This window comes from Streptomyces sp. B5E4 (genome assembly GCF_039871555.1).
GTDB lineage: Bacteria > Actinomycetota > Actinomycetes > Streptomycetales > Streptomycetaceae > Streptomyces.
Map to the genome: position 1 here is coordinate 1 of NZ_JBDPMI010000030.1, position 102703 is coordinate 102703.

At 73.0% G+C, this 102703-nt stretch carries 87 protein-coding genes, 1 tRNA gene, 1 pseudogene and 2 riboswitches; of the genes and pseudogenes, 61 read left to right on the plus strand and 28 right to left on the minus strand.

Features of this window, described 5'->3' with window-relative positions; all coding sequences use genetic code 11:
• The first annotated feature begins 839 nt into the window (after positions 1-839).
• The 3 genes from ABGA99_RS29180 (at position 840) to ABGA99_RS29190 (ending at position 3013) form a co-directional block, all read left to right on the plus strand.
• A complete protein-coding gene (locus ABGA99_RS29180; protein WP_347580577.1) occupies positions 840-1685 on the plus strand; it encodes a helix-turn-helix transcriptional regulator in 846 nt (281 codons plus the stop codon).
• Positions 1682-1927 (plus strand): DUF397 domain-containing protein, encoded by a 246-nt coding sequence (locus ABGA99_RS29185; protein ID WP_347583783.1) that lies wholly within the window; start codon positions 1682-1684, stop codon positions 1925-1927. The genes ABGA99_RS29180 and ABGA99_RS29185 overlap by 4 nt, the downstream gene beginning before the upstream one ends.
• 165 nt (positions 1928-2092) lie before the next feature.
• Positions 2093-3013 (plus strand): helix-turn-helix domain-containing protein, encoded by a 921-nt coding sequence (locus ABGA99_RS29190; RefSeq protein WP_347583784.1) that lies wholly within the window; start codon positions 2093-2095, stop codon positions 3011-3013.
• Here ABGA99_RS29190 and ABGA99_RS29195 read toward each other — a convergent pair.
• Positions 3000-3335, minus strand: a complete 336-nt coding sequence (locus ABGA99_RS29195) for a helix-turn-helix domain-containing protein (RefSeq protein WP_347580574.1) — start codon at positions 3333-3335, stop codon at positions 3000-3002. The genes ABGA99_RS29190 and ABGA99_RS29195 overlap by 14 nt on opposite strands.
• A gap of 90 nt (positions 3336-3425) precedes the next feature.
• On the opposite strand from ABGA99_RS29195, the gene ABGA99_RS29200 reads away from it, so the two are divergent.
• The 6 genes from ABGA99_RS29200 to ABGA99_RS29225 all read left to right on the plus strand — a co-directional run bounded on the left by ABGA99_RS29200 (position 3426) and on the right by ABGA99_RS29225 (position 11657).
• Positions 3426-4589 (plus strand): MFS transporter, encoded by a 1164-nt coding sequence (locus ABGA99_RS29200; RefSeq protein WP_347583785.1) that lies wholly within the window; start codon positions 3426-3428, stop codon positions 4587-4589.
• A gap of 73 nt (positions 4590-4662) precedes the next feature.
• Positions 4663-6189 (plus strand): family 43 glycosylhydrolase, encoded by a 1527-nt coding sequence (locus ABGA99_RS29205; RefSeq protein WP_347583786.1) that lies wholly within the window; start codon positions 4663-4665, stop codon positions 6187-6189.
• 83 nt (positions 6190-6272) lie between these two features.
• On the plus strand, positions 6273-7058 hold the full coding sequence (locus tag ABGA99_RS29210; RefSeq protein WP_347583787.1) for an HNH endonuclease family protein: 786 nt from the start codon (positions 6273-6275) through the stop codon (positions 7056-7058).
• Between the two features lie 118 nt (positions 7059-7176).
• A complete protein-coding gene (locus ABGA99_RS29215) occupies positions 7177-9156 on the plus strand; it encodes a hypothetical protein (protein WP_347583788.1) in 1980 nt (659 codons plus the stop codon).
• A gap of 155 nt (positions 9157-9311) precedes the next feature.
• Positions 9312-10337, plus strand: coding sequence for a glycosyltransferase family 2 protein (locus tag ABGA99_RS29220; RefSeq protein ID WP_347583789.1), 1026 nt, complete (start codon positions 9312-9314; stop codon positions 10335-10337).
• A 3-nt stretch (positions 10338-10340) separates the two neighbouring features.
• Positions 10341-11657 (plus strand): polysialyltransferase family glycosyltransferase, encoded by a 1317-nt coding sequence (locus tag ABGA99_RS29225; RefSeq protein WP_347583790.1) that lies wholly within the window; start codon positions 10341-10343, stop codon positions 11655-11657.
• A 69-nt stretch (positions 11658-11726) separates the two neighbouring features.
• On the opposite strand, the gene ABGA99_RS29230 is transcribed toward ABGA99_RS29225, so the two are convergent.
• Positions 11727-12842: an acyltransferase gene (locus tag ABGA99_RS29230; RefSeq protein ID WP_347580567.1), complete on the minus strand. Its 1116-nt coding sequence runs from the start codon at positions 12840-12842 to the stop codon at positions 11727-11729.
• A 171-nt stretch (positions 12843-13013) separates the two neighbouring features.
• On the opposite strand from ABGA99_RS29230, the gene ABGA99_RS29235 reads away from it, so the two are divergent.
• The 12 genes and pseudogenes from ABGA99_RS29235 to ABGA99_RS29290 all read left to right on the plus strand — a co-directional run bounded on the left by ABGA99_RS29235 (position 13014) and on the right by ABGA99_RS29290 (position 25821).
• Positions 13014-13667: a SurA N-terminal domain-containing protein gene (locus tag ABGA99_RS29235; RefSeq protein WP_347580566.1), complete on the plus strand. Its 654-nt coding sequence runs from the start codon at positions 13014-13016 to the stop codon at positions 13665-13667.
• A gap of 79 nt (positions 13668-13746) precedes the next feature.
• The gene (locus ABGA99_RS29240) at positions 13747-14883 is read left to right on the plus strand and encodes a MazG family protein (protein ID WP_347583791.1); all 1137 of its coding nucleotides are present in this window, start codon (positions 13747-13749) and stop codon (positions 14881-14883) included.
• A 1-nt stretch (position 14884) separates the two neighbouring features.
• Entirely contained in the window at positions 14885-16159 is a 1275-nt protein-coding gene (locus ABGA99_RS29245; RefSeq protein WP_347580564.1) for a cytochrome P450, read from the plus strand.
• Positions 16160-16257: 98 nt separating this feature from the next.
• Entirely contained in the window at positions 16258-17304 is a 1047-nt protein-coding gene (locus ABGA99_RS29250; RefSeq protein ID WP_347580563.1) for a transglycosylase family protein, read from the plus strand.
• Between the two features lie 160 nt (positions 17305-17464).
• A riboswitch (cyclic di-AMP (ydaO/yuaA leader) is annotated at positions 17465-17675 on the plus strand.
• Between the two features lie 76 nt (positions 17676-17751).
• The gene (locus ABGA99_RS29255; RefSeq protein WP_347580562.1) at positions 17752-18426 is read left to right on the plus strand and encodes a transglycosylase family protein; all 675 of its coding nucleotides are present in this window, start codon (positions 17752-17754) and stop codon (positions 18424-18426) included.
• Positions 18427-18742: 316 nt separating this feature from the next.
• Positions 18743-20026, plus strand: coding sequence for a phosphopyruvate hydratase (gene eno, locus ABGA99_RS29260; RefSeq protein WP_047016128.1), 1284 nt, complete (start codon positions 18743-18745; stop codon positions 20024-20026).
• A gap of 111 nt (positions 20027-20137) precedes the next feature.
• On the plus strand, positions 20138-20605 hold the full coding sequence (locus ABGA99_RS29265) for a septum formation initiator family protein (protein WP_347580561.1): 468 nt from the start codon (positions 20138-20140) through the stop codon (positions 20603-20605).
• A gap of 89 nt (positions 20606-20694) precedes the next feature.
• Positions 20695-21231, plus strand: a complete 537-nt coding sequence (locus tag ABGA99_RS29270; RefSeq protein WP_347580560.1) for a DUF501 domain-containing protein — start codon at positions 20695-20697, stop codon at positions 21229-21231.
• Entirely contained in the window at positions 21228-22166 is a 939-nt protein-coding gene (locus tag ABGA99_RS29275; protein WP_347580559.1) for a Ppx/GppA phosphatase family protein, read from the plus strand. Before ABGA99_RS29270 ends, ABGA99_RS29275 begins: the two co-directional genes overlap by 4 nt.
• A 17-nt stretch (positions 22167-22183) precedes the next feature.
• A pseudogene (locus ABGA99_RS29280) lies at positions 22184-22567 on the plus strand (YdcF family protein); the annotation flags it as partial.
• A gap of 298 nt (positions 22568-22865) precedes the next feature.
• Positions 22866-24347 (plus strand): NAD(P)/FAD-dependent oxidoreductase, encoded by a 1482-nt coding sequence (locus ABGA99_RS29285; RefSeq protein WP_347580558.1) that lies wholly within the window; start codon positions 22866-22868, stop codon positions 24345-24347.
• Between the two features lie 187 nt (positions 24348-24534).
• Positions 24535-25821, plus strand: a complete 1287-nt coding sequence (locus ABGA99_RS29290; protein WP_347580557.1) for a cyclopropane-fatty-acyl-phospholipid synthase family protein — start codon at positions 24535-24537, stop codon at positions 25819-25821.
• Positions 25822-26094: 273 nt separating this feature from the next.
• Here ABGA99_RS29290 and ABGA99_RS29295 read toward each other — a convergent pair whose 3' ends face one another.
• The 5 genes from ABGA99_RS29295 to ABGA99_RS29315 form a co-directional block, all read right to left on the minus strand.
• Positions 26095-26763 carry a hypothetical protein gene (locus tag ABGA99_RS29295; RefSeq protein ID WP_347583792.1) on the minus strand — a complete coding sequence of 223 codons (669 nt, stop codon included), beginning with the start codon at positions 26761-26763 and terminating at the stop codon, positions 26095-26097.
• Positions 26756-27433, minus strand: coding sequence for a hypothetical protein (locus tag ABGA99_RS29300; RefSeq protein ID WP_347583793.1), 678 nt, complete (start codon positions 27431-27433; stop codon positions 26756-26758). The genes ABGA99_RS29295 and ABGA99_RS29300 overlap by 8 nt, the downstream gene beginning before the upstream one ends.
• Positions 27434-27469: 36 nt before the next feature.
• Positions 27470-28867, minus strand: a complete 1398-nt coding sequence (locus ABGA99_RS29305) for a putative T7SS-secreted protein (RefSeq protein ID WP_347583794.1) — start codon at positions 28865-28867, stop codon at positions 27470-27472.
• Entirely contained in the window at positions 28864-29172 is a 309-nt protein-coding gene (locus ABGA99_RS29310) for a hypothetical protein (RefSeq protein ID WP_347583795.1), read from the minus strand. Before ABGA99_RS29310 ends, ABGA99_RS29305 begins: the two co-directional genes overlap by 4 nt.
• Positions 29173-29265: 93 nt before the next feature.
• Complete coding sequence (locus tag ABGA99_RS29315; protein WP_347580552.1) at positions 29266-30654, minus strand: cystathionine beta-synthase; 1389 nt, start codon at positions 30652-30654, stop codon at positions 29266-29268.
• Between the two features lie 309 nt (positions 30655-30963).
• On the opposite strand from ABGA99_RS29315, the gene ABGA99_RS29320 reads away from it, so the two are divergent.
• Complete coding sequence (locus ABGA99_RS29320; RefSeq protein WP_347580551.1) at positions 30964-31998, plus strand: SGNH/GDSL hydrolase family protein; 1035 nt, start codon at positions 30964-30966, stop codon at positions 31996-31998.
• Positions 31999-32146: 148 nt separating this feature from the next.
• Here the strand turns inward: ABGA99_RS29320 and ABGA99_RS29325 are convergent, their stop codons facing one another.
• Entirely contained in the window at positions 32147-32983 is an 837-nt protein-coding gene (locus ABGA99_RS29325; RefSeq protein WP_347580550.1) for a MurR/RpiR family transcriptional regulator, read from the minus strand.
• Between the two features lie 136 nt (positions 32984-33119).
• Between ABGA99_RS29325 and ABGA99_RS29330 the strand changes: the two genes are divergently transcribed.
• The 3 genes from ABGA99_RS29330 to ABGA99_RS29340 all read left to right on the plus strand — a co-directional run bounded on the left by ABGA99_RS29330 (position 33120) and on the right by ABGA99_RS29340 (position 35274).
• Positions 33120-33536, plus strand: a complete 417-nt coding sequence (locus ABGA99_RS29330) for a hypothetical protein (RefSeq protein WP_347580549.1) — start codon at positions 33120-33122, stop codon at positions 33534-33536.
• Between the two features lie 89 nt (positions 33537-33625).
• Positions 33626-33811, plus strand: a complete 186-nt coding sequence (locus ABGA99_RS29335; RefSeq protein ID WP_347583796.1) for a hypothetical protein — start codon at positions 33626-33628, stop codon at positions 33809-33811.
• Between the two features lie 110 nt (positions 33812-33921).
• Complete coding sequence (locus ABGA99_RS29340) at positions 33922-35274, plus strand: SGNH/GDSL hydrolase family protein (protein ID WP_347583797.1); 1353 nt, start codon at positions 33922-33924, stop codon at positions 35272-35274.
• Between the two features lie 263 nt (positions 35275-35537).
• On the opposite strand, the gene ABGA99_RS29345 is transcribed toward ABGA99_RS29340, so the two are convergent.
• Together ABGA99_RS29345 and ABGA99_RS29350 are read right to left on the minus strand one after the other, a co-directional pair.
• Complete coding sequence (locus tag ABGA99_RS29345; RefSeq protein WP_347583798.1) at positions 35538-36122, minus strand: hypothetical protein; 585 nt, start codon at positions 36120-36122, stop codon at positions 35538-35540.
• A 268-nt stretch (positions 36123-36390) separates the two neighbouring features.
• Positions 36391-36472: transfer RNA gene (locus tag ABGA99_RS29350), tRNA-Leu, on the minus strand.
• A 350-nt stretch (positions 36473-36822) separates the two neighbouring features.
• Here ABGA99_RS29350 and ABGA99_RS29355 point away from each other — a divergent pair.
• Positions 36823-37611 (plus strand): ABC transporter ATP-binding protein, encoded by a 789-nt coding sequence (locus ABGA99_RS29355; protein ID WP_347580545.1) that lies wholly within the window; start codon positions 36823-36825, stop codon positions 37609-37611.
• Positions 37612-37667: 56 nt separating this feature from the next.
• Positions 37668-40229, plus strand: coding sequence for an FtsX-like permease family protein (locus tag ABGA99_RS29360; protein WP_347583799.1), 2562 nt, complete (start codon positions 37668-37670; stop codon positions 40227-40229).
• A gap of 200 nt (positions 40230-40429) precedes the next feature.
• On the opposite strand, the gene ABGA99_RS29365 is transcribed toward ABGA99_RS29360, so the two are convergent.
• Complete coding sequence (locus tag ABGA99_RS29365; RefSeq protein WP_047016108.1) at positions 40430-40660, minus strand: DUF4287 domain-containing protein; 231 nt, start codon at positions 40658-40660, stop codon at positions 40430-40432.
• A 117-nt stretch (positions 40661-40777) separates the two neighbouring features.
• On the opposite strand from ABGA99_RS29365, the gene ABGA99_RS29370 reads away from it, so the two are divergent.
• Positions 40778-41086 (plus strand): hypothetical protein, encoded by a 309-nt coding sequence (locus tag ABGA99_RS29370; protein WP_347580543.1) that lies wholly within the window; start codon positions 40778-40780, stop codon positions 41084-41086.
• Between the two features lie 112 nt (positions 41087-41198).
• Here ABGA99_RS29370 and ABGA99_RS29375 read toward each other — a convergent pair whose 3' ends face one another.
• Together ABGA99_RS29375 and ABGA99_RS29380 are read right to left on the minus strand one after the other, a co-directional pair.
• Positions 41199-42128 (minus strand): hypothetical protein, encoded by a 930-nt coding sequence (locus tag ABGA99_RS29375; RefSeq protein ID WP_347580542.1) that lies wholly within the window; start codon positions 42126-42128, stop codon positions 41199-41201.
• Positions 42129-42367: 239 nt separating this feature from the next.
• Entirely contained in the window at positions 42368-43600 is a 1233-nt protein-coding gene (locus ABGA99_RS29380; RefSeq protein ID WP_347580541.1) for an acetyl-CoA C-acetyltransferase, read from the minus strand.
• A 237-nt stretch (positions 43601-43837) separates the two neighbouring features.
• On the opposite strand from ABGA99_RS29380, the gene ABGA99_RS29385 reads away from it, so the two are divergent.
• Positions 43838-44737 carry a Bax inhibitor-1/YccA family protein gene (locus ABGA99_RS29385; RefSeq protein ID WP_347580540.1) on the plus strand — a complete coding sequence of 300 codons (900 nt, stop codon included), beginning with the start codon at positions 43838-43840 and terminating at the stop codon, positions 44735-44737.
• 76 nt (positions 44738-44813) lie between these two features.
• Positions 44814-45467 carry a pyridoxal 5'-phosphate synthase gene (locus ABGA99_RS29390; RefSeq protein WP_347583800.1) on the plus strand — a complete coding sequence of 218 codons (654 nt, stop codon included), beginning with the start codon at positions 44814-44816 and terminating at the stop codon, positions 45465-45467.
• 3 nt (positions 45468-45470) lie between these two features.
• Here ABGA99_RS29390 and ABGA99_RS29395 read toward each other — a convergent pair whose 3' ends face one another.
• A complete protein-coding gene (locus tag ABGA99_RS29395; RefSeq protein ID WP_347580538.1) occupies positions 45471-46835 on the minus strand; it encodes an APC family permease in 1365 nt (454 codons plus the stop codon).
• A 139-nt stretch (positions 46836-46974) separates the two neighbouring features.
• Positions 46975-48339 carry a diaminopimelate decarboxylase gene (locus ABGA99_RS29400; RefSeq protein WP_347583801.1) on the minus strand — a complete coding sequence of 455 codons (1365 nt, stop codon included), beginning with the start codon at positions 48337-48339 and terminating at the stop codon, positions 46975-46977.
• A gap of 141 nt (positions 48340-48480) precedes the next feature.
• Between ABGA99_RS29400 and hutU the strand changes: the two genes are divergently transcribed.
• The 4 genes from hutU to hutI are packed head-to-tail and all read left to right on the plus strand — an operon-like array spanning position 48481 to position 54038.
• The gene (gene hutU / locus ABGA99_RS29405; protein WP_347580536.1) at positions 48481-50166 is read left to right on the plus strand and encodes a urocanate hydratase; all 1686 of its coding nucleotides are present in this window, start codon (positions 48481-48483) and stop codon (positions 50164-50166) included.
• Entirely contained in the window at positions 50163-51470 is a 1308-nt protein-coding gene (locus tag ABGA99_RS29410; protein ID WP_347583802.1) for an allantoate amidohydrolase, read from the plus strand. The genes hutU and ABGA99_RS29410 overlap by 4 nt, the downstream gene beginning before the upstream one ends.
• Entirely contained in the window at positions 51467-52807 is a 1341-nt protein-coding gene (locus ABGA99_RS29415) for a formimidoylglutamate deiminase (protein ID WP_347580534.1), read from the plus strand. The genes ABGA99_RS29410 and ABGA99_RS29415 overlap by 4 nt, the downstream gene beginning before the upstream one ends.
• Before the next feature lie 46 nt (positions 52808-52853).
• Complete coding sequence (hutI, locus tag ABGA99_RS29420; protein WP_347583803.1) at positions 52854-54038, plus strand: imidazolonepropionase; 1185 nt, start codon at positions 52854-52856, stop codon at positions 54036-54038.
• Between the two features lie 68 nt (positions 54039-54106).
• Here the strand turns inward: hutI and ABGA99_RS29425 are convergent, their stop codons facing one another.
• Together ABGA99_RS29425 and ABGA99_RS29430 are read right to left on the minus strand one after the other, a co-directional pair.
• Positions 54107-55450, minus strand: a complete 1344-nt coding sequence (locus ABGA99_RS29425) for an alpha/beta fold hydrolase (RefSeq protein WP_347580532.1) — start codon at positions 55448-55450, stop codon at positions 54107-54109.
• Positions 55451-55516: 66 nt separating this feature from the next.
• Complete coding sequence (locus ABGA99_RS29430) at positions 55517-56512, minus strand: RNA polymerase sigma factor SigF (protein ID WP_347580531.1); 996 nt, start codon at positions 56510-56512, stop codon at positions 55517-55519.
• Between the two features lie 245 nt (positions 56513-56757).
• Between ABGA99_RS29430 and ABGA99_RS29435 the strand changes: the two genes are divergently transcribed.
• Positions 56758-57126 (plus strand): STAS domain-containing protein, encoded by a 369-nt coding sequence (locus ABGA99_RS29435; RefSeq protein ID WP_347580530.1) that lies wholly within the window; start codon positions 56758-56760, stop codon positions 57124-57126.
• Between the two features lie 201 nt (positions 57127-57327).
• Positions 57328-57864: an ATP-binding protein gene (locus ABGA99_RS29440; protein ID WP_347580529.1), complete on the plus strand. Its 537-nt coding sequence runs from the start codon at positions 57328-57330 to the stop codon at positions 57862-57864.
• A 117-nt stretch (positions 57865-57981) separates the two neighbouring features.
• Here the strand turns inward: ABGA99_RS29440 and ABGA99_RS29445 are convergent, their stop codons facing one another.
• The gene (locus ABGA99_RS29445) at positions 57982-58923 is read right to left on the minus strand and encodes an alpha/beta fold hydrolase (RefSeq protein ID WP_347580528.1); all 942 of its coding nucleotides are present in this window, start codon (positions 58921-58923) and stop codon (positions 57982-57984) included.
• Between the two features lie 203 nt (positions 58924-59126).
• Between ABGA99_RS29445 and ABGA99_RS29450 the strand changes: the two genes are divergently transcribed.
• Positions 59127-59801, plus strand: coding sequence for a response regulator transcription factor (locus ABGA99_RS29450; protein ID WP_347580527.1), 675 nt, complete (start codon positions 59127-59129; stop codon positions 59799-59801).
• A gap of 27 nt (positions 59802-59828) precedes the next feature.
• Positions 59829-61070, plus strand: a complete 1242-nt coding sequence (locus tag ABGA99_RS29455; RefSeq protein ID WP_347580526.1) for an ATP-binding protein — start codon at positions 59829-59831, stop codon at positions 61068-61070.
• Positions 61071-61179: 109 nt separating this feature from the next.
• Here ABGA99_RS29455 and ABGA99_RS29460 read toward each other — a convergent pair whose 3' ends face one another.
• Positions 61180-61806, minus strand: a complete 627-nt coding sequence (locus ABGA99_RS29460) for a GtrA family protein (RefSeq protein WP_347580525.1) — start codon at positions 61804-61806, stop codon at positions 61180-61182.
• A 134-nt stretch (positions 61807-61940) separates the two neighbouring features.
• Here ABGA99_RS29460 and ABGA99_RS29465 point away from each other — a divergent pair, with 134 nt between their 5' ends.
• From ABGA99_RS29465 to ABGA99_RS29480, 4 genes are all read left to right on the plus strand, one after another.
• Positions 61941-63092, plus strand: coding sequence for a 5-(carboxyamino)imidazole ribonucleotide synthase (locus ABGA99_RS29465; RefSeq protein ID WP_347580524.1), 1152 nt, complete (start codon positions 61941-61943; stop codon positions 63090-63092).
• Positions 63093-63099: 7 nt separating this feature from the next.
• Entirely contained in the window at positions 63100-63615 is a 516-nt protein-coding gene (purE, locus tag ABGA99_RS29470; RefSeq protein ID WP_347580523.1) for a 5-(carboxyamino)imidazole ribonucleotide mutase, read from the plus strand.
• Between the two features lie 89 nt (positions 63616-63704).
• On the plus strand, positions 63705-64913 hold the full coding sequence (locus ABGA99_RS29475; RefSeq protein WP_347580522.1) for a dipeptidase: 1209 nt from the start codon (positions 63705-63707) through the stop codon (positions 64911-64913).
• Positions 64914-65153: 240 nt separating this feature from the next.
• Positions 65154-65346: riboswitch (cyclic di-AMP (ydaO/yuaA leader) on the plus strand.
• Positions 65347-65349: 3 nt separating this feature from the next.
• Positions 65350-66570 carry a transglycosylase family protein gene (locus tag ABGA99_RS29480; RefSeq protein WP_347580521.1) on the plus strand — a complete coding sequence of 407 codons (1221 nt, stop codon included), beginning with the start codon at positions 65350-65352 and terminating at the stop codon, positions 66568-66570.
• 116 nt (positions 66571-66686) lie between these two features.
• Here ABGA99_RS29480 and ABGA99_RS29485 read toward each other — a convergent pair whose 3' ends face one another.
• Positions 66687-68027: a UDP-glucose/GDP-mannose dehydrogenase family protein gene (locus ABGA99_RS29485; protein WP_347580520.1), complete on the minus strand. Its 1341-nt coding sequence runs from the start codon at positions 68025-68027 to the stop codon at positions 66687-66689.
• A 102-nt stretch (positions 68028-68129) separates the two neighbouring features.
• On the opposite strand from ABGA99_RS29485, the gene ABGA99_RS29490 reads away from it, so the two are divergent.
• Both ABGA99_RS29490 and ABGA99_RS29495 read left to right on the plus strand, forming a co-directional pair.
• Positions 68130-69434 (plus strand): LCP family protein, encoded by a 1305-nt coding sequence (locus ABGA99_RS29490; protein ID WP_347580519.1) that lies wholly within the window; start codon positions 68130-68132, stop codon positions 69432-69434.
• 110 nt (positions 69435-69544) lie between these two features.
• Positions 69545-70702 carry an acyl-CoA dehydrogenase family protein gene (locus ABGA99_RS29495; protein ID WP_347580518.1) on the plus strand — a complete coding sequence of 386 codons (1158 nt, stop codon included), beginning with the start codon at positions 69545-69547 and terminating at the stop codon, positions 70700-70702.
• 53 nt (positions 70703-70755) lie between these two features.
• On the opposite strand, the gene ABGA99_RS29500 is transcribed toward ABGA99_RS29495, so the two are convergent.
• Together ABGA99_RS29500 and ABGA99_RS29505 are read right to left on the minus strand one after the other, a co-directional pair.
• On the minus strand, positions 70756-71694 hold the full coding sequence (locus ABGA99_RS29500; protein ID WP_347580517.1) for a DNA-3-methyladenine glycosylase 2 family protein: 939 nt from the start codon (positions 71692-71694) through the stop codon (positions 70756-70758).
• Between the two features lie 137 nt (positions 71695-71831).
• Positions 71832-73094, minus strand: coding sequence for a peptidoglycan recognition protein (locus ABGA99_RS29505; RefSeq protein WP_347580516.1), 1263 nt, complete (start codon positions 73092-73094; stop codon positions 71832-71834).
• Positions 73095-73176: 82 nt separating this feature from the next.
• On the opposite strand from ABGA99_RS29505, the gene ABGA99_RS29510 reads away from it, so the two are divergent.
• From ABGA99_RS29510 to ABGA99_RS29525, 4 genes are all read left to right on the plus strand, one after another.
• Positions 73177-73920: a TIGR03089 family protein gene (locus ABGA99_RS29510; protein WP_347580515.1), complete on the plus strand. Its 744-nt coding sequence runs from the start codon at positions 73177-73179 to the stop codon at positions 73918-73920.
• A 156-nt stretch (positions 73921-74076) separates the two neighbouring features.
• The gene (locus tag ABGA99_RS29515; protein ID WP_347580514.1) at positions 74077-75231 is read left to right on the plus strand and encodes an LCP family protein; all 1155 of its coding nucleotides are present in this window, start codon (positions 74077-74079) and stop codon (positions 75229-75231) included.
• Positions 75232-75452: 221 nt separating this feature from the next.
• Positions 75453-77396, plus strand: coding sequence for an LCP family protein (locus ABGA99_RS29520; RefSeq protein ID WP_347583804.1), 1944 nt, complete (start codon positions 75453-75455; stop codon positions 77394-77396).
• 51 nt (positions 77397-77447) lie between these two features.
• Positions 77448-79193 (plus strand): LCP family protein, encoded by a 1746-nt coding sequence (locus tag ABGA99_RS29525; RefSeq protein ID WP_347583805.1) that lies wholly within the window; start codon positions 77448-77450, stop codon positions 79191-79193.
• Positions 79194-79294: 101 nt separating this feature from the next.
• Here ABGA99_RS29525 and ABGA99_RS29530 read toward each other — a convergent pair whose 3' ends face one another.
• Positions 79295-80326 carry a glycosyltransferase family 2 protein gene (locus tag ABGA99_RS29530; RefSeq protein ID WP_347580511.1) on the minus strand — a complete coding sequence of 344 codons (1032 nt, stop codon included), beginning with the start codon at positions 80324-80326 and terminating at the stop codon, positions 79295-79297.
• Between the two features lie 221 nt (positions 80327-80547).
• Here ABGA99_RS29530 and ABGA99_RS29535 point away from each other — a divergent pair, with 221 nt between their 5' ends.
• Complete coding sequence (locus tag ABGA99_RS29535) at positions 80548-81987, plus strand: LCP family protein (RefSeq protein ID WP_347583806.1); 1440 nt, start codon at positions 80548-80550, stop codon at positions 81985-81987.
• A gap of 44 nt (positions 81988-82031) precedes the next feature.
• Here the strand turns inward: ABGA99_RS29535 and ABGA99_RS29540 are convergent, their stop codons facing one another.
• Positions 82032-82562 carry an acyl-CoA thioesterase gene (locus ABGA99_RS29540; protein WP_347580509.1) on the minus strand — a complete coding sequence of 177 codons (531 nt, stop codon included), beginning with the start codon at positions 82560-82562 and terminating at the stop codon, positions 82032-82034.
• A gap of 197 nt (positions 82563-82759) precedes the next feature.
• Here ABGA99_RS29540 and ABGA99_RS29545 point away from each other — a divergent pair, with 197 nt between their 5' ends.
• Entirely contained in the window at positions 82760-83926 is a 1167-nt protein-coding gene (locus ABGA99_RS29545; protein ID WP_347580579.1) for an LCP family protein, read from the plus strand.
• Between the two features lie 96 nt (positions 83927-84022).
• On the opposite strand, the gene ABGA99_RS29550 is transcribed toward ABGA99_RS29545, so the two are convergent.
• The 3 genes from ABGA99_RS29550 to ABGA99_RS29560 are packed head-to-tail and all read right to left on the minus strand — an operon-like array spanning position 84023 to position 86912.
• Positions 84023-85414, minus strand: coding sequence for a coenzyme F420-0:L-glutamate ligase (locus ABGA99_RS29550; RefSeq protein WP_347583807.1), 1392 nt, complete (start codon positions 85412-85414; stop codon positions 84023-84025).
• Positions 85411-86367, minus strand: a complete 957-nt coding sequence (cofD, locus tag ABGA99_RS29555; RefSeq protein ID WP_347580507.1) for a 2-phospho-L-lactate transferase — start codon at positions 86365-86367, stop codon at positions 85411-85413. The genes ABGA99_RS29550 and cofD overlap by 4 nt, the downstream gene beginning before the upstream one ends.
• A complete protein-coding gene (locus ABGA99_RS29560; RefSeq protein WP_347583808.1) occupies positions 86310-86912 on the minus strand; it encodes a cysteine dioxygenase family protein in 603 nt (200 codons plus the stop codon). Before ABGA99_RS29560 ends, cofD begins: the two co-directional genes overlap by 58 nt.
• Before the next feature lie 620 nt (positions 86913-87532).
• Here ABGA99_RS29560 and ABGA99_RS29565 point away from each other — a divergent pair.
• From ABGA99_RS29565 to ABGA99_RS29575, 3 genes are all read left to right on the plus strand, one after another.
• Positions 87533-87796: a WhiB family transcriptional regulator gene (locus ABGA99_RS29565; RefSeq protein WP_018840771.1), complete on the plus strand. Its 264-nt coding sequence runs from the start codon at positions 87533-87535 to the stop codon at positions 87794-87796.
• Positions 87797-88036: 240 nt separating this feature from the next.
• Positions 88037-91849 (plus strand): glycosyltransferase family 2 protein, encoded by a 3813-nt coding sequence (locus tag ABGA99_RS29570; RefSeq protein ID WP_347580505.1) that lies wholly within the window; start codon positions 88037-88039, stop codon positions 91847-91849.
• Positions 91846-93381, plus strand: coding sequence for a DUF5719 family protein (locus tag ABGA99_RS29575; RefSeq protein ID WP_347580504.1), 1536 nt, complete (start codon positions 91846-91848; stop codon positions 93379-93381). Before ABGA99_RS29570 ends, ABGA99_RS29575 begins: the two co-directional genes overlap by 4 nt.
• Before the next feature lie 15 nt (positions 93382-93396).
• Here the strand turns inward: ABGA99_RS29575 and ABGA99_RS29580 are convergent, their stop codons facing one another.
• On the minus strand, positions 93397-93780 hold the full coding sequence (locus ABGA99_RS29580; protein WP_347580578.1) for a metallopeptidase family protein: 384 nt from the start codon (positions 93778-93780) through the stop codon (positions 93397-93399).
• Between the two features lie 301 nt (positions 93781-94081).
• Between ABGA99_RS29580 and ABGA99_RS29585 the strand changes: the two genes are divergently transcribed.
• From ABGA99_RS29585 to ABGA99_RS29620, 8 genes are all read left to right on the plus strand, one after another.
• The gene (locus ABGA99_RS29585) at positions 94082-94582 is read left to right on the plus strand and encodes a DUF3499 domain-containing protein (protein ID WP_347580503.1); all 501 of its coding nucleotides are present in this window, start codon (positions 94082-94084) and stop codon (positions 94580-94582) included.
• Between the two features lie 129 nt (positions 94583-94711).
• Positions 94712-96070, plus strand: a complete 1359-nt coding sequence (locus tag ABGA99_RS29590) for a phosphomannomutase/phosphoglucomutase (protein ID WP_347580502.1) — start codon at positions 94712-94714, stop codon at positions 96068-96070.
• Between the two features lie 210 nt (positions 96071-96280).
• The gene (locus tag ABGA99_RS29595) at positions 96281-96493 is read left to right on the plus strand and encodes a Trm112 family protein (protein ID WP_347580501.1); all 213 of its coding nucleotides are present in this window, start codon (positions 96281-96283) and stop codon (positions 96491-96493) included.
• Between the two features lie 12 nt (positions 96494-96505).
• On the plus strand, positions 96506-97627 hold the full coding sequence (locus ABGA99_RS29600) for an SIS domain-containing protein (RefSeq protein ID WP_347580500.1): 1122 nt from the start codon (positions 96506-96508) through the stop codon (positions 97625-97627).
• A 19-nt stretch (positions 97628-97646) separates the two neighbouring features.
• The gene (gene manA, locus ABGA99_RS29605) at positions 97647-98840 is read left to right on the plus strand and encodes a mannose-6-phosphate isomerase, class I (protein WP_347580499.1); all 1194 of its coding nucleotides are present in this window, start codon (positions 97647-97649) and stop codon (positions 98838-98840) included.
• Positions 98841-99001: 161 nt separating this feature from the next.
• Positions 99002-99925, plus strand: a complete 924-nt coding sequence (locus ABGA99_RS29610) for a cation diffusion facilitator family transporter (RefSeq protein ID WP_347580498.1) — start codon at positions 99002-99004, stop codon at positions 99923-99925.
• Positions 99926-100265: 340 nt separating this feature from the next.
• Positions 100266-101729: an adenosylhomocysteinase gene (gene ahcY, locus ABGA99_RS29615; RefSeq protein ID WP_347583809.1), complete on the plus strand. Its 1464-nt coding sequence runs from the start codon at positions 100266-100268 to the stop codon at positions 101727-101729.
• Positions 101730-101816: 87 nt separating this feature from the next.
• Positions 101817-102434 (plus strand): hypothetical protein, encoded by a 618-nt coding sequence (locus ABGA99_RS29620; protein ID WP_347583810.1) that lies wholly within the window; start codon positions 101817-101819, stop codon positions 102432-102434.
• Positions 102435-102703: the final 269 nt, after the last annotated feature.

Sequence of the window (102703 nt, forward strand, 5' to 3'; positions counted from 1 at the left end):
TCCCTCTCCGCTTCGCTGCGAGGGGCGTCGCTGCGCGATGGGGCTTCGCCCCACCCTTGACTGCGGACTCCGGCCCGTGACAGACCGGCGGCTATGGGTGGCCCGGGGGGAGCGGCGCTCCTTGAAGGTACGTACGGGTCGGTGGGCCGGTGGACGAGGGCCGGGCCACCGGGGGCGGGCCGCCCTGTGCGCGGACGGGCCCGGTGCCGGTGGCTGCGACGGCCCCGTGCCGGTGGCTGCGGATGGGTCCCTGTGCCGGTGGCTGCGGACGGGCCTTGGGTCGGTGGCTGTGACGGGTCCTGTGCCGGTGCTGCCGACGGGCTTGTGCCGGTGGCTTGCGGGGTCGGGCCTCCTGCCCACTTGTCGGCACGGCACGGCACGGCACGGCACGGCCGGGGTGGGTTCGTTCCCGGGGGCTTCGGGCTGGGGTGTGGGCGGGGTGGTGGTAGGTGGGCGAAAGTCGGGCTGTGGGGGTGTTTTGCCCGGGTTTTCGCTGCCGTTGTGGCGAGTTTTTGGCGGTGGCGCGCATTCCGGGTGGCCTGGGAGAGGGGGTGGCCGGCTGTCTGCGGGTGGGTGCGTCTGGAGGGGCGAAAGTCGGCGTTGGGGGCCTGATTCGGTGCGGATCGGGGGGTGTTACCGCGAGTTACGGCCCAATTTCTCCGCTCGGGGTGCGTCGGGGCGCGATGGGTGTGGTGTCGGTGCCCGATCGGCGGGTGCTCCGCCCGCGTACGTGTCCAACTGTACGAAGGGGCGGGGATGGACAGCATCGATCACCGTGCGTAAGCATCTGTGTGTGCACGGTGTTCAAGGCGGGCCGGGTGAGTGGGAGGTGGCCGCTGATGGCCGGGGATGTGGGCGGGACGAGTGGGCTGGGAAGTGAGCCGGAGCCTTCGGACAGCATGAGGACCTTCGGGGCGGTGGTCCAAGCGCTGCGAGAGCACGCGGGGTTGAGCCGGGAGCAGCTCGGGGACCACGTGCGGTACTCGAAGCACACGGTGGCGTCGGTCGAAGGCGGTCGCCGGATGCCGCCGCCTGACTTCGTGGAGCGGGCCGAGCCCGTCCTCGGGGGTACCGGTGTGCTTCGGAAGTCCGTCCCCCATGTGGTACGCAAGCCGGGCCTGGCGCGATGGTTCCGCGCGTGGGCGGGATTGGAGAGGGAGGCGATCAGTCTCTATACGTACGAGTGTCGGCTGATCCCTGGTTTGTTGCAGACGGAGACCTACGCGAGGTCTTCGTTCATGAATCAGTTGCCGCCGATGGGTGACGATCGGATTGAGGCGCAGTGGGACGCGCGTGCCGAGAGGCAGCGACTGTTGCTGGAGCGGACTGACACCGCGTTCGGCTTCATCCTGGAAGAGCATCTGTTCCTGCGGCAGATTGGTGGATTGGAGGTCACGCGCGATCTGATCGGCCATGTTCTGGAGATGGCTGAGCTGCGGAACGTGGAGGTCCAGGTCATGCCGCTGGTGAGGGAGATGCACGCTGGGTTGCACGGCCCCATGCAGTTGTTGGAGACGCCTGAGAATCAGTGGTTCGCCTACACCGAAGGCCAGGAGAGTGGCCAGTTGATCTCTGAGCCGAAAGTGGTCAGCGTTCTCCAGCGGCGGTATGCCAGGATGAGCGCGCAGGCTCTCACCCCCGAGGACACCGTGAGCCTGTTGCAGCGGATTCGAGGAGATCTATGAACAGCTCCGATCTGGCCTGGTTCAAGTCCAGCTATAGCAGCAGTCCTTCCGGCGACTGCATCGAAGTCGCCGTCTCCTGGCGCAAGTCCAGCCACAGCAGCAGCAGTTCCGGCGACTGTGTCGAGGTTGCCGCCTGTCCCTCCGTTGTCCACGTCCGTGACTCCAAGGACAAGGCCGGGCCCCAGCTCGCCTTCAGCCCCGACGCCTGGGCCGACTTCGTCGCCTTCGCCCGGGGGATCTGACCCCCCGTCCCCGTGACCCCCGTGGCGTACGGGGCGGTGTGAACGGGAAGTTGCCTGCAACTTTGACCGCGCATCGCACGTCTCATCCACGGGGGAATCATGTTGCACATCGAGTTCACTTCTGCCGATCTCAATCGGCTGCGGTCGGCCGGGGACGTCAGTCCCATGTGGGAAGTCGTGCTCAGTCTGCAGGCGTTGCAGACCGCGCACGCCGCGCTCGCGCTGGATCCGTGGCGGCGGCGGGTGCGGGCCGAGTTGGCGGCTGCCGGGCTCGGGGAGACCGTGGAGTCGTTACAGCGGTTGTGTCCGGAGGCCGCGTACTTTCCGGACTTTCTCACGCCCAGTGCCAACGGTGGCCGGACGCTGGATGCCGAGCTGGAGCAGGTGCTGCGGACCCCGAAGGCCCGGCTGCGCAAGGAGATCGGGCTGCTCTGCGCCGAGGGCGACCCACCGCGCGGGGCGCGGCGGCTGGCCGACGGGGATCCCGCCGCCCTGCGGCGGCTCGGGGAGGCGGTGCGGCGGTATGACGCGGTGGCCGTGGCGCCGTACCGGAAGGCGATCCGGTCCGCTGCCGCCGCCGATCGGCCCGTACGCGTCGAGGCCGCGCTGCGGGAGGGGGCGGAGGGGCTGCTCGCCAGTTACGCGCCGGAGGTGACCTGGCGCGGGGACCGGCTGGAGTGCGCGTACCCGGTGAGCAGGGAGTTCGCCCTCGACGGGCGGCCGCTGACGATGATCCCGTCGTTCTTCTGCACCCGCACGCCCGTTGCTCTTGCCGACCCCGAACTGCCCCCCGTCCTCGTGCATCCGCTCACTCCCGCGCCCGGCTGGCTGCCCGGCCCCGCGCCCGGTCACTCCGGCGAGTCTCTCGTCCGGCTCATCGGCCTCACCCGCGCCCGCGTGCTGGAAGTCCTCGACCGGCCGATGTCCACCGGGCGGATCGCCGACGCCCTGTACGTCGCGCCCGCCAGCGCCAGCCGGCACGCGGCGGTCCTGCGCGAGGCGGGGCTCGTCCGCTCCGAGCGGCGCGGGCACTGCGTGCTGCACCGGCGTACGGACCTGGGGGAGGCCCTGCTCAGCGGCGGGTGACGCCGTCTTCCGCCGACGCCGCGCCGTTCAGTACCGAGTCCAGCAGGCCCGGGAACAGCGCATCCAGGTCGTCCCGCCGCAGCCGCACCAGTCTCGTCCGGCCCTTGACCGTCGTCCACGTCACGCCCGCTTCGCGCAGCACGCGGTAGTGGTGGGACATCGTCGTCTGGTGGACGTCGAGGTCGCCGCCGATGGCGTTGCAGCTCTCCTCGCCGGTCGCGGCGAGCCGTAGCACGACCTCCAGCCGCACCGGGTCGGCGAGCGCGCGCAGCACGTCCACCATGCGGATCGACTCGGCCGCGGGCTGGGACACCTCGCGCATCGTTCTCCTGACGTACTCGGGCCTGCCCGCCACCTTACCCACGTATGGATACATGGACAAGCGTCCATGTATTGCCTACAGTGCCGTCCCGTGACCAGACAGCTCCTGCCCCTCGCTCTCGCGACCTTCGCCGTCGGCACCGACAGCTACGTCATCGCCGGTCTCCTGCCCGCCATCGCCGCCGACCTCGGGGTCTCCACCCCCGCGGCCGGGCAGCTCGTGACGGTCTTCGCCCTGACGATGGCCGTGTCCGCGCCCGTCGTCGGGGCGCTCACCGGCGGGCTCGACCGGCGTACGACGCTGCTGATCGCCCTCGGCGTCTTCGTCGCCGGCAACGCCGCCACCGCCCTGGCCCCCGGATACGGGACCGCCATGGCCGCCCGCGTCGTCACCGCCGTGGGCGCCGGTGTCATCAACTCCGCGGCGTCCAGTACCGCTTCCGCGATCGTGCCGCCCGAACGCCGCGGCCGGGCGCTGGCGTTCGTGCTCGGCGGGCTGACGCTGGCGACCGCGCTGGGGCTGCCGCTCGGCACGCTGATCGGCAGCGCCGACTGGCGCGTCACGCTGTGGGCGGTCGCGGGGACCGGGCTGGTGGCGGCGGTCGGCGTCGCCGTCGGGCTGCCCGCCGTACGGCTGCCGCCCGCCACGCTCGCCGACCGGCTGCGGCCGCTCGCGCGGGGCGGGCGGGTGCCGGCGCTGCTGGCCGTGACCACGCTGGCCTTCCTCGGTACGTACACCCTCTACACCTACGTCTCCCCCGCCCTCCGCGACGCGACGGACGGCGACGAGTCGCTGCTGACGCTGGTCCTGCTGGCCTGGGGCGTGGGCGTGCTGGCCGGCAACACCGCCGCGGGGCGGCTGGTCGACCGCCGCGACCCCGCCCGCGTCCTCACCGGGCCGCTCACGCTCGCGGTCCTCGCGCTCGCGCTGACCCCCCTCGCCACCCGGGCCCTCATACCCGGGCTCCTCTGGGCGGCGGTCTGGGGCGTGGCCGTGGGGTTCGTCGTCGTGCCGCAGCAGCACCGGCTCGTCGCGCTCGGCCCGGCCGCCGCGCCGGTCCTGCTCGGGCTCAACTCCTCCGCGCTGTACGCGGGGATGGCGCTCGGCGGCGGGCTGGGCGGGCTGGCGCAGGAGTGGTTCGGGCTGAGCCCCGCGGGTCTGGGGCCGGTGGCCGCGGGGGTGACGGGCGTAGCGCTGCTGTGGCACCTGGGTACGTCCCGGGCGCGGACGCCGCGACGGGTTGTACAACGTTGAAATCTCCGCTACAAACCTCGTGCACCCTCCTGCGCACCACACCCCCACAGGCCTCGCACGGAAGGTACCCACCGTGACCCACGCCGTACGCAGACTCCGCCGCCGGCGCCGGCCGGCCCTGGCCGCGACGCTGCTCGCCGTCGCCGTGGTGGCCGGCCTCGGCCCGGCAGCCGCCGACGAAGCCCCGCCGGCCGACCGCACCGCCGCCGACCGCACCGCCGCCGCCGCCGACCGCGCGGCGGACCCGGCAGCCGCCGACCCGGCCGACCAACCCACCGCCGCCGCCGGCCAGTTCCGTAACCCCGTCAACACCGGCGCCGACCCCACCCTCGTCACCCACCAGGGCAACTACTACGTCGCCACCACCCAGGGCGACAGCATCCGCATGTGGAAGTCCCCCTCCGTCGCGACCCTCCTCACCGCCTCCCCGCACGAGGTCTGGCGCGACAGCGACCCCTCCCGCAACAAGCAGATCTGGGCTCCGGGGCTCCTCCGGGACGGCGGGCGCTGGTACCTCTACTACACCGCCAGCGACGGCAACGACCCCACCCACCGCATGTACGTGCTGGAGTCCCAGGGCGACGACCCGCTCGGCCCGTACCACTTCAAGGCCAAGGTCGCCGACTCCGGCAACGACCGCTGGGCCATCGACGGCGAGCCCTTCCGGCACAACGGCAAGCTCTACTTCGCCTGGAGCGGCCAGCGCGACGACGGCGTCGGCAACCAGCTCTTCGTCGCCCCGATGTCCAACCCCTGGACCCTCTCCGGCGGCCGCGTCTTCCTCCCCGCGGACGGCAACTGCCCCGAGGTGCGCGAGGGCCCCACCCCGCTCCACAACTCGGCCGGCCGCCTCTACCTCACGTACTCCGCCTGCGACACCGGCAAGCCCGACTACGCGATCTGGGCCAAGTCCCTCGCCCCCGGCGCCAACCCGCTCGACCCCGCCGCCTGGCGGCAGGAGCCCGGCCCGATGTTCTCGCGCAACGACGGCGCGGGCGTCTACGGCCCCGGGCACCACTTCTTCTTCACGTCGCCGGACGGCAGCGAGGACTGGATCGCGTACCACGCGAAGAACACGACGACGTTCACCTACAGCTGGCGCACCACCCGGGTGCAGAAGATCGGCTGGACGGCGGACGGCCGCCCCGCCCTCGGCACCCCCGTGGCCGCGGGCGCGACCATCGACCTGCCGGCCGGTGACCCGGGCCCCGGCACCACGGCCCTCAACGACACCGATCCGCAGGTGACGTACACCGGCAACTGGAACTCCGGCAGCGGCTGCGCCGTGCAGTGCTTCTGGGGCAACGACCACTGGAGCGCCGAGGCCGGCGCGACGGCGACGTTCCGCTTCACCGGGACGCGGCTGGCGCTGCTGTCGGTCAAGGACACCGGCAACGGCATCGCCGCGATCTCCGTGGACGGCGGCCCGGAGCAGCGCGTCGACTACTACGGCAGCCCGCGCGTCGGCGAGCAGTTGCAGTGGGTGAGCCCGGTGCTGCCGCGCGGCGAGCACACCGTACGGATCCGGGTGACCGGCGAGAAGAACCCGAACTCGGGCGCGGCGTTCGTGTCCGTCGACCGGGCGGAGGTCTATCCGTAGGCGGCCCGGCGGGGGGCCGTTAGCATGCGGAGCCGGGGCCCGGCCGGGGTCCCGGCTCCGCTCCGACGTGAAGTGCGAGTGCCGTGATACGAATACGCCGCCTGCTGCCGCCGCTCCTTGCCGCCGTCTCGGCCGTGACCGTGACCCTGACCGCCGGGTGCGACACCGTGCAGGACCGGGCGGACAAACCACCCGCCGACGAGGCCCCCGCCACGCCCGGCACCTCCGGAAGCGGAACCTCCCCCCTCGACAACCCCGGCGGCGCCGCCCCCGGCCTGGCCCCCCTCACCACCGCCGCCGACCGCGAGGCCGCCCGGCGCGTGATCGACCGCCTCGCCACCGAGAGCCGCGGATCCGGATCCGGTTACGACCGCGACGAGTTCGGCTACGCCTGGATGGACACCGCGCCCGGCGTGCCGCTGGCCGGGAACGGCTGCGACACCCGCAACGACCTGCTGCGCCGCGACGGACAGGACGTCCGGCTGGAGAGCGGCGACGACTGCACCGTGGAGACGATGGAGCTGGCGGATCCGTACGCGGGCCGGGACATCGCGTTCGAGCGCGGCCCGTCCACCTCGATGGACGTGCAGATAGACCATGTGGTGCCGCTGTCGTACGCGTGGCAGATGGGCGCCGGGGAGTGGGCGGAGGACAAGCGGAAGCAGTTGGCGAACGACCCGCTGAACCTCCTCGCGGTCGACGGCGACACGAACTCCTCGAAGGGCGACTCGGGACCGGGGGAGTGGCTGCCGCCGGCCGAGGGGATCCGCTGCGCGTACGGCGTACGGTTCGCGCAGGTCGCTCTGAAGTACGAGCTGCCGGTGACGACGGCGGACAAGGAGACGCTGCGGGAGCAGTGCGGGAGATGACCGCGGGCGGCCTCCCGGGCGTTCCGGCGCGTCGACGGCCGCCCCGTCGGCCTGGCCGGTGAGCACCGCCGGCCGATCCCGGTGGAACGGCCCGCGCCGCCGCCCTGGGCTCGCCCGCGTGGGGGAGGGGCTGGACGAGGTCGACTGGGCCGCGCTGCGGCACAACTACGGCACCGCCGAGGACGTACCCGGGCTGCTGCGCCGCTGCGCCGGGCCCGAGCGCGCGGACGCGGACGAGGCGGCGTACGAGCTGGAGAACCTGCTGTTCCACCAGGGCGGTTGGATCTGCCCCGCCGCCCCGGCCGCGCTGCCCTTTCTGCTCCGGCTCGCCGCCTCGCCGCATGTGCGGTGCAGGACCGCGGTGCTGGATCTGGTGGCGATGCTCGCCGGGGAGGCGGGGCGGGTCGAGGAGCGGTTCGTGACCCCCGGCTGGGCGGGCGCGTGGGACGGGGCGCTGCCCGGCGTACTCGGCCTGCTGGCCGACCCGGATCCGGAGGTCCGCCGCGCCGCGGCCGACATCGCCGGCGCCTGCACCAGCCCCGGCGCGGTCCTGCTGCCCGCGCTGCTGGACCGCTGGCGGGCGGAGACCGACCTCGTGAGCCGCCTCGACCTGGCGCTGGCCCTCGGCCGGGCGCGTACGCGCGAGCCCGTGGGTGAGCGGTACGAGGAGGCCGGCGCCCTGCTGCACGCGCAGCTCGACTCCCCGGAGCCGCAGTTGCGCCTCGCGGCCGTGCACGCGCTCGCGGCGGGCGACCCCGGGTTCGCGACCGGGCGGAGGGAGATGCTGCTGGCGGCGGTACGGGACCCGAGCGTGGAGCTGTGGCGGCAGAGCAGCACGCGGGAGAGCGGGGCGCAGGGTGTCCAGGCGTGGACCGCCCGGCTGTTCCCGGGCCCTTCGCCCGCGTTCACGCTGGGCCTGCTCGCCGACCACCCCGACGCGGAGCAGCGGGTGGGCGGGCTGGCGGTGGCCGGAGGGCTGCTCGCGCAGTGGCGTTCGCCGGGGGCCTCGCTGATGCCGGTGCTGGTGGGGCGGCTGGGCGATCCGGAGGCCGAAGTGCGCTACCGGGCCGTCGAGTTGCTGGCCTGCCTCGGACCGCAGGCGGCCGGTCACGCAGACGCGGTGGCCGGGCTGCTCGGCGACGGCGCCGCCCGGCCCGACGTCCGTACGGGCGAGACGGTCGCGGACGCCGCCCTGTGGGCCCTGGCCCGGATGAACGACCCGCGCTGCCTGCCGGGCCTGGCCGCACACATCGCCGGGACCCGCTCGGGCTTCGCCGCGAACTCCGCGTACCACGGCGGCATCCACGGCTGGCACTGGCCGGTGCTCCCGGCCCTCCACGAGGTGCTGACACGCCTGACCGATCACGTGGCGCCACTGCTGCCCGCGGTCTGCGACCGCCTCGCCGCAGCGCCGCGCACCGCCGCGGACACCGGCGTGCTCACCCGGCTCTGCGACGCAGTGGCCGCCTGGGGCCCGGCCGCGGCACCCGCCGTGCCCCAATTGCTCGACCTGCTACGCAGCGACGAGACCTGGCCCGCGGCGGCCAGGGCCCTCGCGGGCATCGGCCCCGCCGCCCATGCGGCACGCGGACCCCTTCTCGTACGGGCCGACGCGACCACCGGCCACCACGCCGCACTCGCCGCCTGGGCCCACTGGCAGACCGGCGGCGACCCCGCCCCCGCCCTGCGCCTGCTCGCCCCCGCCGCCGGGCACCGCTTCCCCCGCCACACCCTGCGCATGCTCGCCGACCTCGGCCCCCACGCCGCCCCCTGCGCCGACGTACTACGCCCCCTGCTGACCGCCGCCGACCCGTGGACCAGCGTCGAGGCCGCGCACGCCCTGTGGTCCGCGACCGGCGACACCCAGACCACCGTCCCGGCGCTCCTGAACGCCGTACGGCACCTGCCCGAGGGAACGTACCTCCCGGTGACCCTCCCCGCCCTCCGCCACCTCACCCGCATCGGCCCCCCTGCCCGGGAGGCCGCCCGATTCCTTCACGACCTCCCCGGCCACCGCCTCCACCACAACGGCGGCTGGCGCGCCTTCACCGAGGACGAGGACGTCCGCCTGGCCGTCGCCCAACTGCTCGCCGGGTGACAGGCTCCCCCTATCGCCCCGCGCGGCACAGGACCGGGCGGCGCCCCGTACGAAGCCGGAGAAACGGCACACGTTTGCCCGTCGGGCACCGAGAATTCACCGGCTGGACTCCTCGGCGGCAACCGCTTGAGCGGTCGCACGTTTAACTTTGCGAAGTGCCCAAACTGTCGGTCATCGTGCCCTTTCACAATGTGCAGGACTTCGCCCAGGACACCCTGCGCAGCCTGGCCCGCAACGCCCGTTCCGACCGGGAGTTCCTCCTCGTCGACGACTGCTCGACGGACGCCACCGCGCAGATCGTCGACCGCGCCGCGCGGACGCTGCCCGGTGCGCGGGTGATCCGGCACGAGACCAACCAGGGCATCGCACGGGCCCGTAACAGCGGCATCGACGCCGCCAGAGGCGACTATCTGACGTTCCTCGACGGCGACGACTGGTACGCGCCCGGGTACTTGGACGACCTCATCGCCGCGATGGACCGGTACGGCACCGACTTCGTGCGCGTCGACCACGTGCAGTCCAACGGGCGCGACCGCGTCGTGCGGCGCGCGCCCGCGCGGCGGCGCGACACGATACTTGCGGCCCGCGACGGCATCGGTCAGGCCAATCTGGAAACGATGGTCGACTATCCCTTCGTCTGGGCCGGCATCTACCACCGCCGTCTGTTCAAGGACGGCGCCGGGCGCTTCGCCGCCGAGCTGCGCACCGCCGAGGACCGGCTGTGGACGTGGATGCTCCACCTGAACGCCGAGACCTTCGCCGTCACCGGCCTGCTCGGGGTCTTCTACCGGCGCGGCGTCAAGACCTCCCTCACGCAGATCAGCGACGACCGCCAGCTCGACTTCATCCCCGCGCACGACGCGATGCTGAACGCCGTCCTCGCCGACCCGGACGCCGACCGCTTCCTGCCGAAGGCGGTACGGACGTACTGCGCCCTCATCGCCTTCCACCGCGGCAACTCCGAACGCCTGGAGCCGGGCCTCGCCAGACGCCTGGAGCGCGCCTCCGCCGAGGCGCTGCGGCGGATGCCGCAGGACGTGCTGGAGGAGACCCTGCGCGGCATGGACGAGCAGCGCGGCCGCATGCTGCGGCAACTGCGCGCGACGGGGCGGGGGAAGCCCGGGAGGCCGGGCCGGCAGGGCACGCAGGACAGTACGGGAAAGCCGGAAAGGGTCGCCTGAACCGTGCACGAGCACCGCACCCAGATCTTCGAGGTCTCCACGCTGTACGGGGCGGCGACGCTCGCCGCCGCGCTGGACGCCGGGCAGTTCGGGCCGCGCGCCGGCGCCCGCCGCATCCTGCTCGTCGCCAACAACGCGGCCGTACCCGAGACCGCCGTCCACCTGCCCGAGATGCACGGCTGGACGCCGGTCTCCGCCCGCTTCGACGAGGTGCTGGACTACAACCACGAGATCCGCCCGCACCACCCCGCCGCCTGGCACCCCAGGGGCGGCGACGTGCCGCTGCTCCAGCGGCTGCTGCGGCGCGCCTGGGACCTCGGCGACGGGCCGCTGGACCTGGTGGTCGAGTCGGTGACCGCGCCGCCCGCCAAGGCGCTCGTCGCGATCTTCGCCGACGCCGACGTGCACGTGTACGCGGACGGGCTGATGAGCTACGGCCCGACCCGCGAGCGGCTGCCGCAGCACGTGGCCTGCCGGGTGCAGCGGCTGCTGCACCTGGACCTGGTGCCGGGGCTCGAACCGCTGCTGCTCACCGAGTACGGAGTGCCGGCGGAGGTGGTGCCGAACGAGGCGTTCCGCGCCGTGCTCGACGAGGTGACCGCCGCCACTCCCGCGGGCGACGACGGCGACGGGGCGCCCACCGCCGTCCTCCTCGGCCAGTACCTCGCCGCGCTCAACATCCTCAGCCGGGCCGAGGAGGAGGCGCTGCACGAGCGGATGCTGCGCGGCGCCGCCGCGGCCGGCCACCGCGCCGTCCTCTTCAAGCCCCACCCCACCGCCCCCGCGCGCTACTCCACGGTGCTGCAGAAGGCCGCCGCCGACGCGGGCGTCACGCTGACGGTGCAGGAGGAGCCGATGCTCGCCGAGGCGCTGTACGGCACCCTGCGCCCGCGGCTGGTCGTCGGCTGCTTCTCCACGGCGATGCTCACCGCGGCCACCCTGTACGGCATCCCCGTCGCCCGGGTCGGTACGGACACGCTGCTGGAGCGGCTGACCCCGTACCAGAACAGCAACCGGATACCCGTCACCATCGTGGACTCCGTCGTCCCGGAACTGGGCGGTCCCGACCGCCCGGCGCGGGACGCCGCCCAACTCGCCGGGCTGCTCACGGCGGTGGGGTACTGCATGCAGGCCGACAACCACGCGCGGCTGCGCCCCGGCGCGCAGGAGTGGCTGGCGGTGTACCTGGACGCCGCCACCCGGCCGTACTTCAAGCGTAAGCGGCTGACGGCGCTGCGGCTGCCGGGCGGCAACCTCGGCCGGGTGCCCCACGCCCGCAGGGCGCTGGGGAAGGTGCGCAGGGCGCTGACGAAGCCGTAGCCGGCGAAGCCGCGGGGGGAGCGGCCGTACGGGCGCCGGAGCGCTCGTACGGGCCCGGCCCCCCGTCCGCTACCCCAGCAGCCGCCGCAGGCCCAGCCGTTGCCACAGCAGCGCCACGCCGAAGGACAGCACCACGCTCGCCGCCCATATCCCCGCGGTGAGCACCACCGCCTCCGCGCCGCCCAGATCCGCCGACACCAGCGGCTCCGCCAGGGTCCTGATCACCATGAGGTGCACCAGGTACGCCCCGAACGCGGCCCCCGCGACCCGCTTCAGCAGCGGGCGCCACCGCTCCGGCACCCGCACCCGGGTCAGCGTCAGCAGCACGGCGCCGGTGAAGACCGCGACCAGCACATGGGCGTTGGGGATCACGTACTTCACCTGCGTCTGGTAGAGCAGCACGCCCAGCATCGCCGCCGTCGCCGTGCCCAGCCACAGCGCGCGTGTGCCGCGTCCGCTCCGCGGGCGGAGCGAGAAGAGCAGGGCGCCCCCGGCCGCGTACACGAGGGAGTAGACGCCGAACCCCCAGCCGAACGACGGTGTGCCCGAGTCCGCCACCCGGCCTGCGTCGGCCAGCAGACCGGGGCCGAGGGCGAAGCCGAGGAGCACCGCGCCGAGCCACCAGGGGCGCCGGCCGGCGCGCACCAGGACGACGAAGCCGAGGAGGAGGACGACGGGGACGTAGGCGTACAGATACCAGAGGTGGTAGGCGGGGCGTACGGTCCCGAACGCCGCGTCCACGGCCAGGTTCCGCAGGGGGTCCTCATTCGTCTCCCGCAGCTTGCCCCACAGCAGATAGACGACCGTCCACACGCCCATGGGGACGACGATGCGCACCATGCGCTGCGCGAGCCGCCACCCGTCGCGCGGCGGGGCGCCGACGAGGACGGCCCAGCCGGCGATCGCGAAGTACATGGGGACGGCGAACCGGCTGATCGCGTCGGCGGTCATGCCCGCCCAGTACGCGGCGGCACCGTTCGCCTCCTGGCGGCCCACGGCGTTGATGAACTCCGAGCCGGTGTGCCCCAGGATGACGCCGCAGGCGCACAGCAGCCGGATGACGTCCACGTCGTAGCGGTGTCCCGGTCGCCTGGCCGGGGCGGCGGCGGGATCCGGGGCGGCGGCGGGATCCGGCGGTGAAGTGGAGGCGGCTGCCGGCTGCGTCGGCACGTCGGATACGGTCACTGCCGAACCTTCTTGTGCCGCGGTGTACGGAACATGAATGACGGCCGAACAGAACGGCCGAACAGACAAGTCATGCCTTGGCAGTGGTGGCGCCGGCCACCCGTTGCATAAGATCGTGATCCGTATCACGAAGTGGCACGCCGCCGCAGGAAAGCCGCCCAGGAGGCCGCCATGCGCAGGACAGCGCTCGCCGTAACCGCCGCCGCGTTCATCGCGGCCGTGCCGCTGCTCAGCTCGTGCAGCGGCGAACCGCGCGCGGGAGCCGCGGCCGTGCTCGGCGACGACGAGCGCATCACGGTCTCGCAGTTGCAGAACCGGGTCGCCGACGTGCGCGACGCGCAGAACGACAGCCCCCAGGCCGACGAGATGATCGACCAGAGCGGCGACCTCAGCGTGGACACGCTGAACTCCATGCTCCAGGGCCGGGTCATCGAGCAGGCCGCGGAGAACCACGGCGTGACCGTCCCCCGCGGCGAGGTGCAGCGCACGCGCCGCGCCGAGGCGGAGTCGGTCGGCGGTGAGAAGCAGCTGGAGGCGATGTACCTCCAGCAGTACAGCATCCCGCCGGAGGGCCTGGACACGCACTACAAGCAGCAGCTCATGGTGCAGGGCCTGGTGGAGAAGCTGGGCATCAACCCGCAGACGCCGGACGGCCAGGCGCGGCTCGGCGGCGTGCTGGTCGAGGCGTCGAAGGATCTGGGCATCGACGTCAGCCCGCGGTTCGGTACGTGGGACAACGAGCAGGTGCGGCTGGGACAGGCCGACACCCCGTGGATCAAGCAGGTCAGCGCCACCGCCGAGGGCGGCGTCGTCCCCCAGCAGTGAGCGGGCGGCGCGGGGCGCGGCCCGGCCCCGGGCGGCGGCCGGTGCCGGGCTGTCGGCGGCGTCGGCTACGGTCGGGGACGTGACCGGCCGAATCATCCTGCTGACCACCACCCACCGCATCGCCCCGGGGCTGCTGTCCTGGCCCGCGTGGGAGGCGCTGCGCGGCGCCGACCGCGTGCTGTGCGCCGACGCCGCACATCCGCAGGTGCCGTATCTGCGCGAGGCGGGCGTCGCGGTGGAGACCGCCGAGCCCGACGCCCGCGAGCTGGTCGACGCCTGCGCCGGGGGCGCCACCGTCGTCGTGGTCGCCGCGGCGGACGGCGAGCCCCGGCTGACGGACGGCCTGGCGCGGCTGGCGGGCTCGGGGCGGGTGGAGATGCCGTCGCTGGAGCTGCTGCCCGGGTCGTACGACGTGCCGGGCGCCCGGCTGGTCGACGTGGTGCAGGTGATGGACCGGATCCGGCGCGAGTGCCCCTGGAGCAGCGGGCAGACCAGCCCGGGACTGGCGGCGCACAGCCTGGAAGAGGTCTACGAGCTGGTCGAGGAGATCGAGGCGGGGGACCTGGAGGCCGTCCGCGAGGAGCTGGGGGACGTGCTGCTCCAGGTCGTCTTCCACGCCAGGATCGCGGAGGAGGACCCCGAGGAGCCCTTCTCCATCGACGACGTGGCGGGCACCCTCGTGGAGAAGCTGGTCCGCCGCCATCCGCACGTCTTCGGCGACGCGGTCGCCGAGACCCCCGCGGACGTGAAGGCGCACTGGCTGCGCGAGAAGGCCATAGAGAAGCGGCGTACGTCGGTCACGGAAGGCGTCCCGCTGGCCCAGCCGGCGCTGTCGCTGGTGGCGAAGCTGGCGGGCCGCGCCCGCACGGCAGGCCTGACGGTGCAGGTGCCCGGCGGGCGCCCGGCGGACGGCGGCGGGACACAGGCCGGGAGCCGGAACGGGGCTCCGGCCGCAGCCGGGAACGGCGCGCGTAAGGACGAGGCTTCCGCCGTACGGGAAGGCCGCGGCGCGGCTGCGCCGGCGGACGATCCCGTGGACGGCTTCGGCGCCGAACTGCTCGCGCTGGCGCTGCGGGCCGAGGCGCAGGGCGTCGAGCCGGAGAGGGCGCTGCGGGCCGCGGCGCGTACGTACCGCGAGGCGATCCTCACGGCCGAGAAGGCCGGCTCCAGGTCCGAAGGGCCGTCCGCCTCCACCGGGTCCCCCGGCGCCCGCTGAGATGGCCGGTCCGCCCGCGGGCGGCGGGCCCGAGCCCGCGCTCTTCAGCTGGGAGTTCGCCACCGACCCCTATCCCGCGTACGCCTGGCTGCGCACCCACGCGCCCGTCCACCGCACCACCGTGCCCAGCGGCGTCGACGCCTGGCTCGTCACCCGCTACGCCGACGCCCGGCAGGCCCTCGCCGACCCCCGGCTGTCCAAGAACCCCGCGCACCACCACAGCGACAAGACCGGCATCCCCGGTGAGCGCAGCGCGGGCCTCATGACCCACCTGCTCAACATCGACCCGCCCGACCACACCCGGCTGCGCCGGCTGGTCTCCCAGGCGTTCACGCCCCGCCGCGTCGCCGCCTTCGCGCCCCGCGTGCAGGAGCTGACCGACCGCCTCATCGACGGCTTCGCGGACCGCGGCGAGGCCGACCTCATCCACGAGTTCGCCTTCCCGCTGCCGATCTACGCCATCTGCGACCTCCTCGGCGTCCCGGCCGAGGACCAGGACGACTTCCGCGACTGGGCCGGCGTGATGCTGCATTCCTCCGGGGGACGCCCCCCGGACCCCCGTAACCACGGCAAGGGCCCGCGAGGCGGCGTCGCCCGCGCGGTGAAGAAGATGCGGGCCTACCTCGCCGAGCTGATCCACCGCAAGCGCGCGGCGCTCGGCGGGGGCGACGCCGCGGACGACGACCTGATCTCCGGCCTCATCCGCGCCTCCGACGAGGGCGAGAAGCTGACGGAGAACGAGGCCGCCGCCATGGCGTTCATCCTGCTGTTCGCGGGCTTCGAGACCACCGTCAACCTGATCGGCAACGGCACGTACGCCCTCCTCACCCACCCCGTCGAGCGTGCCCGGCTGGCCGCGGATCCCGCGCTGCTGCCCTCCGCGGTGGAGGAACTGCTGCGCTACGACGGCCCGGTGGAGATGGCGACGTGGCGGTTCGCCACCGAGCCGCTGGAGATCGGCGGGCAGCGCGTCGCCGTGGGCGATCCGGTACTCGTCGTGCTGGCCGCCGCCGACCGCGACCCGGCACGCTTCGCCGACCCCGACAGCCTGGATCTGTCGCGGCGTGACAATCAGCACGTGGGCTACGGCCACGGCATCCACTACTGCCTCGGCGCCCCCCTCGCCCGTCTGGAGGCGCAGACCGCCCTGGGTACCCTGCTGCGCCGCCTTCCCGACCTGCGGCTGGCGGGCGAGACGTCCGAATTGCGGTGGCGCGGCGGGCTCATCATGCGCGGCCTTCGGACGCTGCCGGTGCACTTCGGCCGTTCTCTGTGATCTGCGCGTGACTATCAGGCGATCAACTTGTGATCGGAGGTAGTTCGGTATTAAGTTCGGCCACTGGCTCGAACACACAGGGAACGAAAGGCACTCGCATGCGCTCGGGTAACGGACGCCACCGACGTCCCCGCCAGGCCCCCGCGTTCGTCGTCGCGGCCGGGGCGACCGGGGCGGGTCTCGCCCTGCCGCTGCTGGGCGCGAGCGGCGCGAGCGCCGCCGACGCCGGCACGTGGGACCGGGTCGCCGAGTGCGAGAGCGGCGGGCTGTGGAGTGCCGACGAGGGCAACGGGTACTACGGCGGCCTGCAGTTGACGATGGACATGTGGCAGGAGTACGGGGGCGAGGAGTTCGCCTCGCAGCCCGACTTCGCCAGCCGCGCGCAGCAGATCACGGTCGCCGAGCGCATCCTCGCCGGCATGGGTGCCGACAAGGCGTGGCCGGAGTGCGCCCAGGACGCCGGGCTGCACGGCGACGACGGGGTGCCGGAGGTCGACCCCGGCGCCGAGCTGCCGCTGCTGCCCACGGCGCCGCCGACCCCCGCCCCCGCCCCGGACGACGACTCCCACGGCCGGGACGAGGACCGGCGTACGGACCGCGAGGACGGGGACGACCGCGGGGACGACGGCGACCGCGACGCCCGGAAGTCCACCGAGGGCGGCAAGCACCGCGGCGGCCAGGACCCGGACGAGCGTGACCGCGGCTCCGGCGAGTCGACCGGCCGTGACGACGGCGCCCCCTCCGCCGAGGGCTCCGGCCGGCACCGCGCCCCGGACGCCTCCGCGACCCCCACCCCGTCCGAAGCCCCGTCCTCGCCCGGCGCCCCCGAGGGCCCGCGCGAGGCCGTCGAGACCCCCGGCGCCTCCCAGTCGCCCAACGCGAACGAGCTGCCGGAACCCGGCCGCGAGTGGATCGCGGAGATCCCCGGCGACACGGAGAAGCGCGGCGAGGACCGCCAGGGCGGCGACGCCGCGGCGGGCGACGGCAGTTATACCGTCCGACCGGGTGACACCCTCTCGGAAATTGCCAGAGAGCATTCGCTGTCGGGCGGATGGTCCGAATTGTACGACGGGAACAAGAACTCCCTGGGTAAGGACCCCGACACCATCAAGCCTGGTCAGGAACTCGAATTGCGCGGGAACTGAACAGCGGGCGGGTAAAGTCGGCGCGGATTAGTCATATTTGACGTAATCGGCTGACCGGGCTACCTGACGGACGTAAACCGGGCGTGGCGCTTTCCGAGGTCTTTGAATCGCACACGCCTATGTGCTTACCGTCACATCGCTCGCCAACGCGAGTCCCGGTGATCGCCTCACGCCGAATCCTGTCGGCGTTCACCCGGGTCACCTGTGCATGAAGCACCGCTGACAGGAGCGGGGGACCCACGGTAAGTGCCGCTCCGGTCCAACGAGAAGGCGGACCGGCGGCTTGGGGTCAAGCCGCACGTATGACGTACGGCCGGGCACTCACAGCCCGCACCCGACAGCTCACCTCGCAGGCGTCGGTGAGAAAAGAGCATCATGCTTCTTCCTGCCGGAACGGGTAAGCACCGCCGTCCCGCCGCACAGGCACGCCTGGGCACGCACTCCCGCATGGCCGTCCTCGTGGGCGCCACCGGAACCGCGTTCGGGCTGCCGGTGCTCGGCGCCCAGAACGCGGTCGCGGCGCCGATCGATACGTGGGAACGGGTGGCCGCCTGTGAGTCCGGAGGAGATTGGGCGACGAATACGGGGAACGGCTATTTCGGCGGCGTCCAGTTCTCCCAGACGAGCTGGGCCGCCGCCGGCGGCCGCAGCTACGCCCCGCGCGCCGACCTGGCGACGAAGCAGCAGCAGATCGCCGTCGCGGAGCGGCTGCTGTCCATGCAGGGCCCGGGGGCGTGGCCCAACTGCGGGCCACGCGCGGGCCTGGCCGCGGGCAGTCCGGCCGCCGGGCAGATCGTCCCGCCGGCGCCCCAGGACGCCCCGCAGCAGCAACAGCAGAGCCAGCCGCAGACCCAGTCGCAGCCGGCCCCGCAGGCGCAGGAGCAGGCGCCGCAGGAGGCTCCGCAGGGCACCGAGGCCCGCGGCGCCGGCGAGCAGACGCAGCCGGAGTCCCGCACGGTCTTCCGCGGCTTCTACTACGAGGTCCGCGAGGGCGACAGCCTCGACGACATCGCCCGGCGGCACGGCGCGGAGAGCTGGCAGCAGTTGTACGAGGACAACAAATCGGTCGTCGGCGAGGACCCGGACCTGATCCGGCCCGGCCAGAAGCTGAAGGTGGGCTAGTCCGGCGCGCGGGCGGGCCGCACCGGGCCGCGAACCGGCCGGCCCGCCCGCGCCGTGTGCACCGCCGCCTCCCCTGCCGCCCGGCACGCCACGGCGGTACGGCGCGGCCGTCCCGGCCCGTCCGGTGCGCGGGCCGGGACGACCACGCCGTACGACGTCGGCTCCCGGGCCGCCGCCCTGCCCCCGGGCCGCCGCCCTGCCCCCGGGCCCGAACCGTCTCGTACCGCGGAATGCGGCCGGGTACGCGCCGGGGCCGTCACCCGGGGCGGCTAGGCTCAGGGCGGAACCCGTAGCGAATCCCTCCGAAGGAGACACCGTGCCGTCCATCGACGTCGTCGTAGCCCGAGAGATTCTCGACTCCCGCGGCAACCCCACGGTCGAGGTCGAGGTCGGCCTCGACGACGGCAGCACCGGCCGTGCTGCCGTTCCGTCCGGCGCCTCCACCGGCGCCTTCGAGGCCCTGGAGCTGCGCGACGGGGACAAGGCCCGCTACGGCGGGAAGGGCGTCGAGAAGGCCGTGCTCGCCGTCATCGAGCAGATCGGCCCCGAGCTCGTCGGCTACGACGCGACCGAGCAGCGCCTCATCGACCAGGCGATGTTCGACCTCGACGCCACCCCCGACAAGTCCTCCCTCGGCGCCAACGCCATCCTCGGCGTCTCCCTCGCCGTCGCGCACGCCGCCTCCGAGGCGTCCGACCTGCCGCTGTTCCGCTACCTCGGCGGCCCCAACGCGCACGTGCTGCCCGTGCCGATGATGAACATCCTCAACGGCGGCAGCCACGCGGACTCCAACGTCGACATCCAGGAGTTCATGATCGCGCCGATCGGCGCCGAGTCGTTCTCCGAGGCCGTGCGCTGCGGCGCGGAGATCTACCACCAGCTCAAGGCCGTCCTCAAGGAGCGCGGCCTGTCCACGGGCCTCGGCGACGAGGGCGGCTTCGCGCCGAACCTCGACTCCAACCGGGACGCGCTGGACCTCATCATCGAGGCGATCCAGAAGGCCGGCTACACCGCGGGCCAGGACGTCGCCCTCGCGCTCGACGTCGCCGCCTCGGAGTTCTACAAGGACGGCGTGTACGTCTTCGAGGGCAAGGGCCGTTCCGCCGCCGAGATGACGGAGTACTACGAGCAGCTCGTCGCGGACTACCCGCTGGTGTCCATCGAGGACCCGCTGTTCGAGGACGACTGGGCCGGCTGGCACGTGCTGACCGAGCGGCTCGGCGACAAGGTCCAGATCGTCGGCGACGACCTCTTCGTCACCAACCCCGAGCGGCTGCAGCGCGGCATCGACGAGGGCTCGGCCAACGCACTGCTGGTCAAGGTCAACCAGATCGGCTCGCTCACCGAGACCCTGGACGCCGTCGAGCTGGCCCAGCGCAACGGCTTCAAGTGCATGATGTCCCACCGCTCCGGCGAGACCGAGGACGTCACCATCGCCGACCTGGCCGTCGCCACGAACTGCGGCCAGATCAAGACCGGCGCCCCCGCCCGCTCCGAGCGGGTCGCCAAGTACAACCAGCTCCTGCGCATCGAGGAGATCCTCGACGACGCCGCCGAGTACGCCGGCCGCAGCGCCTTCCCCCGCTACAAGAACGGCTGAACGGACCGACCCCGTACGACATCGGCGTCGGACGCATCCGGCCCCGGCCGCACCGCGTAAGGTGCGACCGGGGCCGACCACCGCTTGCCGCCCGGGGAGGAGGCGACGCACATGGCCAGGGATCGCTTCTCCACCACCACCCGGCTCAAGCTGCTCGGCGAGCAGGCCGTCAGCCGGGTCTCGGAGCGCGTCTACCGCGCGCGCCCCGCGCGGCGCAGCCGGCTGACGGGGCGGGCCGCGGTGCTCGCGCTCGTCGTCTGCTCGCTGGTGGTGGCGCTGGCGTACCCGCTGCGCCAGTACATCGCGCAGCGCGCCGAGATCGCTGAGCTGGAGCGGGAGAAGGCGCAGGCCGAGCAGCGGGTGGAGGACCTGCGGGACGAGAAGTCCCGCTGGAACGACCCGGAGTACGTGCGCCGGCAGGCCCGCGAGCACCTGCACTACGTCCTGCCCGGCGAGACCGGCTACCTGATGCGCGACGGCACCGGCTCCGCCCGCTCCGGCGAGGCGGGGGAGACGGTGGACAGGCCCTGGTACGAGAACCTGTGGGACGGCCTGGACGCGGCGGACGGCCGTCGCTGAGGCGCGTCACGTACGCGAACGCCGCCCGCCGCGGCACGCCGGCCGCACGCCGGATGCCGGACGCCGACCGCCCGGCTGAACGAGGAGAGATGGACAAGCCCCCGCCGCCCACCGAGCACACCCCCGCCACCCCGGCCGATGCCGCCGCCGTGGCCGCGCAGTTGGGCCGCGCCCCGCGCGGCCTGCGCGCCGTGGCGCACCGCTGCCCGTGCGGCAACCCGGACGTCGTGGAGACGTCCCCGCGGCTGCCCGACGGCACGCCGTTCCCGACGCTGTACTACCTGACGTGCCCGCGCGCGAACTCCGCGATCGGCACGCTGGAGGCGGACGGCGTGATGAAGGAGATGACGGCCCGGCTGGCGACGGACCCGGAGCTGGCGGCGGCCTACCGCGCGGCCCACGAGGACTACCTCGCCCGCCGCGACACGATCGCCGAGCTGTCCGGCTTCCCGAGCGCGGGCGGGATGCCGGACCGGGTGAAGTGCCTGCACGTGCTGGTCGCGCACGCGCTGGCGGCCGGGCCCGGGGTGAACCCGCTGGGGGACGAGGCGCTGGCGATGCTGCCGGAGTGGTGGGCCAAGGGCCCGTGCGTGACGCCAGAGGAATCCGGGGAGGATGGGGCATGACCCGAGTGGCTGCCGTGGACTGCGGTACGAATTCGATCCGCCTGCTGGTCGCGGACGTCGACCCTGATTCTGGCGAACTGAAGGACCTGGACCGCCGGATGGAGATCGTCCGGCTCGGCCAGGGCGTGGACCGTACGGGCCGGCTGGCGCCCGAGGCGCTGGAGCGCACCTTCGCGGCCTGCCGCCGGTACGCGGAGGTCATCGAGCGGCTGGGCGCGGTGCGTACCCGCTTCGTCGCCACCTCCGCCTCCCGCGACGCGGAGAACCGCGCGGACTTCGCCCGCGGCGTGGAGGAGATCCTCGGCGTCCGCCCGGAGGTCATCACCGGCGACGAGGAGGCCGCGCTGGCCTTCACCGGCGCCACGAAGGAGCTGTCGGGCCGGGTGCCGGGGCCGTACCTGGTGGTCGACATCGGCGGCGGCTCGACGGAGTTCGTCGCCGGCACCGACGACGTGGCGGCGGCCCGCTCGGTCGACATCGGCTGCGTCCGCCTCACCGAACGCCACCACTTCGCCGACCCCCCGACGCCGGAGCAGATCGCGGCGGCGAAGGCGGACGTCGCCGCGGCCCTGGACACGGCGGAAGCCGCGGTCCCGCTCCGCGACACCGCCACGCTGGTCGGCCTGGCCGGCTCGGTCACCACGGTCGCGGGCATCGCGATGGACCTCCCCGCCTACGACACGATGGCCCTGCACCACGCCCGCGTCCCGGTGGCCCGGATCCGCGAGATCACCGACTTCCTGCTCCGGGCGACCCACGAGGAGCGAGCCGCGATCCCGGTCATGCACCCGGGCCGCGTCGACGTGATCGCCGCGGGGGCGCTGGTCCTGCTGTCGGTCATGGAACGCACGGGCGCCCCCGACGTGATCGTCAGCGAGCACGACATCCTGGACGGCATCGCGTACCGGTGCGCCTCAGCCGATCAAGGCCGCTGACCTGCCGTAACGCGCATCCCCGGGCCCGGAACACGGGGGAGAACATCCGCTTCTCCCGTGCGCTGCTCGAAAAGCAAGGCGTCCCTGTGTCGTCCGTCCTGCTGATCAGCAAGCCGTACGAGGAACGACGGGCCTACGGGACCGCACGCAAGCTGTGGCCCGAAGTCGAGTGGGTCAGCGCCTCCACCCCCATGACCCTGACCGGATACGTCGACTCCCTCGGAGACGCGCGCCTGGTGCTCGACATGCTGGCCGGGGCGCAGCAGCGGCTCATGATCTACCCGCAGCAGGGGTTCATGATCGAACAGTGCATCCCCGACGACGTGGCCGCGGCCTGCGAGCGCCTGCGCGATGCCGGTTTCACGGGCCGACTCGTGCCGGACAGCCCGGAGGGGACGTGACGGAGCCGAGCGCGGAAAGAAGTTCGTGAAGTTATTCACATGCTTCCGGCGCGGATTTGGCCTTCTTGCTCGGATCCTGGACTCCGCGGCCCCGCGCGGCGTGTGACAGGCGCTTTGCGTCAGAGTGACATCTGTGCGTCGCGTCCCCGAAATGCCAGCTCAACGGCCTGTCAGCGAAAAAAGCCCCGGGAGTCGTGAGGAGCGCACAAGGTGCGGCGGCGAAGTGTAGCAGTAGAGGGGGTGGAGCTTGTGAACCCCCTCACGAGCACCCCTCCGGTGCCGGGGGGATACTCGAATCATGAGCACTACGGAGCGTCCCAGGATCCTCGTAGTAGGCGGCGGTTACGTCGGCCTTTACGCGGCGCGCCGCATCCTGAAGAAGATGCGGTACGGGGAGGCGTCGGTCACCGTCGTCGACCCGCGCTCGTACATGACGTACCAGCCCTTCCTCCCCGAGGCGGCCGCCGGCAGCATCTCCCCCCGGCACGTCGTGGTGCCGCTGCGCCAGGTCCTTCCCGGCGCCGAGGTGCTCACCGGCCGGGTCACCTCCATCGACCAGGACCGCAAGGTCGCGGTCGTCGCCCCCATCGTCGGCGGGCCGTACGAGGTGCCGTTCGACTACCTGATCGTCGCGCTCGGCGCCGTCTCCCGCACCTTCCCGATCCCCGGCCTCGCCGAGAACGGCATCGGCATGAAGGGCGTCGAGGAGGCCATCGGGCTCCGCAACCACGTGCTGGAGCAGCTCGACAAGGCGGAGTCCACCAACGACGCCGACACCCGGCGCAAGGCCCTCACCTTCGTCTTCGTCGGCGGCGGGTTCGCCGGTGCCGAGACGATAGGCGAGATCGAGGACCTGGCGCGTGACGCCGCCAAGTACTACCCCTCGATCAAGCGCGAGGACATGCGCTTCGTCCTCGTCGACGCCGCCGACAAGATCCTCCCGGAGGTCGGCCCGGCGCTCGGCAAGTGGGGGCTGAAGCACCTCCAGCAGCGCGGTATCGAGGTCTACCTCGACACCTCCCTGGAGTCGTGCGTCGACGGCCGCGTCGTGCTCAAGAACGGCCTGGAGGTCGACTCCCACACCATCGTCTGGACCGCCGGCGTCAAGCCGCACCCGGTGCTGAAGGAGTACGGGCTGCCGCTGGGCCCCAAGGGGCACGTCGACACCGCCGCCACCCTCCAGGTCCAGGGCACCGACTACATCTGGGCCGCCGGCGACAACGCCCAGATCCCCGACCTCGCCGCCCGCGCCGCCGGCGTCGAGAACGCCTGGTGCCCGCCGAACGCCCAGCACGCCCTGCGGCAGGCCAAGCTCCTCGGCGACAACGTCGTGGCGGAGCTGCGCGGCTTCCCGCAGCGCCAGTACCGGCACAAGAACAAGGGCGCCGTCGCCGGGCTCGGCCTGCACAAGGGCGTCGCGATGATCAACGTGTTCGGCCGGTCCCTGAAGTTCAAGGGCCGCCTCGCCTGGTACATGCACCGCGGCTACCACGGCCTCGCCGTACCCACCTGGAACCGCAAGATCCGCGTCTTCATGGACTGGACGCTCGGCGTCTTCCTCAAGCGCGAGGTGGTCTCGCTGGGTGCGATGGAATCGCCGCGGGACGAGTTCTACGAGGCCGCCGCGCCGGTCACCGCCGCCGCCCGGGCCCAGCACGACCAGGCCGTACGCGAAGGGGAGGCGACGCGGGAGAAGGAGCAGGCCCGCCGCGCCGCCGGCCTGCCGCCCGCCGAGGACAGCCGCGAGGAGCGCAGCCGCGAGGAGGCCCGCGCCTCCTGACCTCCGTGGTACCCGCCGGTCAGGCGCCCTCCCGGTCCGCCGGGCAGGGCGCCTGACTGCTCTTTTCGGCTGGTACCCGCGCCCCGGCGCGCAACGGGACTTCCCCGGGTGGGTCTTGGTGTTTACGTGTAGTCCAGCAACGGCGGACACCCACGTCGACCACCTGCCCATCTCACGGAGGTGCGCCATGCCCCACGGAGCCGCGCCCCGGCTCGCCGCCCTCGCGGAGGAGCTGCTCGAAGGCCCGCTGCCGATCCGTATCCGCGCCTGGGACGGCTCGGAAGCCGGTCCCGAGGGCGCGCCCGTCCTCGTCGTACGCCACCGCAGAGCCCTGCGCCGCATCCTGTGGCGGCCCGGCGAACTCGGGCTCGCCCGCGCCTGGGTCGCCGGCGAACTCGACGTCGAAGGCGACCTGTACACCGCCCTCGACCGCCTCGCGGGCCTGCTCTGGGAGCGCGGCCCCGACGCCCCCCGCCCCCGCCCGGCCCGCCTCGCCGCCGCCGCCCGCGGCGCCCTCGCCCTCTCCCGGCCGCTGCCCCCGCCCCCGCCGCCGCCCGAGGAGGTGCGCCGGCACAGGGGCCGCGGCGCCCTGCACACCCTGCGCCGCGACAGGGCCGCCGTCAGCCACCACTACGACGTCGGCAACGACTTCTACTCCCTCGTCCTCGGCCCGTCCATGGTCTACTCCTGCGCCTACTGGCACGAGGACGGCACCCTGGAGGCCGCCCAGGCCGCCAAGCTCGACCTCGTCTGCCGCAAGCTCGGCCTCCAGGAAGGCGACCGGCTGCTCGACGTCGGCTGCGGCTGGGGCTCGATGGTGCTGCATGCGGCGCGCGAGTACGGCGTGCGCGCCGTCGGCATCACGCTCTCCGGCGAGCAGGCCGCGTACGCCCGCAAGCGGGTGGCCGAGGCCGGACTCGGCGACCGTATCGAGATCCGGGTACAGGACTACCGCGAGACGGCGGACGGCCCGTACGACGCGATCTCCTCCATCGGCATGGCCGAGCACGTCGGCTCCCAGCGCTACGGCGAATACGCCCGCGGCCTCCACCGGCTGCTGCGCCCCGGCGGCCGGCTGCTCAACCACCAGATCGCCCGCCGCCCGCTGGCGGACGAAGAGGACTACACCATCGACGAGTTCATCGACGCCTACGTCTTCCCCGACGGCGAGCTGTTGCCCCTCAGCACGACGGTGGACCAGTTGGAGCGCGCGGGCTTCGAGGTGCGCGACACCCAGGCGCTGCGCGAGCACTACGCGCTGACGCTGCGCCGCTGGGTGGCGAACCTGGAGGCCCGCTGGACGGAGGCCGTGGCCCTGACCTCGCCGGGGCGGGCGCGGGTGTGGCGGCTGTACATGGCGGCGTCGGCGCTGTCCTTCGAGCACAACCGGATCGGCGTGAACCAGGTGCTGGCGGTACGGACCCCGGCGTCGGGCGACTCCGGGGTGCCGCTGCGGCAGCCGCGGTGGCGGTGAGCGGCCTGACCGGGACCGAGTGCTTCCGCGCGCGAATCGGCGTGCGATTCCGCGTGTGATTCCGCAAACGGTACGAGGGTGTCACGCCGGCGCAGCACGGGGTTAACACGGGTCGGGCATCTTTGAGGACGTCGGCAAGGAACCTCCGGAGCGGCTCCCGGACCTCCTGGTCGCCGGACGCAGGGCACGGCCTGACCGGCCCGCGTCCCCCACGCGGGGACCGCCGTCGTCCCGCCCCTTGGTGCACGCACCGGGGGTGCGGCGGTCCCCGCGTCACACGTGTGTGCGCAGGTGTACCAGCGGGTCGTCGAAGCTGACGTGCGCGGCGACGTCGTGCAGCATCGCGCGGTAGTGGGTGCGGCGCTGCACGGTGGGGGTGGTGAGGGTGAGCACCACGAGCCGGCTGCCGTCGGGATGGGGCAGATAGGCGTGAATCTGCAGCAGCCGCTCGACGGCCAGCCCGAGATCCGGCGCGACGGTCCTCGCCACCTCGCCGAGTGCGGCGGGGCCGCAGGGGAGGTCGAGGACCTCGATACGGTCGTGGCCTTCGGCGACGGCGCGGGCGGCGGTGAGGTGCCGGGGAGCGCGACTGATCTCCTGCCACCGGAAGGTGAAGAACGAGGTGAGCAGACGCCCGTCGCCGTCGTCGTCGCGATGGAGCCCCAGCGAACAGTGCACGACGCCTTCTTCGCGTAAGGCGAGCATCATCCGCTGAGCGCCGGCTAACTGCCCGATCACCTGCTGCCGACCGACCCCGTCGGGAACCCCGGCAAGAATGTCATCGACCACTTCCCGCAGCCGCGAGCCGTCGGTGCTGTCGGACGAAGCGGTGAGAGCGCCGAGCGGCAGGGTGGTGAATCCGGCGGGCAGCGCGAACCAGGCTTCACGGTCGGGGGCGGTCGCGGAGTCATTGAGGATGTACGTGGGCTGGTCTTCAGTCACGTGGGCCTCGCCAACCTACGGCTTGCCGGGCACGGGCAAGATCTTCAGGGGCGGCTTGCCATGGATTGACATCGATCGGTGCCTCCCTCTTGCTGGCGCCGATCTGGACGAGCAGGTGCAGGCGCCTCGGTACAGGGGCGGCCTTATCGCTTCCAGGCTTGGTCGCGGCGATGACGCCGAAGAAGCGCGGATCGCCGGCGAACCAGATCGGCGACAACTGTGCCTTCAGCTCAGGCTTGGCGCGTGGTGCCATACGCCTGTCCCAGAATCCGGTGCGGTAATGCAGATGAAGGAACATCAGTATGTGTTCCCCCGTCCGTTCGGGATGGGGGAACTCGAACCAGGGTTTCGTGGACGATGCCTCTGGGTGGGCGGAGAGGCTGTATGGGGTTTCGTCGAGCCGCCATGGATAGGCTCGAAGGAGAGTTCGAATGCGGAAGTCGAAGGAGATGACAAGGGGCTGAATGCAGGCGCGATACGCCCCGTAACAGATGGGAATAACGAAGACGGCGACGAACGCCGTGGGGAGGAACCCGACAAGCACGAACACGAGACACCATGGACTGAGGAACCACCCGATGAAGGCAAGGATGCTGATCGTTGTCTGCCGCGCCCAGGCTCGCCGGGTCGGCGGGTGCTCCCAGGCGGTGGGGTAGTCGGACGGGTACACGCGAGACCTCATTCGAGATTGCTGCCAGGGCAGGGGTCAGGGGAAAACGCGGGGGAGGAGGGCGATCAGATCTCCACTGCTGATTCCTACGATCTCCAGGCCGCCGATTGAAGTGCCTGAAATTCCGACTGCCTCGTTCTCCGTGAGCAGGCCGATTCCTCCCGAGAGTACGCCGCTGGAAGTTGCGGCGATCTGGATAGCATCCTTTGCCGAATCAGGAAGCCGTACTCCATGTACAATCCGAGTCAGCACGGGGTTGTCCAGTGCGGCGATTCCTTGCGCCTCCGTCAGGATGCGGTTGCCCACGGTGCTGAACTTCTGACCCAGTGTCAGAGTCTCGGCGCCTGCTTGAATGGCTCTCGTGCCGAGTTTGATCCCCTGTCCTGCCGCAGCTAGGCCAGGAATCGTGCCGAACACGTCGGCGCCGACGCTCACCACGTTGGAGAAGAATTCCGCGTCGAACTCACCCTTCGAGATGCCGTTCCAGATGGACGCCCGCACGGCCGGGTCGGACAACCTCATGGCCAGCGCGCCCGCGCTCAGGCCTGCTGCCACCAGCAGCAGGATCGCCGTTGCTGTGCCGCCCGTGACGATCGTCAGGGCGGCCAAGGCCACCACGCCTGCCGCGATGCTCAGGATGTCCGGGAGGTTTTCCGTGATCCAGGCTGCTGCCTTGGCGAAGAAGCCCGGTTCCTGGGGGGCCAGTTTGTCGGTGGCGTCGCGGATGTCGTTCGCGCGGGCCGCTGCCTCCGTTTCGTGTTCCCAAGCCAGGGTGCGCGCGCTCGCCAGGATCCGGTCGAGTGCGGCCTGGGCGTCGTCCACCGCCGCGTTGAGGCGGCGCAGCGTCGCCTCCGAGCCGGGGTCGTCCGGGGGTTTCCTGGCGCTCAGGTCCGGGCGGTCGCCGGTGCGGCCGGTGTGGTCGCTGGCGTCCTGTTTTGAGGCGCCGGCGCGGGACTCCGCCTCGTCCAGGGTGCGGCGCGCGTCGCGGGCGCGTTCGTCGAGTCTCCCCGCGCGGCGCTGGAAGTCGCCGAGTTCCGACTCCCAGCGGTCGAGCTGCTTGGCGGCTTTCCTGATGGAGTGCGCGGCGTTCTTGAGGTTGAGGGGAAGCGGGCCGTCCTCCAGCTGCTCCCGGAACGCGACGGCCGCGTCGCCCTTCCAATAGCTGCCGTCCATCAGCTTGGTGATCATGTCGCGGGTCTCGTCCAGTACCTTCGCGCACTTGATCAGTTTGGCCCGCAGGGCGTGGACGGTGTCCGTGCTGCCCGGGGCGGGGTTGAAGCCCAGGTGGGGGTAGCGGTCGGGGACCGTGCCCGGCTGGAGGCCCTGGGGCTGGTTGCCGCGCCACGCCTGCTCGGGCGGGACCAGCTCGGCGGGCTTGGTGCCCGGCCGCAGGGGCAGGGTGCCCTCTAAGCCCGACGCTCCGTCGTTCGTCATGTGCCGCCTCCCTGGGCAGCCTTCGTCAGGTTCTCCTCCAGGGCCTTGTCGACCTCTGCGTAGCTCTCCTTGCTGTCCCCGACGATCTCCGCCAGTTCCGCTACCTGCTCGCCGATCTGCCCCGTGCCGTACTTCCAGTCGTCCTGGAAGTCCTGGCACGCGTCATCGAGGTTGTCCGTGCCGAGTCCGCTGACGGTGGAGTCGCGCAGGGCCTTGTGGACCCCTTCGAGTGACTGCACCGAGCGCTTCAGCAGGCGCATGAAGCGCTCTAATTCGTCGCCGTCGACTGCGAGTCGGTCCGCCAATCTGTCCCTCCGCACGTGTCGTCACCGCGATACGCAGGCATCGTAGCGGTGCGTGGTGATACGTGTGCGAAGGGTGTGGACAACGTGGCGATTTCAGGCCTTGCCCGCGGCTTTCGCCAGGTACGCCAGCAGGTCCGTGCGGGACACGACGCCCGTCGGCTTGCCCTCCACCAGCACCACCGCCGCGTCCGCGCCCTCCAGGACCGCGACCAGGTCCGCCACCGGCTCGCCCGAGCCGACCTGCGGCAGCGGGGGGCACATGTGCTTCTCCAGGGGGTGGTCCAGTTCGGCCTTGCGGGTGAACAGGGCGTCCAGCAGTTCCCGTTCCACGATCGAGCCGACGACCTCCGCCGCCATCACGTCCGGGTGGCCCGCCCCGGGCTTGACGACCGGCATCTGCGAGACCCCGTACTCGCGCAGCACCTCGATCGCCTCGCCCACCGTCTCCTCCGGGTGCATGTGCACCAGCGACGGCATGCTGCCCTCCTTGTCGCGCAGCACGTCGGCGACGCTCGCGGCGCCGGCCTCCTCCAGGAAGCCGTAGTCCGCCATCCAGTCGTCGTTGAAGATCTTCGACAGGTAGCCGCGGCCGCTGTCCGGCAGCAGGACGACGACCACGCCGTTCTCGTCCAGCCGCTCCGCCACCCGCAGTGCCGCGACCACCGCCATCCCGCAGGAGCCGCCGACGAGCAGGCCCTCCTCGCGGGCCAGCCGGCGGGTCATGCGGAAGGAGTCCTTGTCGGAGACGGCGACGATCTCGTCGGCGACCCCGCGGTCGTACGCGTCCGGCCAGAAGTCCTCGCCGACGCCTTCGACCAGGTACGGGCGGCCCGAGCCGCCGGAGTACACCGAGCCCTCCGGGTCGGCGCCGACGATCTGCACGGCGCCGCCGGAGGCTTCCTTCAGGTACCGGCCGGTGCCGGAGATGGTGCCGCCGGTGCCGATGCCCGCGACGAAGTGGGTGATGCGGCCGTCGGTCTGCGTCCACAGCTCGGGGCCCGTGGAGTGGTAGTGGGACGCCGGGTTGTCCGGGTTGCTGTACTGGTCGGGCTTCCAGGCGCCGGGGGTCTCACGGACCAGGCGGTCGGAGACGTTGTAGTACGAGTCGGGGTGCTCGGGGTCGACGGCGGTCGGGCAGACGACGACCTCGGCGCCGTACGCCCGCAGCACGTTGATCTTGTCGGTCGACACCTTGTCCGGGCAGACGAAGATGCACTTGTAGCCCTTCTGCTGGGCCACCATCGCCAGCCCCACGCCGGTGTTCCCGGACGTCGGCTCGACGATCGTGCCGCCCGGCCGCAGCGCGCCCGACCGCTCGGCGGCCTCGATCATGCGCAGCGCGATGCGGTCCTTCACCGAGCCGCCGGGGTTGAAGTACTCCACCTTCGCCAGCACCGTCGCCCGGATGCCCTGGGTGACGCGGCCCAGCCTGACCAGGGGCGTGTTGCCCACCAGGTCGGTGATCGACTCGTGATACTGCACCGCTCACTCCAGGGTCCGTGGCTCTCGGGGCGAGCCCAGCGTACGGCTTTAGCCGCGGGTGATTGAGCCGGGCACAAGGCCGGGCAACAAAGTGTTAGCACGCGCGTAGACCGCGGCGGGAGGGGGGTGTCCGCGCGCCGCCGCGGACGGGAGGGGCAGACGGCGTAGGACAGAGAAGGGGAGGGGACGGACGGCGGACAGGGACAGGCACGGCGACGGTACGGACACGGTGGTACGGACCAGGCGGCAGCGGTGCGTACGGACACGGCGCGGCACGGCACCCGGGGGCCGGCGCGGAACGGAGAGGCGATGTCGATGACCAGGGCGAGGGCTGCGCGCCGGATCGCCGCGGCGGCGGCGTACGGCGGCGGGGGCATCGGCCTGCTCGGCGGGGCGACGCTCGGCGTGCTGGTCGCGGAGGTGCACCTGGCGCGGCGCCGGGTGGGCGGCAGCGACGAGGAGCCGCCGCGCGCCGACGGGCGGTACGGGGCGGCCTTCGGCCGCAGACGCGGCGCACGGCCGGTGCTGCTGGCCTTCCTCGGCGACTCCACCGCCGCGGGCCAGGGCGTCTACCGCCCCCGGCAGACGCCGGGGGCGCTGCTCGCCTCGGGGCTCGCGGCGGTCGCCGAGCGGCCGGTGGACCTGCGCAACGTGGCGCTCTCCGGGGCGCAGTCCGACGATCTGGACCGGCAGGTGACGCTGCTGCTGGACGAGGAGGGGCTGCGGCCCGACGTCGCGGTCATCATGGTCGGCGCCAACGACGTCACCCACCGGGTGCCCCCCGCGCTGTCGGTGCGCTGCCTGTCCGACGCCGTCGCCCGGCTGCGTGAGGCGGGTACGGAGGTCGTCGTCGGCACCTGCCCGGACCTCGGCACGATCGAGCCGGTGCAGCAGCCCCTGCGCTGGCTGGCCCGCCGGCTGAGCCGGCAGCTCGCCGCGGCGCAGACCATCGCCGTGCTCGACCGCGGCGGGCGCACGGTGTCGCTGGGCACGCTGCTGGGCCCGGAGTTCGCGGCCAACCCGCGCGAGCTGTTCGGCCCGGACAACTACCACCCCTCGGCGGAGGGCTACGCCACCGCCGCGATGGCCCTGCTGCCCACCCTCGCCGCCGCGCTGGGCATGTGGCCGGCGGAGGAGGAGCGTCCGGACGTCCGCCGCGACGAGGGCTACCTGCCGGTGGCCAAGGCCGCGGCCCGGGCCGCGGGCGAGAGCGGCACGGAGGTCGCCCCGGCGGGGCCGACCGGCGGCCGCGGGCCGTGGGCGCTGCTGAAGCACCGGCGCAGGCGGCGGGTGGCGGACCCGGAAACGGACGCGGAGCAGACGGCGGTGGGGGAGCTGGGGTAGGCCGCCGCGGACGTACGCCCGCGGGGACCGGGGCCGGGGGTACGGCGGCGCGGGCGGGTCGTGCGGTCCGTGGGGCATGCGCCTCGCGTACGGCACGGGCCGGGCGCCCCGCGCGTACGCTCCCGGTCCGCCGCGCTCCCCGTACGCCTCAGTCCAGGAACAGTCCCCGCTCCGCCGCCCGCGCGTCGAACTCCTCCAGCCGCGCCTGCGCCTCGGGCAGCGCGTCGCACATCGCCTCCAGCAGCACCCGCCCCAGCAGCATCGGCCCGCACGCCGTGTCGAACGACAGCCCCGTGCCCACCGCCGCCGGCAGCAGGACGTCGCTGTCCTGCGCGACCGGCGTGAACGAGCTGTCCGCCACCGTGACCACCGTCAGCCCCGTCGCCCGCGCCGTGCGCAGCGCGCCGGCCAGCTCCCGCGGGTGCCGCGGCAGCGCGAAGCACAGCAGCGCCGTGGCGCCGGCGCGGGCGGCGGCGTCGACGCGGTCGTCGAGCATCGAGCCGGCCTCGTCGAGCACCCGGATGTCGGGGTGGACCTTCGCCGCGAAGTACGCGAAGCCGCGCGCCTGCGCCGCGGCGGCGCGCAGCCCGAGCACCGGCAGCGGCCGGGAGGCGGCGAGCAGCCGGCCGGCGTCCTCGACGGAGGCGGGGTCGGCGAGCAGCGCGGAGAGGTTGCGCAGGTTCTCGATCTCGGCCTGGACGGCCTGCTGGTACTCGTTCCGGTCCGCCCGCCCCGCCGGCTCGCCGAGCCCCGCCTCGCGCAGCGCGCGGCGCAGCGCCGGGTAGCCGTCGAAGCCGAGGGCGACGGCGAAGCGGGTCACGGACGGCTGGCTCACCCCGGCAAGCTCGGCCAGTTCCACGCTGGACAGGAACGGCGCGTCGGCGGCCCTGCGCACCATGCAGTGCGCGATACGGCGCTGGGTCGGCGTCAGCCGGCGCCCCTCGAAGAGCTTCTGCAGCCGGGCGCCCGCGTCGGCGGAGACCATCCCACCTCCGGATCCGATGTCCTATTCACTGCACGACGACTCTGCATGACCGTATGCACGACGGCAAGGGCGCACCGGAACGAATTGGGGGGGTAGCACTACTGCACCCGTGCCCGCGGCCTCGTACCGTACGGGTATGAGTGCGCGGGACCCGGAGATCAAGAGTGAACTCGATGCCACCCTGCAGACCCGCAGGGACCTCGGCCCCGAGTACGAGGAAGAGCTGATCGAGGGCTTCCTCGAAAAGGTGCAGCAGCGGATGGACGGGACGTTCGACACCCGGCTGCGCCGCCAGCTCGCCGAGCAGCAGATGCAGGTCGCGCGGGGCACGCAGCCGGGCACCGGCTCGCCGGAGGGCACGTTCGGCGAGCGGTTCGGCTTCGCCGCCGTGTCGATGGTGCTGGCGATCCCGCTGTCGGCGATCGGTGTGGTGAACGAGGGCCTGGCCGGGCTGCTGGTGACCTGGGGCGGCATCGTCGGCGTGAACGCCGTGCACGCCACGGGGCTGTTCCGCCGCCGGCGGGCGGAGAAGGACAAGTCCGACTGGGACTGACGCGGCCCCGGCGGGCCCCGAGCGCCGCCCGGTGAGGCCGGCGGGACCGCCGAGGGGGTCCGGTGGCCGGCAGGGCGCCGATGACGGTCATGCAGACGACCGGGGTCGAGGCGATCCCGCTGGCCGGCGACGCCGGTTCGGTCGAGGAGCTCGCCCGGCTCGCCTGGATCGCGGAGCAGTACGGCTTCGCGTACGCCGACGCGCTCCAGGTGCCGCGCACGCCGCTCACGTTGTTCACGGGCCGGTGGAGGTGGGCGCGCGGTGGCGTGGCATGAACCTGCCCGAGTGGCGGCGTTGACCGGGGTGGTGGCGGACCGTAGCGTACGGTCAGAAATTTTCGGCACGGATCTCGAAATATTTCGCCGTCTCGCTCCGGGAGCCGCAGATGCCCCAGCCCGCGTACCCACGCCCCCGTGACCGCCGCTCCGCCGTGTATCCGTACCTCGCCGCCGCGCTCGTCATGGCCCTCGTCGCGGTCGCCGCGGTGGCGGCCCAGGCGCTACGCGGCCCCGCCCCCGCCGCCGGAACCCCCGCGGCGGCACCCGCCGCCCCCGGCGGCCCCGCGCAGTGGGTCGCCTCCTGGACCTCGATGCCGCAGCTCACCGAGCCGGCGAACATGCCGCCGCCGCCGTTCACCCAGGACGACGGCGTGCTGCGCGACGCCACCCTGCGCCAGACCGTGCGCCTCACCGTCCCCGGCGACCGGCTCCGGTTCCGCTTCTCCAACGCCTTCGGCGGCGCCGAACTGCCGATCACCCGGGCCGCCGTCGCCCTCCCCGCCGGCGGCCGGGCCGGCGTCGACGGCATCGTGCCGGGCAGCTCGCGCCCGCTGACGTTCAGCGGCCGGCCGGCCGCGACGGTCCCCGTCGGCGCGCAGGTCGTCTCCGACCCCGTACGCCTCGACGCCGCCCCCGGGGCCAACCTGACGGTGACCCTTTACCTCGCCGACGGCCAGGCGTCCACCGATGTCACCTCGCACCCGGGCTCGCGCACCACCTCGTACGTGCTGGCCGGCGACCACACCGACACCGCCGCGCTGCCCGGGGCGACGGCCACCGACCACTGGTACTTCCTCAGCGGCGTCGAGGCCGAGGCCCCCGCCCGCACCCGCGCCGCCGTCGTCCTCGGCGACTCGCTGAGCGACGGCCGCGGCTCCACCACCAACGGCAACGACCGCTGGCCCGACCTGCTCAACGACCGCCTGCGCGGGCCCGGCGCCCCGCCCGTCGCCGTCGTCAACCAGGCCGCGGGCGGCAACCGCGTCCTCGACGACGGCCTCGGCCCCAACGCCCTCGCCCGGCTGGACCGCGACGTGCTCGCGGTGAGCGGGGCGCGGTGGCTCCTGGTCTTCGAGGGCATCAACGACATCGGTACCGCACCGGCCACCGAGGCCGCGCAGCGCGAGACCGGGGACGAACTGGTGGCCGCGTACGACCAGATCGTCACGCGCGCGCACGCGCAGGGCATCCGCGTCTACGGGGCCACGCTCACGCCGTTCGGCGGCAGCACGCCGTACGACGACCCGGCGGGGCTGCGCGAGGCGACCCGGCAGCGGGTGAACGACTGGATCCGCACCAGCGGGCGCTTCGACGCCGTCGTGGATTTCGACGCCGTCACCCGCGATCCCGCGCACCCCCGCGCGCTGCTGCCGGCCCTCGACACCGGGGACCACCTCCACCTCAACCCCGAGGGATACGCACTCCTCGCCCGCACGGTCCCGCTCCGCCTCTTCCGCTGACGTTTTTTCTACGCGTTCACGGTGATATGGGCGCCGAAACGGATTGGGCCCCCCGGTGGGACGCACCTACGCGGGTAATGCGGAACGTTGTTTTTCACTTAACCCGGGTAATTCGTGTGCCGCTGAATTCGGAGTGTGCGGTGGGCGCCGGCGGCAAAAGGCGGGATTTACCGGTACGCGAATACCGCTCGCCTCCGCGCACCCGGCACCCGGGGCCCGCCCGCCGTACCGCCCGCCCCACCGCGCGCCCCGGCCCGCCGCCGTCAGACGGCGGCGGGCGAGCCCCGGCGTACGCCCCCGCCCGGCAGCGCGTCGCCGGCGGCGATGCCCGTACGGACGTACGCCGCCTCCGAACCGCCCGTTGCGGCACCGCGGGCGGTGACCGCGTCGACCGGCAGCCACAGCAGCGCCTCCTGCTCCCGCTCCCAGCGGCCGAGCCACGCGGCCTTCGCCCGCAGCCCCGCACCGGCTCCGGCCAGCACCAACCCGCCGGCGATCGGCATGGCCGCCGCCGAGCCGGCCGCGACGGCGAACGCCGCCGCCAGCCACCACCGGCGCGCCCGCCGCCATGCCCGTACGGTCACGGCCCGGTCCTGCAACACCACGCCGCGGCCCGCCCGTTGGGCCTTGCGCGCCTGCGCCAGGCAGCGCCCGCGGCGTACCGCACAGACCGCGGGGGCCGCGACGAGGAAGAGCGCCGCGCCCGCGTAGAGTCCTATCCACTGACCGGTCAGCCCGTCCTGCCAGGCACCCGCCGCCGCGGCGGCGATACCCAGCCACCACATCGGGGCCGCGCCCGCGCGCACCACGACCGCCGCCCGCGCCAGCGTCACTGTTCCGCGCGCCACTTCCGCTCCTCCCGTCGGGGGTCCTCGACCGCGTGCGCGCGAGGCTACCTGCGGATTCTGAGGAGGGGATGAGAGGGGACCCGCCTCGGACCGGGGGCCTGCAGTGGTCCGATCTGCCGGCGGCGGGATCTGGGTGAACGTTTCAGCGAAGTGGCCGGTTCCAGACTTCCGGGGCGAGGTCGAAGGGGGCGTCAGCGGTGCCCCGGAGGGGCGGGGTCACCGTTGCTGACCAGTCGTCTTCGCAGGTCGACGACCTCTTGCCGGGAGGTGCCCGGAGCCGGACTTGAACCGGCACGGCCCGAAGGCCAGCGACTTTTAAGGTCGCCGTGTCTGCTTTCCACCATCCGGGCAGGACTCCCGGCCCGCACACGCTGCGTACGGACCACCGCATGGCGCGTAACCAGAGTAGCGGGGCGGATGGGCCGAACTGGCCATCTACGGACTGATGTTGGCTTGAATTAGGCCCGAGTTGTCGAAGAAGTCCTCGGATGAAATTCCACTTCCCTTATTGCCCCTCCGGCGGCCCTCGTCCCGTGCCTTCGTCAGGGTGCGGGTCATCCCCGAGGAGGAGCCGCCGGGGCCCTGAGTACCTCCTCGGTCTCGCCCGGAACCGGAGCGCGGGCTGATCCGAGCGACGGAATCCGCAGCAACGATGGAGGGGACAGGTTGCACACCACCCTCCCGACAGGAGCCCACCGCCGTGACCACCACCATTCCCGGCGCCTCCGGCCCCGGTACCGCCTACGCCCGCGCGGCGGCGGCCGGCGCCACCGAGCTGACGAAGGTCTACGGCGAGGGCGAGACGAAGGTCGTCGCCCTCGACCGCGTCTCCGTAGAGTTCATGCAGGGCGAGTTCAGCGCGATCATGGGGCCGTCCGGCTCCGGCAAGTCGACCCTCATGCACTGCATGGCCGGCCTCGACACCATCTCCGGAGGCTCGTCACGCATCGGCGAGACCGAGCTGACCGGGCTGAAGGACAAGAAGCTCACCCAACTGCGCCGCGACAAGGTCGGCTTCGTCTTCCAGGCGTTCAACCTGCTGCCGACGCTGAACGCGCTGGAGAACATCACGCTGCCCATGGACATCGCCGGCCGCAAGCCCGACGAGCAGTGGCTGCAGCAGGTGGTGGAGACGGTGGGCCTGTCCGGCCGGCTCAAGCACCGCCCGAGCCAGCTCTCCGGCGGCCAGCAGCAGCGCGTGGCCGTCGCCCGGGCGCTCGCCGCCCGGCCCGAGATCATCTTCGCCGACGAGCCCACCGGCAACCTCGACTCCCGCTCCGGCGCCGAGGTGCTCGGCTTCCTGCGCAACTCCGTGCGCGAGCTGGGCCAGACGGTCGTCATGGTCACGCACGACCCGGTCGCCGCGGGGTACGCGGACCGCGTCGTGTTCCTCGCCGACGGCCGCATCGTCGACGAACTGCGCGACCCGACCTCCGAGCAGGTGCTCGACAAGATGAAGCGCTTCGACGCCAAGGGCCGGGTGAGCTGAGCCCCGCTCGCTGACCAGCAGGCCGCCCGCTACCGGCTTCCACCACAGGACCCCATATGCTTCGCACCGCCTTGCGCAACGTGTTCGCGCACAAGGCCCGGTTGCTGATGACCGTGCTCGCCGTCATGCTCGGCGTGGCCTTCGTCTCCGGCACCCTGGTCTTCACCTCCACGATCTCCGACGCCTACACCAAGAGCTCGGAGCAGGGCTTCGGTCACGTGGACGTACGCCTCCAGCCCGACGACGACGCCGACGAGGGCCGCCCCGGCGAGCCGCCCCCGCTCACCCAGGACCTGCTGGACGAGGCCGCCGCCCTGCCCGGCGTGAAGTCCGCCACCGGCAACGTCGCCGGTTTCGCCGCGCTCGCCGACAAGGACGGCGACCTCGTCGGCGACGGCTGGTCCACCAGCGGCGCCAACTACTACTCCGGCGGGGAGGGCGGCAAGGACGCCGACCCCCGCTACCCGATGAGCGACGGCCGCGGACCCGAGAACGCGAACGAGATCGCCATCGACGCCAAGACCGCCGAGCGCACCGGTTACGAGGTCGGCGACACCCCGCGGATGTCCGTCGACGGCCCCGTACTCGAACCGACGATCACCGGCATCTTCACCACCGACGACGGCAACGTCGCCGCCGGCGGCAGCCTCGTGCTCTTCGACACCGCGACCGCGCAGGACCTCTTCACCAAGCCCGGCGAGTACACCGAGATCGACCTCGCCGCGGCCCCCGGCACCTCCGAGAAGCAACTGCGGGCCGAGGCGCAGAAGATCCTGCCCGCCGAAGCCGAGGCGCTGACGGGCACCAAGCTCGCCGACGACCAGGCCCGGCAGATCGAGCAGGGCATGGACGGGCTGCGTACCGCGATGCTCGCCTTCGCCGGCATCGCGCTCTTCGTCGGCATCTTCCTGATCGCCAACACCTTCACCATGCTCGTCGCCCAGCGCACCAAGGAACTGGCGCTGCTACGGGCCGTCGGCGCCAGCCGCCGCCAGGTCACCCGCTCCGTGCTCTTCGAGGCCACCGCCGTCGGCACCGTCGCCGCGCTCGCCGGCCTCGCCGCGGGCACCGGCATCGGCGCCGGGCTGCGCTCCCTGATGGGCGCCACCGGCCAGACCGTGCCCGACGGGCCGCTGATCGTCTCGCCCACGACGGTGATCGTCTCGCTCGTCGTCGGCATCGTCGTGACCGTGCTCGCCGCCTGGCTGCCCGCCCGCCGGGCCGCGAAGATCCCGCCGGTCGCCGCGATGAGCAGCGTGCACGCCCAGGCGTCCACCCGCAGCCTCGTCGTACGCAACGCCATCGGCGCGGTCATCGCGGGCGGCGGCGCGCTGATGGTCGTCGCCGGCACCACCGCCGCCGACGGCAAGGCGCTCATGGGCGGCGGCGCCGCGGTCCTGCTGGTCGGCATCTTCGTCCTCACCCCGCTGCTGTCCCGGCCGCTGATCGCGCTCTCCGCGCCGCTGCTGCGGATGTTCGGCGTCTCCGGCAAGCTCGCCCGGCAGAACGCCGTGCGCAACCCGCGGCGCACCGCCGCCACCGCCTCCGCGCTGATGATCGGGCTCACCCTCATCACCGGTCTGACGGTGATCGGCAGCGGGATCTCCCACGCCATCGACAAGATGGCCACCGACGCCATGAAGGCCGACTACTCGGTCTCCATGTCGAACTTCACGCCGCTCAGCCCGGAGGTGGAGAAGAAGCTCTCCGAACTCGACGAGGTCACCGCCTCCTCCCCGCTGCGCACCGTGCCCGTCGACATCGGCGGCGACGAGGAGGACCTCACCGCCGTCAAGGGCGAGGCCGTCGGGCAACTGCTCGAACTGGACTTCACGGAGGGCTCGTTCGACGGCCTTGCCGAGGGTGTCCCGGCCGGCGGCGGCGCCGCCAAGGCGATCGTCGACGACGACACCGCCGAGGACGAGGGCTGGAAGACGGGCGACACCATCGAGGTGACGTACCAGGACGGCGCCAAGGGCACGCTGACCGTCTCCGGCATCTACCACGGCAACGAGATGATCAAGGGCATCATGCTCGACACCTCGGTCGTCGACTCGCACGTGGACAAGATCACCGACTTCGAGGTCTGGCTGAAGACCGAGGGCGGCGAGAGCGACGCGATGAAGGACAAGCTGGAGGCCGCCCTCGGCGACAACCCGGCCATCGCGGTGATGAACGAGGAGGACGTCTCCGAGGCCATCGCCGGGCTCATCAGCATGATGCTGAACATCCTGTACGCCATGCTCGGCATGGCCGTCCTGGTCGCGGTCCTCGGCGTGATCAACACGCTGGCGATGTCCGTCTTCGAACGCTCGCAGGAGATCGGCATGCTGCGCGCCATCGGCCTGGACCGGCGCGCGGTCAAGCGGATGGTCCGGCTGGAGTCGCTGGTCATCTCGCTCTTCGGCGGGGTGCTCGGCATCGGCCTCGGCGTCTTTCTCGGCTGGGCCGCGGGAGAGCTGATCTCCAGCTCGCTCGACACCTACTCCCTGGTGCTGCCGTGGGCGCGGATGGGCTGGTTCCTCCTCGGCGCGGCGCTGGTGGGCATGCTGGCGGCGCTGTGGCCGGCCCGCAGGGCGGCGCGGCTCAACATGCTCGCGGCCATCAAGAGCGAGTAGGAGCGGCGCGGAGAACGAGCGGGGAGAAGGGCCGTACGGGCCGGAACGCGCGGAACGTACGGCCGTGGAACCCACGGGGGAACGGGGAGACGGGCGGCCGTGCCCGTCGGAAGGGCCCGCAGGAGGGATCGCCCTCCTGCGGGCCCTTTGCCGTGCGGGGGGTGCTCTCGTGGTGCGCCAGGGGTGCGTTCGGTCCCCTCCTAGAGCAGTTTGCGCGCGGCCCGCCTCAGGTCGTATTCGTGGATGATCGCTTTGGCGTGGCCGTACGCCAGGTTGTGCTCACCACGGAGCCAGCTCACTTTCTCCTCGAAGCGGAGGAGACAGGGACCGTCCTCGACGGTCTGCAACCAGTCGGAGACTTCACGGCCGGTGCAGTGGGGGATGCGGGAGAGCAGGTTCCGGTGGGTTTCTGCGGAGAAGACTTGGGACATCGGCGCCTCCGGTATGCAGTCCTTCTCAGCACCGTGCCTGAGGGCGCGCCGATTGACAACCGTCTGGAGCGGGGCGGCTGGAACCACCGGGGGCTACCGGCGGGTTAGGCTCGGCTCGTGCTCGACGTCCTCGACTTCGTGACCGCCGTTGACCGGGTCGCCGACCGCCTGCGGTCGCTGCCGCAGAGCCGGCTGCGCGCGGGGGCGGCCGTCACCGGGCTGGCGCTGGCGCGCGAGCTGTCCGCGCGGGCGCAGCGGCTGGAGACGCCGGAGCGCAGGCCGTACGAGATGCCGGCGGCCGGGGAGTTCGCGGTGGGGGACCAGGTGGCCGTCGCGGGCCGGGACCTGGCGGAGGCGCTGCGGGCGGCGGGGGACGCCGAGGGGCTCGCGGAGGCGCTGGCGGTGGTCCGGGACGTACGGCTGTGAACGGGCCGCTCTGTCGGGCTCGTACGGCTTTGCCGGTACGCCCGGTCCGTAAGCCCCGGTCCGTAAAGCCCCGGTCCGTTCGTCTCGGCCCGTACGTCTCGGCCCGTGCGGCTCAGAGGGAGGCGATGACGCGGTCCGCGAGGATGTACACGCTCTCGCCCGCGCAGTCGAAGGTCAGCGCGAACGCCCCGCTGATCGCCGAACCGCCCAGCAGCACCGGCTCCGTGCCCCCGTCGAGCGCCTCGGCGAGCCGCTCCGCGGTGTCGCGGTGGCCGGGGGAGAGGCAGAGCGTCGTGCCGTCGGCGAAGACGTAGACGTCGAGCGTGCCGAGCGGGCCCAGCCGCACGTCGGTCAGCGGCGTACGGCCCGCGGCCAGGTCCTCCAGCCGGTTCACGGTGCGCTCGTGGTCGGCGACGGCCGGCTGGGGGCGGAAGTCGGGGTGCGAGGGGTGGCGCCGGCGGGCGGCGGCCAGCTCGGCGGACTCGCCCTCGGCGGGCGGCGCGTCCGCGGCGGCGGCGACGTCGTCCGGCTCGGCGGGCTCGGTGCGCTCCAGCCGGTCCATGCGATCGATGCGGTCCAGCCGGTCCATCGGGTCGAGCAGCGGCTCGAAGCCGGCGAAGTCGGCCTGGCGCGGTATGAACACCTCGCCGCCGAAGTCCACGGGGTCGCCCGGGAAGGGGGTCGCGTCGATGCTGTCGCGCGCCTCCTGCTCGGCCCAGAACGCCCTGGCCTCGGCGAGCTCGCGCTCCCGCTCGTCGGCGAGCGCCTGGGCGACGGCGATACGTATCTCCGCCGCCGGTACGGGCCGGGCCCCCGGCACCGCGGCCTCGTCCGCTCCGTCGGTCGCGCCCTCGGCCTCCGCCTCGGTCCTCGGGGCGGCGTGGGTCCGTTCCGCGGCGGCCTGCGTCGCGGCCTGCGCGGTCAGCTCGGCACGGAGCGTGACGACCTCGCGCCGCAGCCCGCTCACCGCGCGCAGCACGGCGGCGCCGAGCAGCGCGGCGGGGGTGGCGGCCAGCAGGACGGCGAAGTTGGTGGCGCTCACTGTCGGACTCCCGATTGCTGTAGGACCCCCATGTTCTACCTCAGCCTGCCGGAGGGCAGAACCCCACCCCTAGCGGAAAATGGCATGAATAGGACGGGCCTTTGGTCCCACCGCCGTGGGACCGGGGCGCGGATCACGCCCCGTACGCCCCCTGCCCCCGTTCCGTACAACGCCGGCCCAACTCGGCCGTGCAGCTTGTCCTGCCGGGCGCTTCACTTCGGCTTCGGGCGCGTCGCAGCTCAGCTCAGCCGCTCCAGCACCATCGCCATTCCCTGGCCGCCGCCGACGCACATTGTCTCCAGTCCGAACTGCTTGTCGTGCCACTGCAGGGAGTTGATGAGCGTCGTCGTGATCCGCGCGCCCGTCATACCGAAGGGGTGGCCGACGGCGATGGCGCCGCCGTTGACGTTCAACCGGTCCAGGTCGATGCCCAGATCCCGGTACGAGGGGATGACCTGCGCGGCGAACGCCTCGTTGATCTCCACCAGATCGATGTCGCCGATCGCCATTCCGGCCCGTGCGAGCGCCTGCCTGCTCGCCTCCACCGGACCCAGGCCCATGATCTCCGGCGACAGCGCCGACAGCCCGGTCGAGACGATCCGCGCCAGCGGGGTGAGACCCAGCTCACGCGCCTTGGTGTCGGACATCACGACGACCGCCGCGGCTCCGTCGTTCAGCGGGCAGCAGTTGCCGGCGGTGACCAGCCCGTCGGGGCGGAACACCGGCTTCAGCCCCGCGACCCCCTCCATCGTCACGCCGGGCCGGGGGCCGTCGTCCTTGCTCACCACCGTGCCGTCCGGGGTGGTGACGGGCGTGATCTCGCGCTCCCAGAAGCCCGCGGCGATGGCCTTCTCCGCGAGGTTCTGCGACCGCACGCCGAACTCGTCCATGTCCTGCCGCGTGACGCCCTTGGCCCGCGCCAGGTTCTCGGCGGTCTGCCCCATGGCGATGTACACGTCCGGCACCAGCCCGTCGGCGCGCGGGTCGTGCCAGCCGCCTCCCCCGAAGGCCGAGCCCTTCTCCTGCCGTTCCGCGGTACGTGCCTCGGCCTCGGCGAAGAGGGGGTTGTGGGTGCCGGGCATGCCGTCGGAGGAACCGTGGACGAACCGCGAGACCGTCTCCACCCCCGCCGAGACGAAGACGTCGCCCTCGCCGGCCTTGATGGCGTGGAACGCCATCCGCGTGGTCTGCAGCGAGGAGGAGCAGTAGCGGGTGACGGTGCAGCCGGGGAGGTGGTCCATGCCGAGCTGCACGGCGACCACCCGGCCCAGGTTGTGCCCCTGCTCGCCGCCCGGCAGACCGCAGCCGAGCATGAGGTCGTCGATGTCCTTCGGGTCGAGCCCCGGCACCTTGTCGAGGGCGGCCCGGACGATCCCGGCGGTCAGGTCGTCGGGGCGGACGTCCTTCAGCGAGCCTTTCCCGGCCCGGCCGATCGGGGAGCGGGCGGCAGAGACGATCACGGCTTCGGGCATCACGGCTCCCAGGGGACGCGGAGGGGCAGGGTCCTGGGCTGAAGTTACCCGTACGTAGCGGAGGGGTCACGGTTCTCGTACTGTGACGCGGACCTCAATTTCTGAGCGCTTGCTTACCCGGATGCGGGAAAGTCTCGGAAAAGCCTTGTGAAAGATCCTCCTGAGGTCTGGCGCGATGTCTTTGCCTACCCATTACTCTTGTCCCAAGGCCGCGCAGTGCGGCCACTGAGGAGTGAGATGAGGAGCAGCAACCCGGTCTTCACGCGACGGGGGTTCAGCCGCGAGGGCGGTTCGGCAGGCTTCAACGCGCCGTCGCAGGCCGGGGGCCCCACTGTCGCCCAGGGCAACAACCCGTACGCCCAGCCCGGCACCAACCCGTATGCGCAGCAGCCGGGTGGCGCCCCGCAGAACCCCTACGCGCCCGCGGACCAGCAGCAGGGCGAGTGGGCGCCGTACGCGGCGCCCGCCGGCGGCCGGATGACCATCGACGACGTCGTGTCCCGCACGGGCATGACGCTCGGCCTGGTGATCCTCGCGGCCGTCGCCTCCTGGATCACCTTCGACGGCGAGAAGTCGCTCGGCATCGGCCTGGTGGCCGCGCTCGGCGCGTTCGTCCTCGCGATGGTCCAGGCGTTCAAGCGCCGCCCCATCCCCGCGCTGATCCTGTCGTACGCGGTCCTTGAGGGTGTCTTCCTCGGCATCATCAGCGAGTACTTCAACACCTACGTCGACGGCGCGGTCATGCAGGCCGTGCTCGGCACGATGGCGGTGTTCTTCGGAGTGCTCGTCGCGTACAAGCTGCGGATCATCCGGGTCACGGCCCGGTTCCAGCGGTTCGTCATCGGCGCGGCGATCGGCTTCGTGCTGCTGATGGCGGTCAACATGTTCGCCGCGCTCATCGGCGGCGGCGACGGCATGGGCCTGCGCAGCGGCGGCCTCGGCATCCTGTTCGGCGTCATCGGCGTCGTGCTCGGCGCGTGCTTCCTGGCCCTGGACTTCAAGCAGGTCGAGGACGGCATCGCCTACGGCGCCCCGAAGAACGAGGCGTGGCTCGCCGCCTTCGGGCTGACCCTGACCCTGGTCTGGATCTACCTGGAGATGCTGCGCCTGGTCGCCATCCTTCAGGGCAGCGACTGACACGGCTCGACAACGACAGACCGAGTGGCCCGGCCGGATCCTTCCGGCCGGGCCACCGGCATGAAAGGGGGCGGGCATGACCGACCTGAGACGGCTGCTGCGCGGGATCGAGGTCTTCGAGGGCGACCTGCCGGCGTTCGATCCGCGGGAGACCCCGGACGAGCCGGTCGCGCTCTTCACGAGCTGGCTGCTGGACGCCGTACGGGCGGGGGTGCGCGAGCCGCACGCGATGACCCTGTCGACGGCGGACGCGGACGGCGCCCCGTCGGCGCGGGTGCTGATCCTCAAGGACGTCGGCCCGGACGGCTGGCAGTTCGCCTCGGACGCGGGCAGTCCGAAGGGCCGGGAGCTGGCCGGGCGGCCGTACGCGGCGCTGACGTTCTACTGGTCGCCGCTGGCCCGCCAGGTACGGATCCGGGGCCCGGTCGGGACCGCGGACCCGGAGCTGAGCGCCGCGGACTTCCGCGCCCGCGGCGCCGGCGCCCGCGCGGAGACCCTGCTCGGCCGCCAGTCCCGCCCGCTGGCGGACCCGGCGGAGCGGGACGCGGCGGTCGGTAAGTCGCTGGCGCGGGTCGAGGCGGACCCGGCTCTGGTGGCGCCGGGCTGGACGCTGTACGCGGTACGGCCGGAGACGGTGGAGTTCTGGCAGGGCGACAAGGCGCGGCGCCACACACGGCTCGTCTACGCGTCGGCGCCACCCGGGTGGACGAAGCGGCTGCTGTGGCCGTGAGCCTCACTTCTGCCCGGCCGCGCGCAGGGCGATCCGGTTGACGATCCACAGCCCGATCCCGATGGCCAGCAGCACGCCGGCCCGGATGTAGACGTCGGCGGGCCGATCCGACAGCGGGCTGGCCAGGATCCCGGCGGTGACGGCACCCAGCACGGGTATCCACGTCGGCGCGCGGAAGTGCTTGTGCTCGACCGGGTCGCGGCGCAGCACGAGCACGGCCACGTTGACGACGGCGAAGACGCACAGCAGCAGGAACGAGGTGGTGTCGCCGAGCCCCTCGATCTCGCCGGTCGACACCAGACCGATCGCCAGCGCCGTGACGAAGGCGATCCCGACCACGGGCGTCCGCCGACCCGGCAGCACGCGCGCCATGCCGCGCGGCAGTACGCGCTCGTTGGCGAGGCCGTAGCAGAGGCGGGAGGCCATCATGATGTTGATCAGCGCCGAGTTGGACACGGCGAAGAGCGCGATGAGCGCGAACAGCTTCGCGGGGAAGTCCACGCCGCTCTCGTCCACGACCAGCAGCAGCGGCCCACTGGAGCCGGCCAGCCGCTCGTGGTCGACCATCAGCGAGGAGACGAGCGCCACGAGGACGTAGATCGTGCCGGTGATCGCCACCCCGAGGAAGATCGCCCGCGGGAAGTTCCGTACCGGGTCCTTGGTCTCCTCCGCCATGTTCACGGAGTCCTCGAACCCCACGAAGGCGAAGAACCCCAGCGCGGTCGCCCCGAGCACCCCGGTGAGCACGGCGTACCCGGTCCCGCCGGTCTCGAACTCCGTCAGCCGCGACGGCTCGCCCTCGCCGGTCAGCACGGCGGCGACGCCGATGCCGAGGATGACGAGCAGTCCGGTCACCTCGACGACGGTCAGAACGACGTTGGTCTTCACCGACTCGGAGACACCGCGCAGGTTGAGCGAGGCGAGCACGACGACGAACAGGATGGCGATGAGCGTCGGCGAGATGTCGACGAACTCCTGGAGGTAGTCGCCGCTGAACGCCCGCGCGGCGGCGCTCGCGGACGACAGCCCCGAACACATCACCATGAACGCGACGATGAACGTCAGGAACGGCACCCGGAACGCCTTCTGGGTGTACAGCGCCGCCCCCGCGGCCCGCGGGTACTTGCCGACCAGTTCGACGTACGAGGCGGCGGTCAGCATCGCCACCACGAACCCGATCACGAACGGCACCCACAACGCCCCGCCGATCCGCCCGGCGACGGCACCGGTGTTGGCGTAGATCCCGGTGCCGAGGATGTCGCCGACGACGAAGAGCAGCAGCAACTTGGGCCCGATGGCCCGCTTCAGCGGCGTACCGCCGCCGTCGGAGGGGGACGGGGCGGCCGCTTCGGTGGATGAATTCGACATGCCCCTGCCAATGCCCACCGACCCCTTACACCAACCCCTTACATGCGCCCCTTACCTCAAGGACCCCTGGCCGAGCGGTTACCCGACAGGCCGGGCGCTACACGATGAGGCGGCTCGAACGGGCAGAGGACGCGACGAGTCAGGTGAGTCCGGTCAGGGACGTGCTGTGGGCGCCGCCGGATTCCCTGACGATCTCCGTCAGGGTCTGGGCCGTCCTGACAGTGGCGAAGCGGACCGTGTCGGCGTCCGTGGTGAAGCCGTGGACGGCCGGGCGGGGGAGGCTGTTGTAGGAGAAGGGGTTGGAGAAGTAGTACGCGCCCGTGTCGAGGAGCGCCACGTGGTCGCCCGCCGCCAGCGGGGGGAGTTCGCGGGCGCGGGCCACCAGGTCGCCGGCGAAGCAGCACGGGCCCGCGACGTCCTGGGCGACCGGGGTGCCCGTCTTGGGGTGGCCCTGGGCGTCGTACGCCGTCACGCGCAGCGGCCAGGAGTCCGGGACGAAGACGGTGCGTACGGCCACCTGGACGCCCGCGTGGGTGACCGCGATGGGGCGGCCGCCGGCGGACTTGGCGTACTCGACGCGGGCCAGCACCAGGCCGTTCTTCGCCAGCAGGGAGCGGCCGAACTCCGTGATCAGCGCGTAGCGGCCGTCGAACAGGCCCGGGATCTCGGCGCGCAGCAGCCGCGCGTAGTCGTGGAACGCCGGGGTGGTCTCGTCGGAGCCGAAGTTGACCGGCAGCCCGCCGCCGATGTCCAGCGTGGTGACCTGCCGGCGGCCGGCGGCCGCGTTGATCTCCTCCGCCAGTTCGTACGCCGCGCGCACCCCCGCCGCCATCAGCGGCAGCGGCACGCCCTGGGAGCCGGTGTGGGTGTGCAGCGCGGTGAGCCAGGGGCGGTCCACGTACGCGCGCACGAGCCAGTCGCGGGCGCCCTCGTCCTGGAGCGTCACGCCGAACTTCGACGTGGCCGTCGCCGTGCTCATCGCGCCGATGCTGCCGCCGCCGACCTGCGGGTTGATCCGTACGCCGATCGTCGAGCGGGTCGGCGCCGAGCGGACCAGGCCGTCGATGCGGGCCAGCTCCTCGGGGTTGTCGGCGTTGACGGCGATGCCCAGGGCCAGTGCGCCGCGCAGCTCCGCGGCGGTCTTGGCGGGGGAGTCGAGCACGGTGCGCTCCGGGGGTACGTCCGCGGCGCGGGCCAGTTCCAGCTCCCCGGGGCTGGCCACCTCCGCGCCCAGGCCCTCGTCCGCGAGCAGCCGCAGCACCGGCACCAGCGAGGCGGCCTTGACCGCGAAGGAGTGCAGCACCGGCGTCCCCGGCGCCACCACCTCGTCGAACGCGGCCCGCAGCGCGCCCGCGGACTCCCGGATGCCGGCGACGTCCAGGAGGCCCACCACCGGCTCGGCGTCGGACACCAGGCCCTCGGCCAGCGCCGCGCGTACGGCCAGGTCGCGGCGGGCGGCGAGCGGGAGGTTCTGCGGCACGGGAACGGGCTGGTCGTCAGGCATGGCGGCAGTCAATCACCCGTCCGCAAATGCTGTCGTACAGGGTCCAACTGTCGGACGCGAGGCGGCCTTGACTAGGCTAATTCAGTCGCGTCAGGATGTGTTTCTGTTCATTCAGGACGGACGGCGCGCCAGGAGGCAGGCATGGCAGGACCCCGACCCGTGCGGGCCCCGCGCGGCACCCAGCCCCGCGCCCGCGGGTGGCAGCAGGAAGCCGCCCTGCGGATGCTGCAGAACAACCTCGACCCCGAGGTCGCCGAGCACCCCGACAAGCTCGTCGTCTACGGCGGCACCGGCAAGGCCGCCCGCGACTGGGACTCCTTCGACGCCATGGTGCGGACGCTGACCACCCTCGGCCCCGACGAGACCATGCTCGTCCAGTCCGGCCGCCCCGTCGGCGTCATGCAGACCCACGAGTGGGCGCCCCGCGTCCTCATCGCCAACAGCAACCTCGTCGGCGACTGGGCCACCTGGGAGGAGTTCCGCCGGCTGGAGGCCCTGGGGCTGACCATGTACGGCCAGATGACCGCCGGTTCGTGGATCTACATCGGCACGCAGGGCATCCTCCAGGGCACGTACGAGACCTTCGCCGCCGTCGCCGCGAAACGGTTCGGCGGCACCCTCGCCGGGACGATCACCCTCACCGCGGGACTCGGCGGCATGGGCGGCGCCCAGCCGCTCGCCGTCACCATGAACGACGGCGTCGCGCTCTGCATCGAGTGCGACCCCTCCCGCATCGAGCGCCGCCTGGAGCACGGCTACCTCGACGCGAAGGCCGACAGCCCGGAGCACGCCCTGCGGCTGGCCACCGAGGCCCGCGACGCCCGCCGCCCGCTGTCCGTCGGCGTCCTCGGCAACGCCGCCGAGCTGGTGCCCCGGTTGCTCGCCGCCGGGGCCCCGATCGACATCGTCACCGACCAGACCTCCGCCCACGACCCGCTGGCGTACCTCCCCCTCGGCGTCGACTTCGCCGACATGGCCGCCTACGCCGCCGAGAAGCCCGCCGACTTCACCGTCCGCGCCCGCGAGTCGATGGCCCGGCACGTCGAGGCCATGGTCGGCTTCCAGGACGCCGGCGCCGAGGTCTTCGACTACGGCAACTCCCTCCGCGGCGAGGCCAAGCTCGCCGGCTACGCGCGCGCCTTCGACTTCCCCGGCTTCGTACCCGCCTACATCCGCCCCCTGTTCAGCGAGGGCAAGGGCCCCTTCCGCTGGGCGGCGCTCTCCGGCGACCCGAAGGACATCGCCGCCACCGACCGCGCCGTCCTCGACCTCTTCCCCGGGAACGAGTCGCTGGCCCGCTGGATCCGGCTGGCCGGCGAGCGCGTCTCGTTCCAGGGCCTGCCCGCCCGCATCTGCTGGCTCGGCTACGGCGAGCGCGACCGGGCCGGCGAGCGGTTCAACGACATGGTGGCGAGCGGCGAGCTGGCCGCGCCGCTGGTCATCGGCCGCGACCACCTCGACTGCGGCTCGGTGGCGTCCCCGTACCGCGAGACCGAGGCCATGCGCGACGGCTCCGACGCCATCGCGGACTGGCCCCTGCTCAACGCCATGGTCAACGTCGCCTCCGGCGCCTCCTGGGTCTCGATCCACCACGGCGGCGGCGTCGGCATGGGGCGCTCGCTGCACGCCGGCCAGGTCACCGTCGCCGACGGCACGGCGCTCGCGGGCGAGAAGATCCGCCGGGTGCTGACCAACGACCCGGGCATGGGCGTCATCCGGCACGTCGACGCGGGCTACGAGCGGGCCGAGGAGATCGCGGCGGAGCGGGGCGTGCGCGTACCGATGAGGGAGAACACCCCGCCCGGCGAAGGCGACTCCGCGCCGTGAGCCCGTCGTCGTTCCAGGAGATGTGGCGCGAGCTGCGCCCCCTCGGGCGGTACGCGCCCTCCGGCGGCTACCGCCGGTTCGCGTGGACGGCGGCGGACGCCGACTGCCGGGCCTGGTTCCGCGCGCAGGCGAGCGCGCGCGGCCTCGCCTACGAGACCGACCGCAACGGCAACCAGTGGGCCTGGCTCGGCGACCCGGCCGCCGGCGGTGCCGTGGTCACCGGCTCGCACCTCGACTCCGTACCCGACGGGGGCGCCTTCGACGGCCCCCTCGGGGTCGTCTCCGCCTTCGCCGCCCTCGACGAGCTGCGCGCCCGCGGCGCCCGCCCCGACCGCCCCCTCGGCGTCGTCAACTTCGGCGACGAGGAAGGCGCCCGCTTCGGCCTGGCCTGCGTCGGCTCCCGGCTGGCCGCCGGGCAGCTCACCGCCGCCGCCGCCCACGAGCTGCGCGACGCCGACGGCGTCACCCTGCCGCGGGCGATGGAGCGCGCGGGCCACGACCCCGCCGCCCTCGGCCCCGACCCCGGGCGGCTGGCGCGCATCGGCGCCTTCGTCGAGCTGCACGTCGAGCAGGGCGTGGCGCTCGCCGGTACGGAGCACGCGGTCGGCGTGGCGTCGGCGATCTGGCCGCACGGCCGCTGGCGGTTCGACTTCCGCGGCGAGGCCAACCACGCGGGCACGACCCGGATGGAGGACCGCCACGACCCGATGCTGACCTACGCCCACACGGTGCTCTCCGCCCGCAAGAAGGCCGCGCAGGCCGGTGCCCGCGCCACCTTCGGCAAGGTCGCCGTCGAGCCCAACGGCGTCAACGCCATCCCCGCGCTCGTCCGCGGCTGGCTCGACTCCCGCGCCGCCGACGAGGAGACCCTGCACACCCTCGTCGCCGCCGTCGAGCAGGCCGCCCGCGAGCGCGCCGGCCGCGACGGCACCGCGCTGGAGGTCACCCGCGAGTCGCTGACGCCCGTCGTCGACTTCGACCACGCCCTGCGCGACCGCCTCGCCGCGCGCCTCGGCGGCGCGCCCCTGCTTCCGACGGGGGCGGGACACGACGCCGGGATCCTGTCCGGGGCGGTGCCGGCGGCCATGCTGTACGTACGGAATCCGACGGGCGTCTCGCACGCGCCGGCCGAGTCGGCCGACGAGGACGACTGTGCGGCGGGCGTACGGGCGCTGGCGGACGTGCTGGCGGACCTGGCCGGCGACGAGGACGGTGCACGACGGCCGGCACCGGAGCCGGCAGAGCCGGCCTCGGCACCGGGGCCGGACGAGGGCAGGGCGCAACGGTCGGAAGGGGCCGCGTGACGACGTACTGGGCGGAGCAGGCGTGGGTCGGCGGCGTCGTCGAACCCGGCGTCGTCCTGGAGACGCGGGCGTCCGGCGGGCTGCTCGCCGCGGTACGGACCGGGGCCGGTGCACCGCCGCCGGGCGCCGTCGTCCTGCGCGGCCTCACCCTCCCCGGCCTGGCGAACGCCCACAGCCACGCCTTCCACCGCGCCCTGCGCGGCACCGTCCAGGTCGGCTCCGGCACGTTCTGGACCTGGCGCGAGGTGATGTACGGCGTCGCCGACCGGCTCACCCCCGACACGTACTACGACCTCGCCCGCGCCGTCTACGCCGAGATGGCGCTCGCCGGCGTCACCTGCGTCGGCGAGTTCCACTACGTCCACCACGCGCCCGGCGGCGCCCGCTACGACGACCCCAACGCCATGGGCCACGCGCTGATCGCCGCCGCCGCGGCGGCCGGGATCCGGCTGACCCTGCTCGACACCGCGTACCTGGCCTCCGGCTTCGGCCACCCCCCCGGGCGGCACCAACTCCGCTTCAGCGACGGCGACGCCGACGCATGGGCCGCCCGCGTGGCCGCCCTCGACCCCGACGACGACACCGCCCGCGTCGGCGCCGCCGTCCACTCCGTACGCGCCGTCCCGGCCGGCCAGCTCGCCACCGTCGCCGGCTGGGCCGCGGCGCGCCGCGTCCCGCTCCACGTCCACCTCTCCGAGCAGCCCGCCGAGAACGAGGCGTGCCTCGCCGCCCACGGCGTCACCCCCGCCCGTCTCCTCGCCGACCACGGCGTCCTCGGCCTCCACACCACCGCCGTGCACGCCACCCACCTCACCGCCGACGACCGCACCCTCCTCGGCCGCAGCAGCACCGGCGTGTGCATGTGCCCCACCACAGAACGGGACCTCGCGGACGGCATCGGCCCCGCCGCGGCCGTGGAGCGGGCGGGCAGCCCGCTGTCGCTGGGCAGCGACAGCCACGCCGTGATCGACCTCTTCGAGGAGGCGCGGGCGCTGGAGCTGAACGAGCGGCTGCGCACCCGCCGCCGCGGCCACTGGACCGCCCACCAGTTGCTGCGCGCCGCCACCGAGGGCGGCTACGAAGCCCTCGGCTGGGACGCGCCGGCCCGGCTGGAGCCGGGCGGCCTCGCGGACTTCACCACCGTGGCGCTGGACAGCGTGCGCACGGCGGGCGCGGTGCCGCGGCTCGGCGCGGAGACGGCGGTGTTCGCGGCGACGGCGGCGGACGTGCGGCACACGGTGGTGGGGGGCCGGCACGTCGTACGGGACGGGGTGCACGCGCTCGTGGAGGACGTACCCGGGGCGCTGACGGCGGCGCTCGCGGCGCTGCGCGGCTGACTCCCGTATCCCCGTCCCGCACGCCACCGACCCCGAGGGCAGGAACATGACCGCCACCGCCATCGTCAACATCGGCAGCCTGGTCACCAACGACCCGGCCCTCGGCGACGGGCCGCTCGGCCTGCTTCAGGACGCGGCCGTCGTCTTCGACGGCGACCGCGTCGCCTGGGTCGGCGCGGCCGACGCGGCGCCGGCCGCGGACGTGGCGTACGACGCGGCGGGCCGGGCCCTGCTGCCGGGCTTCGTCGACTCGCACTCCCACCTCGTCTTCGCCGGCGACCGCACCCGCGAGTTCGCCGCCCGGATGTCAGGCCGCCCGTACACGGCGGGCGGCATCCGCACGACGGTCGCCGCCACCCGCGCCGCGACCGACGAGGAACTGGCGGCCAACCTCGCCCGGTTCGTCCGGGAGATGCTCCGCCAGGGCACGACGACGCTGGAGACGAAGTCCGGCTACGGGCTGACCGCGGCGGACGAGGCGCGGGGACTGCGGGTCGCGGCGGAGCAGGTGGAGGAGGTCACGTACCTCGGTGCCCATGTCGTCGCGCCGGAGTACGCGGACGATCCGGGCGCGTACGTCGACCTGGTCACCGGCGAGATGCTGGACGCCTGTGCGCCGTACGCGCGGTGGATCGACGTCTTCTGTGAGAAGGGCGCGTTCGACGGCGACCAGGCGCGGGCGGTCCTCGTGGCCGGGAAGGTACGCGGCCTGACCCCGCGGGTGCACGCGAACCAACTGTCGTACGGGCCGGGGGTGCAGCTCGCCGTCGAGCTGGAGGCCGCCTCCGCGGACCATCTGACGCATCTGACCGACGCGGACGTGGCCGCGCTGGCGTCGGGGGTGACGGTGGCGACGTTCCTGCCGGGCTGCGAGTTCTCGACGCGGGCGGTCTATCCGGACGTGCGCCGGGTGCTGGACGCGGGAGTGACGGTGGCGCTGTCGACGGACTGCAACCCGGGCTCCTCGTTCACCAGCTCCATGCCGTTCTGCGTGGCCGTCGCGGTACGGGAGATGGGCATGACGCCGGACGAGGCGGTGTGGTCCGCGACGGCGGGCGGCGCGGCGGCGCTGCGGCGCACGGACGTGGGCTGCCTCGCGCCGGGCGCGCGGGCGGACGCGGCGCTGCTGGACGCGCCCAGCCACGTACACCTGGCGTACCGGCCGGGGGTGCCGCTGGTGGCGGAGGTGTGGCGCCGGGGGGAGCGGGTGACCGCGCCGGGCGGCAACTGAGGAGCGACGACCGGGCGCGGGCGTGCCGGCCGGCAACTGAGGACGGACGACCGACGCGAGCGCGCCGGTCAGCAACCGTTGCCGGCGTCCGGCTCCGCCGCGGGCCGCGCCGTCAGATGGTCCACCGCCGCGCGCTCCGCGCACTCGTTGCCGAAGCCCACCAGCCCGTGCCGCCCGCCCGGCACCGTCAGCAGCGGCGCCCGGAACCGCATCGCGACGCGCTCCGCGCCCGCCGCCGGCGTGCGGATGTCGTCCTCGCTGTTGACCAGCAGCAGATCCGCCCCGTCGGCCGCGCCGTGGTCCCCCTCGCCGGCCCCGGGCCGGACCGCGCCCAGCGGCTCCCCGCGCCCCGGCCAGTGCACGCAGGGCGCGTAGTCGCGCGCCACCGTCCGCGTCCGCCACCGTGCCTCGTGAGCGTCGTCCAGCTCCCGCAGCAGCGCCCGCAGGTTCCCCGGCCACCGGAAGTCGGTGCAGTGGACCCCCAGGAAGAGGGCGAGCGGCGGCGGCCCCGGGTCCAGTTCGTCGAACGCCGCCCGCACGTCGGGCGGTACCGCCTTCGATGCGGCTCCGGGCACCGGCTCCGGCACGTGTTCGTCGTCCAGTTCCTGGCGGGTGTGCAGCGTCCTCAGTACATAGGACGTGCCCCGCCGGTCCGGGTCGACGACTCCGTCGAAGACCGCCGCGCGCACCCGCTCCGGGTGGCGGCTCAGGTAGACCTGGCCGGCCACCGTGGCGTACGAGTGCAGCAGCAGGCTGATCCGCTCCTCGCCCAGCGCCCGCCGGACCCGCTCCAGGTCCGTCGCGCCGGCGCGGGAGCCGAGGCGGGCCAGCAGCGGGCCGTAGGAGATGCGGCAGCCCTCTACGTAGTCGCGGGCGGCGGCGTCGACGGCGGTGACGTCCCGGACGAGCCGGAGGCTGCGCGCGGTGCCGAGGCGGTCCAGGGCGCCGGCGGGCTCACCGCAGTCGACGCGGTGGCTGCGGCCGGTGCCGCGGCGGTCGTAGCCGACGATGTCGAAGCGGTCGCGCAGCGCGCGGGGGTAGTCGACGCCGGCCGAGACGGCCTCCTGGAGGCCCGACAGGCCCGGTCCGCCGGGCGCGAGGACGAGCGCCCCGATGCGGCGGCCGGGGTCGCGGGCGGGCAGCCGGGAGAGCGCGAGGCGGAGGGTCTCGTGGCCGTCCCCGCCGACGGGCACGGTGACGCCGCGGCACTCGCGCCGCTCCATGCCCGTCAGCGGGCAGGGGGTCCACTCCTCGCCGCCGGGGGCCGGTTCGTACGAGGCGGGACCGGCGTCCGGCGACTCCGGCCCGTCCCCGCCCGGCAGTCCGCACGCGCTCGTCCACGCCAGCGCCAGCGCCGTGAGCAGGGCGGGCACCGGGGCCGGGCGGCCGGGCCGCCGTCGGGGGGAGGCCATGGGGCGATCATGGCACCGCCTCCCCGGAAACCCGGGGAGGCGGGAGGCGAGGAGGCGGCCCGCGGCCTACTCCTCGACCATCAGCCCCTTGCGCAGCCGCACCAGCGTCCGCGACAGCAGCCGCGAGACGTGCATCTGCGAGATGCCCAGCTCCTCGCCGATCTCCGACTGGGTCATGTTGGCCACGAAGCGCAGCGAGAGGATCTTCCGGTCGCGCGGCGTGAGCTCCGCTATCAGCGGCTTGAGGGACTCGACGTACTCGATGCCCTCCAGGCCGTGGTCCTCGTAGCCGATGCGGTCGGCGAGGGCGCTCTCGGAGTCGTCCTCCTCGGGCTGGGCGTCCAGCGAGCTGGCGGTGTAGGCGTTCGAGGCGGCCATGCCCTCGATGACCTCGTCCCGGCCGATGTCCAGCCGCTCGGCCAGCTCGTCGACCGTGGGGGCGCGGTCGAGCTGCTGTGCCAGCTCGTCGCCCGCCTTCGCCAGGTCGAGGCGCAGCTCCTGCAGCCGCCGCGGGACGCGTACGGACCAGGAGGTGTCGCGGAAGAAGCGCTTGATCTCGCCGATGATCGTCGGCATCGCGAAGGTGGGGAACTCCACCCCGCGGGTGGGCTCGAAGCGGTCGATCGCCTTGATGAGCCCTATGGTGCCGACCTGGATGATGTCCTCCATCGGCTCGCTGCGCGAGCGGAACCGGGAGGCGGCGAACTTCACCAGCGCCAGGTTGAGTTCGATCAGGGTGTTGCGCACGTACGAGTACTCGTGGGTGCCCTCTTCGAGGGTGCCGAGCCGGTCGAAGAGGGTCTTCGACATGGCCCGCGCGTCCGCGGGGGCGACCTCGTCGAAGGCGATGCCCTCCAGCTCGTCGATGCTCCCCGTGAACGCCGCCGCGGTGCCGGCGGTGCCGGCGGTGTCCTCGGTGGCCGGGTCGGCGGAGTCCTCGCCGCCGGTCTCGCCACGGGAGACGACGGTGTCCGCGCCGTGGTGCTCAGTGTGGTCGTCGCCGCGCTCGGCGTGGGGTCGTGCCGGCGGCGTGCTCGCCGCGGCGTCGAGCCGGGTTGACATTTGTCCTCCATCGTTCTCGGCAATGCGGCTGCCGATGCCAGTTCTTGTCCGCTGTGGTCTGCGGCGCCTCCCAAGGCCACGTGTGGTGAGTCCCTCTAGCCCTACCCGCTTCTCCCCTCCGGTGCAAGAATCAGGTGTCCGTATTTGCCCTATTATGTTGGTTGTTCGGGTGCCGAACGTGTGACCAAAGGCGTAAGGTCGGGGCTGCATTGCACGACAGTCCGAAGGTCAGGAGACAAGCGCGCATGGACGCCGGAACCGCCGGAAGCCCGAGCCGCGGCCGACTGCACGTCGACGTGCGGGTCCATGGCGGGAGCGCCGTCCTCACACCAGCGGGTGAACTCGACTACCACACGGCCGAGGTGCTGCGGGAGCCGCTGGAGCGATGTATCGCCGGCGGCCGCAGCCGGCTCGTACTCGACTGCTCACGCCTGGAGTTCTGCGACTCGACCGGGCTGAACGTGCTCCTCGGTGCCCGCCTCAAAGCCGAGGCCGACGGGGGAGCCGTGCACCTCGCGGGGCTGCAGCCCGTGGTGGCCAGAGTCTTCGAGATCACGGGTGCGGAGGCAGTCTTCTCCCTGCACGACACCCTGGAGGCCGCACTCGCGGAGTGACCTCCCGGTCGCCGGATGCCGGGTGGGGCAGGTGCGGCAGGTGATGCGCGTCACAGCGTCCCGGGGAAACTCGGGGGTGTTTCCGCGATCTCGTAGGGCAGAAGCCCAGGCGAAACTTCTGGAACGGGCAGGAAGGGCGCGAATGCGCGGGACGGGTGCGCGAACGGGCGTGCAGTTGCGCGAAGGGGGTGTCGTGAGGCGATGAGCTTCAGGTCGTTGCCGCCGGGTGCACTGCCACCGGAGGGCGAGGCCGGCAGCGGCGCCGCCGCGCCCGCGCGCCGGGGCGCCGAGGCCGCCGCGGCCGATCCGGCCGGCGAGCCCGCCCCCGCGGGACAGGTGCGCCGGCTGCGGCTCGTCGGCGCCAGCGGCATGGTGCCCCGCGCCCGCGACTTCGCCCGCCGGGCGCTGGAGGACTGGGGCTGGCTGCCCGCGGTCAACGCCGAGCAGCGCGCGGCCGCGGAGGACGTCCTGCTCGTCGTCTCGGAGCTGGTCACGAACGCCTGCCTGCACGGCGGCGGCCCGGACGAACTGCGGCTGCGCACGGCGGGCAAGGTGCTGCGGCTGGAGGTCAGCGACTCCGGCACGGGCACACCCGAGCCGCGCACCCCGCACCGGGCCAGCAGGCCGGGCGGGCACGGGATGTTCATCGTGCAGCGGCTGTGCCTCGACTGGGGCGTGCAGCGGGAGACGGGAGCGGCGGGCAAGACGGTGTGGGCGGAGCTGTCGGCGCCGCTCTGACGTGTCGTACGTACCACTGACGGTTCGTCATACGGGCCGCTTGCCGTACGCCGTAGGTGTCCCGGCCGCCGCACATCGTACGAGCCGATGGTCCTACGCCCCACCCGCCGCGTACGCCTAGCCGATCCGCCCCCGCAGCCACCCCTCGATCCCCTCCAGCACCCCCGGCCGGGTCAGCAGCCGCATCCCGTGCGCGCTGCCCGGCACCACCCGCACCCGTACGTCCCCCGGCGGCATTCCGCGCGCCCGCTCCGCCGCCGCCACCGCCTCGGAGTGGTACGCCGGGACGAAGTCGTCCGCCGAGTGGAGCAGCAGCATCGGGGCGTCGTCCCGCCCGGACGCCTCGCTCCGCGGGTCCAGCGACCACCACGCCCGCCGGCACGCCGGGTCAACCGACAGCGCCGGGGCGCCGTCCGGTACGCACCCCGCCAGTCGCTCCGCGCTCGCCCGCAGCCGCCGCTCCGCCGCCGTCGCCCCCGGCGCCCCGCCGTCCAGCCAGGCCCGGTACGGCGACGCCACCGGCGACAGCGCCACCACCCCGGCGCTGTGCGACGCCCCCGCCCCGTACACGGCCGCGGCGACGGCGAGCTGCCCGCCCGCCGACGAGCCCAGCACCGCCACGCGCGCCGGATCCACGGCGTACCCGGCGGCGTTGCGCCGCACCCACCGCAGCGCCGCCAGCACGTCGTCCCGCTGCCCCGGCCACGGCACCCCGGGGGCCAGGCGGTACCCGGCGTCGAAGACCGCGTAGCCGCGCCGGGCGAAGGCCCGCGCCCAGTCCTCCCAGTCGGTGTCGTACGACCAGTACCCGCCGTGCACCACCACGAGGCCGCCGCGGAGCACCCGCCGCGGCTGCCAGTGGACGATGACCCGCTGCCGCGGATGCTCCCCGTACGCCTCGACACTGCGCCTGAGCGCCCCGGCTGCGCCGGCGCGCTGCTCCGCCGTGCGCTCCGCGGGCACGATCCCGGCCGGCTGCACCACCACCGCCGTGAGCGCCGCGGCGGTCCCCAGCACCGCGGCCACGAGCCGCCGCCACCGGACCCGTACCGCAGCCATCGCACCCGCCTCCCCGCGGACCGGCCGGCCCGGTGCCCTCATGGTCGCCGACGACGCCCCGCCCCGCGATCCGGCGACCGCGACCCGGTGGGCGGCGCGAACCGGCGCACGAGCGCCGCCGAGGCGTTCGACCGCGTACCGGGAGGTGAGGGAACCCGACGCCACCGGCCCACTCTCGGTGACGGGAGGTCTACCATCGCACCATGACCCGAGTACTGCTGGCCGAGGACGACGCGGCCATCTCGGAACCGCTGGCCCGCGCGCTGCGCCGGGAGGGCTACGAGGTGGAGGTCCGAGAAGACGGTCCCACGGCGCTCGGTGCCGGGCTCCGCGGCGGCGTCGACCTCCTCGTGCTCGACCTGGGCCTGCCCGGCATGGACGGCCTGGAGGTGTGCCGGCGGCTGCGCGCCGACGGGCACGGCTTCCCCGTTCTGGTGCTCACCGCCCGCGCGGACGAGGTGGACACCGTCGTCGGCCTCGACGCGGGCGCCGACGACTACGTCACCAAGCCCTTCCGCCTCGCCGAGCTGCTCGCCCGGGTCCGCGCCCTGCTGCGCCGCGGCTCCACCGAGGCGCAGCCGCCCGCCACCCACGGCGTACGCATCGACACCGACTCGCACCGTGCCTGGCTCGGCGACGAGGAGCTGCAGCTCACGGCGAAGGAGTTCGACCTGCTGCGGGTGCTGGTGCGCGACGCGGGCCGGGTCGTCACGCGCGAGCAGTTGATGCGCGAGGTGTGGGACACGACGTGGTGGTCGTCCACCAAGACGCTCGACATGCACATCTCGTGGCTGCGCAAGAAGCTCGGCGACGACGCCGCGAACCCCCGCTACATCGCGACGGTCCGCGGAGTGGGCTTCCGCTTCGAGAAGAGCTAGGCCGGCCGCCCGCGGCCTCCGGCAGCCATGCGCAGACGGCTCATCAACAGCACCCTCGCGGTCGTGCTCGTCGTCATCGCCGTCTTCGGCGTCTCGCTCGTCATCGTCGAGACCCGCACCATCGAGGCCGCCGCGCGCGACCGGGTGCAATCCGAGGCCGTGCGGCTGTTCAGCGTCGTGGAAGGCAAGATCGCCGACGATGCGCGGGTGACCCGCCAGGCGCTCGCCGCGCAGGTCACGGACGGGCGCTACGCCGAGGTGGAGCTGCCGGGCGGGCCGCCGCTCAAGATCGGTGAGCGGCCCGAGGGCTCGGTCATCGAGGCCACCGAGACCGGCAGCAGGGGCGAGCGGGTCACGGTCAAGGAGGCCCGCGACCGGGTCAACGACGAGCTGGGCCAGACCCTGCTGATCATCTTCGCCGTGGCGCTGCTGGCCGTCGGCGCCGCCGTGCTGCTCGCCGTCCGCCAGGCCAACCGCCTCACCGCACCGCTCACCGACCTCGCCGAGACCGCCGAGCGCCTCGGCTCCGGCGACCAGCGCACCCGCCACCGCCGCTACGGTGTCCCCGAGCTGGACCGCGTCGCCGACGTGCTGGACGCCAGCGCCGAGCGGATCGCGCGGATGCTCACGGCCGAGCGGCGGCTGGCCGCGGACGCCTCCCACCAGCTCCGTACGCCGCTGACCGCGCTGTCCATGCGGCTGGAGGAGATCGCGCTCACCGACGACCCGGCGACGGTCAAGGAGGAGGCGGCGGTCGCGCTCACCCAGGTGGAGCGGCTGACGGACGTGGTGCAGCGGCTGCTGACCAAGTCCCGGGACCCCAAGGCCGGCGCGGGCATGGGCTTCGACCTGGACGAGGTCGTCAAGCAGCAGTTGGAGGAGTGGCGGCCCGCGTACCGCGGCGAGGGGCGGGCGATCGTCCGCTCCGGCAAGAAGAAGCTGCGTGCTGTGGGCACGCCGGGGGCGGTGGCGCAGGTGCTCGCGACGCTGATCGAGAACGCGCTGATGCACGGCGCGGGGACCGTCGCGCTGCGCACCCGGGTCACGGGCAACCAGGTGGTCGCGGAGGTCACGGACGAGGGCCCGGGCGTGCCCGCGGACCTCGGCTCCCGGGTCTTCGAGCGTACGGTCAGCGGGCGCAACTCGACGGGGCTGGGGCTGGCGGTCGCCCGCGACCTGGCGGAGGCGGACGGGGGGCGGCTGGAGCTGGTGCAGCAGAAGCCGACGACGTTCGCGCTGTTCCTCGCGCGGGAGCACGAGGACCACTGAGGGGGCGTACGGGCCGCGCGGCGGGCTCCGGTACGGGGGCGCGAGGACGGCTTGCGGGGGTACGGGGCGCGTACGGGTGGTGCGCGAAGGCTCGTACGCCAAGCGGACGCTACCGCCGCGCTCCGACCGCCTCTTCCTGCGCCTCGGGTTCCTCCGGCTCCTCGGACTCCTCGGGCGCCTTGGACTCCTCGGGCGCCTTGGACTCCCGCGGCTTCCGCCGGCTGCCCGGGATCCGCACCTCGGGGTCCGCGGCTATCTCGCCGGCTTCGCCGGGCTCCGCGGGCGCGGCGGCGGGCCGGGCCGCGGGCACCGCACGGAACACCCAGCTCCGGTACGACCAGAAGCGGAACAGCGACGCCACCCCGATCCCCAGGAACTTGAAGATGTTGTTCTGCAGCGGGGTGTCCCAGTCGAACCCGTACGTGGCGACGTACAGCACGCCGTTCTCGATGACGAGCCCGGCGGTGCTGAAGACCAGGAACAGGGTGAACTCGCGCGGCGGCCGGGTCTTGTCCCGGTCGCGGTACGTGAAGTACCGGAAGCCTATGTAGTTGAAGATGATCGCGACGGCCGTCGCGATCATGCTGCAGCGGACCACGGGCAGCTCCGTGGAGTTCCGCACGAGGTTGAAGACCGCCAGGTTGACCAGGACGCCGACGCCCCCGACCGCCGCGAACTCGGCCACCTCGCGGCTCAGGCGGCGCAGCCGCGATACCCCCGGGTGCCGTGCACTCATCAAGATCGTCAGACTCCGATGGTCGGTTGCGTTCCCCTGGTCCCGGTCCTCTCCGGCGGACCGGAGACCTCATGCTAACCGGGCCCGCCGACGGAGGGGGCGGGTCCGCCCGGCCGGCCGATACGCTGGGACGCGTGACATTCCCGGTAGTCGGCATGATCGGCGGGGGACAGCTCGCCCGGATGACCCACCAGGCAGGCATCCCCCTCGGCATCAGGTTCAAGCTCCTCAGCGGCACCAGCACGGACTCCGCGGCCCTGGTGGCGGGCGACACGGTCGTCGGGGATTACCGCGATCTCGACACGCTGCGTGAGTTCGCCCGCGGCTGCGACGTGATCACGTTCGACCACGAGCACGTACCGACCGAGCATCTGCGGGCCCTGCAGGCCGAGGGCGTCGCGGTCAGGCCGGGCCCGGACGCGCTGGTGTACGCGCAGGACAAGGGCGCGATGCGGGCCCGGCTGACGGAGCTGGGCATCCCCTGCCCGCGGCACCGGATCGTGTCGGGACCGGCGGACGTGGCGCGCTTCGCGCGCGAGGGCGGCGGCTTCCCGGTGGTGCTGAAGACGGTCCGCGGCGGGTACGACGGCAAGGGCGTGTGGGTCGTACGTACGGAGGAGGACGCCGCGCAGCCGTTCCGCGCGGGCGTCCCGGTGCTGGCCGAGGAGCTGGTCGACTTCCGCCGCGAGCTGGCCGCGAACGTCGTCCGCTCGCCCAGCGGCCAGGCGGTCGCGTACCCGGTGGTGGAGTCCGTCCAGGTCGGCGGCGTCTGCGACACGGTCATCGCCCCGGCGCCCGGGCTGGCGCCGGAGGCCGCGGTGCGGACGCAGCAGCTCGCGCTGCGGATCGCGATGGAGCTGGACGTCGTGGGCCACCTCGCGGTGGAGCTGTTCGAGGCGGCCGGCCCGGACGGCGAGCCCCGGATCCTCGTCAACGAGCTGGCCATGCGCCCGCACAACTCCGGCCACTGGACCCAGGACGGCGCCGTCACCTCGCAGTTCGCCAACCACGTACGCGCCGTGCTCGACCTGCCGCTGGGCGACCCGCGCCCGCGCGCCCCGTGGACGGTGATGGCGAACGTCCTCGGCGGCGACTACCCCGACATGTACCCGGCGTACCTGCACTGCATGGCCCGGGACCCGGGGCTCAAGATCCACATGTACGGCAAGGACGTGAAGCCCGGCCGCAAGGTCGGCCACGTCAACACCTATGGCGACGACCTGGCCGACGTGCGCGCACGCGCCCGCCACGCCGCCGACTACCTGCGGGGGACGATCACGGAATGAGCATCGTATGAGCGCGGAGAACAGCCCGCTGGTCGGCATCGTCATGGGCTCCGACTCCGACTGGCCGGTCATGGAGGCGGCGGCGCAGGCCCTCGACGAGTTCGAGGTCCCGTACGAGGTCGACGTCGTCTCCGCGCACCGGATGCCGCGCGAGATGATCTCCTACGGCGAACAGGCCGCGGCCCGCGGCCTGCGCACCCTCATCGCCGGCGCCGGCGGCGCCGCCCACCTCCCGGGCATGCTCGCCTCCGTCACCCCCCTCCCGGTCATCGGCGTCCCGGTGCCCCTGAAGTACCTCGACGGCATGGACTCCCTGCTCTCGATCGTCCAGATGCCCGCGGGCGTCCCGGTCGCCACGGTCTCCGTGGCCGGCGCCCGCAACGCGGGCCTCCTGGCCGCCCGCATCCTGGCCACCCACGACGAGGACCTCCGCGCCCGGATGACGACGTTCCAGGAGGATCTGAACGCCCAGGCCCAGGAGAAGGGCGCCCGTCTCCGCCGCAAAACCACCCCCGCCACCTGACACACCGTCCGATCCGGGCCCGGTCGCCCTGCTGTCAGCCTGCGCGGATAGCGTGTACCTCACGCTATCCGCGCAGGGAGGACGACCCCATGACCAGCGAACTCATCGCGCGTGCGCGCGAGGTGCTGCGGGCGCACCCCGTCGTCGACGGGCACAACGACCTTCCCTGGGCCCTGCGCGAGCAGGTGACGTACGACATCGACCGGCGCGACATCGCCGTCGACCAGAGTGCGCGGCTGCACACCGACATCCCGCGGCTGCGGGCCGGCGGGGTGGGGGCGCAGTTCTGGTCCGTGTACGTGAGCACCGAGCTGGCCGGGGACGCCGCCGTGAGTGCGTGTCTGGAGCAGATCGACGTGGTGCGGCAGCTCGTCGACCGCTATCCGGGGGAGCTGCGACTCGCCGTGACCGCCGACGAGGTGGAGGCGGCGCGGGCCGACGGGCGGATCGCCTCGCTGATGGGGGCCGAGGGCGGGCACTCCATCGCCAACTCGCTCGCCACCCTCCGCGCCTTCCACCGGCTCGGCGTGCGCTACATGACGCTCACGCACAACGACAACACCGACTGGGCCGACTCCGCCACCGACGAGCCGCGGCACGGCGGGCTCACCGCCTTCGGCGAGGAGGTGGTGCGCGAGATGAACCGGGTCGGCATGCTCGTCGACCTCTCCCACGTGGCTCCCGCGACCATGCGCCACGCGCTGCGCGTCACCGAAGCGCCGGTCGTTTTCTCCCATTCGTCCGCTCGCGCCATGTGTGACCACCCACGCAACATTCCGGACGACGTGCTGGAAATGCTCCCCGCCAACGGCGGTGTGGCGATGGCCACGTTCGTGCCGAAGTTCGTCCTGCCCGCCGCCGTGGCGTGGACCGCGGAGGTGGACGCGCACATGAGCGCCCGGGGCCTGGACCCCTTCGGTGCGGACGGCGAAGCGGTCCGTGTGCGGCGTGCGTTCGAGGAGGCGAACCCGCGGCCGCAGGCGACGGCCGCGACCGTGGCGGATCATCTGGATCATATGCGCGAAGTGGCGGGAATCGACCATATCGGTATCGGGGGCGACTTCGACGGCACGCCGTTCACGCCGGAAGACCTCGCCGACGTGGCCGGTTATCCGCACCTCGTCGCCGAGCTCCTGCACCGCCGTTGGTCGGAAGAAGACCTGGCCAGGCTGCTGTGGGCCAACGCGCTACGGGTGTTGCGCGACGCCGAGGCGGCGGCGCGCGAAGTGGCCGCGCGGCGCGGCCCGTCGATCGCCACCATCGAACAGCTCGACGGCCCCGCGGAGGTCCAGAAGTGAGCAGAGTGACATAAGTCACTCACAGAATTTTCACGCCCTGGGGCAATGTGTCCGACTCCTCTGATGTCGACAAGTCTCCACCGGGGAGAGGGGTTTGAGGACCGGCGCGGGATGTGGCGATTGTCGGGCTGATTCCGATGTGATGTGGGGAACGGCCTTGATGACGGTTCACAGCTTGTTCTGTTTTCGGCTGTGTGATTACGGTGCTCGCCGTGCTCGCGCCACCGATGCGGGTACCTCGTCGCCGTAACGCCGAATCCTGTCGGCGGCGACGGGCAGGCACTTCAGCTTTCACGGCAGGAGCGGGGGACCCAGGTAAGTGCCGGCCTGCGCGCAAGCGCGGGACGGCTTGGGGTGAAGCCATGCTCCGCATGGCCGGGCATCTCCAGCTCGAACCCGACAGCTCACCTCGCAGGCGTCGGAGAGGAGCATGTCCATGTCCGCACGCGGACGTCACCGTCGCCTGGGCCGGATAGCCCGGGGCAGCAGGGCCCTCATCATCACCGCCGGCAGCGCCGGCGTCGCCATCCCCCTCATCGCCGGCGGCCACGCCCAGGCCGCCTCCGTCGACACCTGGGACCGCGTGGCCCAGTGCGAGAGCGGCGGCGACTGGAGCATCAGCACGGGTAACGGCTTCTACGGCGGGCTGCAGTTCGTGCAGAGCACCTGGGAGGGCTTCGGTGGCACGCAGTACGCGCCGCGCGCCGACCAGGCCACCAAGGAGCAGCAGATCGAGATCGCCGAGAAGGTCCTCGCCTCGCAGGGCCCCGGCGCCTGGCCGGTCTGCTCGGTCCAGGCCGGACTCACCCAGGGCGGCCCCGCCCCGGACCTCTCCACCGGTGGTGGCGAGAACAGCGAGCCCGCGGCGCAGACCGGGTCCGAGCAGCCCGCCCGGCAGGAGCAGGCCGCGAAGGAGGAGGCCCCGAAGCAGGACAAGGCGCCGGAGAAGAAGTACGAGAAGGCCGGCGACTACACCGTCGTCTCCGGCGACACCCTGTGGGACATTGCTCGCAAGCACGGCATCGCGGGCGGTTGGCAGTCGATCTACGAGGGCAACAAGGACGTCATCGGCGACGACCCGGACCTGATCTTCCCCGGTCAGAAGTACGAGTTCGACGGCGGCGACGAGGTCACCCTGGAGGAGCCGGAGACCACGTCGGCCCAGCCGTCCGCCGCGCAGCAGGAGGAGCCGGCGGCCGAGGAGCCGCAGCAGGAGGAGCAGTCCGCCGAGGCCGCTCCCGCGGGCGGGTTCTCCGCCCCGATCGACGCCGGTCTCTCCACGGCGTACCGGGCCGCGGGCGGCTCGTGGTCCAGCGGTTACCACACCGGTGTCGACTTCTCCGCCGGCACCGGCACCCCGGTCAAGGCCGTCACCTCCGGCACCGTCGTCAAGGCCGGCAACGGCGCCGACGGCGGCGCGTACGGCATCGCCGTCGTGATCAAGCACGACGACGGCCGCTACAGCCAGTACGCCCACCTGTCGTCCACCTCGGTGAGCGTGGGCCAGAGCGTGGGCGCCGGCGACCAGATCGGTCTGGTCGGTTCCACCGGCAACTCCACCGGGCCGCACCTGCACTTCGAGGTGCGCACCAGCCCGGACTACGGTTCGGACGTCGACCCGGTCGCGTACCTGCGCGACAACGGCGTCTCCCTCTGAGGGTCCCCCGCACGGCGCAGCCCCCCGTTTCCGGCGGAACGGGGGGCTCTGCGTGCCCGGCGTCGGGGCCACGGCGTACGGGACGGCCCGCCGCGCCGGCACCGCCCGGGTGCGCGCTACGCCGTCGGGCGGCCCATCGCGCGGAACGTCCAGCCCGCGGCGCGCCACGGCACCGGGTCGAGCGTGTTCCGGCCGTCGATCAGATGCGGCCGGGAGACGACCGTCGCCAGATGCCCGGCGTCGAGGGCGCGGAACTCCGGCCACTCGGTGACGTGCAGCACGAGGTCGGCGCCGCGCAGCGCGTCCTCCGCCGACCCGGCGTAGCGCAGGGTGGGGAAGAGGCGCCGGGCGTTGTCCATGCCCTTCGGGTCGTAGACGGTGACCTGGCCGCCCTGGAGGTGGATCTGGCCGGCGACGTTGAGCGCGGGCGAGTCGCGTACGTCGTCGGAGTCGGGCTTGAACGTCGCGCCCAGCACGGCGATCCGCTGCCCGAGGAAGGAGCCGTCGCAGGCTTCGCGGGCGAGTTCGACCATGTGGGCGCGGCGGCGCATGTTGATCGAGTCGACCTCGCGGAGGAACGTCAGCGCCTGGTCCGCGCCGAGTTCGCCGGCGCGGGCCATGAAGGCGCGGATGTCCTTGGGCAGGCAGCCGCCGCCGAAGCCGATCCCGGCGCGCAGGAACTTCTTGCCGATCCGGTCGTCGTAGCCGATGGCCTCGGCCAGCTTGACGACGTCACCGCCCGCGGCCTCGCAGATTTCGGCCATGGCGTTGATGAACGAGATCTTGGTGGCGAGGAAGGCGTTGGCGGCCGTCTTCACCAGTTCGGCGGTCGGGTAGTCGGCGACCACGAACGGCGTACCGGAGTCCAGCGGCGTGGCGTACACCTCGCGCAGCACCTTCTCGGCGCGCTCGCCCGCCACGCCGACGACGATACGGTCCGGGCGCAGGGTGTCCTCGACGGCGAAGCCCTCGCGCAGGAACTCCGGGTTCCACGCCAGCTCGGCCTGCTCGCCCGCCGGCGCCAGTTCGGCCAGCCGGCGCGCCAGCCGGGCCGCGGAGCCCACCGGCACCGTGGACTTGCCGACGACCAGGCACGGGCGGTCGAGCCGGGGCGCCAGGGTGTCGATCGCGGCGTCGACGTAGCTCATGTCGCAGCCGTACTCACCCTGCTTCTGCGGCGTGTTGACACAGACGAAGTGCACGTCGCCGAAGGCCGCGGCCTCCGCGTACGACGTGGTGAAACGCAGCCGGCCGGACGAGCCCTCGACGCCGGGGACGTGCCGGCGCAGCAGGTCTTCCAGGCCCGGCTCGTAGATCGGCACTCTGCCCGTGGACAGCAGCTTGACCTTCTCCTCGATCACGTCCAGGCCGAGCACGTCGAAGCCCAGCTCCGCCATCGCGGCGGCGTGCGTGGCCCCGAGGTAGCCGGTGCCGATGACGGTGATCTTCAAGGTCATGGTCCCGAGCATAACGGCGGGCTCCGACACACCCACCTGGGCAACCATGGGCCCGGGTGCGGAGTCTGACTCATGAACGTGCACGAATAAGGAGTGGGGATCGTGGCGAGGCAGCATCTGGACGGAGCGGGCAGCGGAACCGACGAGCCCGGCACGCCGCGCGCCCGCGAACCGGAGGCGCCGTACGCCGGGGACATGTCGACGGCGGCGCACGCGGCGTACGTGGACGCGGCGTTCGCGCCGGGCGCGCAGGGGACGCCGGGCGCACCGGGAACGGACCCGGACGTGCCCAAGGGAACCGACGGCCGGGGCCCGGCCGCCGACCCGGCCGGCCCGCCCCCCGACGACCCCGCCGACGCCCCCTCGCACGCCGCGCCCCGCCGCCGCATGGGCCGCGGCCGCAAGGTGCTCCTCGGCGCCGTGATCATGCTGGTCGCCGGCGTGCTCATGGCCGCCGGCGGCCTCTGGTGGGCGTACGAGCACTACACCGGGCGCGTCGACCGCATCCCGAACGCCTTCCCGACGAACGTCCCCGACAAGCACCAGCCGGCGCCGTCCAAGGGCGGCGAAACGTACCTTCTCATCGGCGTCGACGCCCGCTCCGACCTCCCGCTCACCGGCGACGGCGCCGGTGAGCACAGCTGGCAGCCGGGTGCGCAGCGCAGCGACACGATGATGCTCGTCCACCTCCCCGAGGGCCGCGACGGCGGCTACGTCGTCTCCCTGCCCCGCGACTCCTGGGTGAACATCCCCGGCCGGGGCGACGCCAAGCTCAACGCGGCCTTCTCCTACGGCGGCCCTCCGCTGCTCATCGACACCGTGCAGCGCATGACGGAGGTCAAGATCGACCACCTCGCGGTGATCGACTGGAGCGGCTTCAAGCGGCTCACCGACGCCGTGGGCGGCGTGGACATCACCATCGACGAGACCACCCCGCGCCGCAACGGCGGCGGCGAGTGGACGGCCGGCACGCACCACATGGACGGCCGGACCGCCCTCGACTACGTACGCGAACGCCACGGCCTGCCCCGCGGCGACCTCGACCGCACCCAGCGGCAGCAGAACTTCCTGCGCGCCGTCATCACCGAGACGATGTCGTCGGACAACTTCTCCAACCCGCTCAAGGTCAAGCGCCTGCTGGACGCGGTGACCGCCACCGTCAGCGTCGACGACCGGTTCTCGGACGGCGCGATGCGCGACCTGATGTGGGACATGAAGGGCGTGCGCTCCAGCGACCTGGTGTTCATGAACGCGCCGGTCGCGGGTCTCGACATGATCGACGGCCAGTCGGTGGTGCTGCTGGACGACAAGGCGGGCGCCCCCCTGTGGGAGGCCATGCGGAACGACACCATGGCGCAGTACGTCGAGAAGTACCCGACCGACCGCCTGGGCGGCACGGCACCCTGAGCCCGCGCCCCGGCTCCTGTCGCCAACGTCACGTAGGTCCGCCCGCCGCGCACGGCATACCATCGGAACTACTTGACGGTAATGAGCATGCGCGGGAATGGGAGAGAGCCTTGGCAGGAGCGCCCGAATTCGACCTGTACCGCCCGGCCGAGGAGCACGACATGCTCCGCGACGCCGTGCGCTCGCTCGCCGAGGCGAAGATCGAGCCCTTCGCGGCCGAGGTGGACGAGGAGGCGCGCTTCCCGCAGGAGGCCCTGGACGCGCTCGTCAGCAACGACCTGCACGCCGTCCACGTCCCCGAGGCCTACGGCGGCGCGGGCGCGGACGCCCTGGCGACCGTCATCGTCATCGAGGAGATCGCCCGCGTCTGCGCCTCGTCCTCCCTCATCCCGGCCGTCAACAAGCTCGGCTCGCTGCCCCTGATGCTCTCCGCCTCGGAGGAGCTGAAGGCGAAGTACCTGACGCCGCTGGCGAGCGGCGAGGCGATGTTCTCGTACTGCCTCTCCGAGCCCGAGGCCGGCTCCGACGCGGCCGGCATGAAGACCCGCGCCGTACGGGACGGCGACTCCTACGTCCTCAACGGCGTCAAGCGCTGGATCACCAACGCGGGCGTCTCCGAGTACTACACGGTGATGGCCGTCACCGACCCGGAGAAGCGCTCCAAGGGCATCTCCGCCTTCGTCGTCGAGAAGTCCGACGAGGGCGTCTCCTTCGGCGCCCCGGAGAAGAAGCTCGGCATCAAGGGCTCGCCCACCCGCGAGGTCTACCTCGACAACGTCCGCATCCCCGCGGACCGCATGATCGGCGCCGAGGGCACGGGCTTCGCCACCGCGATGAAGACCCTCGACCACACCCGCATCACCATCGCCGCCCAGGCCCTCGGCATCGCCCAGGGCGCCCTCGACTACGCCAAGGGCTACGTCCGCGAACGCAAACAGTTCGGCAAGCCGGTGGCGGACTTCCAGGGCGTCCAGTTCATGCTCGCCGACATGGCGATGAAGATCGAGGCCGCCCGCCAGCTCACCTACGCCGCGGCCGCCACGTCCGAACGCGGCGGCGCGGACCTCACCTTCCAGGGCGCCGCCGCCAAGTGCTTCGCCTCCGACACGGCGATGGAGGCGACCACGGACGCGGTCCAGCTCCTCGGCGGCTACGGCTACACACGCGACTACCCGGTCGAGCGCATGATGCGCGATGCCAAGATCACCCAGATCTACGAGGGCACCAACCAGGTCCAGCGCATCGTCATGGCCCGCAACCTGCCCTGACGTCCGGACCCGCCCCGGAGCGGGGCGGGTGGGACGGCACGGCCCCGCGCCGGTCAGAGGCGGGCTATGTCCGGGATGGCGGCCTTGGGTTTGCGGCGCGGGGGCATCCCGCCCAGGAGGCAGATGTAGCGCGTGGCGCGGTGGCGTTGGGACTGCGGCTCGTAGGGGGCGAGCAACTCCAGCATGCGGGCGTCGTCCGCGTTGCGTTCGCGCACCAGCGTGTAGCCCACGATGCGGGGAAGGTGCAGGTCGCCGATCGTGACCGCGTCGGCCGCGCCGATGACGCGCTGGAGGGTTTCGGCCGCCGTCCAGGGGCCGATGCCGGAGATGGCGGTGAGGCGGCGGGTGGCCGCTTCGAGGTCCATGTCCGCTGCCGCCTGCAGGGCGCGGGCGCGGCGCACGGCTCGTACGATCGTCGCCGCGCGCTTGCCGTCGACGCCCGCGCGGTGCCACTCCCAGGACGGGATCATCGCCCAGCCGTGCGCGTCGGGCATCACCCGCATCCGCAGCTCGGTCCCTGCCGGGCCGGGGGCCGGTGTGCCGTAGCGGTACAGCAGCAGGCGCCAGGAGTGGTACGCCTCGTCCGTGGTGACCTTCTGTTCCAGCACCGACGGGATCAGCGACTCCAGCACCAGACCGGTGCGGATCAGGCGCAGGCCCGGGTGGCGGCGGCGGGCTTCGTGGACGATCCGGTGGCGCGGTGTGAACGGCTCCGGGTCGTCCTGCGCGCCCAGCAGCGCCGGGAGTCCGTCCAGCAGCCACTCCGCGCCCGGCCCCCACGCCTCGGCGGCGACCGCGCCGCCCGCCGGGGCGACGCGCAGCGTGCCGGGGCCCGCGGGGGTGCGGCTCGCCCGCCAGATCGCGCCGTCCGCGACGCAGAACGCCGGGTCTCGCGGGCCCCGCCGCAGCACGCCCAGGGTGCGCCTCAGGTCGTACGGGACAGGGGGTGCCCAGGTCCGGCTACGGACGCGGTCGTCGGGGGCGGCAGGCACGTCGCACGACTCTAGCCTCCGTCGCCGACAGCCACGGCGGCGGCCGGGGCCCGGAGTTGTCCACCGGGCCGGTGCCGGCTACGGCGGTCGCCCGCGCGGACCGCGGCCGCGCCTGCCCGGCCGGCTCCCGCCCGTTCTCAGCGGCGGCCCTGGTACGTCGCCGAACTCGCCCTCGCCGCGCCCAGCCTGTCGTACAGCCGCATCCCCGGGCAGGCCGTCGCGAAGCCGTCCCGGTGCCCCGAGATGACGTTCAGCCTGACCCGCGTCCCACTGGTGTACTTGCCGCCGCTCGACACCTTCGTCTGCTTGCTGGCCGGGTTCTTTCCGAACAGGCCGAGCTTCCACGCCGTCAGCCGCGACACCGCGTTGACCGCGGACCGCGACGGCGCCGCCGAGTCGTAGGTGCCCAGGACGGCGATGCCCGTGCTGTTGTGGTTGAAGCCGTACGTGTGCGCCCCCAGCACCGCGCGCGTGACGCCGCCCGCGCGGCCTTCATAGATGCGGCCGCACCTGTCGATCAGGAAGTTGTAGCCGAGGTCGGCCCAGCCCAGGCTCTGGGTGTGGTAGCGGTAGATGCCGCGGACCAGGCCGGGCGCCTCGGTGCAGCGGTAGTCGTTGCCCGAGGCGGTGTGATGGACGAAGGCGATGTTCACGGTCCTCGTGTACCTGTACGCCGACTCCCGCTGACTCTCATCAGCACCCCACCCCTCGCGGGTGACGATCTTCGGCCGCGGGCCGACGAACGGCCGGGCGGCGGCGGGCAGGGCGGGGTTGAGCCGGGCGGCGTCCGCTTCGGACGCGGCCTTGGTCTGCGCGTCGAGCCGGCCGCCCGCGGCGGTGCCGGCCGCTCTCGCCTTGCCCGTTCCCGCCCCCTGCCCACCCGGGTCGACCAGCTCCGCGCTCAGCCCGCGCGGCAGTGCCGCCGGGTCGGCCGACCGCGACCGCGCGGGCACGACGCGGACTTCGACCCCTGTCGAGTCGCCGACCCACAGCGGCGCCGTGCCCCCGTGCCGGGCCGTTCGGCCGCCACCGGACGCGGCGCCCGGGTCGGGTGCGTCCGCGGTATGGGCGTGGAGGTGCTGCCAGCCGGACCACTTGCCCGTCTCCGCGGACCTGGCCCGTACCTGCACGCGCGCGTGCAGCTCGGCCGCCGGGTCCTTCCAGACGACGCCGACCATCGTGAACGGCTCGACGTCCGGCTTCGACAGGCCCACCGCGCCCGCCCTGGATCCGCGCGATGAGGAGCCGAGCGGCGCGAGCGGCAAGGACTGCGTACGGCCCTCGGCCCGCTCGGCCCGGGGAGCGGCGTCCGCCGGAGCAGGCGCCGCCGCGAGCGGCGTCAGCGGAGCGAGGAGCGCGGCGGCTGCTATGACGATGCCAGAGGAAGAAAATACATACATATGACGCATACTTTCCAGACCCCCCACCGCTGTCCATTTACCTCTGCCGTACGGAGTAACGCGACGGCGTAACCTGACGGCGATGAACCCCACCGCCGCCACCCCCGCCGCCCTGCTCGACGCCGCCCTCGCCGCCGACCCGGCCCGCCCCCTGGTCACGTACTACGACGACACCACCGGCGAGCGCGTCGAACTGTCCGTCGCCACCTTCGCCAACTGGGTGGCCAAGACCGCGAACCTCCTCCAGGGCGACCTCGCCGCCGAGCCCGGCGACCGGCTCGCGCTGCTCCTGCCCGCCCACTGGCAGACCGCCGTCTGGCTGCTGGCCTGTGCCGCGACCGGCGTCACCGCGGTGCCCGCCGACCCCGACCCGGCCGCCGCCGACCTCGTCGTCAGCGGCCCGGACGCGCTGGAGCAGGCCCGCGCCTGCACGGGCGAGCGGGTCGCGCTCAGCCTGCGCCCGCTCGGGGCCCGCTTCCCGCAGCCGCCGGACGGCTTCCTCGACTACGCCGTGGAGGTGCCCGGCCAGGGCGACCGCTTCCAGCCGTACGCTCCCGCCGACCCGGACGCGCCGGCGCTCGAAGCGCCCGGCGCCCGCTTCACCGCCGCCGAGCTGGTCGCCCGCGCCCGCGCGGACGCGGACTCGCGGGCCCTGGCGCCGGGCTCCCGCACCCTCTCGACACTCGGCTACGACACGTGGGAAGGGCTCTCCGCGGGGCTCTACGCCCCCCTGGCCGCCGGCGCCGCTGTCGTGCTCTGTCCGTACCTGGACCGGCTCACCCCCGAGCAGCAGGAGAAGCGCAGGGCCGACGAGCGCGTCTCGTAACGCGGGCGCGCACGCCTCCTGAGCGACGCGCGCGGGCGAAGTTATCGGGCGTAGCGCCTCATTCGTGATGCGATGTACCGCATGCGGCGGGCCGTACGACCCCGGGGGGTGCTCGGCCGTCTGCACACGTGGACGACGGCCGAGTGAGTGTGAGGGATGGGCGCAGACGAGACCGGCCCGCGGGAGGGTGCCTCCCCGGACCCGCCGGACCCCCGGCAGCCCCGCCGCCGCAGCCGCCGCCGCATCCTCGCCCGCCGTATCGGCGTCGGCCTGGCCCTCGTCATCCTCGCCCTCTCGGGCGTCGGCTGGTACTTCTACCAGCGCTGGGACAGCAACATCACCGTCGACTCCGCCACCGCCCGCGAGCTCCAGCGCTACGAGAAGGACCGCCCCGCACCCGCCGCCGGCGGGGCCACCAACATCCTCGTCATCGGCTCCGACTCCCGCGAGGGCAGCGAGCGCTACGGCCACGACACCGGCGTCGAACGCTCCGACACCGCCGTGCTCCTGCACCTCGCCGGCGACCGCGACAGCGTCACCGCCGTGAGCATCCCGCGCGACCTCATGGTGAAGATCCCCGACTGCCGCCGCCCCGGCGGCGGGACGAGCGGCAAGCAGGTCAACCAGTTCAACTTCGCCTTCGCCTACGGCGGCGCCGCGTGCACGATCCGCGTGGTGGAGAAACTCGTCGGCGTGCGCGTCGACCACCACGTCATCGCCGACTTCCAGGGCTTCAAGGAAGTCGTGGACGCCGTGGACGGCGTCGAGGTGTGCCTGCCGGCGCCGGTGCACGACAAATCGGCCAAGCTTCGGCTGCCGGCCGGCCGCCAGGTGCTCGACGGAGAGCAGGCGCTCGGCTACGTACGGGCACGCAAGTCCCTCGACGGCGGCAGCGACACCCAACGCATGACGCGCCAGCAGGAGTTCATGGCCTCGCTCGTCAACAAGGTCCAGAGCAACGGCGTGCTGTTCAACCCGCTGCGCCTCGCCCCGCTGCTGGACGGCGTGACCTCCGCGCTCACCGCCAACGAGGAGTTGTCGTCGCTCACCGAGCTGTACGACCTCGTACGCGCCATCCGTGACGTGCCGAAAGAGCGCGTGCACTTCCTGACCGTGCCGCGCCGCCCGTACCGCCTGGACTCCAACCGCGACGAACTGGCGCAGCCGGCGGCGGGCGAATTGTTCGAAGCGCTGCGCGCCGACAGCGTCGTGCGCTTCGTCTCGGAGGGCCGGAAAGCCGAGCAGAAACGGGACTCCGGCGCGCCGTCGGTCTTCAAAGGAACAACCCCTGTGGATGACATCTGCCGATAGAGCGGATCAACGCGCACAAGGGGGGCACGGTGTATGGAGGGGATGCGCGGGATGTCCTGTTACGAGTGCGTGGAATTTGTCACGGGCGTCGCCAGTCGCCGAAAGAGGCGGCTAGTGTGAGCCGACCGGCCGCCTGACAGGCGGTCGTCGAGCGTATGGCAGGAAGACCGGCGCCGGCAGGGGGAGGCGCTGACCGAGCGATGTGAGGAACCCAAGCGACCGTGGATGGGCGAGGCCGTGGACACGCCGGCGAGGTCGACCCCGCCGATCAGTGGGTGTTCAATCCCGAGACGGGCAGCTACGAGCTGCGTCTCGACCCGCAGATCCCGGGCAGACAGGGCCCCCAGCCGCACGGCCACCACGCACCGGGTCCGCACGGTCACGCCCCGCAAGGGCACGGCGGGGGGCCCCAGCAGTCGCAGCAGTACATTCCGCAGCAGAACGGGCAGCCTCCGCCCGGCCAGGTACCGGGCCCGCAGCACGCGCCGCCGCAACACGCGCAACCGCACCCGGGCCCACCCCAGCCCGGCGGCCCACCTCCGCCCGGCGTCCGGCACCCGGGCCAGGCAGCGCCCCAGCCCGGGGGCCGGCACCAGTCCCAGGCCTCGCCCGCGGAAGCCCCCGACAGCCTCCAGGAACCCCGCCTGCCGTCCCAGCGCCGCCGCGGCGCGGCGGGCGGCGCAGGCGGCTCCGGTACGGGATCGGGGTCGGGGCCGGGTCCCGACGGGCCGCGCAGTCGCCGCCGTCCCAAGCCCCGCAAGAGCCGTAAGAAGAAGGCCCTGATCTGGGTCGCCGGCGGCCTCGCGCTCGTGCTCTTCGCCGTGGGCACCGCCGCGTTCCTCATCTACCGCAAGCTCAACGGCAACATAGACAAGGTCGAGGTCGCCGGCGAAGATCACGCGGCGGTCATCGACGGCCCCGTCAACATCCTCGTGATGGGCACGGACAAGCGCACGGGCAAGGGCAACGACGGCTACGGCGACATGAACAGCCCCGGCCACGCCGACACCACCCTGCTGTTCCACGTCTCCGAGGACCGCACCAACGCCACCGCGCTGAGCATCCCGCGCGACATGATCACCGACATCCCGGACTGCAAGACCAAGCAGGAAGACGGGAGCTGGAAGACCATCCCGGGCACGTACGGGACCAAGTTCAACGAAAGCCTCGGCCAGTTCGGCCGCGACCCCGGCTGCACCTGGAAGACCGTCGAGCAGCTGACCGGGCTCGACGTCAACCACTTCATCCTCGCGGACTTCAACGCGGTCAAGGACCTGTCGAGCGCGGTCGGCGGCGTCGAGGTGTGCCTCGCCGAGGACATCGACGACCCCAAGTCGAAGCTCGACCTTCCCGCCGGCCGGCACACGATCGAGGGCGAGGAGGCCCTCGCCTTCGTCCGTACCCGCTACTCGGTCGGCTTCGGCAGCGACCTGAGCCGGATCGAGCTGCAGCAGCAGTTCCTCAGCTCGCTCATCCGGAAGATGAAGTCCGGCGGCTCGCTGAGCAATCCGAAGAAGATGTACGACCTGGCCGACGCCGCCACCAAGGCGCTCACGGTCGACTCCGGCATCGGCAGTGCGAAGAAGCTCATGGACCTGGCCAACGACCTCAAGAAGGTCCCCCAGGACGAGATAACTTTCGCGACTTTGCCGGTCCTGGACAACCCTGAGGACGACGCAACCGTCGTAATGGACGAGGCCAAGGCCAAGCCGCTCTTCAAGCTGCTGAACGCGGACAAGCCGTTCGACGGGGCGAAGAAGGGCAAGAAGGACAAGTCGGTGAAGAAGTCGGCGCCCGAGGAGGTGAGGGTCGAGGTCGTCAACGGCGGTGGGGAGTCCGGCATGGCGTCGGCCACCGCCGGGTGGCTTCTCGACGAGGGCGCGGGCTACGCCGCCGAAGCGGGCAACACGCCGGATCTCCAGCCGGAGACCAGGCTTGAGTACGGTCCTGACCAGGCCGAACAGGCCGCGCGGCTCGCCGACATGATGGGGCTGCCGAAGTCGGCCCTGAAGAAGACGGGGGAGAACGCAGGGGCCGAAGGGGCCATGACGCTCACGCTCGGCGAGGACTTCGCCGCGCCGGGCACCCCGGTCGAAGCGCCGGACAAGGCGCCCGACGGAGTGCAGAACGTCAAGGCCGGCGACAAGAACGTCTGTGCGAAGTGAGGCGTACGTGCGGACTGGACACCGCACGTCCGCGATCGACCAGGAGGCCCCATGCGCCGCAGCAATGTCCGCGGTAGCGGAGCGAACGGTCGCCCCGACAGAGCCCGCGAGCTCGGCTGGGACGACACTCTGTACGAAGACGCGGGCGGGCCCGGCATGCCGCGGCAGCGCGGCTACGCGCGTCACACCGGCGACCACGACCCGGAGCACGACGACGACGGCCACGAGGGACCGGGCGCCGACGCCCGCTCCGAGAGCCACGCTGAAGGCCCCGGTGACGGCGGACCGACGCCGCGGCGCCGCCGCGGGGCGCGTATCGCCCGCTGGTTCTTCGGCATCGTCGCCTTCCTCATACTCGGCACCGCGGCCGCGGGCTATCTCTACTACCGCGACCTGAACAACAACCTGGAGAAGGACCGCCTCAACCTCGGCAAGAACAAGCTCGACGAGAAGCAGCCCAACGCGGAGGGCCAGACCCCGCTGGACATTCTGCTCCTGGGGTCCGACAGCCGGAACTCCGACGAGAACGTCCGCCTCGGGGGCTCCCACGCCGACCGCGGCCGCAAGCCGCTCGCCGACGTGCAGATGCTGCTCCACGTCTCCGCGGACCGCAGCAACATGTCCGTCGTCAGCGTCCCGCGCGACACCAGGGTGACGATCCCCGAGTGCACCGACCCCGACGACGGCACGGTCTACCCGGAGACCACCACCGAGACCATCAACACCAGCCTCCAGCACGGCGGTCCCGGCTGCACCGTCGCCGCCTGGGAGGCCATGACCGGCGTCTCCATCGACCACTTCATGATGATCGACTTCGCCGGGGTGGTGAGCATGGCCGACGCGGTCGGCGGCGTCCCCGTCTGCGTACGGGACAACGTCTACGACGACGACTCCGGGCTGCGCCTCGAAGAGGGCGAGACGACGATCAAGGGCGAGCAGGCGCTGCAGTGGCTGCGTACCCGGCACGGCTTCGAGGACGGCAGCGACATCGGGCGTACGCACGCGCAGCACCAGTACATGAACTCGATGGCCCGCCAGCTCAAGGAGGGCGCCAAGCTCTCCGACCCCGGCAAGCTGCGCCGCCTCGCCGAGGCGGCGACCAACGCGCTCACCGTCGACGACGGCCTGGGGGACCTGAAGAAGCTCTACGACCTCGGGAACGACATCAAGCGGGTGCCGCCCGAGCGCATCACCATGACCACGATGCCGTGGGTGCCGGACCCGCAGAACAACGCGCACGTCGTGCCCAACGAGGAGGACGCGCCGCAGATCTGGTCCATGATCCGCAACGACATCGCCTTCGACGGCAAGGACAAGCCCAAGGAGGAGAAGCCGGACGACCTCGTCGCCCAGGCCGAGCCGAAGGCGGACATCCCCGTCCTGGTGCAGAACGGCACGGGCACCACCATGTACGCCCCGGTCACCGGCCGGGCCGGCGACATCGCCGAGGTGCTCGTCGACGACGGCTTCACCCAGGCCGCCACCGATGCCACGCCCAAGTCGCAGGCGGACACCACCGTCTCGTACGCGACCGAGGAGCAGCACGCGAACGCCCTGGCGGTGGCCAAGGCGATCGGGCTGCCCGACCGGGCGGTGAAGGAGTCCAGCGGCGTCGACGGGGTGACGCTGGTGGTCGGCGCCGACTGGCGGGAGGGCGACGCCTATCCCCCGAGCGCGGGCGGCGACGCCGACGACGGCGAGGAGGCGGAGCCGGAGAAGGCCCCGGAGAGCGCCAACCCGCTGGCGGGCAGCGACAAGAAGGCGTGCATGGACGTCAATCCGTCCTACACCTGGTGACGCTTCGGCCCCGCTCGCGAGGGCGGGCGGGGCCGTAGGGAAGTCAGCCGGGAAGTCGCCCGGAACCAGCCCGGGCAATCAGCCGGTCAGGCGGCCGGACGTCAGCCCGCCGTGACGGCGGGGCGGCGGCTGGCGATCACCTTCCGCGCCAGCGACCGCGGGCTGGTGAGGAACCCCCAGCCCCACGACATGTGCATCGTGGCCAGCGCCACCGGGATCTGCAGTCGCGCGCGTGCCGGCAGACCGCGCCCCGCGGGCACCGAGCCGGCCGCGATCCCCATGGCGTACGCGAGCGGGATCCCCAGCCCCAGCGGCGTCAGCGGGGTCACCAGCACGCCCGCGACGATCCCGGCGAGGGCGGCGGGCGGCGCGAGATAGCGCGGGTTGATCGAGCCCTTGTGGTAGCGGGCGACGACGCGGCGCCAGCGGCCGTAGTTCTTGTACTGCTTGGCCAGCTCCCTGAGGTTCGGCCGCGGCCGGTACGAGACCTTCAGCTCCGGCGAGAACCAGACCGCCCCGCCGGCCGAGCGGATCCGGAAGTTCAGCTCCCAGTCCTGCGCGCGGATGAACTCCTCGTTGTACCCGCCCTGCTGCTCCAGCGCCTCGCGGCGGAAGACGCCGAGGTACACGGTGTCCGCGGGCCCCGCCTCGCCGCCGGTGTGGAACGCGGCGTTGCCCACCCCGATGCGCGCGGTCATCGCCGCGGCGACGGCCTGCTCCCAGCTCGTCTCGCCCTCGGCGTGCATGATGCCGCCGACGTTCTGCGCGCCGGTCTCGGACAGCAGCCGGACGGCGGTGGAGATGTAGCCGGGGGAGAGCATGCCGTGGCCGTCGACGCGGACGACGACCGGATGCGAGGAGGCCGCGATGGCGGCGTTGAGCCCGGCGGGCGTACGTCCCGTGGGGTTCGGCACCGTCTGCACCCGGCAGCGCGCGCTGTCGGCGGTCTCGCGGACCAGCTCGGCCGCGATGGCGTCGGTGCCGTCCGTGGACGGGCCGAGGGCGATGACGACCTCCAGGTCGCCTGCGTAGTCCTGCTCCAGGATGTGCCGCACCGCCTCACGGAGGTGCCGTTCCTCGTTGAGCACCGGCATGATCACGGAGACCGCGGGGGGCGTCGCAAAGTCGTTCATGGCGCCGCTCAGGTTACCGCGAACGGGGGATCGGGGCGTGCCCGCAGGGTGGCGTCAAGCGTACGGACGGCGTGTGGGGGGAAGGACGGCGCCTGCGCCCCTACCGTGGTCGGGTCCGTGTCCGTGCCACCGCCTTGCCGCGCAGGCACAGACGCGCCCGTGCACGCAGGTGTACGCAGCCGCCGACGCCCGTCCCCGAGCCCCGCGGAGGTCCCCTCACCGTGCCAGCCCCGTCCGTGAAGCGGCCGCGCTGGGGTCTGCGGATCGCCACCGCACTGTCCCTCCTGTTGCTGGCCACCGGCGGGGCCGGGTACTTCCTGCTGAGCTCCATCGGCTCCGGCGTCCAGCGGGTCGACGCCTTCCGCGGCATCTCCGACCGCCCTCAGGAAGGCCACGGGCTCAACTTCCTCGTCGTCGGCGTCGACCGGCGCGACAGCGTGAGCGAGGAGGAACGGCGCAAGTACCGCCTCGGCGGGGAGCCGTGCAACTGTACGGACGCGCTGATGCTCGTCCACCTGTCGGAGGACCGCGAGCGCGCGAGCGTGGTCAGCATCCCGCGCGACAGCTACGTCGAACTGCCGCCGCACACCAACCGCGCTCTCGGCGAGCGGCGCACCGCGCACGCGGCGAAGGTCAACGCGGCGTATACGCACGGCGGTCCGCCGCTGACCGTACGGGCCGTGGAGAGGCTGTCCGGGGTGCACATCGACCACTACGTGGAGATCGACTTCGCGGCGTTCATGAAGACGGTGGACGTGGTCGGGGGCGTGCAGGTGTGCACGCAGCGCCCCCTGCGCGACAAGTACTCCGGTCTCGACCTGCCCGCCGGCACCAGCAGCCTCGACGGCGGCGAGGCGCTGGCGTACGTACGCGCCCGGCATCTGGACGGCGCGTCCGACATGGGCCGGATGAAGCGCCAGCAGCGCTTCCTGGCCGCCGTGATCGACAAGCTCACCGGCACCAGCGGCCTGATGAACCCGCTGCGCTTCCGCGAGGTCGGCTCGACGCTCCTGGGCTCGGTGCGTACGGACGCGGCGCTGGACACCGGCGCGGTGTTCTCGCTGGGCAAGGCGCTGCACGGGTTCTCGCCGGGGTCGTCGGAGTTCGCGACGGTGCCGGTCGCGGACCTGGACTACGAGGTGCCGGGGCTCGGCGCGACGGTCCGGTGGGACGAGGAGCGGGCCCGGCGGCTGTTCGACAGGCTCCGCGAGGACAGGCCGCTCAAGGCCCGGAGCGGGGGCCCGGACGGCCGGAAGGGGAAGGGGCCGGGGAAGGGGCAGGGCAGGGCGACGCCGGTGGAGGTGCCGCCGGAGCGGGTCCGGGTGCAGGTGGCGAACGGCACCGCGAAGGACGGTCTCGGCGCCCGGGTGGACCGGTCGCTGGCCCGCACCGGCTTCGCCACCACCGGAGCGCCCACGACGGCGGCGCGGACGGACCGTACGGTCATCACGTACGACCCGGAGTGGGACCGTTCCGCCCGCTCCCTGGCCGAGGCCCTCCCGCACGCGAAGCTGATCCCGGACCGCGGCCACGGTGCGCTCATGACGGTCACGCTGGGCGACGACCACGAGAAGGTGCACCGGGTACGGCCCGCAGACCCGATCCTGGACGGCGCGGACGTCTGGTCGGCGGTCACGGGCGACGAAGTCCTCTGTACGTGACGCCTCCCGCGGGGGGCGGTGACGGCGGGCGGTCCCGCCCGCCGTCAGGCGGGTTCGCTGCGGGCGCGCAGCTCCTTGATCGCGCGCCGGCGGGCCAGCCGGTGGGTACGCCGGATCTGGGCCTCCTGGCAGCGCCGCTCGTCGCGCTCCGTCTCCGGGGCGACCGGCGGCACCGGTCGCGGGCGGCCCCGGTCGTCGACTGCGGCGAAGACCAGATAGGCGCTCGCGACCTGCTTCGCCGGCGTCGACTCGTTCCAGCGCTCCGCCATCACCCGCACCCCGACCTCCATCGAGGTCCGCCCCGTCCAGTTGACCTGCGCCAGGACGTGCACCAGGTCCCCGATCCGCACCGGCTCCAGGAAGACCATCTCGTCCATCGACGCCGTCACCGCGGGCCCCCCGGAGTGCCGCCCCGCCACCGCACCCGCCACGTCGTCGACCAGCTTCATGATCACGCCGCCGTGCACGGTGCCCAGGAGGTTCGCGTCGTTCGCCGTCATGATGGACGACAGCGTGGTGCGGGAGGCCGAGGTGGGCTTGGCCTGACCCGCCGCCGGACGTGACTGGTCGTTCATGTGTGCCACTGTATGCGGCGCGCCGCTTTGCATCAGAACCGCTACAAGCCCGGCCCGATTCGGAACCCCCCTTCAGGTCGGCCGTGCGGGCAGGGCACACTTCCCGCATGAGTGACTGGCCCGAGGGATGGACTGCAGACAGTCGGGACCGGTACGGACGCGGCAGCCGCGCGTCCGACCCGGAGCCCCACCGCGTCATGCCCGTCGTGGGCGGCGGCGGGGTGCCGCCGCAGCGCTCCCGGGGCTACGACGACGACCACGGCCCGTACGACGACGGTTACAACCAGGGGCAGGTCTACCGCAGCGGCGGCGGCGACCCCTCCGGCCCGTACGGCGACGACGGCGGCCGCCAGTCCGGCGGCTCCGGCAAGCCGCCGCCGGACTGGCGCAAGCGGATCAAGATCGGCGCCATCGTCGCGCTCGTCATCCTCATCGTCGTGCCCGTCGCCACGTACTTCTGGGCGGACTCCAAGCTCCGCCGCGAGGTGGACCTCAGCAAGGTCGAGGACCGCCCCGGCGACACGGCGGGCACGAACTACCTCATCGTCGGCTCCGACAGCCGCGAGGGCCTGTCCAAGGAGCGGCAGGACGAGCTGCACACCGGCTCCGTCGACGGCAAGCGCACCGACTCGATGATGATCCTGCACACCGGTGACAACGGGAACACGATGGTCAGCCTCCCGCGCGACTGGATGGTCACCATCCCGTCCTTCACCGGCTCGGAGACCGGCAACCGCATCCCGGAGCAGACGCAGAAGATCAACGCCGCGTACTCCATCGAGGGTCCGGAACTGCTGGTCCGCACGGTCGAGTACAACACCGGCCTGAAGATCGACCACTACGCCGAGATCGGCTTCGGCGGCTTCGCCAACATCGTCGACGAGCTGGGCGGCGTCGAGATGTGCTTCGACGAGGCGGTCAAGGACAAGAACTCCGGCGCCGACTTCGAGAAGGGCTGCCAGGACCTCGACGGCGCCGAGGCGCTGGCCTTCGTCCGCAACCGCTACGCGCTGCCGGGCGGCGACCTGGACCGGACCAAGAACCAGCAGAAGCTGCTGTCGAAGCTGGCCAGCGAGTCGGCGAAGATCACGACGATCCTCAACCCGTTCAAGCTCTACCCGACGATGGGCGCGGGCCTGGACTCGCTGATCGTCGACAAGGACATGAGCCTGTTCAACGTGCTCCAGATGTTCTGGGCCATGAAGGGCGTCTCGGGCGGCGACGGCAAGTCGATGAACCTGCCGGTCGTCTCCGGCGGCACCGACCCGCGGCTCGGCTCCGTGCAGAAGTGGGACGAGCCGAAGGCCAAGCAGCTCTTCGAGCAGCTCAAGAACGACGACAAGGTCACCGTGTCGGCAGACTGAGCGTTGGCCAACCGAGCACAATGATCAGTCGGACGGGACCCCGGCCCGCGGTGGGCCGGGGTCCCGTCGTCGTACGCCCGCGGGGCCGCGCCGCGCTCAGCGCACCACCGTGAACGTGTCCGCCTCCCGCGGCGGGCGCTGCCGCGGCGGGGCCGCCGCGTGGCCCACGGCCACCGCGCCCATCGGGTCCCAGTCCGCCGGCAGGTCCAGCACCTCGCGCACCACGGACCGGCAGAACATCGTGGACGACACCCACGCCGAGCCCAGCCCCTCGCCCGCCAGCGCGACGAGGAAGTTCTGCACCCCGGCCCCGGTGGCGACGACGAACATCTCCCGCTCGGCGGCGTTGCGCCGGTCGTCGGGGTAGGTGTGCGAGCCGTCCATCACCAGGCAGGGCACCACCAGATACGGGGCGTTGCGCAGGACGTCCCCGCGGCGGATCCGCTTGGCGATGGACGCCTCCGTGAAGTCGCTCAGCTCCCGCAGGTCCCGGATCCACGCCTCGCGCATCGCGTCCAGCAGCTCCGTGCGCGCCGCCTGCGACTCCAGCAGCACGAACCGCCAGGGCGTCGTGTGGTGCGGCGCGGGCGCCGTCACCGCGGCGGCCACGGCCCGCCGCACCGCCGCCGGGTCCACCGGGTCCGCGGTGAACTCGCGCACCGTACGCCGCTGCGTCACCGCCTCGCGGACCGCCTCCGAGGTGCCGAGGCGGAACATGTCCTCGGCCGGCTTCCGCACCAGCGCCCCCGCGCCCGGCCCGGCGTCCTCGCCGGCCGGGGCGACGAGCTGCGGCAGCCCGCTGAGCACCGCCACCGGCAGCCCGTCGGCCTTGCCCTTGACCAGCTCGCCGGCGGCGGCCAGTTCGTCGGCCGCGGCGACGATCGTGCCCTCCAGGGCGTTGCCGTACGTGTCCGGGGCACCGCGCAGGTCGTCCAGCACCCGGACGCCGGCGGCGCCGATGGCGACGTCCGTGACGCCGTTGCGCCAGGGGCGGCCGAAGGTGTCGGTGATCAGGACGCCGACGTTGACGCCGAGTGCCGCGCGTAGGCCGGCGCGCAGCGCGCGGGCGGAGGCGTCGGAGTCCTCGGGGAGCAACAGGACGGTGCCGGCGGGAGTGTTGGAGGCGTCCACACCGGCGGCGGCCATCACCAGGCCGTGCCGGGTCTCGACGATACGCAGCGGGCCGCGGCGGGCGACGAGGCGTACGGCCTCCTCGTCGATCGCGGCCTCCCGGTCGCCGGGCACGGCGGTCTGCCGGACCCGGCCCTCCGCCTTGCTGACGACCTTGGAGGTGACGATCAGGATGTCGCCGTCGGCGAGTGGGGGACCGGCGAGGCGGGCCGCGGCGGCGACGAGTTCGGCGAGGTCGTCGCCGGGGCGGACCTCGGGGATGCCGGGCAGGGCCCGTACCCGGAACTCCGGGACCGCGGCCTCCTCCGCGGCCACCGCCGTGCCGGTCTCCGTGCCCGTCACCGGGTCCGCCGTCATGCCCGTACCTCCTGAGCCAGCTCCAGCGCCGCCGCGGCCATCCGCGCGGTCGCGTCCGTGTCCCGCATCATCAGCGGCACCGCCCGGCAGCGGATCCCGGCGGTCTCCACCGCCGGCACCGCCGCCGCGTCCACCTCGTCGACCAGCCAGCCGTCGATGAGCCCGGAGCCGTAGTGCAGCGCGACCGCCTCGGCGGTGGACTCGACGCCGACCGCGGCCAGCACCTTGTCCGCCATGCCGCGCACCGGGGCGCCGCCGACGATGGGGGAGAGGCCCACGACGGGCACGTCCGCGTCGGCGATGGCCTCGCGGATGCCCGGCACGGCGAGGATCGTGCCGATGCTGACGACGGGGTTGGACGGCGGGAAGAGCACCACGTCCGCCTCGCCGATGGCCTCCAGCACGCCGGGTGCGGGCTTGGCCTGCTCGGCGCCGACGGGCACCACGGCGAGCGCGGGCACGGAGGCGCGCAGCCGCACCCAGTACTCCTGGAAGTGGATCGCCTTGCGCTCGCCGTCCACTTCGACGGCGACGTGCGTCTCGACCCGGTCGTCGGTCATCGGCACCAGCCGCACGCCCGGCCGCCAGCGGTCGCACAGCGCCTCGGTGACGGCGCTGAGCGGGAAGCCGGCGGAGAGCATCTGGGTGCGCACGATGTGGGTGGCGAAGTCGCGGTCACCGAGTCCGAACCAGCCGGGCCCGACGCCGTACGCGGCCAGTTCCTCCTTGACGGCGAACGTCTCACCCGCGCGGCCCCAGCCCTGCTCCTCGTGGATGCCGCCGCCCAGCGTGTACATCACGGTGTCGAGGTCGGGACAGACCTTGAGGCCGAACAGATGGATGTCGTCGCCGGTGTTGCCGACGACGGTGACGTCCGCGTCCGGTTCTGCCTGCTTCAGGCCGCGGAGGAACCGGGCGCCGCCGATCCCGCCGGCCAGTACAACGATGCGCATGGCGCCCAGTCTTGCAGGCCGGGCTCGGCGGTGGGCGGCCTCGTGCGTGCGGCGGGCGGCGCAGCGCGCGGCTGTTCTGTGGGGGGACGGTCCTCGTGCATCGGCATCTCGGTGAGGGCGGGGAAGTAGACGTGCAGGCTGACGGCGGGCGTCAGCGCGTCGTTGACGACTTCGTGGACGTAACCCGGCGCGAAGACGCGCTGCGCGCCGGGCGTGAGGGTGCGCGGGGTGTGGTTCGCACGCTCCGTCAACTCCCCTTCCAGCACGGTGAGTACGCCGGAGGACGGGCCGTGGCCGTGCGCCCCGCTGCGCTGTCCGGGCAGCCAGCTCAGCAGCCACACCTCGTAGCCGGGGCCGGTACGCAGCCGGTGGTACCAGCGGGTGACGGGGTCGTAGTCGACGAGTGGCGCCCAGGCGTCCCGGTCGGCGGCGAGCGCGCGGGCGAGGCCGGCGAAGTCGGCGACCGTGACGGGGTGGGCGGGCGCGGGCGGGAGCAGGTGGGGGAAGGCGAGCGGGTCGCCGCCGATCTGGATGTCACTGAGCATGGGGCTCGGGAGTCCTTGGCGTGTGTGGTGCGCGAGGAGTGCGGAGAGTGGCGAGGGGTGGCCTGCGGGGCAGGCAGCAGGGAGCGGAGCTGGAGCCTCAGCGGCTACAACAGCTCGGACACTCCTCGCTCGGCCGGTACGGCCACGGGCCCGACATGCGCATCAGCAGAGCGGATCCGGCGGTGATTGTCAACTGGATGTCCGGGTTGCCCGCAAGGATTCACACCTTCCGGTTGCCGGGCGTGGCGAAAGGTTTATTCATCCCGTTGTACGGAGAGACGGCGACCAACCGCAGGGCGACCATCGGGGCCGGGGTGCCGTTGTGCATCCGTGACGCGACTGTGATCTTCTTCGCTTTGCCGGGCGGGCCGCAACGACGCCGTAGCCCCGATCGTCTTCCCCGGTAGGGGTGCCTGCCGGGATCGCGGTCTATCGGACTGTCATGGTCTTTGCCGATATGAACACTATTCACAAGGGCTTGGTGCCGCAGGGTGAATAAGAGGTCCAATAGCAGATCCCGGCTTGACTGTGCCAGAGCGGCGTACCTGTAATTTCACACGTGTCCGTTCAGGCGATTCAGTAACGGCAACATCACGGGGAAGCAAAGACGAGGGGCGCACATGACCGAGCTGTTCCAGCAGGTGCTGGTCGAGGAGGCGGACGAGGAGCTCGGGTGGCAGGAGCGCGCGCTGTGCGCCCAGACCGATCCCGAGTCCTTCTTCCCGGAGAAGGGCGGATCCACACGCGAGGCCAAGAAGGTCTGCCTCGCCTGCGAAGTCCGGTCCGAGTGCCTGGAGTACGCCCTCGCCAACGACGAGCGCTTCGGCATCTGGGGCGGCCTGTCCGAGCGCGAGCGACGACGGCTGAAGAAAGCGGCGCTGTAGCCGGCGGCACAGCCGCGCGCCGGGCGGGCCCGGCGCTGCGAGCACGGCCCCGCGGGATTCGCGCGGGCGTGCGCCCTGCGCCCGAACGGCGTACGTGACCTCGGCGGAACCCCGTGGCGGCCTGGGGATCGTCCGCCAAGTCGCCCTGTGACGGAGGGACCCTCTAGTGTGGGGCACCGTCCACGACAGCCGCCACATTCCCGGGAGGTGACCCGGACTCCACCAGGGGTCCGCACCTCGATGTCCGAGCACAGCAACGCTGACTACGCGGCCGGCTACCCGGCCGCCGCAGCCGACGCAGCAGGCCGGCCCGGGACGACCGCGGCCGCCCAAGGCGACGGCGCCCCCGCCTTTCCGCGGCACGTCGTCACCGCCGTGCTCGTCTCGCACGACGGCGAGCGGTGGCTGCCCGACGCGCTCGCCGCGCTCACGGCGCAGGAGCGCCCCGTGCAGAACGTCATCGCCGCCGACACCGGCAGCGGGGACGGCTCCGCCCGCATCCTCACCGAAGCCCTCGGCGCCGAGCGCGTGCTCCACCTCGCCCGCCGCACCGGCTTCGGCACCGCCGCCGCCGAGGCCGCCCGTACCGCGGGCGTGCTCACGCCCGACCAACTGCCGTACCTGCGCCGCCCCAGCGGCTGGGACCCCGTCAGCCGCAGTTGGCGCGACGACGCGTACGACATGCCGGAGCTCCCGCACGGCGAGCCCGTCCAGTGGCTGTGGCTGCTGCACGACGACTGCGCCGCCGAGCCCGGCGCGCTCGCCGCCATGCTCCGCCTCGCGGACGACATGCCCTCCGCCGCGATCATCGGCCCCAAGCTGCGCAGCTGGTACGACCGCAGGCAGTTGCTGGAGGCCGGCGTCTCCATCGCCCACAGCGGCCGCCGCTGGACCGGCATCGACCGCCGCGAGCAGGACCAGGGCCAGCACGACGGCATCCGCGACGTGCTCTCCGTCTCCACCGCCGGCATGCTCATCCGCCGCGACGTCTTCGACCAACTCGGCGGCTTCGACGCCCGGCTGCCCCTCATGCGCGACGACGTCGACCTGTGCTGGCGCGCCCACAAGGCCGGCCACCGGGTCGTCGTCCAGCCCGACGCCGTCATGCGGCACGCCGAGGCCGCCGCCCGCGAGCGGCGCTCCATCGACTGCATGGGCAGATCCGGGCAGACCGCAAAGGGAGCGAGCCCGCACCGCGTCGACAAGGCCGGTGCCGCGTACACGCTGCTGGTCAACTGCACCGCGGCGGCGCTGCCGTACATCGCCTTCCGGCTCGTCCTCGGCACCCTGCTGCGCACGCTGGCGTACCTCGTCGGCAAGGTCCCGCGCCAGGCCCTCGACGAAGTCGCCGGACTCGGCGCCGTGCTGCTGCGCCCGCACCGCATCGCCGCCGCCCGCCGCCGGCGCGGCAAACCCGCCGTGCCGCCCGGCGACCTCAAGCCCCTCTTCCCCGGCCGCGGCGCGACCGTACGCGCCACCGTCGAGCAGGTGCTCAGTAACTTCAGCGGCCGCTCCGAGCCCGAGCTGTCCGGCGGCGGCCGGCACGGCGGCGCCGTCGAGACCGGCCCCGGCGACGACGATGCCGACTTTCTCGAAGTCGAGCAGTTCGCCCGGCTGAAGCGAGTGGCGCGCAAGCCGGGGCCGGTGCTCTTCGCCATCCTGCTGCTCGTCGCGCTCATCGCGTGCCGCGAGCTGATCGGCGGCGGCGCCCTCATCGGCGGCGCGCTGCTGCCCGCCCCCGCAGACGCCGGCGACCTCTGGTCCTCCTACGCCGACTCCTGGCACCCCGTCGGCACCGGCGGCACCCAGGACGCGCCGCCCTACCTGGCGTTCCTCGCCGGTCTCGGCACCGTCCTGTTCGGCAGCACCAACGCCGCGCTGACCCTGCTGCTCGTCTGCTCCGTGCCGCTGGCCGGTTTCACCGCGTACTTCGCCTCCCGGCCGCTCGTCAGCTCCCGGCTGCTGCGCGCCTGGGGCAGCGTCGCGTACGCCTTCCTGCCGGCCGCCACCGGCGCGCTCGCCTCCGGCCGCATCGGCACCGCGGTGCTCGCCGTGCTGCTGCCGCTCCTCGCCCGCGCGGCCGTCGCCGCGAGCGGGCTGCGCGGCCGGGCGAGCTGGCGCGGCGCCTGGGCGTACGCGCTGCTGCTGACCGTCACCACCGCCTTCACGCCCGTCGTCTGGCCGCTCGCCGCCTGCCTGGCCGCAGCCCTGCTCGCCTGGACCCTCGTGCGCGGCCAGAGCCCCGTCGGCCTCGTCGTGCGTCAACTGGCCGTCCTGGTCACCCCCGTGGTGCTGCTGGCGCCCTGGTCGCTTGAGTTGCTGACCGCACCGTCCGGCTTCTTCACCGAAGCCGGACTGGAGACCTCCCTCGGCGACGTGTCCCCGCTCGGCCTGCTGCTCGCCTCGCCCGGCGGCCCCAACGCGGGCGGCGGCGTGCTGCTCGTCGGCATCGTGCTCGCCGCGCTGTCCGCCCTGCTCCGCTCCGACCGGCGGCTGCCGGTGAGTGCCGCGTGGGCCGTCGCCGCCGTCGCCGGGCTGCTCGCCGCGGCCGGCGCGGGCGACGGCTGGACCGGGCCGCAGACGCTCGTCTACGGGCTCGCGCTGCTGGCCGCCGCTGTCATCGGCGCCGACGGCGCCCGCCACCGGGTCGCCGAGCAGTCCTTCGGCTGGCGGCAGCCGGCCGCGGTGCTCGTCGCCGTCGCCTGCGTCGTGGGGCCGCTGGTGCTGGCCGTCGGGTGGATGTGGCGCGGGGCCGACGGGCCGCTGGAGCGCGGCGGCGCCGACCAGGTGCCGGCCTTCGTCGCGGAGGAGAGCCGCACGCCCGACCAGCCGCGCACGCTGGTCATCGGCGGCTCGGTCGGCCAGGTCGAGTACATGCTCGTACGGGGCGCGGGCACCCGCCTGGGCGACGCCGAACTGGCCGCGGCCGACGGCGGCAACTCCCGGCTCTCCGGCACCGTCTCCGGGCTCGTGGCCGGTTCCGGCGCCGACCAGTCGGCCGAGCTGAGCGCGTACGCCGTGCGCTACGTCCTCGTACGCAACGACGCTCCGCGCACCTTCGGCCGCGTACTCGACGCCACCCCCGGGCTGACCCGGCTCAGCCAGCAGGACGACGGCGCGCTCTGGCGCGTCGACGCGCGGGTCTCCCGCGCCACCGTCGTCGCCGGCGAGGACGCGGGCCGGGGGGCCGCCGAACCGGTGCCCGTGGCCGCCGGACCCGTCGAGGTGCACACCGACCTCAAGGAGGGCCCCGAGGGCCGCGTGCTGCGCCTCGCGGACGCGGCGAGCGCCGGGTGGCAGGCCACCCTGGACGGCGAGCCGCTGGAGCCCACGACGGTCGACGGCTGGGCGCAGGGCTTCGAACTGCCCGCCGGCGGCGGGCGGCTGGACGTCACGTACGACACCGCCGTGACGCACACCGCGTGGACCTGGGCGCGCGGCGCGGCGCTGCTCGTCGTGCTGGTGCTGGCACTCCCGGGGCGTCGGCGCGACGTGGACGACGACCTGCCGGAAGCGGCCGCGCCGGCGATCCCGGCGCAGGCGCTGGAGGGCGACGGACGGCGCGCTCGGCGACTGCGGGCGCAGGCCGCCGCGGCGGAGGCCGCGGGCGCAGGCGCCCCCGACGGCGCGGACGTACCGGGCGCCGCGCCCGAAGCGCCCCCGATGCCGCCGGCTCCGCCCGGTGCCCCCGAGGAGCAACCGGCCTGGGCCACGGCGCCGGCGGGCGCCGGGCAGGCGGAGCAGGGCTATGGGGACACGGCGGTCGCCGACCCGTACGCGGCCCCGCCGCAGGGCTACGAGTGGGACGGCGCCGGCTACGGCGGGCAGTACGGCGGGACGTCGTACGAGGCGCCCTACGAACCGCAGTACGACGCCGGCGCGTACCAGGGCGAGCGGCAGCAGCCCGGCGCCCCCGCGGTATCCCAGCAGGGCGGGCAGGGCTACGGCGACGGCGAGCAGGAGCCGTACGACGCAGGCCGGTACTCCGGCCCGTACGACGACCAACGGACCTACGGCGCGGGTGCCGAGCGGGACGGGAGCGACAAACCGTGAAGACCGGCCCCCTCACCCTGATCGCCGCCGCGGCCGCACTCGCGGTCACCGCGGGCGTCGCCACCCTCACCGTCCCCGGCGACGAGGACGGCGCCGGCACGGCCGCGCCCGCCGCGGAACGCATCGCCGTCGAGCGCTCCACCCTGCTGTGCCCGCAGCCGGGCGACACGGAGGTCGGCGAGACGACGTACACCTCCTTCGTGCCCGGAGACGAGAGCGCCGAAGGCAGCGCCGAACTGCTGCCCGCCACAACGGAGTCCGAAGCCGCCGATGAACAGGAGAAGAAGGACGACGACGGCGGCAAGAGCGACGAACAGAAGAAGGACGACGACGCCCCCGACCCCGTCGCTCCTCTGAAGCGCGCCGGCACCCCCGCCGAGGCCACCACCGACGAGGCCGAGGCCCCCGCGCTCGTCGGCTCCGCCGAGGGCGACTTCGCCCCGGGCTGGAGCGTGCAGCAGACGACGCTCGTCACCGCGGGCGACGGCCGCGGCCTGTCCGGCGCGCGGTGCACCGCCCCGGACAGCGAGTTCTGGTTCGCCGGCGCCAGCACGATCGACGAGCGCCGCGACTACGTCCAGCTCACCAACCCCGACGACGAGGCCGCAGTCGTCGACCTGGAGCTGTTCGACAAGGACGGCCCGGTCGAGGGCGAGGCCGGCAACGGCATCCAGGTCCCGGCCCACTCCAGCGTCTCGGTGCTGCTCTCCACGATCGCCGAGGAGCCGTCGATCAACGTCGCGGTGCACGTCGCCGTACGCGCCGGCCGTGTCGGCGCCGCCGTGCACGCCGCCGACGAGCAGGTCGGCGGCGACTGGCTCCAGCCCGTCTCCGAACCCGCGCCCGGCGCGGTCCTGCCCGGCATCCCCGGCGACGCCACCTCCGTGCGCCTCGTCCTCTACGTCCCGGGCGAGGACGACGCCGACCTCGCCGTGAAGCTCGCGGGACCCAACGGCTCGATCACCCCGGCCGGGTACGAGTCGGTGCACGCCAAGAGCGGCATGACGACGGCGATCGACATGCAGAAACTCACCCAGGGCGAGGTGGGTTCGCTGATCCTGGAGCCGGAGGACGGCAGTACGGCACCCATCGTCGCCGCCCTGCGCGTGACGCGCGGCAAGAACACCGAGCAGGAGATGGCGTTCATCCCCTCCGCGACGCCGGTCGAGGAGCGCACCACCGCCTCCGGGAACTGGCCGAAGGCCGCGAGCCTGTCCCTCACCGCGCCCGGCAAGGCCGTCGAGGTCAAGGTAACCGCGTCGCCGGGCAGCGAGGGCGGGGAACCCGCGGAGGAGACGTACACGGTCAAGCCCCGCACCACCCTCACCGTCGAGCCCCCGAAGACGTCCGGGACCAAGGGCACCTTCGCGCTCACCGTCGAACGCGTCTCGGGCGGCGAGCTCTACGCCTCGCGCACGCTGGAGACGAAGGAGGACGGCATCCCGATGTTCACGATCCAGACCCTCCCCGACGACAAGGGCATGGTCGAAGTCCCGGGCGCCGAGCAGGACCTGGGCGTCCTCACGGACTGACGTACGGTGCCGCCGTCAGTCCTGGCCGTAGTGCGGATCCACCGACTCCGGGGCGACGCCGAGGAGTTCGGCGACCTGCTCGACGATCACCTCGTGGACGAGCAGCGCGCGCTCGTCGCGGTTCTTCGTACGGATCTCGACGGGGCGGCGGTAGACGACGATGCGGTCCGGGCCGCCGCCGCCTGTGACGAGGCGGCCGAGCGGCACCCCGCCGTCGTCCTCCCAGCCGGCCGGGCCGCCGCTGCCGCCGCCGGGGACGTCGAGGACGGCGAACTCGACGCCGGCGAGCTGGGGCCAGCGGCGTTCGAGCCGGGTGGCGGACTCGTGCACCAGGTCGACGAAGGCGTCCGAGCGGCTGACCGCCAGCGGCACCTGCGGCGGCGCCACGGGGCCCCGCATGCCGCGGCCGTGGCGGTCGCGGGTGCGGCCGCGCGGGCGCGGCGGGGGCCCTGGGGGCGGCGCCGGTCGATCTGTGTGCTCCATCACCGATGAGCGTAGCCCGCGCCGGGCCCGCCGCAGACCATCCAGGGGCAACCCCGGGAATGTCGCGAAGTGAACGGTCGGCGCAGGAATCGGCTCGCAGATGAACAGGACGAAGTCCGCCGAAACCGGTTGGATTGACATGATTTGCAGCCAGGGTTGATCACTTGCAACGTCGTATCCCCCGCGGATGTGACCGACGTCGCAGGTCAACTCGGCCATGGGCCACCGGCTTCGCGCCGGACGGCGGGCGACACGGGTGGGTGAGGCGAGGGTGAGTCGTCGCGGCCCGCTCAGGAGTGCGGTACCGTCCAACGTCGTGAGCCCTGTACGTCGCTGTTCGCGCACCGCATGCGGCCGAGCCGCCGTCGCGACGCTCACCTACGTCTACGCCGACTCCACCGCCGTCCTCGGCCCCCTCGCGACGTACGCCGAGCCGCACTGTTACGACCTGTGCACGGAGCACTCCGAGCGGCTCACCGCCCCGCGCGGCTGGGAGGTCGTCCGGCTCGCGCTCCCCTCGGGACCCGCGCGGCCCAGCAGCGACGACCTGGAGGCCCTGGCCAACGCCGTACGCGAAGCGGCCCGCCCGCCCCGCGCGGCGCCGGGCAGTGACCGGATGGCCGCCCCGCGCGCGGTGGCCCCGGGCGGCCGGGACGCGGACCCCATGGAGGTCGCGCGCCGCGCCCACCTGCGGGTGCTCCGCTCCCCGGAAGGCTGACCGCCGCCCACCCCGGCAGCCCGCCGGCGTCCTCGCCCAGAGCCCCCCCACCGGCCCGGCCCCGGACGGCGCGTGTCCGCCCCATCGCGTACTGTGCAAGCCTCAGCAGCGTGCGAAGGGCGGTAAACCGTGACCGATCTCTCGACGATCGTGAAGGCGTACGACGTGCGCGGCGTCTTCCCCGAGCAGCTCGACGAGCCGCTCGTCGAGCTCTTCGGCGCCGCCTTCACCGAAACCACCGGCGCCGACAAGATCGTCGTCGGCCATGACATGCGGCCCTCGTCGCCCGCGCTGGCCGCCGCCTTCGCCCGCGGCGCCGTCGCCCGCGGCGCGGACGCCGTCCTCATCGGCCTGTGCTCGACCGACCAGCTCTACTTCGCCAGCGGCCATCTCGGCCTGCCCGGCGCCATGTTCACCGCCAGCCACAACCCCGCGCGGTACAACGGCATCAAGATGTGCCGCGCCGCCGCCGCCCCCGTCGGCCAGGACACCGGGCTCGCCGAGATCCGCGCCAAAGTCGAGCAGTGGCAGGCCGAAGGGCCGCCCGCGCCGGTCGCGAAGCCCGGCAGCGTCACGGAGACCGACCTCCTCGCCGACTACGCCGCCCATCTGCGCTCCCTGGTCGACCTCAGCGCCGTCCGGCCGCTGAAGGTCGTCGTCGACGCGGGCAACGGCATGGCGGGCCACACCGTGCCCAGCGTCTTCGAGGGACTGCCCGTCGACGTCGTCCCCATGTACTTCGAGCTGGACGGCACCTTCCCCAACCACGAGGCCAACCCGCTCGATCCGAAGAACATCGTCGATCTGCAGGCCGAGGTCCGCAGGACCGGCGCCGACGCCGGCCTCGCCTTCGACGGCGACGCCGACCGCTGCTTCGTCGTTGACGAGAAGGGCGACCCGGTCGCGCCGTCCGCGATCACCGCCCTGGTCGCCGCGCGCGAACTGGAGCGCAACGGCGGCGGCACGATCATCCACAACCTCATCACCTCCTGGTCCGTGCCCGAGGTCGTCAAGGAGCACGGCGGCACGCCCGTGCGCACCCGCGTCGGCCACTCCTTCATCAAGGAGGAGATGGCCAAGACCGGCGCCATCTTCGGCGGCGAGCACTCCGCGCACTACTACTTCCGCGACTTCTGGAACGCCGACACCGGCATGCTCGCCGCGCTGCACGTCCTCGCCGCGCTCGGCGGCCAGGACGGCCCGCTGTCGCAGCTCGTCGCCGCCTACGACCGGTACGCGGCCTCCGGCGAGATCAACAGCACCGTCGACGACCAGGACGGCCGGCTCGCGGCGGTCAGGGCCGCGTACGCGGGGCAGGACGGCGTCACGATCGACGAGCTGGACGGGCTGACGGTCACCGGCGACGGCTGGTGGTTCAACCTGCGGGCGTCCAACACGGAGCCGCTGGTGCGGCTGAACGTGGAGGCGGACGACGCGGAGACGATGACGCGAGTACGGGACGAGGCGCTGGCGCTGGTACGGGGCTGAGGCACCGCCCACCGCAGAGGGCGGGGGGTAGGGGGCAGCGCCCCCGGGCGTACGGCCCTTACCCCCAGCCCGTACACCGGCCGCCCCGGCGCCCGGCCACCGGTTCCGCCCGCGCGCAGGCGGGCCCGTACGCCCGGCGGTAGGCTGGCGCCTGCCGCTCGTACGCACAGCCGAGCCCAGCACCGCCGCAGCCAGCCGAAGGGGACGCACATGCCGGTCGACGCCAGCCTCCTGGAGATCCTCGCCTGCCCGGCGTGCCACGCCCCGCTGCGCGAGAGCAAGGACGGCGCGGCGGTCGACGGCGCCTCCGACGCCCCCGGCGAGCCCGAGCTGCAGTGCACCTCCGCCACCTGCGGCCTCGCCTATCCGGTACGGGACGACATCCCCGTCCTGCTCGTGGACGAAGCCCACCGCCACGCCTAGGCCCCCGCCGCCATGCTCGACGAGTCGCTGCTCGACGACCCCGACCAACTCGCCCGCGCCGATGCCCGCGGCCTGCTGCGCAGCGTCGCGCAGGCCGGCGCCCAGATGCGTATCGCCGCCCGCCAGGCCGCCGAGTCCGACCTCGCCCGGGTCCAGCCCGACGGCCGCCCCCGCGCGCTGCTCGTCGCCGCCCCGGGCCCCGTCGCGCAGACCACCGCCGACCTGCTGCGCGCGCTGACCGCCGGCGCCTGCCCCGTCACCGCCCTGCGCCCCACCGGTGCCCGCCCCGAGCCCAGCGCCCTGAACTGGACGCTGCCCGGCTGGGCCGGCCCGTACGACCTGCTGCTCATCGCCACCGACTACGGCCGCGAGCCGGGTCTGACCGCGCTCGTCGAGCAGGCGTACCGGCGCGGCTGCACCGTCGCCGCCGTCGCCCCCCGCACCTCCGCCGTCACCGAGATAGCCACCTCCCGCGGCCTCGCGATGCCGCTGCTGCGCGCCCCCGGCGAGCAGATCGAGACCGGCGGCCTGTGGCCGCTGCTCACCCCGCTGCTCGCGCTCGCCGACCGCATCGATCTGATCGACGCCCCCGACGACGCGCTCTCCCGGGTCGCCGACCGCCTCGACATCGTCGCCGAGCGCTGCGGCCCCGCCATCGAGACGTACGCGAACCCCGCCAAGACGCTCGCCGCCGAGCTGGCCGAGTCGCTGCCGCTGCTGTGGAGCGAGGGCGCCGTCGCGGGCGTCGCCGCGCGGTACTTCGCCCGCCAACTGGCCGCCGTCGCCGGCCGCCCCGCGCTGCCCGCGACACTGCCCGACGCCCTCGCCGCCCACAGCATGCTGCTGTCCGGGGCCTTCACCTCCGGCGCCGACCCCGACGACATCTTCCGCGACCGCGTCGAGGAGCCCGCCGCGCTGCGCGCCCGCATCGTCCTGCTGCACGAGGAGTCCGCCGACACCGCCCGCACCCCCCGCGAGGCGGCCCCCGCGGCCCGCGAGCTGGCCTCCGCCCAGGGCACCCCCGTCAGCGAGCTGGAACCGTCCGACGGCGATCTCCTGGAGGCCGCCGGCGAGCTGATCGCCACCGCCGATTTCACCGCCGTTTACCTCGCCCTGGCTGCAGGTTCCGCCTGACCCGTATGAAGATGGCCCTATGGATCGCCTGAACAACACCGTCCGCCCGTACGCCTGGGGCTCCCGCACCGCCATCCCCGAGCTGCTCGGCACCGACCCGACCGACGAGCCGCAGGCCGAGCTGTGGATGGGTGCCCACCCCGGCGCGCCCTCCCGCCTCGACCGCGGCGCCGGACCCGTCCCCCTGGACCAGGTGATCGACGGCGACCCCGACGGCGAGCTCGGCCCGGCGACGGTGGCGCGCTTCGGGCCCCGGCTGCCGTTCCTCCTCAAGGTGCTCGCCGCCGCCGCCCCGCTGTCCCTGCAGGTCCACCCCGACCTCGCCCAGGCCCGCGTCGGCTACCTCGACGAGGAGGAACGCGGCGTCCCCGCCACCGCCCCCGAGCGCAACTACAAGGACGCCAACCACAAGCCCGAGCTGATCTGCGCCCTCACCCTCTTCGAGGGCCTGTGCGGCTTCCGCCCGCCCGCCGACGCCGCCGACCTGCTCGACGGCCTCGGCGTCGACGGCCTCAAGCCGTACGCCGACGCCCTGCGTGCACAGCCCGAGGAGGACGCGCTGCGCGAGGTGTTCGCCGGCGTGCTGCGCGCCGACCGCGAGGAGCTGGCGTCCACCGTCGCGGCAGCGGGCCGGGCGGCGGAGAAGCTGGGTACCACCGACAGCCCGTACGCCGCCGACTACGCCGCCTACGGCGCCCTGGCCCGCTCCTGGCCCGGCGACCCCGGCGTCATCGCCGCCTTTCTGCTCAACGTCATCAGACTGCAGCCCGGTGAGGCGCTCTTCCTCGGCGCCGGCGTCCCGCACGCCTACCTCGACGGCGTCGGCGTCGAGATCATGGCCAACTCCGACAACGTGCTGCGCTGCGGCCTCACCCCCAAGCACGTGGACGTGCCGGAGCTGCTGAAGATCGTCTCGTTCACCCCCGGCGTCCCCGAGGTGCTCCGGGCCGGACCCGACGGCCGCTACGCCGTCCCCGTCGACGACTTCCGTCTCCACCGCCACGACCTCGACGACGGCCCCGTCACCGTCCCCCCGGAGGAGGCCGGCGGCCCGCAGATCCTGCTGTGCACCGACGGCAGCGCCGAGCTGACCAACGCCGCCGGCCGGCACCTGGCCCTGCACCGCGGCGAGTCGGCCTTCGTCCCGGCCGCCGACGGCACACTGCACGCCACCGGCTCCGGCACGCTCTTCCGCGCCACGACGGCCAACTGACCGCCACCGACCCGGATCTCCGCGCCCCGCCGCAGGTTGTCCACAGCCGCGGCCGGCAGGGCTTGCGCCCACCGGCCGCGGTGCTGACAGAATGTGCCGCCGTGAAGGGTGCGGCCTCCCGCCGCGCCCCGCGGAAGCAGACGGAAGGGAACCGGCGGCACATGGCTGCAGGCGGCGGTACGAAGGCGATCCTCGCGGCGCTCGGCGCCAACTTGTCGATCGCGGTCGCGAAGTTCGTGGCATGGGCCTTCAGCGGCTCGTCCTCCATGCTCGCCGAGGCCGTGCACTCCCTGGCCGACTCCGGCAACCAGGCGCTGCTCCTCCTCGGCGGCAAGCGCGCCAAGCGCGCGGCCACGAAGGAACACCCCTTCGGCTACGGCCGAGAGAGGTACGTCTACGCGTTCCTCGTCTCCATCGTCCTCTTCACGGTCGGCGGCCTCTTCGCGATCTACGAGGGCTATCACAAGATCCAGGACCCGCACGAGATCGACCACTGGTACTGGCCGGTGGGCGTCCTCGTCTTCGCGATCATCGCGGAGACCCTCTCCTTCCGCACCGCGATCAAGGAGTCCAACGAGGTACGGGGCAGCCAGGGCTGGTGGCAGTTCATCCGCCGCGCCAAGGCCCCCGAGCTGCCCGTGGTGCTGCTGGAGGACCTCGGCGCGCTCGTCGGCCTGATCCTGGCGCTCCTCGGCGTCGGCGTCGCCCTCGCCACCGGTGACGGCGTCTGGGACGGCGTCGGCACGGTGTCCATCGGCGTCCTGCTGCTGATCATCGCCGTCATACTCGCCATCGAGACCAAGAGCCTCCTCCTCGGCGAGGGCGCCAGCGAAGCCGACGTCGAGGCCATCAGCACCGCGCTGGTCGACGGCGACGCCGTCACCCAGGTCATCCACCTCAAGACCCTCTACCTCGGCCCGGACGAGCTGCTGGTCGCCGCGAAGATCGCGGTGCAGCACGACGACACGGCGGGCGAGGTGGCGCGCGCCATCGACGCTGCGGAGTCGCGGGTACGCGAGGCGGTGCCGGTGGCGAGGATGATCTACCTGGAGCCGGACATCGCCCGCGCGAAGGCCGGCAAGTAACGAGGCCCGGGGCCGGCGGGAAGGGGCCGCCGGCCGACCGTCCGCGCTCCGCCCCGCCCCGGCCGTCTCACCGACCGTCCGCTCCGCGGGATGGCCAGTTCCGGTTGCCCACATGCCCCCGCGGCGAGGGTGGCCTGCGGTAGATTCGTGGGGCAGAGCCAGACGTCGCTGCTGATGGCGATCGGGTGGCCCGCCAGCGGGCCGGCCGAGGGGGAGAGAGGGCCTCCGGCGGACTGAGCCGCAGAGGGACCGGTGTGTCCGTACGCGTGCGTGCACACGCGCGCCGCGCGCACGTCCTGTCTGCGCTCAGGGAATCCGACCACCCTCAAGGAGTTGCGACGTGACTTCCACGACCACCGCCACGAGCCCGGACTTCAAGGTCGCCGACCTGTCCCTGGCCGTCTTCGGCCGCAAGGAGATCCAGCTCGCCGAGCACGAGATGCCCGGCCTCATGTCCATCCGCAGGGAGTACGCCGAGGCCCAGCCGCTCGCCGGCGCCCGCGTCACCGGCTCGCTCCACATGACCGTGCAGACCGCGGTCCTCATCGAGACCCTGACCGCCCTCGGCGCCGAGGTCCGCTGGGCCTCGTGCAACATCTTCTCCACCCAGGACCACGCCGCCGCGGCCGTCGCCGTCGGCCCCGACGGCACCCCGGACGACCCCCGCGGCGTCCCGGTCTTCGCCTGGAAGGGCGAGACGCTGGAGGAGTACTGGTGGTGCACGGAGCAGGCGCTGACCTGGCCCGGCACCGACACCGGCGGTCCGAACATGATCCTCGACGACGGCGGCGACGCCACGCTCCTCGTCCACAAGGGCGTCGAGTTCGAGAAGGACGGCAAGGTCCCCTCGCCCGACACCGCGGAGAGCGACGAAGAGCGCGTCATCCTCCAGCTCCTCACCCGCACCGTGGCCGAGACGCCGCAGAAGTGGACCCAGCTCTCCTCCGAGATCCGCGGCGTCACCGAGGAGACCACCACCGGCGTCCACCGGCTCTACGAGATGCACCAGGCCGGCACGCTGCTCTTCCCGGCCATCAACGTCAACGACTCGGTGACCAAGTCGAAGTTCGACAACAAGTACGGCTGCCGCCACTCCCTCGTCGACGGCATCAACCGCGCCACCGACGTCCTCATCGGCGGCAAGACCGCGGTCATCTGCGGCTACGGCGACGTCGGCAAGGGCTGCGCCGAGTCCCTGCGCGGCCAGGGCGCCCGGGTCATCATCACCGAGATCGACCCGATCTGCGCCCTCCAGGCGGCCATGGACGGCTTCCAGGTGGCGCGGCTGGAGGACGTCGTCGAGACCGCCGACATCTTCGTCACCGCCACCGGCAACAAGGACATCATCCTCGCCGAGCACATGCGGCGGATGAAGCACCAGGCGATCGTCGGCAACATCGGCCACTTCGACAACGAGATCGACATGGCCGGCCTCGCCGAGCTGCCCGGCGTGGTCAAGGACGAGGTCAAGCCGCAGGTGCACACCTGGACCTTCCCCGACGGCAGGGTCCTCATCGTCCTGTCCGAGGGCCGCCTGCTGAACCTCGGCAACGCGACGGGCCACCCGTCGTTCGTCATGTCCAACTCCTTCGCGAACCAGACGATCGCCCAGATCGAGCTGTTCACGAAGACCTCCGAGTACCCGACCGGCGTCTACGTGCTGCCCAAGCACCTCGACGAGAAGGTCGCCCGCCTCCACCTCGACGCCCTGGGCGTCCGGCTCACCGAACTCCGGCCGGAACAGGCGTCGTACATCGGCGTGCAGGTCGAGGGCCCGTACAAGCCGGACCACTACCGGTACTGAGCCCCGCACCACCGCGGCCGCCCGCCCGGAACCCCCGGGCGGGCGGCCGCGCGTCCGGGGACGGCAGGCCCGCGTAGGGTGCCGGACATGCCGCGCGGACGCTATTCCCTCCACGACCCGTACGACGGCACCCCGCTGGGCGACGAACACTTCCACTGCGCCCCCGGAGCGTCCGGCTGGCGCTACACGGCCCGGACCACCGCCCCCGACGGCACGGCCACCGGCTCCGTCGACCTCACGATCGACCACCTCGGCCGCCCCGTCCGCCTCGAACTCCACGCCGCCGGCTGGCAGGTCCGCGGCGCCGCCCTGAACGGCATCACCTGGGTCCGCTCCGACCCCACGGGAGCGGAGGCCCGCGAGGGCAACGCCCGCGCACAGGGCTTCACGGGCACGTCCCCGGCCTTCCTCATCGCCACCACCCGCCTCCTCGGCCCGCCCTCCACACCGGCCCCCCAGCGCCTCCGCCTCGTCGCCCTCACCCATCCGGTCCTCGCCCCGCGCACGCTGGACCAGGCATGGACGCGCACCGGAGAGGACACCCACGAGGCCGACACAGGCCGGCTACGCGTGGTGAACTACCAGGTCAGCGACCTGGAGACGGGCGAGCAAAGTGAGGTCCACATCGCCGGCGACGTGGTCCTGGCGGCCCCCGGTGTCGAACTCGAAGAACTCGACACTCCGCCCAACTCCCTGGACGCGTGAGGGCGATTCGCATCGCCCGCGGTTGACCTGGTACTGTTCACGTCGCTCGGGCAGGAGGGCACGATGACTCCGAAGCAGAGCACTCTCTGAACTACCCGATCCGGAGCGGGAATTCGCACCGAAAAAGGTCTGGTAAGGTTCAGAACACCGAAGGGAAACGCCCGGAGAGGCCCGGAAGGGTTTTGAAGGAAGTGTCCGTTCTTTGAGAACTCAACAGTGTGCCAAGTAATCGATGCCAAGTGTTTGATGTAGTGACACAGCAGTAGCGA

What these genes read in the sequence shown, in the direction of transcription:
- ABGA99_RS29245 (WP_347580564.1), top strand. Translation starts at nt 14,885, where the DNA reads ATGGCCGGTCCGCCCGCGGGCGGCGGGCCCGAGCCCGCGCTCTTCAGC.
- ABGA99_RS29335 (WP_347583796.1), top strand. Translation starts at nt 33,626, where the DNA reads ATGCAGACGACCGGGGTCGAGGCGATCCCGCTGGCCGGCGACGCCGGT.
- ABGA99_RS29395 (WP_347580538.1), bottom strand. Translation starts at nt 46,835, where the DNA reads ATGTCGAATTCATCCACCGAAGCGGCCGCCCCGTCCCCCTCCGACGGC.
- purE (WP_347580523.1), top strand. Translation starts at nt 63,100, where the DNA reads ATGAGCGCGGAGAACAGCCCGCTGGTCGGCATCGTCATGGGCTCCGAC.
- ABGA99_RS29595 (WP_347580501.1), top strand. Translation starts at nt 96,281, where the DNA reads ATGCCGGTCGACGCCAGCCTCCTGGAGATCCTCGCCTGCCCGGCGTGC.
- ABGA99_RS29460 (WP_347580525.1), bottom strand. Translation starts at nt 61,806, where the DNA reads ATGAGTGCACGGCACCCGGGGGTATCGCGGCTGCGCCGCCTGAGCCGC.
- ABGA99_RS29190 (WP_347583784.1), top strand. Translation starts at nt 2,093, where the DNA reads ATGTGGGAAGTCGTGCTCAGTCTGCAGGCGTTGCAGACCGCGCACGCC.
- ABGA99_RS29285 (WP_347580558.1), top strand. Translation starts at nt 22,866, where the DNA reads ATGAGCACTACGGAGCGTCCCAGGATCCTCGTAGTAGGCGGCGGTTAC.
- ABGA99_RS29365 (WP_047016108.1), bottom strand. Translation starts at nt 40,660, where the DNA reads ATGTCCCAAGTCTTCTCCGCAGAAACCCACCGGAACCTGCTCTCCCGC.
- ABGA99_RS29430 (WP_347580531.1), bottom strand. Translation starts at nt 56,512, where the DNA reads ATGTCAACCCGGCTCGACGCCGCGGCGAGCACGCCGCCGGCACGACCC.
- ABGA99_RS29250 (WP_347580563.1), top strand. Translation starts at nt 16,258, where the DNA reads ATGCGCTCGGGTAACGGACGCCACCGACGTCCCCGCCAGGCCCCCGCG.
- ABGA99_RS29265 (WP_347580561.1), top strand. Translation starts at nt 20,138, where the DNA reads ATGGCCAGGGATCGCTTCTCCACCACCACCCGGCTCAAGCTGCTCGGC.
- ABGA99_RS29455 (WP_347580526.1), top strand. Translation starts at nt 59,829, where the DNA reads ATGCGCAGACGGCTCATCAACAGCACCCTCGCGGTCGTGCTCGTCGTC.
- ABGA99_RS29390 (WP_347583800.1), top strand. Translation starts at nt 44,814, where the DNA reads ATGACCGACCTGAGACGGCTGCTGCGCGGGATCGAGGTCTTCGAGGGC.
- ABGA99_RS29425 (WP_347580532.1), bottom strand. Translation starts at nt 55,450, where the DNA reads ATGGCCTCCCCCCGACGGCGGCCCGGCCGCCCGGCCCCGGTGCCCGCC.
- ABGA99_RS29580 (WP_347580578.1), bottom strand. Translation starts at nt 93,780, where the DNA reads ATGCGGGGCCCCGTGGCGCCGCCGCAGGTGCCGCTGGCGGTCAGCCGC.
- ABGA99_RS29275 (WP_347580559.1), top strand. Translation starts at nt 21,228, where the DNA reads ATGACCCGAGTGGCTGCCGTGGACTGCGGTACGAATTCGATCCGCCTG.
- ABGA99_RS29325 (WP_347580550.1), bottom strand. Translation starts at nt 32,983, where the DNA reads ATGGTCTCCGCCGACGCGGGCGCCCGGCTGCAGAAGCTCTTCGAGGGG.
- ABGA99_RS29505 (WP_347580516.1), bottom strand. Translation starts at nt 73,094, where the DNA reads ATGTATGTATTTTCTTCCTCTGGCATCGTCATAGCAGCCGCCGCGCTC.
- ABGA99_RS29475 (WP_347580522.1), top strand. Translation starts at nt 63,705, where the DNA reads ATGACCAGCGAACTCATCGCGCGTGCGCGCGAGGTGCTGCGGGCGCAC.
- ABGA99_RS29360 (WP_347583799.1), top strand. Translation starts at nt 37,668, where the DNA reads ATGCTTCGCACCGCCTTGCGCAACGTGTTCGCGCACAAGGCCCGGTTG.
- ABGA99_RS29440 (WP_347580529.1), top strand. Translation starts at nt 57,328, where the DNA reads ATGAGCTTCAGGTCGTTGCCGCCGGGTGCACTGCCACCGGAGGGCGAG.
- ABGA99_RS29380 (WP_347580541.1), bottom strand. Translation starts at nt 43,600, where the DNA reads ATGCCCGAAGCCGTGATCGTCTCTGCCGCCCGCTCCCCGATCGGCCGG.
- ABGA99_RS29560 (WP_347583808.1), bottom strand. Translation starts at nt 86,912, where the DNA reads ATGCTCAGTGACATCCAGATCGGCGGCGACCCGCTCGCCTTCCCCCAC.
- ABGA99_RS29435 (WP_347580530.1), top strand. Translation starts at nt 56,758, where the DNA reads ATGGACGCCGGAACCGCCGGAAGCCCGAGCCGCGGCCGACTGCACGTC.
- ABGA99_RS29515 (WP_347580514.1), top strand. Translation starts at nt 74,077, where the DNA reads ATGGGCGCAGACGAGACCGGCCCGCGGGAGGGTGCCTCCCCGGACCCG.
- ABGA99_RS29195 (WP_347580574.1), bottom strand. Translation starts at nt 3,335, where the DNA reads ATGCGCGAGGTGTCCCAGCCCGCGGCCGAGTCGATCCGCATGGTGGAC.
- ABGA99_RS29255 (WP_347580562.1), top strand. Translation starts at nt 17,752, where the DNA reads ATGGCCGTCCTCGTGGGCGCCACCGGAACCGCGTTCGGGCTGCCGGTG.
- ABGA99_RS29180 (WP_347580577.1), top strand. Translation starts at nt 840, where the DNA reads ATGGCCGGGGATGTGGGCGGGACGAGTGGGCTGGGAAGTGAGCCGGAG.
- hutI (WP_347583803.1), top strand. Translation starts at nt 52,854, where the DNA reads ATGACCGCCACCGCCATCGTCAACATCGGCAGCCTGGTCACCAACGAC.
- ABGA99_RS29540 (WP_347580509.1), bottom strand. Translation starts at nt 82,562, where the DNA reads ATGAACGACCAGTCACGTCCGGCGGCGGGTCAGGCCAAGCCCACCTCG.
- ABGA99_RS29485 (WP_347580520.1), bottom strand. Translation starts at nt 68,027, where the DNA reads ATGACCTTGAAGATCACCGTCATCGGCACCGGCTACCTCGGGGCCACG.
- ABGA99_RS29445 (WP_347580528.1), bottom strand. Translation starts at nt 58,923, where the DNA reads ATGGCTGCGGTACGGGTCCGGTGGCGGCGGCTCGTGGCCGCGGTGCTG.
- ABGA99_RS29600 (WP_347580500.1), top strand. Translation starts at nt 96,506, where the DNA reads ATGCTCGACGAGTCGCTGCTCGACGACCCCGACCAACTCGCCCGCGCC.
- ABGA99_RS29450 (WP_347580527.1), top strand. Translation starts at nt 59,127, where the DNA reads ATGACCCGAGTACTGCTGGCCGAGGACGACGCGGCCATCTCGGAACCG.
- ABGA99_RS29340 (WP_347583797.1), top strand. Translation starts at nt 33,922, where the DNA reads ATGCCCCAGCCCGCGTACCCACGCCCCCGTGACCGCCGCTCCGCCGTG.
- ABGA99_RS29545 (WP_347580579.1), top strand. Translation starts at nt 82,760, where the DNA reads ATGCCCGTCGTGGGCGGCGGCGGGGTGCCGCCGCAGCGCTCCCGGGGC.
- cofD (WP_347580507.1), bottom strand. Translation starts at nt 86,367, where the DNA reads ATGCGCATCGTTGTACTGGCCGGCGGGATCGGCGGCGCCCGGTTCCTC.
- hutU (WP_347580536.1), top strand. Translation starts at nt 48,481, where the DNA reads ATGGCAGGACCCCGACCCGTGCGGGCCCCGCGCGGCACCCAGCCCCGC.
- ABGA99_RS29525 (WP_347583805.1), top strand. Translation starts at nt 77,448, where the DNA reads ATGCGCCGCAGCAATGTCCGCGGTAGCGGAGCGAACGGTCGCCCCGAC.
- ABGA99_RS29570 (WP_347580505.1), top strand. Translation starts at nt 88,037, where the DNA reads ATGTCCGAGCACAGCAACGCTGACTACGCGGCCGGCTACCCGGCCGCC.
- ABGA99_RS29480 (WP_347580521.1), top strand. Translation starts at nt 65,350, where the DNA reads ATGTCCGCACGCGGACGTCACCGTCGCCTGGGCCGGATAGCCCGGGGC.
- ABGA99_RS29270 (WP_347580560.1), top strand. Translation starts at nt 20,695, where the DNA reads ATGGACAAGCCCCCGCCGCCCACCGAGCACACCCCCGCCACCCCGGCC.
- ABGA99_RS29585 (WP_347580503.1), top strand. Translation starts at nt 94,082, where the DNA reads ATGGGCCACCGGCTTCGCGCCGGACGGCGGGCGACACGGGTGGGTGAG.
- ABGA99_RS29320 (WP_347580551.1), top strand. Translation starts at nt 30,964, where the DNA reads ATGTCGATGACCAGGGCGAGGGCTGCGCGCCGGATCGCCGCGGCGGCG.
- ABGA99_RS29330 (WP_347580549.1), top strand. Translation starts at nt 33,120, where the DNA reads ATGAGTGCGCGGGACCCGGAGATCAAGAGTGAACTCGATGCCACCCTG.
- ABGA99_RS29620 (WP_347583810.1), top strand. Translation starts at nt 101,817, where the DNA reads ATGCCGCGCGGACGCTATTCCCTCCACGACCCGTACGACGGCACCCCG.
- ABGA99_RS29235 (WP_347580566.1), top strand. Translation starts at nt 13,014, where the DNA reads ATGCGCAGGACAGCGCTCGCCGTAACCGCCGCCGCGTTCATCGCGGCC.
- ABGA99_RS29565 (WP_018840771.1), top strand. Translation starts at nt 87,533, where the DNA reads ATGACCGAGCTGTTCCAGCAGGTGCTGGTCGAGGAGGCGGACGAGGAG.
- ABGA99_RS29610 (WP_347580498.1), top strand. Translation starts at nt 99,002, where the DNA reads ATGGCTGCAGGCGGCGGTACGAAGGCGATCCTCGCGGCGCTCGGCGCC.
- ABGA99_RS29550 (WP_347583807.1), bottom strand. Translation starts at nt 85,414, where the DNA reads ATGACGGCGGACCCGGTGACGGGCACGGAGACCGGCACGGCGGTGGCC.
- ABGA99_RS29290 (WP_347580557.1), top strand. Translation starts at nt 24,535, where the DNA reads ATGCCCCACGGAGCCGCGCCCCGGCTCGCCGCCCTCGCGGAGGAGCTG.
- ABGA99_RS29385 (WP_347580540.1), top strand. Translation starts at nt 43,838, where the DNA reads ATGAGGAGCAGCAACCCGGTCTTCACGCGACGGGGGTTCAGCCGCGAG.
- ABGA99_RS29185 (WP_347583783.1), top strand. Translation starts at nt 1,682, where the DNA reads ATGAACAGCTCCGATCTGGCCTGGTTCAAGTCCAGCTATAGCAGCAGT.
- ABGA99_RS29510 (WP_347580515.1), top strand. Translation starts at nt 73,177, where the DNA reads ATGAACCCCACCGCCGCCACCCCCGCCGCCCTGCTCGACGCCGCCCTC.
- ABGA99_RS29305 (WP_347583794.1), bottom strand. Translation starts at nt 28,867, where the DNA reads ATGACGAACGACGGAGCGTCGGGCTTAGAGGGCACCCTGCCCCTGCGG.
- ABGA99_RS29530 (WP_347580511.1), bottom strand. Translation starts at nt 80,326, where the DNA reads ATGAACGACTTTGCGACGCCCCCCGCGGTCTCCGTGATCATGCCGGTG.
- ABGA99_RS29400 (WP_347583801.1), bottom strand. Translation starts at nt 48,339, where the DNA reads ATGCCTGACGACCAGCCCGTTCCCGTGCCGCAGAACCTCCCGCTCGCC.
- manA (WP_347580499.1), top strand. Translation starts at nt 97,647, where the DNA reads ATGGATCGCCTGAACAACACCGTCCGCCCGTACGCCTGGGGCTCCCGC.